Origin of the sequence: Blastococcus sp. VKM Ac-2987 (genome assembly GCF_026967805.1) — a bacterium.
Classification (GTDB): Bacteria; Actinomycetota; Actinomycetes; order Mycobacteriales; family Geodermatophilaceae; genus Blastococcus.
Genome location: NZ_JAPVBG010000003.1, coordinates 1 through 115,343, shown reverse-complemented (window position 1 = coordinate 115,343; position 115,343 = coordinate 1). Strand labels below are relative to the sequence as shown.

Annotated in this window: 90 protein-coding genes and 1 pseudogene (1 of these 91 running past the window's edge); 58 read left to right on the top strand and 33 right to left on the bottom strand. The window is 72.4% G+C overall.

Features of this window, described 5'->3' with window-relative positions; genetic code table 11:
- Positions 1-217: the 3' end of an SMP-30/gluconolactonase/LRE family protein gene (locus O2W17_RS15830; protein ID WP_269193398.1), read on the top strand. Its footprint begins 686 nt before the window's first position; 217 of the gene's 903 nt are visible here — the last part of the coding sequence; the start codon falls outside the window, past its left edge; it ends in the stop codon at positions 215-217.
- A gap of 70 nt (positions 218-287) precedes the next feature.
- Here O2W17_RS15830 and O2W17_RS15825 read toward each other — a convergent pair whose 3' ends face one another.
- Positions 288-1,409 carry a ScyD/ScyE family protein gene (locus O2W17_RS15825; RefSeq protein WP_269193397.1) on the bottom strand — a complete coding sequence of 374 codons (1,122 nt, stop codon included), beginning with the start codon at positions 1,407-1,409 and terminating at the stop codon, positions 288-290.
- Between the two features lie 803 nt (positions 1,410-2,212).
- Here O2W17_RS15825 and O2W17_RS15820 point away from each other — a divergent pair.
- The 4 genes from O2W17_RS15820 (at position 2,213) to O2W17_RS15805 (ending at position 6,659) form a co-directional block, all read left to right on the top strand.
- Positions 2,213-2,800 (top strand): HAD domain-containing protein, encoded by a 588-nt coding sequence (locus O2W17_RS15820; protein ID WP_269193396.1) that lies wholly within the window; start codon positions 2,213-2,215, stop codon positions 2,798-2,800.
- A gap of 13 nt (positions 2,801-2,813) precedes the next feature.
- A complete protein-coding gene (locus O2W17_RS15815) occupies positions 2,814-3,956 on the top strand; it encodes a transglycosylase domain-containing protein (RefSeq protein ID WP_269193395.1) in 1,143 nt (380 codons plus the stop codon).
- Positions 3,957-4,056: 100 nt separating this feature from the next.
- Complete coding sequence (locus tag O2W17_RS15810; RefSeq protein ID WP_269193394.1) at positions 4,057-5,415, top strand: GntP family permease; 1,359 nt, start codon at positions 4,057-4,059, stop codon at positions 5,413-5,415.
- A complete protein-coding gene (locus O2W17_RS15805) occupies positions 5,412-6,659 on the top strand; it encodes a CaiB/BaiF CoA transferase family protein (RefSeq protein WP_269193393.1) in 1,248 nt (415 codons plus the stop codon). Before O2W17_RS15810 ends, O2W17_RS15805 begins: the two co-directional genes overlap by 4 nt.
- A gap of 57 nt (positions 6,660-6,716) precedes the next feature.
- Here the strand turns inward: O2W17_RS15805 and O2W17_RS15800 are convergent, their stop codons facing one another.
- A complete protein-coding gene (locus O2W17_RS15800) occupies positions 6,717-6,884 on the bottom strand; it encodes a hypothetical protein (RefSeq protein ID WP_269193392.1) in 168 nt (55 codons plus the stop codon).
- Positions 6,885-7,091: 207 nt separating this feature from the next.
- Between O2W17_RS15800 and O2W17_RS15795 the strand changes: the two genes are divergently transcribed.
- Both O2W17_RS15795 and O2W17_RS15790 read left to right on the top strand, forming a co-directional pair.
- The gene (locus O2W17_RS15795) at positions 7,092-7,289 is read left to right on the top strand and encodes a ribbon-helix-helix protein, CopG family (RefSeq protein ID WP_269194389.1); all 198 of its coding nucleotides are present in this window, start codon (positions 7,092-7,094) and stop codon (positions 7,287-7,289) included.
- Entirely contained in the window at positions 7,286-7,663 is a 378-nt protein-coding gene (locus tag O2W17_RS15790) for a type II toxin-antitoxin system death-on-curing family toxin (RefSeq protein ID WP_269193391.1), read from the top strand. The genes O2W17_RS15795 and O2W17_RS15790 overlap by 4 nt, the downstream gene beginning before the upstream one ends.
- 6 nt (positions 7,664-7,669) lie before the next feature.
- On the opposite strand, the gene O2W17_RS15785 is transcribed toward O2W17_RS15790, so the two are convergent.
- Positions 7,670-9,355, bottom strand: coding sequence for a CocE/NonD family hydrolase (locus O2W17_RS15785; RefSeq protein WP_269193390.1), 1,686 nt, complete (start codon positions 9,353-9,355; stop codon positions 7,670-7,672).
- A gap of 41 nt (positions 9,356-9,396) precedes the next feature.
- Complete coding sequence (locus O2W17_RS15780; RefSeq protein WP_269193389.1) at positions 9,397-9,858, bottom strand: NUDIX domain-containing protein; 462 nt, start codon at positions 9,856-9,858, stop codon at positions 9,397-9,399.
- A gap of 82 nt (positions 9,859-9,940) precedes the next feature.
- On the opposite strand from O2W17_RS15780, the gene O2W17_RS15775 reads away from it, so the two are divergent.
- Both O2W17_RS15775 and O2W17_RS15770 read left to right on the top strand, forming a co-directional pair.
- A complete protein-coding gene (locus O2W17_RS15775) occupies positions 9,941-10,600 on the top strand; it encodes a helix-turn-helix domain-containing protein (protein ID WP_269193388.1) in 660 nt (219 codons plus the stop codon).
- Positions 10,601-10,652: 52 nt separating this feature from the next.
- A complete protein-coding gene (locus O2W17_RS15770) occupies positions 10,653-11,363 on the top strand; it encodes a hypothetical protein (protein WP_269193387.1) in 711 nt (236 codons plus the stop codon).
- A 24-nt stretch (positions 11,364-11,387) separates the two neighbouring features.
- On the opposite strand, the gene O2W17_RS15765 is transcribed toward O2W17_RS15770, so the two are convergent.
- Positions 11,388-12,263, bottom strand: a complete 876-nt coding sequence (locus O2W17_RS15765; protein ID WP_269193386.1) for an NUDIX hydrolase — start codon at positions 12,261-12,263, stop codon at positions 11,388-11,390.
- Positions 12,264-12,394: 131 nt separating this feature from the next.
- Here O2W17_RS15765 and O2W17_RS15760 point away from each other — a divergent pair, with 131 nt between their 5' ends.
- Positions 12,395-13,435: an NAD(P)-dependent alcohol dehydrogenase gene (locus tag O2W17_RS15760; RefSeq protein ID WP_269193385.1), complete on the top strand. Its 1,041-nt coding sequence runs from the start codon at positions 12,395-12,397 to the stop codon at positions 13,433-13,435.
- Positions 13,436-13,459: 24 nt separating this feature from the next.
- Here the strand turns inward: O2W17_RS15760 and O2W17_RS15755 are convergent, their stop codons facing one another.
- From O2W17_RS15755 to O2W17_RS15745, 3 genes are all read right to left on the bottom strand, one after another.
- The gene (locus tag O2W17_RS15755) at positions 13,460-14,518 is read right to left on the bottom strand and encodes a DUF3048 domain-containing protein (RefSeq protein ID WP_269193384.1); all 1,059 of its coding nucleotides are present in this window, start codon (positions 14,516-14,518) and stop codon (positions 13,460-13,462) included.
- A gap of 198 nt (positions 14,519-14,716) precedes the next feature.
- The gene (locus tag O2W17_RS15750) at positions 14,717-15,361 is read right to left on the bottom strand and encodes a hypothetical protein (protein ID WP_269193383.1); all 645 of its coding nucleotides are present in this window, start codon (positions 15,359-15,361) and stop codon (positions 14,717-14,719) included.
- 222 nt (positions 15,362-15,583) lie between these two features.
- Positions 15,584-15,901 (bottom strand): DUF3303 domain-containing protein, encoded by a 318-nt coding sequence (locus tag O2W17_RS15745; RefSeq protein ID WP_269193382.1) that lies wholly within the window; start codon positions 15,899-15,901, stop codon positions 15,584-15,586.
- Positions 15,902-16,185: 284 nt separating this feature from the next.
- Between O2W17_RS15745 and O2W17_RS15740 the strand changes: the two genes are divergently transcribed.
- From O2W17_RS15740 to O2W17_RS15725, 4 genes are all read left to right on the top strand, one after another.
- A complete protein-coding gene (locus O2W17_RS15740; RefSeq protein WP_269193381.1) occupies positions 16,186-16,968 on the top strand; it encodes a thioesterase family protein in 783 nt (260 codons plus the stop codon).
- A 59-nt stretch (positions 16,969-17,027) separates the two neighbouring features.
- Complete coding sequence (locus O2W17_RS15735; RefSeq protein ID WP_269193380.1) at positions 17,028-18,431, top strand: ADP-ribosylglycohydrolase family protein; 1,404 nt, start codon at positions 17,028-17,030, stop codon at positions 18,429-18,431.
- A 109-nt stretch (positions 18,432-18,540) separates the two neighbouring features.
- On the top strand, positions 18,541-18,951 hold the full coding sequence (locus O2W17_RS15730) for a DUF898 family protein (RefSeq protein WP_269193379.1): 411 nt from the start codon (positions 18,541-18,543) through the stop codon (positions 18,949-18,951).
- Positions 18,952-19,314: 363 nt separating this feature from the next.
- Positions 19,315-19,488, top strand: coding sequence for a hypothetical protein (locus O2W17_RS15725; protein ID WP_269193378.1), 174 nt, complete (start codon positions 19,315-19,317; stop codon positions 19,486-19,488).
- A gap of 348 nt (positions 19,489-19,836) precedes the next feature.
- On the opposite strand, the gene O2W17_RS15720 is transcribed toward O2W17_RS15725, so the two are convergent.
- Positions 19,837-20,517 carry an EcsC family protein gene (locus O2W17_RS15720; protein WP_269193377.1) on the bottom strand — a complete coding sequence of 227 codons (681 nt, stop codon included), beginning with the start codon at positions 20,515-20,517 and terminating at the stop codon, positions 19,837-19,839.
- Between the two features lie 543 nt (positions 20,518-21,060).
- Here O2W17_RS15720 and O2W17_RS15715 point away from each other — a divergent pair.
- From O2W17_RS15715 to drmB, 4 genes are read left to right on the top strand one after another with little or no spacing between them, the layout of a single operon-like run.
- The gene (locus tag O2W17_RS15715) at positions 21,061-25,695 is read left to right on the top strand and encodes a DEAD/DEAH box helicase (RefSeq protein WP_269193376.1); all 4,635 of its coding nucleotides are present in this window, start codon (positions 21,061-21,063) and stop codon (positions 25,693-25,695) included.
- Positions 25,692-27,485: a UvrD-helicase domain-containing protein gene (locus O2W17_RS15710; protein ID WP_269193375.1), complete on the top strand. Its 1,794-nt coding sequence runs from the start codon at positions 25,692-25,694 to the stop codon at positions 27,483-27,485. Before O2W17_RS15715 ends, O2W17_RS15710 begins: the two co-directional genes overlap by 4 nt.
- Before the next feature lie 13 nt (positions 27,486-27,498).
- A complete protein-coding gene (locus O2W17_RS15705) occupies positions 27,499-30,684 on the top strand; it encodes a helicase-related protein (protein WP_269193374.1) in 3,186 nt (1,061 codons plus the stop codon).
- The gene (gene drmB / locus O2W17_RS15700) at positions 30,681-32,414 is read left to right on the top strand and encodes a DUF1998 domain-containing protein (RefSeq protein WP_269193373.1); all 1,734 of its coding nucleotides are present in this window, start codon (positions 30,681-30,683) and stop codon (positions 32,412-32,414) included. The genes O2W17_RS15705 and drmB overlap by 4 nt, the downstream gene beginning before the upstream one ends.
- Positions 32,415-32,473: 59 nt before the next feature.
- On the opposite strand, the gene O2W17_RS15695 is transcribed toward drmB, so the two are convergent.
- Together O2W17_RS15695 and O2W17_RS15690 are read right to left on the bottom strand one after the other, a co-directional pair.
- On the bottom strand, positions 32,474-33,604 hold the full coding sequence (locus tag O2W17_RS15695) for a DNA cytosine methyltransferase (RefSeq protein WP_269193372.1): 1,131 nt from the start codon (positions 33,602-33,604) through the stop codon (positions 32,474-32,476).
- Between the two features lie 35 nt (positions 33,605-33,639).
- Positions 33,640-34,800, bottom strand: a complete 1,161-nt coding sequence (locus O2W17_RS15690; RefSeq protein WP_269193371.1) for a DNA cytosine methyltransferase — start codon at positions 34,798-34,800, stop codon at positions 33,640-33,642.
- Positions 34,801-34,851: 51 nt separating this feature from the next.
- Here O2W17_RS15690 and O2W17_RS15685 point away from each other — a divergent pair, with 51 nt between their 5' ends.
- The 6 genes from O2W17_RS15685 (at position 34,852) to O2W17_RS15660 (ending at position 53,374) form a co-directional block, all read left to right on the top strand.
- Entirely contained in the window at positions 34,852-35,364 is a 513-nt protein-coding gene (locus O2W17_RS15685; protein WP_269193370.1) for a very short patch repair endonuclease, read from the top strand.
- 123 nt (positions 35,365-35,487) lie between these two features.
- Entirely contained in the window at positions 35,488-38,340 is a 2,853-nt protein-coding gene (locus O2W17_RS15680; protein WP_269193369.1) for an SNF2-related protein, read from the top strand.
- On the top strand, positions 38,340-42,923 hold the full coding sequence (locus O2W17_RS15675) for a DNA methyltransferase (protein WP_269193368.1): 4,584 nt from the start codon (positions 38,340-38,342) through the stop codon (positions 42,921-42,923). The genes O2W17_RS15680 and O2W17_RS15675 overlap by 1 nt, the downstream gene beginning before the upstream one ends.
- A 149-nt stretch (positions 42,924-43,072) precedes the next feature.
- Positions 43,073-49,198, top strand: coding sequence for a DEAD/DEAH box helicase (locus tag O2W17_RS15670; RefSeq protein ID WP_269193367.1), 6,126 nt, complete (start codon positions 43,073-43,075; stop codon positions 49,196-49,198).
- Entirely contained in the window at positions 49,198-51,282 is a 2,085-nt protein-coding gene (locus O2W17_RS15665; protein WP_269193366.1) for a 3'-5' exonuclease, read from the top strand. Before O2W17_RS15670 ends, O2W17_RS15665 begins: the two co-directional genes overlap by 1 nt.
- A gap of 313 nt (positions 51,283-51,595) precedes the next feature.
- Entirely contained in the window at positions 51,596-53,374 is a 1,779-nt protein-coding gene (locus O2W17_RS15660) for a DUF262 domain-containing protein (RefSeq protein WP_269193365.1), read from the top strand.
- A 549-nt stretch (positions 53,375-53,923) separates the two neighbouring features.
- Here O2W17_RS15660 and O2W17_RS15655 read toward each other — a convergent pair.
- The 3 genes from O2W17_RS15655 to O2W17_RS15645 all read right to left on the bottom strand — a co-directional run bounded on the left by O2W17_RS15655 (position 53,924) and on the right by O2W17_RS15645 (position 58,554).
- Complete coding sequence (locus O2W17_RS15655; protein ID WP_269193364.1) at positions 53,924-54,340, bottom strand: enoyl-CoA hydratase/isomerase family protein; 417 nt, start codon at positions 54,338-54,340, stop codon at positions 53,924-53,926.
- A gap of 104 nt (positions 54,341-54,444) precedes the next feature.
- Entirely contained in the window at positions 54,445-57,723 is a 3,279-nt protein-coding gene (locus O2W17_RS15650; protein WP_269193363.1) for a TM0106 family RecB-like putative nuclease, read from the bottom strand.
- A gap of 159 nt (positions 57,724-57,882) precedes the next feature.
- On the bottom strand, positions 57,883-58,554 hold the full coding sequence (locus O2W17_RS15645) for an excalibur calcium-binding domain-containing protein (RefSeq protein WP_269193362.1): 672 nt from the start codon (positions 58,552-58,554) through the stop codon (positions 57,883-57,885).
- 414 nt (positions 58,555-58,968) lie between these two features.
- On the opposite strand from O2W17_RS15645, the gene O2W17_RS15640 reads away from it, so the two are divergent.
- The 4 genes from O2W17_RS15640 (at position 58,969) to O2W17_RS15625 (ending at position 63,371) form a co-directional block, all read left to right on the top strand.
- The gene (locus O2W17_RS15640) at positions 58,969-60,795 is read left to right on the top strand and encodes a S9 family peptidase (RefSeq protein ID WP_269193361.1); all 1,827 of its coding nucleotides are present in this window, start codon (positions 58,969-58,971) and stop codon (positions 60,793-60,795) included.
- A 98-nt stretch (positions 60,796-60,893) separates the two neighbouring features.
- Positions 60,894-61,922 (top strand): patatin-like phospholipase family protein, encoded by a 1,029-nt coding sequence (locus tag O2W17_RS15635; protein WP_269193360.1) that lies wholly within the window; start codon positions 60,894-60,896, stop codon positions 61,920-61,922.
- 232 nt (positions 61,923-62,154) lie between these two features.
- Positions 62,155-62,775, top strand: coding sequence for an antibiotic biosynthesis monooxygenase (locus O2W17_RS15630; protein WP_269193359.1), 621 nt, complete (start codon positions 62,155-62,157; stop codon positions 62,773-62,775).
- Between the two features lie 209 nt (positions 62,776-62,984).
- Positions 62,985-63,371: a cupin domain-containing protein gene (locus O2W17_RS15625; protein WP_269193358.1), complete on the top strand. Its 387-nt coding sequence runs from the start codon at positions 62,985-62,987 to the stop codon at positions 63,369-63,371.
- 131 nt (positions 63,372-63,502) lie between these two features.
- Here the strand turns inward: O2W17_RS15625 and O2W17_RS15620 are convergent, their stop codons facing one another.
- Positions 63,503-64,255 (bottom strand): hypothetical protein, encoded by a 753-nt coding sequence (locus tag O2W17_RS15620; RefSeq protein WP_269193357.1) that lies wholly within the window; start codon positions 64,253-64,255, stop codon positions 63,503-63,505.
- Positions 64,256-64,422: 167 nt separating this feature from the next.
- Here O2W17_RS15620 and O2W17_RS15615 point away from each other — a divergent pair, with 167 nt between their 5' ends.
- The 14 genes from O2W17_RS15615 (at position 64,423) to O2W17_RS15550 (ending at position 79,757) form a co-directional block, all read left to right on the top strand.
- The gene (locus O2W17_RS15615; RefSeq protein ID WP_269193356.1) at positions 64,423-66,135 is read left to right on the top strand and encodes a putative bifunctional diguanylate cyclase/phosphodiesterase; all 1,713 of its coding nucleotides are present in this window, start codon (positions 64,423-64,425) and stop codon (positions 66,133-66,135) included.
- 153 nt (positions 66,136-66,288) lie between these two features.
- On the top strand, positions 66,289-66,915 hold the full coding sequence (locus O2W17_RS15610; RefSeq protein WP_269193355.1) for an antibiotic biosynthesis monooxygenase: 627 nt from the start codon (positions 66,289-66,291) through the stop codon (positions 66,913-66,915).
- 282 nt (positions 66,916-67,197) lie between these two features.
- The gene (locus tag O2W17_RS15605) at positions 67,198-67,821 is read left to right on the top strand and encodes an antibiotic biosynthesis monooxygenase (RefSeq protein WP_269193354.1); all 624 of its coding nucleotides are present in this window, start codon (positions 67,198-67,200) and stop codon (positions 67,819-67,821) included.
- A gap of 199 nt (positions 67,822-68,020) precedes the next feature.
- Positions 68,021-68,254 carry a ribbon-helix-helix domain-containing protein gene (locus tag O2W17_RS15600; RefSeq protein WP_269193353.1) on the top strand — a complete coding sequence of 78 codons (234 nt, stop codon included), beginning with the start codon at positions 68,021-68,023 and terminating at the stop codon, positions 68,252-68,254.
- Positions 68,254-68,571 (top strand): type II toxin-antitoxin system PemK/MazF family toxin, encoded by a 318-nt coding sequence (locus O2W17_RS15595; protein WP_269193352.1) that lies wholly within the window; start codon positions 68,254-68,256, stop codon positions 68,569-68,571. Before O2W17_RS15600 ends, O2W17_RS15595 begins: the two co-directional genes overlap by 1 nt.
- Positions 68,572-68,660: 89 nt before the next feature.
- Positions 68,661-69,548: an alpha/beta fold hydrolase gene (locus tag O2W17_RS15590; protein WP_269193351.1), complete on the top strand. Its 888-nt coding sequence runs from the start codon at positions 68,661-68,663 to the stop codon at positions 69,546-69,548.
- Positions 69,549-69,702: 154 nt separating this feature from the next.
- A complete protein-coding gene (locus O2W17_RS15585; protein ID WP_269193350.1) occupies positions 69,703-70,959 on the top strand; it encodes an MFS transporter in 1,257 nt (418 codons plus the stop codon).
- Positions 70,960-71,007: 48 nt separating this feature from the next.
- Positions 71,008-71,844, top strand: a complete 837-nt coding sequence (gene ppk2 / locus O2W17_RS15580) for a polyphosphate kinase 2 (protein WP_269193349.1) — start codon at positions 71,008-71,010, stop codon at positions 71,842-71,844.
- A 155-nt stretch (positions 71,845-71,999) separates the two neighbouring features.
- Complete coding sequence (locus tag O2W17_RS15575) at positions 72,000-72,248, top strand: hypothetical protein (RefSeq protein ID WP_269193348.1); 249 nt, start codon at positions 72,000-72,002, stop codon at positions 72,246-72,248.
- Positions 72,249-72,299: 51 nt separating this feature from the next.
- Complete coding sequence (locus O2W17_RS15570) at positions 72,300-72,533, top strand: hypothetical protein (protein WP_269193347.1); 234 nt, start codon at positions 72,300-72,302, stop codon at positions 72,531-72,533.
- A complete protein-coding gene (locus tag O2W17_RS15565) occupies positions 72,469-72,786 on the top strand; it encodes a tautomerase family protein (RefSeq protein WP_331254315.1) in 318 nt (105 codons plus the stop codon). The genes O2W17_RS15570 and O2W17_RS15565 overlap by 65 nt, the downstream gene beginning before the upstream one ends.
- Positions 72,787-72,859: 73 nt before the next feature.
- Positions 72,860-77,368: a cation-translocating P-type ATPase gene (locus O2W17_RS15560; protein ID WP_269193345.1), complete on the top strand. Its 4,509-nt coding sequence runs from the start codon at positions 72,860-72,862 to the stop codon at positions 77,366-77,368.
- A gap of 75 nt (positions 77,369-77,443) precedes the next feature.
- Positions 77,444-78,727: a polyhydroxyalkanoate depolymerase gene (locus tag O2W17_RS15555; RefSeq protein WP_269193344.1), complete on the top strand. Its 1,284-nt coding sequence runs from the start codon at positions 77,444-77,446 to the stop codon at positions 78,725-78,727.
- Between the two features lie 196 nt (positions 78,728-78,923).
- Positions 78,924-79,757 (top strand): hypothetical protein, encoded by an 834-nt coding sequence (locus tag O2W17_RS15550; RefSeq protein ID WP_269193343.1) that lies wholly within the window; start codon positions 78,924-78,926, stop codon positions 79,755-79,757.
- A 40-nt stretch (positions 79,758-79,797) separates the two neighbouring features.
- Here the strand turns inward: O2W17_RS15550 and O2W17_RS15545 are convergent, their stop codons facing one another.
- The 4 genes from O2W17_RS15545 to O2W17_RS15530 all read right to left on the bottom strand — a co-directional run bounded on the left by O2W17_RS15545 (position 79,798) and on the right by O2W17_RS15530 (position 84,051).
- Positions 79,798-80,331: a DUF4916 domain-containing protein gene (locus tag O2W17_RS15545; RefSeq protein ID WP_269193342.1), complete on the bottom strand. Its 534-nt coding sequence runs from the start codon at positions 80,329-80,331 to the stop codon at positions 79,798-79,800.
- A complete protein-coding gene (locus O2W17_RS15540; RefSeq protein ID WP_269193341.1) occupies positions 80,328-82,133 on the bottom strand; it encodes a putative bifunctional diguanylate cyclase/phosphodiesterase in 1,806 nt (601 codons plus the stop codon). The genes O2W17_RS15545 and O2W17_RS15540 overlap by 4 nt, the downstream gene beginning before the upstream one ends.
- Before the next feature lie 111 nt (positions 82,134-82,244).
- The gene (locus tag O2W17_RS15535; RefSeq protein ID WP_269193340.1) at positions 82,245-83,654 is read right to left on the bottom strand and encodes a DUF4407 domain-containing protein; all 1,410 of its coding nucleotides are present in this window, start codon (positions 83,652-83,654) and stop codon (positions 82,245-82,247) included.
- Positions 83,655-83,829: 175 nt separating this feature from the next.
- Positions 83,830-84,051, bottom strand: coding sequence for a hypothetical protein (locus O2W17_RS15530; protein ID WP_269193339.1), 222 nt, complete (start codon positions 84,049-84,051; stop codon positions 83,830-83,832).
- Between the two features lie 224 nt (positions 84,052-84,275).
- On the opposite strand from O2W17_RS15530, the gene O2W17_RS15525 reads away from it, so the two are divergent.
- From O2W17_RS15525 to O2W17_RS15495, 7 genes are all read left to right on the top strand, one after another.
- Complete coding sequence (locus O2W17_RS15525; RefSeq protein ID WP_269193338.1) at positions 84,276-84,671, top strand: hypothetical protein; 396 nt, start codon at positions 84,276-84,278, stop codon at positions 84,669-84,671.
- Between the two features lie 103 nt (positions 84,672-84,774).
- The gene (locus tag O2W17_RS15520) at positions 84,775-85,971 is read left to right on the top strand and encodes an FtsX-like permease family protein (RefSeq protein ID WP_269193337.1); all 1,197 of its coding nucleotides are present in this window, start codon (positions 84,775-84,777) and stop codon (positions 85,969-85,971) included.
- Complete coding sequence (locus tag O2W17_RS15515; RefSeq protein WP_269193336.1) at positions 85,968-86,540, top strand: FtsX-like permease family protein; 573 nt, start codon at positions 85,968-85,970, stop codon at positions 86,538-86,540. Before O2W17_RS15520 ends, O2W17_RS15515 begins: the two co-directional genes overlap by 4 nt.
- A 2-nt stretch (positions 86,541-86,542) precedes the next feature.
- Positions 86,543-87,277 carry an ABC transporter ATP-binding protein gene (locus O2W17_RS15510; protein WP_269193335.1) on the top strand — a complete coding sequence of 245 codons (735 nt, stop codon included), beginning with the start codon at positions 86,543-86,545 and terminating at the stop codon, positions 87,275-87,277.
- Positions 87,278-87,325: 48 nt separating this feature from the next.
- The gene (locus tag O2W17_RS15505) at positions 87,326-87,898 is read left to right on the top strand and encodes an amino acid permease (RefSeq protein WP_269193334.1); all 573 of its coding nucleotides are present in this window, start codon (positions 87,326-87,328) and stop codon (positions 87,896-87,898) included.
- Positions 87,899-87,903: 5 nt separating this feature from the next.
- On the top strand, positions 87,904-88,881 hold the full coding sequence (locus O2W17_RS15500; RefSeq protein WP_269193333.1) for a hypothetical protein: 978 nt from the start codon (positions 87,904-87,906) through the stop codon (positions 88,879-88,881).
- A 53-nt stretch (positions 88,882-88,934) separates the two neighbouring features.
- The gene (locus tag O2W17_RS15495; RefSeq protein ID WP_269193332.1) at positions 88,935-90,986 is read left to right on the top strand and encodes a primary-amine oxidase; all 2,052 of its coding nucleotides are present in this window, start codon (positions 88,935-88,937) and stop codon (positions 90,984-90,986) included.
- Positions 90,987-91,046: 60 nt separating this feature from the next.
- On the opposite strand, the gene O2W17_RS15490 is transcribed toward O2W17_RS15495, so the two are convergent.
- Entirely contained in the window at positions 91,047-91,658 is a 612-nt protein-coding gene (locus O2W17_RS15490; RefSeq protein WP_269193331.1) for a TIGR03086 family metal-binding protein, read from the bottom strand.
- A gap of 21 nt (positions 91,659-91,679) precedes the next feature.
- On the opposite strand from O2W17_RS15490, the gene O2W17_RS15485 reads away from it, so the two are divergent.
- From O2W17_RS15485 to O2W17_RS15470, 4 genes are all read left to right on the top strand, one after another.
- Positions 91,680-92,099, top strand: a complete 420-nt coding sequence (locus tag O2W17_RS15485) for a DUF1810 domain-containing protein (protein ID WP_269193330.1) — start codon at positions 91,680-91,682, stop codon at positions 92,097-92,099.
- A 60-nt stretch (positions 92,100-92,159) separates the two neighbouring features.
- On the top strand, positions 92,160-93,227 hold the full coding sequence (locus O2W17_RS15480; protein WP_269193329.1) for a glutathione S-transferase family protein: 1,068 nt from the start codon (positions 92,160-92,162) through the stop codon (positions 93,225-93,227).
- Between the two features lie 110 nt (positions 93,228-93,337).
- Positions 93,338-94,894: an amidase gene (locus tag O2W17_RS15475; protein WP_269193328.1), complete on the top strand. Its 1,557-nt coding sequence runs from the start codon at positions 93,338-93,340 to the stop codon at positions 94,892-94,894.
- A 111-nt stretch (positions 94,895-95,005) separates the two neighbouring features.
- The gene (locus tag O2W17_RS15470; RefSeq protein WP_269193327.1) at positions 95,006-95,443 is read left to right on the top strand and encodes a hypothetical protein; all 438 of its coding nucleotides are present in this window, start codon (positions 95,006-95,008) and stop codon (positions 95,441-95,443) included.
- A 55-nt stretch (positions 95,444-95,498) separates the two neighbouring features.
- On the opposite strand, the gene O2W17_RS15465 is transcribed toward O2W17_RS15470, so the two are convergent.
- Positions 95,499-96,548: an LLM class F420-dependent oxidoreductase gene (locus O2W17_RS15465; protein ID WP_269193326.1), complete on the bottom strand. Its 1,050-nt coding sequence runs from the start codon at positions 96,546-96,548 to the stop codon at positions 95,499-95,501.
- A gap of 66 nt (positions 96,549-96,614) precedes the next feature.
- The gene (locus tag O2W17_RS15460) at positions 96,615-98,156 is read right to left on the bottom strand and encodes a class I adenylate-forming enzyme family protein (protein ID WP_269193325.1); all 1,542 of its coding nucleotides are present in this window, start codon (positions 98,154-98,156) and stop codon (positions 96,615-96,617) included.
- Between the two features lie 151 nt (positions 98,157-98,307).
- Here O2W17_RS15460 and O2W17_RS15455 point away from each other — a divergent pair, with 151 nt between their 5' ends.
- The 4 genes from O2W17_RS15455 (at position 98,308) to O2W17_RS15440 (ending at position 102,108) form a co-directional block, all read left to right on the top strand.
- Positions 98,308-98,892 (top strand): hypothetical protein, encoded by a 585-nt coding sequence (locus O2W17_RS15455; RefSeq protein ID WP_269193324.1) that lies wholly within the window; start codon positions 98,308-98,310, stop codon positions 98,890-98,892.
- A 422-nt stretch (positions 98,893-99,314) separates the two neighbouring features.
- A complete protein-coding gene (locus O2W17_RS15450; protein ID WP_269193323.1) occupies positions 99,315-99,803 on the top strand; it encodes a hypothetical protein in 489 nt (162 codons plus the stop codon).
- A 47-nt stretch (positions 99,804-99,850) separates the two neighbouring features.
- Positions 99,851-101,377 (top strand): HNH endonuclease signature motif containing protein, encoded by a 1,527-nt coding sequence (locus O2W17_RS15445; RefSeq protein ID WP_269193322.1) that lies wholly within the window; start codon positions 99,851-99,853, stop codon positions 101,375-101,377.
- A gap of 110 nt (positions 101,378-101,487) precedes the next feature.
- Positions 101,488-102,108 (top strand): hypothetical protein, encoded by a 621-nt coding sequence (locus O2W17_RS15440; RefSeq protein WP_269193321.1) that lies wholly within the window; start codon positions 101,488-101,490, stop codon positions 102,106-102,108.
- Between the two features lie 21 nt (positions 102,109-102,129).
- Here O2W17_RS15440 and O2W17_RS15435 read toward each other — a convergent pair whose 3' ends face one another.
- From O2W17_RS15435 to O2W17_RS15400, 7 genes and pseudogenes are all read right to left on the bottom strand, one after another.
- On the bottom strand, positions 102,130-103,197 hold the full coding sequence (locus tag O2W17_RS15435) for a hypothetical protein (RefSeq protein ID WP_269193320.1): 1,068 nt from the start codon (positions 103,195-103,197) through the stop codon (positions 102,130-102,132).
- Positions 103,194-104,213, bottom strand: a complete 1,020-nt coding sequence (locus O2W17_RS15430) for a hypothetical protein (protein WP_269193319.1) — start codon at positions 104,211-104,213, stop codon at positions 103,194-103,196. Before O2W17_RS15430 ends, O2W17_RS15435 begins: the two co-directional genes overlap by 4 nt.
- A gap of 8 nt (positions 104,214-104,221) precedes the next feature.
- Positions 104,222-105,682 (bottom strand): annotated as a pseudogene (locus tag O2W17_RS15420) (UGSC family (seleno)protein).
- Entirely contained in the window at positions 105,679-106,758 is a 1,080-nt protein-coding gene (locus tag O2W17_RS15415) for an acyl-CoA dehydrogenase family protein (RefSeq protein WP_269193316.1), read from the bottom strand. The pseudogene O2W17_RS15420 and the gene O2W17_RS15415 overlap by 4 nt, the downstream one beginning before the upstream one ends.
- Entirely contained in the window at positions 106,755-107,894 is a 1,140-nt protein-coding gene (locus O2W17_RS15410) for an acyl-CoA dehydrogenase family protein (protein WP_269193315.1), read from the bottom strand. The genes O2W17_RS15415 and O2W17_RS15410 overlap by 4 nt, the downstream gene beginning before the upstream one ends.
- 56 nt (positions 107,895-107,950) lie before the next feature.
- A complete protein-coding gene (locus O2W17_RS15405) occupies positions 107,951-108,688 on the bottom strand; it encodes an enoyl-CoA hydratase-related protein (protein ID WP_269193314.1) in 738 nt (245 codons plus the stop codon).
- Between the two features lie 52 nt (positions 108,689-108,740).
- On the bottom strand, positions 108,741-110,879 hold the full coding sequence (locus O2W17_RS15400) for an acetate--CoA ligase family protein (RefSeq protein WP_269194388.1): 2,139 nt from the start codon (positions 110,877-110,879) through the stop codon (positions 108,741-108,743).
- Between the two features lie 119 nt (positions 110,880-110,998).
- Between O2W17_RS15400 and O2W17_RS15395 the strand changes: the two genes are divergently transcribed.
- Complete coding sequence (locus tag O2W17_RS15395; RefSeq protein WP_269193313.1) at positions 110,999-111,724, top strand: TetR/AcrR family transcriptional regulator; 726 nt, start codon at positions 110,999-111,001, stop codon at positions 111,722-111,724.
- A 9-nt stretch (positions 111,725-111,733) separates the two neighbouring features.
- On the opposite strand, the gene O2W17_RS15390 is transcribed toward O2W17_RS15395, so the two are convergent.
- The 4 genes from O2W17_RS15390 to O2W17_RS15375 all read right to left on the bottom strand — a co-directional run bounded on the left by O2W17_RS15390 (position 111,734) and on the right by O2W17_RS15375 (position 115,086).
- Positions 111,734-112,507 (bottom strand): fumarylacetoacetate hydrolase family protein, encoded by a 774-nt coding sequence (locus O2W17_RS15390; protein ID WP_269193312.1) that lies wholly within the window; start codon positions 112,505-112,507, stop codon positions 111,734-111,736.
- Positions 112,507-113,295: an SDR family oxidoreductase gene (locus O2W17_RS15385; protein ID WP_269193311.1), complete on the bottom strand. Its 789-nt coding sequence runs from the start codon at positions 113,293-113,295 to the stop codon at positions 112,507-112,509. The genes O2W17_RS15390 and O2W17_RS15385 overlap by 1 nt, the downstream gene beginning before the upstream one ends.
- Before the next feature lie 4 nt (positions 113,296-113,299).
- A complete protein-coding gene (locus tag O2W17_RS15380; RefSeq protein ID WP_269193310.1) occupies positions 113,300-114,154 on the bottom strand; it encodes a fumarylacetoacetate hydrolase family protein in 855 nt (284 codons plus the stop codon).
- Positions 114,155-114,216: 62 nt separating this feature from the next.
- A complete protein-coding gene (locus tag O2W17_RS15375) occupies positions 114,217-115,086 on the bottom strand; it encodes a dihydrodipicolinate synthase family protein (RefSeq protein ID WP_269193309.1) in 870 nt (289 codons plus the stop codon).
- Positions 115,087-115,343: the final 257 nt, after the last annotated feature.

The following is a 115,343-nucleotide window of genomic DNA, read 5'->3' as shown; positions in this document are numbered from 1 at the left end:
CTCGCGGGTGCTCCGGATCGCGCCCGGCGGGACGATCGTCGAGGAGATCGCCGCGCCGGACGGGATGGGCGTCTACGCCTGCGCGCTGGGCGGCGAGGACGGCCGCACGCTGCTCATGTGCTGCGCGCCGGACTTCTACGAGCACACGCGGGCGCCGGTGCGCGAGGCGGTGCTGGTGTCGACGCAGGTCGCCGTCCCGCACGCCGGCCTGCCCTGACCGCACCCGGGAACGGCGATGGCGGCCGGGAGGCCCGCAGGCCTCCCGACCGCCGTCTGACCAGCAGGGATCAGGGAGCCGCCGCCGTGAAGGCGCCCGGACCGACCCGCTGGATCTCACCGGCCGACGGGATGCCGAGGAAGCCGGCGATGCTCCACGCCGAGGCGTAGAGGTTGCCGCCCTCGATCTCCAGGCCGGTCGGCATGGTGACCTGCGCGGTGGACCGGTCGCCGTCCCGCTCGATCCGGGTGAGCTCGCCGACCGTCGACGGGTCGAGGTCCGCCGGCGGCGGACCGCCCATCGGCATGCCCGCCAGGACGTTGGACACGAAGACCGTGCCCTTGCGGTCGACGGCCACCCCGGTGACGCTGGTCAGGTCCTCGATGGCGTCGACCTGGTTGCCGTGCTGGTCGAGGACGTAGACCCGCGCCGCCCCGGGCACCTCCGCGCCCAGCGTGCCGACGTAGATCTTCCCGTCCGGCCCCTCGGTGATCTCCGTGGGCACCGGGTCGCACCCGACGGTGCCCGGGTTGTTGAACGCCTCTGCGCACCCCGCGACGTCGGTGACCACCGGCGGGACGAAGAAGGTGCTGATCTCGCCGGTGTTGCGGTCGATGGAGAGGACGGCGTTGGCACCGGCGTCGGAGACGAGGATGCGGTGCGGCTGGGCGAGCACCGAGAACGGGTTGGACAGCGTCTCGAACGGCTCCTCGTCGACGAACTGTTGCTGGCCGTCGGGGTTGTTCGCCAGCTCGTACTCCAGCAGGTCCCACGTCCGCAGGATCTCCCCACCCGGCGTGGCCTCCACCAGCAGCTGGCTGGGGACGTCGGCCGGCGGCTCGGCCGGCGGGGCGTCCTCCTCCGGCGGCGGGCCGGCCTCACCGACGGCGACGTAGATCAGGCCGCGCACGTAGTCCACGCCCTGGGCGTTGCCGAGCCCGGACAGGATGGTCTCGGACCGTCCTCCGCGCGGGTCGATCCAGGTCACCTCCCCCGTGTCGGACTCGGCGACGATCAGCCGGCGACCCTTGTACTCGCTCAGCTGCCGTGGTCCGTCGAGCCCGCCGACGACGGTGGTGACGTCGTCACCCGGGCCGTGCCCCTTGCCGTCGTCCGCACCGGCCGCCGTCGGTGACACGACGACCAGCGCCATGGCCGCGGCTGCACCCGCCGCCGCCTTGAAGTACCGCATCCTTCACTCCCTCGATCGACTTCCCCGTGGACGCGGGGGAACCTGCCAGGAAGCGGTGCGCCGGAGATCGCCGGATGATCTCGCCCGGATCACGTCCTCGCGTGCCGTGACCGACCGCGACACGCCCGCCCTCGTGGGGTGACCGGGCGACGGAACGGCAGGGTCCGGAACCGGCCAGGCGGGAGAACCCGCTGTTGAAGCGAGGGGTGGCTGGACGGCGGAGCGGGCACCGGCTCCGTCGCAGAGCTCCGCGCGGCCGCGACCGAGGAGCTTGCGTCGTAGAGCGCGGTCGGCACCGCGCATCAGCTGCGAGGCGCTCTCCCCGAAGCCGTACTGCGTCACCCCGCAGGAGAGCGAGACGTCGGGGTGCAGGGCGCAGATGCCCAGCACGAGGTCGCGCGCGTCCGGGCCGCGGGTCCCCGGGAGGAGGAGGGGGAACTCGTCCCCCCGTGCCGCGCCAGCACCGAGCCGGCCGGCACGGCCCCGGCGAGGGCGACGAGCGACAGCACGAGCAGGATCCGCCCGGGCCGGCGCCGACCGCGATGAACAGGCCGGCCGCCCCGCACCGAAGAAATAGAGCGTGGCCAGCGTGTGCGCCATGACGCGCACCGTCGCCACCTCGGGCGTCCTGGACGGCTCACCTCGGTAGGTCGGCCGCCCGGCGTCGTGGCTTGACCCACATCCCGGCACGGGGCGGTCCGGCGCCACCGCGCCGGGTGAGGTGGCAGGGCGCAGCCGGCCTGCCGGACGCGTGCAGAGGGGCGATGGTGTCCGCAGCTCCCGGCCCCGGGTAGGGCTGCACCATGACCGCTCCCCCGCCCGTCCTGCTGCTGGACGTCGACGGCGTGCTCAACGCCCTGCGCCGTGACCTCCCGGAGGGCTGGCGGCGCGGGACCTTCTCCGGCTACGTGCTGTCGTGGGACCCGTCCGTCGTCGCCCGGCTGCGCGAGTGGCACGACGCCGGGCGGGTCGAGCTGCAGTGGCTGACGACGTGGACCGAGCAGGCCGACCGGCTGCTCGCCGAGCCGATGGGCCTGCCCCGGGGGTTGCGGACGCACAGCCGGGACGTGCTGCCCACCGGCTTCGGCGGCCGGCTCGGCGGCGTGACCGGGTGGTGGAAGCTGGCCGCCGCGCGCGCGGTCGCCGAGGCCGAGCCCGACCGGCGGATCGTGTGGATCGACGACGACCTCGCCGACCAGGCCGAGGACACCAGCGAGTGGCTGGCGGCCAGCGGTCAGGTGCTGGTCGTGGCGCCGGACCACCTGCTCGGGCTGACCCACGCCGAGCTCGACCGGGTGGAGGCGTGGCTGGGCCCCACCGGCCCCACCGGCCGCGATGACGCCGGTCCGCACGGGTCGCCGCCGTACGATGAGCCTTCGACGCCGACCTGAGGAGCACCGCCTCGTGGCCTCCGTCCCGCCGGACTCGCGCACCACCCGCTGGTTCCGCCGGCAGCCCACCGAGCCGCTCCCGCAGGAGCAGCCCGCCCGCCGCCTGCGGTTCGACCGCCCGCCGCCGGCGGGCAACGACTGGTACGACGCCCCGCCGCCGGCCGGTGGTCAACCGCCGTACGGGCCGCCCACGCGCACGTGGCCGGGCGAGGAGCCGCAGCGCCCCTACCCGACGGCGCGGCCCGGGGGCCCGTTCCCGCCGGCTCCGCCCGGCCGCCCGTACCCGCCGGCCGAGCCGGAGCAGGGTCGCCGCGGCCGGCGCGGCTTCCGGGACCGCGCTCCGCGGCGTCGCCGGGGGCTGCTCCGCCGCGTCGTCCGCGTGCTGGCCGTGCTCGGCGTCGTCCAGGCGCTGCTGGTGCTGTCGCTGCGGTGGGTGGACCCGCCGACGACGGCGTTCATGGTGGCCAACCCCGACGGCGCGATCCAGGAGTCGGTGCCGGTCGAGCACGTCTCCCGGAACTTCCTCGCCGCCGTCATCGCGCACGAGGACGCCGCGCTGCCCTACCGCTCCGGCGCGTTCGAGTGGGACGCGCTGTGGGGCCGCGCGACGGCGCACCTCTCCGGCGAGGACGACCCGTCGGGGTCGACGATCCCGCAGCAGGTGGCCAAGAACGTGTTCCTCAACCAGGAGCTGAGCGCCTGGCGCAAGGCGCTGGAGGCCGGGCTGTCCGTGGAGCTCGCCGCGTTCGTGGACGACCGCCGGATGCTGGAGCTGTACGTCAACTACGCGCAGTTCGGCCCGACGATCTACGGCGTCTGCGCGGCCGGCTGGTACTACTTCGACTCGCCGCCGGCGGAGCTGTCCGCGGCGGAGGCAGTGCAGCTGGTCGGGCTGCTGCCCTCGCCCGGACACGTCCAGCGCGCGCCCGGCGGCGGCATGGACTTCGAGGTGGACGACGGCATGGGCTGGCTGTCCCGCTCGCACGTGGTGAACGCCCAGAACCGGGTGCCCCGGCACCTCGACCGGCTCGGCTTCACCCCCGTCGAGGACGCCGGCGTGACGGGGCTGGCGTCGGAGCAGGAGCCGTCGTCCGACGACTGCACGACGCCCCCGCAGGAGATCACCGAGCTGATCGTCGCGGAGGGCACCGCCTGAGCTGAGGCGGGCCGGTCGTCTGGCGGCCCGGGGCACGGCGTGGTCACATCAGGACGTCGAGCGACCTCCCCGCGCACGGCGCCCGTGAACGGAGATCCCCGTGATCATCCTGCACGCGTCCATCGCCATCCTCGGCGTCCTGCTGCTGATCATCGTGCTCAAGGTCGAGCCGGTCATCGCCCTGGTGCTGGGCTCGCTGTACCTCGGGATCGCGGGCGGCATCGGCCTGGCCGAGACCGTGGAGGTCATCGCCGTCGGCTTCGGCGAGATCATGGCCGAGGTCGGGCTGCTGATCGGGTTCGGCGTGCTGCTCGGGGCGCTGCTGTTCGCGCTGGGCGCCCTGCAGAAGTTCGTGGCGCTGCTGCTGCGGCTGCTCGGCGCGAAGCGGCTCCCCTACGCGATGAGCGCCGCGCTGACCACGCTGTTCCCGTCCATCTACGTCGACGTCCAGCTGGTGCTGGCCTCGCCGCTGGCCCGCTCGGCGGCCCCGCACATCGGCCGCGGCGGCCTCCCGCTGCTCGCCGGGTCGCTGACCGCGGGCATCCTGGTCGGCTACGTCTTCGTCGTCCCCGGGCTGGGCACGCTGTCGATCGCCGGCCTGCTCGACATCCCGCTCGGGACGATGCTGATCTTCGGGCTGGTCGTGGGCCCGGCGACCGCCGTCGTCACCACGTTCCTGTTCAGCCTGGTGCTCAAGGCCGGCTTCTGGAATGCCGCCAGCGACGAGCACGAGACGCAGGCCCTGCGGGACGCCGAGCACGCGGCCGACCAGCGGGACGGGGAGCACGAGGCCGCGATGCCGCCGCTGACCATCTCGCTGCTGCCGGTCCTCGTGCCGCTGCTGCTCATCGCCAGCGGAGCGATCGCCTCGGCGGCCGGGGTGGAGAACCCGGTCATCGCCTTCGTCAGCAACCCGGTGTTCGCGCTGTTCCTCGGCATGGTCGGCGCCTACGCGCTGACCCGGCGGACCCTCGGCCGGGAGCGCACCGACGACGCCGTGACCACTGGCCTGAGCACCACCGGCCAGATCCTGCTGATCACCGGCATCGGCGGCTCGCTGGGCGCGGTCATCGGCGAGACGACGCTGGACCAGGTGCTGGGCGACCTGTTCTCCGCCTCGACCGGCGCCTCGGTGATCCTGACCCTGCTGCTGGCCTGGCTGATCGCCGCGCTGCTGCACTTCGCGATCGGGTCGATCTCGGTGGCGGCGATCGCGGCCGCGGGCATCCTGGCGCCGGTGCTCGGCTCGTTAGACGTAGCGCCCGTCGTCGTCGGCCTGGCCATCGGCGCCGGGGCGCTGTTCGCGCTGCAGGTGAACAGCAACTTCTTCTGGATGTTCCAGAGCCTGCTGGGGATCTCCACCCAGGGAGCGCTGAAGGCGCTGACCTTCGTGACGGCGCTGGCGTCGGTGGTCGCGATGCCGATCATCATCGTGCTCGGCTTCCTGGTGCCGGCGTGAGCGGCGGTTCCCCGCTGCTGGACGGCGTCCGGGTGCTGGACCTCTCCACGATGATCGCCGCGCCGACGACCGCGACGATCCTGGGCGACTACGGCGCCGACGTCGTCAAGGTGGAGATGCCGGGGACCGGCGACTTCGTGCGCCGCTTCGGCCGGCAGGTGGACGGCCAGGGGCTGTACTGGAAGGCGCTGTCGCGGGGGAAGCGGTCGGTGGCGCTGGACCTGCGCCGGCCCGAGGGCCGCGACCTGGTGCTGCGCTGGATGCCGACGTTCGACGTGCTGGTGGAGAACTTCCGCCCGGGCACGCTGGAGCGCTGGGGGCTGGCCCCGGCGGAGCTGCGGGCGGCCAACCCGCGGCTGGTGGTGCTGCGGGTGACGGCGTACGGGCAGGACGGCCCCTACCGCGACCGGCCCGGGTTCGGCACGCTCGCGGAGGCGCTGGCCGGGCTGGCGTCGGTGTCGGGGTACGAGGACCGGCCGCCGCTGCTGCCGGCCTATCCGCTGGCCGACATCATGGCCGGCAACCTCGGGGCGACCGCCGTGCTCGCCGCGCTGATGCGCCGGCACGCCACCGGCACCGGCGACACGATCGACCTGGCCATCTACGAGGCGGCGCTGAAGCTGGTCGAGATCAACGTGCTGGAGTACCAGCAGGCCGGCGTCGAGCACGGCCGCACCGGCAACCGGTACGGGCCGGCCGCGCCGCGGGGCAGCTACCGGTGCCGCGACGGGCTGTGGATCGCGCTGTCGGGCAGCACCCAGCCGATGGCCCAGCACGTGCTGCGGACGGTCGGCGGTGAGTCGCTGGTCTCGGACCCGCGGTTCGCGACGAACGCCGAACGGGTGGAGCACGTGCAGGAGCTCGACGACCTGATCGCCGCGTGGTGCCTGACCCGCGACCGGGACGACGCGCTCGCCGAGCTCACCGCCGGGGGCTGCGCGGTCGGGCCGCTGGAGAGCGTCGCGACGATGACCGACAACCCGCAGGTTCAGCACCGGGGGTCGATCGTGACCGTCGACGACCCGGACCTCGGGCCGCTGGCGATGACCGGCGTCTACCCGTCGTTCCAGGACGGCGGCACGCGGCTCGGCCGGCCGGGCCCCGCCGAGGTGGGTGCGGACACCGATGCCGTGCTGGCCGCCGACCTGGGACTGGGGGCCGAGGAGCTGGCCGCGCTGCGCGCGGCCGGGGTCACGGCCGGGCCGGCCGCCGTCCCGCCGGCCGAGCCGCAGGACGCGCTCTGAGCCCGTCCGACGGATGCAGAGGACCGGGCCGCCCGTGGAACGGGCGGCCCGGTGTGGTCAGCGGGCTGCGTCCCGACCCTGCTGCGGGTTCGGCATCGGACGCCGCTGCTGGAAGCCGGGGTCGAAGCGCTGGGTCGGCTCCAGCTCGCCCGTCTCCGGCGCGGCGTGCCGCCCGGCGCGGGGCATTTTGAACTCAGCTGTCTCGTCGAGCAGGTGCTTGCTCACAGTCCGTCCTTCCGTGGATTGCGGGCAGCGTAAGCAGCCGGAGCACCCTTCCGTCGGACCCTCGGGGAAAGCGCACGTCGCCTGTGGTCAGCGGGAAAACTGTGACGACCGCGTGCCGCCGGGGGCCTGCCTGGCCGGCGCCGACCGAGCGCCCGACGCTGAACCAGGACGTGACGGTATCAAGGGTGATACCGTCACCGCGTGGCCATGACCCTGCGGTTGGACGACCAGGAAAGCGACGCTCTTCGCCGTCGAGCCGAGCTGGAGGGCCGCTCGATGCAGGAAGTCGCCCGGCAGGCAGTGCGGGACTACATCGAGCGGAACAGCAAGAGGGAGCTGCTGGACCGTGTCCTCGACCAGGAGCTGCCTCGCTACGCCGAGGCCCTGGAGCGGCTCGGCCAGTGATCGATCTCGACCTCGATGACCTCCTGCACATAGCCAGACGGACGCTGGGCGAGGTCGAGGTGCGCGACATCGGGCTGCTGGAGTCCGCGGCGGCGCGGCCACGAGCCACGGCATTCGGCGAGGACGCGTACCCGTCCATCCACGACAAGGCAGCGGCACTGCTGCACTCGCTCGCCCGGAACCACCCCCTCGTCGACGGCAACAAGCGGCTGGCGCTGGCCGCGGCCATCGCCTTCTACGGCGTCAACGGGATGCGGCTGACCCTGTCGAACGACGAGGCCTACGAGCTCGTGATGGCGGTCGCGGCCGGACAGGTGGACGACGTGGGCCTCATCTCCGAGCGCCTGGCACCTGGAGTCGAACCCTGGCGGTGACCGCGCTCAGGACGACCCGGCGGGCAGCGTGACCGACGACGGCGACGCGCCGCCGGTGCAGATCCGGTGGTTCACCGGCACGCCGCGGGTGCCCTCGCCGGGCGGCTCGCCGGTGCCGAGGTTCCGCGCGTAACGCGGGTGGGCGCCGCCGGAGACCTGCAGCCGGATCCGGTGCCCCGCCTTGAAGCGGTGCGCGGTGTCGGGCAGCGTCGTCTCCACCGTCCGCTCCCCCGCCGCCGGCTCCTCGCCGGGTGCCGGGTCGAGCCGGACCAGCCGGTCGGTGACGTTGACCGACCGGCCGCTCGGGTCGACGTCGCACAGCCGCACGAAGACGTCGGCGTACGGGTTGTCGGACTCGTGGAACAGCCGGACCCGCGCACCGCCGAGCAGCTCGACCGGCGTGCGCAGCGGCGCGGTGGTGAAGGTGCGGACGTCGTCGCGGGCCTCGAGCTCGCGGTTGTCCCGCTGGCCGGCGCTGGCGGCGAGCACCCGGCCGCCGACCGACGGCGTCGGGTCCATCGGGTCGTAGGTGAAGGTGGTCGGCTCCTGGGGTCCGGCCGGGACGTCGTCGTCCAGCCGCCCGCCGGCCGCGAGGTACCAGGCGCGGTCGGTGGTGGCCGGCGGCCAGTCGGGCATCGTCCGCCAGGTGCGGGCACCGGAGACGTGCACCCGCACCCGGGCGGTGCGCTCCGGCTGCGGCGGCGCACCGTCCACGGGCAGGTGGGTGCTCAGCCAGGCGAGGCTCTCCGGCGTCGTCACGGCGGCGTCGATGGTGAGGTGCGCCCACGGGCCGAGGGTGAGGCCGACCTCGACGCCGCGGTCGCGCAGGACGGCGTACTGGTACAGCGTCTGCTCGACGAACCAGTCCTGCCAGCCGCCGACGAGCAGGGTCGGGACGGTGCTCGAGTGGACGGCCGGGGTGGCGCGGTAGCGGTCCCAGTAGGCGTCGGACAGGTCGGGGTGTGCCAGCCACTCGTCGAACCACGGGGCCGGCATGCCGCCGAAGCGCTCGGCCAGGCCCTGCAGCGGCAGCTCACCCAGGTGCGGGGCCAACCGCCGCTCCGCCGTCATCAGCCGGTACATCCCGCGCAGGAAGCTGACCCGCTCCTGGTGGGCGACGAGCTCGGTCCAGATGGCCAGGTTGGTGAGCTGGAAGGCGCCGTCGATCAGCCCGGCCTGGGCGAGGTCGTGCGGGCCGATGTGCAGCACCATCGCCTTGAGCTCGGGCGGTGGGTCGAGCGCCAGCGCCCACTGCGTGTAGCCGAGGTAGCTGGGGCCGAGCGTGGCGAGCCGTCCGTCGAACCACTCCTGCCCGCGCAGCCAGGCGACGGTGTCCTGCCCGTCGTGCTCCTCGTTCACCACGGGGCTGAACTCGCCGCCGGAGCCGAACGTGCCGCGCACGCTCTGCACCACCACCGCGTAGCCGCGCTCGGCGTACGGCACCGTCATGGACAGGGCGAACCCGAGGCCGCGGCCGTACGGGGACCGCAGCAGCACGGTGGGGTGCGGTCCGGCCGACGCCGGCAGGTAGACGTCGGCCCGCAGGGCGGTGCCGTCGCGCATCGGGACGTCGACGCCGCGCAGCACCCGCACCCCGTGGGTCGCCGGGGGCAGCGGCCACCGGCGGGTCATCGCCGCGGCGGCGACGCGGGCCGGCCGCGGGAGCGGCGTGGGGAGCGTGCGGTCGGGCACGGAACCTCCAGGTAGGTCGGACGGCGACCCTAGCTGCGAGCTCAGCGCGCGAGGTGCGCGGCCAGCCGGTCGAGGAAGGGCAGCTGCGCCTTCACCAGCTTCGTGCGGGCGCTGTCGAGGTCGAACCAGGCGGCGCGGTCGATCTCCGGGAACTCCTGCCTCCGGCCCGACCGCGGGGGCCATTCCAGCTCGAAGGTGTTGCTGATGATGGCGTTGGCGTCCAGGTCGCCTTCCCCCGCCCACACGGCGAGCAGCTTGCGGCCTTTCACCTCGCCGAGCGGGTGGAGCTGGGTCGCCGGCACCGGGCAGCCGAGCTCCTCGGCGAACTCGCGGCGGGCGGCGGCCTCGGCGTCCTCGTCCGGGCCGTGCTCACCCTTGGGGATCGACCAGGCGGCGTCGTCCTTCCTCGCCCAGAACGGCCCGCCCATGTGGCCGAGCAGCACCTCCACCCGGCCGCCGCTGCGGCGGTACAGCAGGACGCCGGAGCTGCGGACGGGAGGCACGCGATCAGCTTCGCAGAGACGCTGCTCGCGGTTTCGACTTGACCGATAGCGTCGCTGTGACGACATTGTCCGTATGCCCCTGATGACCACCGAGCAGGCCGCCGACCGGTTGGGCGTCTCCGTCCGGCACGTGCAGCGCCTGGTCTCCGGGGGCGAGCTGCTCGCGATCGGCACCGACCGCGTGGACGCCGACTCGGTGGCCCAGTGGATGGCGCAGCGGCAGGGCAGCCGGGTGCGCGCCTGGGAGGAGCCGACGGCGTGGGCGGCCGTGGCGCTGCTGGAGGGCGCTCCGGCGGCGTGGGTCGGTCAGGCGCAGCGGTCGCGGCTCCGGTCGGCGCTCGCCGGGGCTGCAGCCGCCGAGCTCGCCGCCCGTACCCGCAACCGCGCGACAGTGCACCGCTACCGCGCCCACCCGCGGGCGCTCGACCGGCTGGCCCGCGAGGTGGTCGCCTCGGGCGCCGCCGGGGGCATCGGCGGGTTGAGCGCGGCGCCGGACCGGTGCGACGGGTACGTCGACGAGCGCGTCGAGGAGCGCCTGGTCCAGCGCTACCGGCTGGATCCCGACCCGTCGGGCGGCGTCACGCTGCGGGCGACGCGGATGCCGATCGACGTCGTCGAGGAGCTGGCCGGCGGACGACGGCAGGTGCTGGCCGGGCTGGACCTGGCCGGCTCGACCGACCCCCGGGAGCGCTCGACCGGCCACCGCCTCCTCGACCGTGCGCTCGGGCAGCTGCGTGGCTGAGGTGCTGCGGCCGCCGACGCCGGCCGGCGGGTGGGCGCCACCGTGGCCCGACGTGGCCGAACTTGCCGAGGCGGTGCCGCCCGACGCCTGGACGCTGATCGGCGGGCTGATGGTGCAGCTGCACGGCGCCGTCGCCGGCCTGCCGGTGGTGCGGCCGACCGACGACGTCGACGTCCTGCTGCACGTGGAGACCGGGTCCGGCCGCCCCGCCCAGGTGGCCCGCTCGCTCGAGGAGCTCGGGTACCGGCTGGCTCCCAGCGTCGACCCCCGCGTGGGCACCGCGCACCGCTTCGTCCGGGACGGCGCCGTCGTCGATCTGGTGACGTCGGGGAGCGGGCGGTCCGTCGTCGACGTGGTCGCCGCCGACCACGCCCCGCCCCGGTCGCTGGAACGGTTCCGCGGCTTCGACCTGGTGCGCGTGGCCGGCGGCACGCAGGCGCTGCGCCGGACGGTCCTCGCCGAGCTGCGGATCACCGGGACGACGGGATCGACGATCAGCGTGCCCGACGCCTTCGGCGCGCTGATCCTCAAGGCCGCGGCGCACCTCACCGACGGCCGCGACCGCGACCGGCACCTGGCCGACGCCGCCGTCCTGCTCGCGTGCGTCGACCCGTTCGCCGAGCGCACCCCCTCGGGCAGCGACCGGAAGCGGCTGCTCCACCTGCAGCGCCACCTGGCGGACCCGACGGCGGCGCCCTGGCTGCTGCTCCCCCAGGACGCTCGCCGCGATGGGCAGGTGGCGCTGGACCTGTTGTGCTCCTGAGCGGGGCCGGGTGCCTCGATCAGGTCAGGTGTCGTCGCCCGCGTCGGCGTCGGCTGCCGCGAACGGCTCGACCAGCTCGGAGAGCGGGGCCGGTCCGTCGTCCTCGTCGTAGACGTAGTCGAGCCGACCGTCGGTGAGCACCGGACGGCCGAGGATCGGCCGGATGCGGCGCGACTCCGCCATCGCGGACGCCACGTCCGGATGGGCGGTGAGGTCGCGCAGGGTCGAGGCGGTGGCGTTCATCATCGTCAGCGACCCGTCGCGGAACCCGCGGAAGGCCTCGGTGACCGGCAGCCAGGTCACCTGATCGGCCTCGCCGCCGACGTCCCGGGTGCGCTGCCCGGCCGGGAGCGCGGCGAGGAAGAACCGGGTGTCGAACCGGCGGGTCTGCCACTCGGGCGTGACCCAGTGCGCCCAGGAGCTGAGCAGGTCGGCGCGCAGCAGGAGGGACCGTGCCTTCAGGAAGTCGCTGAGGGCCAGCGCGCCGTCGATGAGCGCAAGCCGGTCGCGCTCCCAGTCCTCCCCCGTCGTGTCGGTGACCAGCGTGCCGTCCTGGTGCGAGGCGAGCAGGACGCCGGACTCCTCGAACGTCTCGCGGACGGCCGCCGCGACCAGCGCGGTCGCCAGCTCGACGTCGCAGGAGAATGCCTTCGCCCACTCGGCGGGTGGCGGGCCGATCCAGTGCTCCGCGGCCTCGCGGTCGCGGGCGTCGACCGAGCCGCCCGGGTAGACGTGCATGCCGGCGGCGAAGGCCATCGTGGGACGGCGCCGGAGCAGGTAGACGTCCAGGCCGGTCGCACCGTCGCGGAGGAGGACCACGCTGGCGGCGTCGCGAGGCTCAACGACGTCGGTCTCGCCGCGCAGGTACCGCTCGACGAGTTCGGTGCGATCGGCAGGCATGGCCGTCATGCTCGCACCGGTGGCGCATCGTCGCTGTCAACCGCTGACCGCGGGGGCGGTGCGGCTCGACGCCCGCCGCGGCGAGGCCCTAGCGTCCGAGGGGACCTCGTCCCGGCAACGGAGGAGCAGGCATGCGCGCGGTGCAGTACCGGACCATCGGCGGCGAGCCCGAGGTGGTCGACGTCCCGACGCCGGAGCCGGGTCCGGGCCAGGTCCGGCTGCGGGTGACCGCCGCGGGGCTGTGCCACTCCGACGCGTTCGTGATGGGCCTGCCGGCCGAGTCGTTCGGCTACGGCCTGCCGCTCACCCTCGGGCACGAGGGCGCGGGGGTCGTCGACGCGCTGGGTGAGGGTGCCACCGGCGTCGAGGTGGGCGAGCCGGTGGCCGTCTACGGGGCGTGGGGCTGCGGGCTGTGCCACGCGTGCGCACGGGGTGCGGAGAACTACTGCCCGCGGGCGGCGGAGCTGGGCATCCAGCCGCCCGGGCTGGGCTCCCCCGGCGCGCTGGCCAAGTACCTGATCGTCGACGACGTCCGGCACCTGGTGCCGCTGGGCGACCTCGACCCGGTGGCCACCGTGTCTCTCACCGACGCGGGGCTGACGCCGTACCACGGGATCGTCTCCAGCCTCGCCGCGTTGCCGGCCGGGAGCACCGCCGTGGTGATCGGCGCCGGCGGGCTCGGGCACGTGGGCATCCAGATCCTGCGGGCGATCACCGGGGCCACCGTCGTCGCACTGGACATCAGCGAGCAGAAGCTGGAGTTGGCCCGCGAGGTCGGCGCGCACCACGTGCTGCGGTCCGACGAGTCCGCCGTCGGGGAGATCCGCGCGCTGACCCGAGGGGTGGGCGCGCAGGTGGTGTTCGACATGGTCGGGGCCCCGCCGACCCTGGAGATCGCCCGCAAGTCGGTGGCGCTGGACGGCGTCATCCAGATCGTCGGGATCGGCGGCGGGCTGCTGCCCACGGGCTTCTTCTCGACGCCGATGGGCGCGTCGGTGCGGGCGCCGTACTGGGGCACCCGGGGGGAGCTGATGGAGGTGCTGGACTTGGCGAGGGCCGGCGCGATCCACGTAGAGGTGGAGCGGTACACGCTCGATCAGGCGCCGGAGGCGTACCGGAAGCTGCACGAGGGCACGATCCGCGGCCGCGCCGTCGTCGTCCCCGGGGAGTAGTCGCTCGCCTCGCCGACTGCCCGCTCAGCCCGTGGCGACCGCGCCGGAGTTGGGCACCAACTCGACCCATGTGGTCCCGGACGCCAGGGTCACGGGGTCGCCGTCCGCGTAGGTCAACTCCACCCGGTGACCGACGGCCGGCTTGGACCAGATCGCCTCTACCGTGTGCCCGCCGGAGGCGACGAGGGCCGGCCCGCTGCCGGTCAGGATCGTCTCTGGAACCGGGTTGCCGGCTGGGTCCCGGGCTTCGGTCTGGACGACGTCGACGCGCAGGACGACGACGTTGGCGGCACCGATCCGCGCGCCGCCCGCCTCGACCGCCGGGGTGCTCCCCTCGGCACGCAGCCAGCGGCCGTCGACAGCGCTCCAGGTCCACCGGGGAGTGCTGATGCCCGACAGTCGGAGGTCCAGCGTGGCCGTCGCCTGGCCGGTGGCGACGGCGGTGGGCGGCTCCCCCGTCGCCGCGTGCTCGAACTGGGCGCCGGGTGGGGCGCGGTGCGTGGTTTCGGCCTGGTCGAGGAGGGTCTGCGGCACCGCGTGGACGTTGTGCGGCGCGGAGCGGGTCGTCGTCCGGAAGAAGCCGTCGGCGCCGGAGTCCTGACGGAGCACCTGCAGACCGGCGCCCTCGGCCTCGGCGATGTAGGTCGGCACGCCGCCGGAGAAGGCGAGCAGCCCGCCGAGCGGGGCCGCGATCGCGGGGTCCATCGGCCGGATCGACCGGACGGGGCCGATTTCGGGCGGCAGTGTGGAGTGGTAGACGGCGACGAAGCGGGTGATGCCGCCCTCGACGACCTGCTCCCACACCATGTCGGCGGCGTTGAGCCCGGTCTGCGGGCGCGCGGCGGCAGAGTTCTCGATCTTCACGGCGAGCGCGGTGCGGTCGGGGATCGTGTCGGCCGGCACGCCGGTCAGCGGCCAGGTGGGCCCGGACGGCGACGTGCCGGCGAGCACGGAGTCGAGGAACGGCAGGGCTGAGACGTGCGGCTTGACCGCCGGCCACACGACGACGCCGGCGACCACCAGCACCGCGAGCAGGAGGAACCGGGCGCGGCGGGGCCCCGAGCGACGACGCCCTCGCGTCATCTTCTTCGCCGTCGCCGACCGCTGACCGGCGCCCTTCCTGGGCCGGGAACCCTTCGGAGACCCGCGGCCGGTCTTTGGCCGGGGGCGGGGCCGCGGCGCGGTGGTCCTGGGCACGGGGAGCTTCCTGACTCGGGAACGTCTTGCCTCTTGTCTATCGGCACGGCCGGCCGGACCCACGACCCCACGACAGCGCCGGCGCTACTCCGCCCGGTCGGCGGAGGCGGACACGCACCGCTCGCACGAGCCCTCGGCGGCGACGAACGACTCGGGCGCGGTGGCCCGCCGGCAGGTGCGGCACCAGCGGAAGGACCGGCGTCGCCGGGAGGCGATGTCCTCGGCGACATGACTCACGTACCAGGGGTCGTGCAGCAGTTCGTCTCGGATGAACCGCACGCCGTCCGTCGCGAGAGGACCGGGGCGACGGTCAGCCGCCGAGGTCAGCGGGCGGTCGAGCACGAACCACGGGCCCTGCACACCGACCGCCAGCTGCGCCGGCTCGCCGCTCACGAACCACCGCACGCCGTCCTGGCCATCGGCCGCGCTCTCGCGCCGCCACCCGGTACCCAGTGCTCGGACCAGCTCGGCGTGCCCGACGTCCAGCAGGTCGGCCAACTCATCCTCGTCGGCGGTGGGGTCGGACTCGCTCCCCCACTCCAGGTGGCAACTGCGGCAGACGAAGGCCGGCTGTTCGTCCATCACCAGGCAGCCACCGAGGGCGACCCGCCCGTGCTCCGCCTGCTCGAAGAGGTCGCCGCCCGGCAGCCCGTAGATGACCGGGATCGAGTCTTCACGCCCGCATCCTGGGCACACCCGCCCCGCCTGCACTCCCACCGACTCCGGCATCGCGCCTCCGTTCTGCGCCGCCACACGACGGCACAGGGCGGACCGTGGCAGCACCTACTGACAAAGACAGGCGGCTCCGCGGCGGTTGGACCAAGACGCCACCTGAACGGGCGACGGCGAGCGGGCCAGCCGGCTCCCGCAGCCGGCAGCGGGTCGACGAGCGGCCCGTCCCCGCGGATCGCGTAACTCGACCAGGCCCGCACCCCCGACGGTGGGCCCGGCCTACGGCTGGCTGCACGGCAACCCGTTCCGCCAGTCGCTGCCGCACGTGTCGCGGGCGCCGGCGTCCGTCGCGTCCGTCATCGGCACGACGGTGATGGAGCGGGGCGCGAAGACGGTGGTCAGGTACTGCAGGTCCGCAGGTTCGTCGGTCTCCAGGAGGGCGTACCCGGACTCGCCGACGCGAGCGACGAACTGGTGGATGGTCAGGCTCGCCGGCATCTTCCACAGGGTGAAGACGTCGCGGATCCGCTTCTGCGCGGCCTCGTACTCCTCGTCCGAGCCGGTCGGCCGCTCCTGCCAGGCGACGACGTACTTCATCACGACTCTCCCTCGAGCCTGTGCGCGAAGGCTCGCGCGAGCACAGTCGCGACCGCAAGGAGTTATGGCGTGCCCGCGCAGGCGGGCGGGAGGCATCTCGACGGGTCGACACGTTGCGTCGTCGTGCCGGAACACTTCCGGCCGGAAAGGCCTCGCTCAGTCGCGTCGGCACACCGGCCACCCGACCGTGGCGTCGACTCCATGGGTCACCACGCACCGCCGCCCGGTACGCAGTCCGCCGGCTCGCCGGACCGCCGACCGAGCGCTCCGTCAGACTGCCGGTCATGGAGTTCGAGGCCTTCTACCTGCCGCTGGGCGATAACCGGTTCGCGCCCACCCGGGCCACGGAGAGCCCGTGGGACCACAGCGCCCAGCACGGCGGACCGCCGTCCGCGCTGCTGGCCCACCTCGCCGCGGACGCCGCCCGGGTGACCGGAGCAGGTTCCCGCCCGGCGCGGATCAGCGTCGACTTCCTCGGCGCCATCCCCCGCCGCGAGCTGACCGTCGAGGTGTCCCCCGTCCGCCCGGGACGGCGGATCGACCTGACCGAGGCGGTGATGACCGTGGAGGGCCGCACCGTCGCCGTCGCGCGCGTGTGGTCGCTCGCCGTCGGGCCCACTCCGCCGGTGGTCACCGAGCTCAGCCCGCCACCCGCCGTCCCCGAGTCCTCGCCGCAGGTCATGTTCGGTCTGCCCGACTGGGGTTTCGGGCAGGCCATCGACTGGCGCTACACCGCAGGGTCACCGGAAGAGCCTGGGCCGGCCGACGTCTGGACCCGGGTGCGCGTCCCCCTGGTCGCCGGCCGGCCGCTCACGGGTCTCGACCGCGCGCTCATCGCGGCCGACGCCGCCAACGGCATCTCCGTGGAGCTGCCGATCGACAGCTGGTGGTCCATCCCGCCGGGCATGACCACGCACCTGACCCGCGAGCCGGAGGGCGAGTGGGTGCACCTGGCCTGCCGCACGCAGATCGCCACCGACGGCATCGGGCTGTGCCACGGCGAGCTGTCGGACGTGCGCGGCTCGATCGGGGAGGTCGCCCAGCCGCTGCTCGTCCAGGCCCGCTGACGGAGCCGCGAGCCGGTGTCGCACGCAGGCGGGTCGCCGCCGTCGGCCAGGATGCCTGGGTGACCCAGCGCATGCACCGCTCCCACCGTGTGGCCGGCGCGCTCGTCGGCTCCGCCGTCGGCGACGCCCTCGGCGCCCCGTTCGAGTTCGGCCCGCCCGGGCAGCTCTCCGCGCGCTTTCCCTCCCCCGCCCGCGGGTCGAGGACGGAGATGTGCGGCGGTGGGTCGCTGGGCTGGGAGCCGGGTGAGTTCACCGACGACACCCAGATGGCACTGCTGGTGGCCACCTCGCTGGTGGAGCGCGGCGGGCTCGACGAGGCCGACCTGTTCGACCGGTTCCTAACGTGGGCCGAGGCCGGGCCGCCGGACATCGGCAACCAGACGCGCGCCGTCCTCGGCTCCGGCCGGCCGTGGGACGTCGCCGCGGCCGAGCACTTCGCCCGGTCCGGTCACGCAGCCGGCAACGGCTCGCTGATGCGGACGACGCAGGCGGCCATCCGCTTCTCCCGGGACGGCCGTGAGGCGACCATGGACGCCGCCCGCCGCATCTCGGCGCTCACCCACGGCGACCCGTCGGCCGGCGAGGGCTGCGCGATATTCCACGAGCTGATGCGGGTGGCATTGGACGGCGGCGACCCGCTGGCCGCAAACCCCTCCGCGCTCGACGCGGTGGCTCCGGAGCACCGGGAGCGGTGGGCGACCGTGCTCGCGCCCTCGTGGACGCCGGCCGACGCAACGGAGTCGAACGGCGCGGTGTGGCCGACGCTGGGTCAGGCCGTGTGGGCGCTGCGGCACGGGCGGGACTTCGCCGAGGTCTTGCGGCTGGTCATCGACCTGGGTGGCGACACCGACACGGTCGCAGCCGTCGCCGGCGGCCTGGCCGGAGCGGTGTTCGGCATGGGCGGCATCCCCAGCCGGTGGGCGTCGGCGGTGCACGGCCGGGTGCCCGGCTCCGGCGAGAAGGTGTGGCGCCTGTCGGACCTGCAGCAGCTGGCGGCCGCGCTCGACGGCGGGGTGCAGCAGAACTACGACCCGGGCGTGATCCCGCGGATCGGCCCGGCCGAGGTCCTGCCGGGCATCTGGGCGGGCAACCTCGACGGCGCCCGCTACAGCGAGGAGGACTTCGCCGTCATCTCGCTGTGCCGACTGGGCGAGCCGTTCCCGCACCCGGTGCACCGGATGGCCTACATCGCCGACAACGAGCACAACGCCGACCTCGACGTCATGCTCGCCGACGTCCTGGACGACATGGCAGCGCTGCATAAGGAACGGCACCGGCTGCTGGTGCACTGCCACGGCGGCGCCTCCCGCACCGGGCTCGTGCTGCGCGGCTGGCTGGTGCGCGAGGAAGGGATGTCGGTCGAGGAGGCGACGGCGCACGTCGCCGAGCGTTGGCCGCACCTCGGCCTGTGGAACGACAGTTTCACCGCGGCCCTGCACCGCTTGGGGCGTTCGCCGGCGTGACCCCTGCGCAAGGAGCCCTGGCCGCATACAGATCGGGTCGGTTCCGTTCTCCTGCGGCGCTGCCGATGTTGTCTGAGTCCTTCCAACCTCTCAACACGGGGAGAAATTCGTGGCCAAGTCAGGCCGTTTTCAGTTTCATGGCGGCGCAGCTACCTACGTCGGCACCGCGCTCCTGGGCGTTGTGATCACCGCCTGCACCTTCGGCATCTGCTACCCCTTCGCGCTGGTGCTGCGTGAGCGCTGGCGGGCCAAGCACAGCACGATCGACGGCTTCCCCCTCGTCTTCACAGGTTCCGCGACGGCGCTCTTCGGCAACTGGATCAAGTGGCTCCTGCTCAGCTTCATCACGTTCGGCATCTACCTGCTCTGGGTGGGCCCCCGCATCGCGGAGTGGAAGTGGGAGCACACCGACTTCGACCGCGGCCGCACCCCGCTGCCTCTGACTGACGTCCGCGCGGTCATCCCGATGCAGCCGGCAGGCGGGCTGTCCATGCCGGGGCACGCACCGGTGGCGCCCTAGCAGTCCGGACCGTGCCGGCGGGCCGGGACGCCACCGCGTCCCGCCCCGCCGCGCACGCCCGCGATGCGGCGTACCCGTGCCGCATGAACGATCTCGGCACGCGGTTCCGGTGAAAAACGGATCGGTACCACCGCTTCGGGTGCACGAGCTCGATCACCGGCCCCGACAGGCACGCCAGTCCCAGTTCCACCAGAGCGCGAGCGACACCTCTACCGACGACGACCGAGGCTCGGAAGACCGCCAGATACGGTGCGGACACTCGATCCGGAACCGCGAGGCCCGGCAACTGCGTACTTGTCGACGCACTTGGGGCAGCGACGACGGCGCGGGTGCTTCTTCGAGGGCTCGAAGGGCTTGCCGCAGGTGGAGCAGAGCTTCCATCCGTTTCGCAGTGAGCACTTGTGGCACCACCGCGACTTCTTGATCGGAGCGATGCGGCCGCAGTCAGCGCACTTGGCCTTCGGCCGGCACGTCGAGCAGGTGCCATTCTTTAGCTTCGCCGCCTTCTTCAGGCCCGAGCATCCGCTGCAGCGCTGATAGCCCCGCGCGACGGCGCAGACGTCGCACCAGGGCAACGGCCCGTGTCGGGGGCGGACGTCACATGCCTGGCAATCGCGTGCGGCCTTCGCCCGAGGAGCCGGCGAGAAAGCCTGCGGCGTCCTCGCTCCACGCTCCCGCGAGCGGTCGGTCGCCTCGGTCCGTGGAGTCGACGCGGACGCCGGCGGAACGCCCGCCGCGCGTTCGCGGAAGCGGTCCGCCGCCAGCTTGGCTGCGACAATCTTGCTCGCTCGACGCCGCTCGTGGTCTCGCCGCAGCTCGGCGGAGCGGATCTCGCGGATCTGGCCCGCCATGTGAACTCGCCGGTCGTGCTCGAGCCCGCAGACGTCACACCGTGTCCGACCCACGATCATCCCCATCGCCTTGCGGCCCGAATGCCTTGTTCGCGTAGGCACCGACGGTCCGGGTGGTGATCGTGTCGACGGATCCGCCGATGACTCCGCCGACGAGCGGCACCCCCTTGGCGAGGGTCACAACCGCCCGTTTGGTGCCGTACTTGGCCACCAGCATGAAGCCGACCTTCTTGTTGACCTGCCGCAGGACCGTCACGGGAATCCGGTTGATCAGGCTCATGGTCGCCTTGGATCCGACCGTGACGCCGACCCGCTTGAAGGCCTCCGCGCCCATGTTGCCGACGAGGCAGAGCAGAACCGCTGACCGCACCTGCTCGCTGTCCAGGTCGTGACCGTGCACGGCCGCGATGGCGCCCGCCAGGTGGGTCTGCACCAGGTACGAGGCGCCGACGTTCGCCGGAAGAGCCACGGGCAAGGTCACGAAGCCTCCGAGGTTCGTGACGAACCCCTGCGCCCCAGCGATGGCGCAGTGGTTCCGGACGAGCGCCTTGACCGCCTGCTCAGGTGTGCGCCCCCGCAGGGCTTCCTCGGCACTCTCCGCCGCGCTCTTGAATGGCCCGAAGCCGTTGATCCCCGACTTGAGGAGCTGCTCGACGAGCCGCTCGCCGGCCTTCACGAGACTCGACGCCTCGGCCTCTTCTACCTGCGTGGTCATGTGAACTCCTCGGTGGCGATAGGGCTGGGCTCGGCGCAGCGTAGGCAGCTATCGAGATGGCGAACCGCTGCAACGCGAACTTCTGGTCCGATCGAGTCATCGCCCAGGCCACGCAGACCGCAGCTCCCCCTGACTGCTCACCGGTCACGCTGACCCCGGAGCATGCTCGCTGCCGTTGAGGAGACAGTCGCCAAGACACCTCGGCACTGGAGCGCCCTTCACAGACGTCACTGAACCCGGCCGGGGCAGCATCAGGAGGGGCGACTGCCCGCCACCCAACTCGGGACCAATCAGCGACGTTGAGGGGTCGGCGGGGGCGGAAGCGTCGATGATGCGGTGCCGCGCCCCCAGAGCGTCACAGCAGCACCACCCGACTCAGTCTCCCCACAATGGAGAAACCAGCTTCCGGATCGCTGGAGTCTGTAAGCAACCGCGCTTACGGTCCAGCCCGAACCGTAACGGCGTAGCGGCGGCCGGCGAAAGCTGTCGGGCCCGCTGCTCTAGCGTTTGCCGGCGCAGTCAACGGGGACAGGTGAGGCAAGATTGAACAGCAGGCGATGGGCGGGCTCTGACGGCGAGGTCGGTCAAGCGGTCATCACCGAGGCCCGTCAGTGCCTCGACGCCTACCGGGCCAAGCCCAACCTCGTCGAGCAGGACGCCGGCATCGAGATTTCGAACGTCGAGGGCGGGTACGGTCGCAAGCAGCTCCACGAGCTGCTGCAGAACAGCGCCGACGCGATGATCTCCAGTCCCGGCCGGGTGTCGATCATCCTGACCGAAGAGGCGCTCTACTGCGCGAACGAAGGCCAACCGCTCCGAGCTTCGGGCGTGGCAGCTCTCATGGCGTCCCACCTGTCGACCAAGCGCAGTGATCAGATCGGCCGTTTCGGCCTCGGCTTCAAGTCCGTACTCGGACTCAGCGACACCCCGGAGATCATCAGCACCTCGGGATCGCTTCGGTGGGACAGAGTCCAGTCACGACGCCGCATCCTCGAGGTGGTGCCGACGGCGAAGCGCACTCCGGTCCTCCGGCTGGCCGAGCCGATCGACGCGCAGCAGGCCGCAGCCGACGATCCCGTGCTTGCCGAGCTCATGCAGTGGTCCACGACGGTCGTCCGTCTTCCACTTCGGCCCGATGTGGACTGGTTGTCGGACGAGCTCCAGCGCTTCCCTGCGGAGTTCATGCTCTTCAGCCCCCACGTGCGCCGGCTCGACCTCGACGATCGGGTCACGAAGAAGCAACGCAGTTGGACGGCGCAGCGCGAGGGCTCTCGCGTCGAGCTGGTGAGCCCGGGCGGTTCCACCTCGTGGCACGTTTTCCGAGCGGATCACCGCCCATCCCCCGCCGCTCGGGCCGATGCGGGTGAGATCGCCGGGCGCGACCACATCGACGTGGTGTGGGCCGTACCGGACCGCGGGCGTACGGCAGCCGGCCAGTTCTGGGCCTTCTTCCCCACCAACTCGCGCACGACGCTGAGCGGCATCATCAACGCACCGTTCAAGACGACCGAGGACCGCCACGACATCCTCGACGGCCCCTACAACCGGGAGATCCTCGAACAGGTACTTCCCGGCATGGTGGCGGAGCACCTCCACGAGCTCGTCGAGCCCGAGGATCCCTCGAGCATCATCGAGATCCTTCCCGCCCGCGGTCGAGAGATCAGATCCTGGGCGGACGACTCACTGAACGTGCCGGTCATGCGCGAGGTGGCGAAGGCGCCGTGCATTCCGGACATGACCGGAACACCTCGTCGTATCCCGGAAGTGAGACTGAGCCCGCGGTTTCTCGCCGACCACAGTCGCTGGGCGTCGCTCTGGGCGAGTGTGGCCGACGGTCCCACGAACTGGATCCATCCGTCCGTCGACAACGACCGGACGGAACGTCGGGCCAAGGCGACACGGCTCTACGAGATCGCGCGCGTCGCTGAGTCGACCACCGAGGAGTGGTTGCAGACGCTCGCAGCGAGCGGTGTTCGCGGCTCGATGGTGGCCGTCCAGTTGGCGGATCTGATCAACATGGGCGATGCCGAACAGCTTCAGGCAATTCGCCGCGCGACCACCGTCATGTGCGCGGACGGACGCCTGTCCCCGCCGCTACCCGGGCGAGTCTTTCTTCCGGATCCGTCGGAGCCCGCCGGCCCCGGGTTCGTCCATCCCGAACTCGCCGGGGATCCGGATACCGCTGCTGCGCTTCGGCGACTGGGCATCCGCCCGCTGGACGCCGTGGGGCGTCTCTCGGCCCACGTCGCCAGGATGACAGCCGGGGAGACCAAGGGTCCGGACGTGGCTCGCCTGTGGGAACTGGCGCGGCAGGTCGGGACTGACGAAGCCGCGCAAGCGATGGAATCCGGCTTCGGACGGGGTCGGACGCCGGTCCGCAGCCTCGCAGCGAAGCCTGCACCGATCGACTCGTGTCTGCTCCCCGGCACCATCGTTCCGTCCGACGGATCGCGCGACGCCGAATGCGCCGTGGACATGCGGTTCCACGCCTCTGATCACCAGTTGCTCGCTCGGCTGGGTGCGGTTCCGGGCCCCCGCCTGATGACTCGGCCGCCGGACGAGAACTGGTACGAGACGTGGCTGGACGAGGCCCGGTCGACATTCGTGAAGGCGGCCGGTTCGTGGGGCACTCGCGTGTCCCCGACGTCCATCGTCGTGCGGCCGGCACCGACCGCTGCCCATCTGACGCTGCTGCCGAAGCTGTCCACTCCCGCCCGTGTCGCCATGACGCGCGAGGCACTGGCCCTCGCGACACAGAGCTGGACCGTGTACTCCGAGACCCGTGGGTCCATCGAGCCGGTGCTGTTCACCAACCCGGGTGTCTGGTGGATCCGCAAGCACGGCTGGGTGGACACCCCGCTGGGCCCGTGCCCGGTAGCGAGCGCCGTCGGTCCGGTGGAGGGCGTCGCGCCGGACCTGCTTCCGGTGCCGATCGGCCTGGACGACAAGGGACTCACCGCGCTCGGCGTCCGTACCACCGTGGACGCCGATTGGTGGTCGCGCTTTCTCGTCCTGGCCCAAGAGACCTTCGACATCACGAAGGTCCACCGCCTTTACCCGGCCGCCGCACGGGCCGGCGCGCATCGACCACCGACCTTGCGCATCCAGCACGCGGGTGGCATCGGCGATGCACCGTCCGCCGAGGTCGTCGTCACCGACGACCCGGTCGCTTACTCCCTGCTCAAGGACTCGGCCGACGTCGTCCTGGTGGACTCCGAACGCGACGCCGAGACTCTCAGGACCCTGTGGGAGCTGGGCGACGCGCGGTCCATGCTCCGGCGCACGGTGCTGTCCGCGCCGTCGGGGGAGCCGATTGCCGTCGTCGACCGGTTCCCCGGTCTCCGCGTCACCGCTCCCACCGTGTCCCCGTCCTACGTCCTCATGCCATGCAAGGAACTGGCCATCGAGGTCTTCGCGGAAGAGGGATCGACACGGTCGGTGACCGACCGCCGCTCCGTCACCGAGGGCGAGGTCCTGTACTACCGGGACGGCATGTCACCGACCGAACTTCTCGAAGCCGTGAACGTCGGATTTCGTCTGGGCCTGGACCAGCGACAGCTGCAGCAGACGATCGAGATCGGTCTCCGCCGGGAGCAGAGCGACGTCGCCAAAAAGGTCCGAGCCGCCTCGTCGGTCGACGACAAACTCCTTGCACTCGCCGGCGAGGAAGAGCTTCGGAAGCTCGTGCCGGCGGAGGCGATCGAGGTCGCGCAGGCACGCCAGCGGCGCAAGCTGGAACCGGTCGAGATCGCCCGGATGGCGAGAACGGCAGCGGGGACCCAGATCATCCGAAAACTCACCCCGGCCATCGAGGCTCGGGGCATCACGGTGCCCACCGTGCTGAACGGGGGAAGCACCGCTGCTGCGTTCACGGAGAAGCTCGGGCTGCCCGACGAGTACGCGGGCTCACGCGCGCCACAGCGAGCGGCGGTGCAGCTCGTGGACGGCCCGGTTCGGCTGCCCGACCTCCACGACTACCAGGCCGAGACCGTCGAGCGAGTCCGGAAGGTGCTCCGGGCGGAGGGACAGAGCCGGGGGCTCGTCGCCCTACCGACCGGATCGGGCAAGACACGCGTCGCGGTGGAGGCGGTCATCGACCACATCCGCGAGGAGAACCCGGACGCCCTCGTCGTCTGGATCGCCCAGAGCGACGAGCTCTGTGAGCAGGCCGTCGAGACGTGGTCGTACGTGTGGCGGGCCGTCGGCGCGCACCGGACGAGTCTCACCGTCAATCGCCTCTGGGCCTCCAACGACGCCGCACGTGTCAAGAGCGGGGCGCAAGTCGTCGTCGCCACCGACGACAAGCTGAGCTCCGTCTCGACACAGGACCGGTACGACTGGCTGAAGCAGGCGTCAATCGTCGTCGTCGACGAGGCACACACCTCCGTGTCCAAGACGTACACAGCACTGTTCAACTGGCTCGAGCGTGGCACGCGTCAGCGCGAGCGCCCGTTGCTCGGCTTGTCGGCCACCCCCTACCGGAACAACAACGAGGACCAGACGAAGCAGCTCATCAACCGTTACGACGGAAACCTCCTGACCGACGGACTCTTCGGCGACGAGGACGCGCACCTCTTCCTCCAACGCCTCGGGATCCTCGCGCGAGTACGGCACGAGGAGCTCGAGGGCATGCGTCTCACGCCACTGCGCTTTCCGAGCAGCTCGGACGCCGGCGACAGCTCACATCTGCTCGAGAACCGCATCGACCTGGGTCAGGTGGCCCGGGACGACGACCGCAACCACCGCATCATCGACTCGCTGCTCAAGGTCGCGCAGGACTCGACGGCGCTCGTCTTCGCGGCCTCGGTTCAGCACGCGGAGATTCTCGCCTCGGTGCTGGACGCGGAGGGATTGCCTGCGGCCGCCGTCTCCAGCTTCACGACCGCCGCGGAGCGCCGCGAGCGAGTTCGTCAGTTCCAGTCAGGGAACATCCGGGTGCTTACCAACTACAACGTCCTTTCCCAGGGCTTCGACGCACCGAAGGTCGGCGCCGTCTACGTCGTCCGTCCCACCTTCAGCCTCAACCGCTACCAGCAGATGATCGGTCGGGGCCTCCGGGGGCCGCGGAACGGTGGCTCCGAGGAGGTCCTCATCGTCAACGTCAAGGACAACATCGACGCCTTCGGCGAGCAGCTCGCTTTCCACCACTTCGACGCTCTTTGGCGGGATCACGCATGAGTGTCGAGCTCGACAACAGTCAGCGCGCCGTCGTCGAGGCCGATCCCACCGAGCGCCTGTTGGTGATCGCTGGAGCTGGCCGCGGTAAGACGGAGGTCATCGCCGGCCGGGTCGACGAGCTGGTCCAATACAGGGGTCTTAACCCGGCCGACGAGCTCCTCGTCCTGACCTTCTCGCGCGCTGCAGTAGCCGCCGCCAGGCGCCGCCTGGAGCAGCGAGGCACGGGCGCGGTTGCAATCAGCACCTTCGACTCGTTCGCCAGCCGGCTCCTCTTGGAGGCCGGAGAGGACCCGTCCTCGATCGGCGGCTTCGACCGGCGGATCAGGGCCGCGACCGATGTCCTACGCAGTGAGGACCTCACGCGCATCGAGTTTCTTCAGCACGTCCTTCTCGACGAGGTACAGGACCTCGTCGGAGATCGGGCCGAGCTCGCCCTGGCGCTGCTCGAGCAGGTCGGCGCGGACTGTGGATTCACCGCCCTCGGCGACCCCCTCCAGGCGATCTACGACTGGCAGCTCGAGGAGGCCCGGAGCAGGACCACCTCGCAGCAGTTCATGAGCCGCCTCGTCGACGACCTCGGCGCGCGTCGCACCGCGCTGGAGGTGGACTACCGCGCCCGCGGCAAGGAAGCTCGTTGGGTCGTCGAGCTGGGCGAGTCCATCCGCTCCTCGGACGCACCCGCGGCGGCTCCGGCATCCGTCTCCGAATTCGTCGACATCCTCCTGGATCTGGGGCCGTTGGCCGACGCCACCAACCTTGTGGACCGTTCCCCCGCGACGACCGCTGTGCTGTGCCGGACGAACGGCCAGGCACTCACGGCCTCGAAGGTGCTTCGTGAGGCAGGGGTCCGCCACGTCCTCCGTCGTCCCCTGCAGGACATGGGCGTCGCACCGTGGGTGGCCGCCGCGCTCGGCGGTGTGGACACCCCGGTCGTCGACCGCCACGAGGTGATCGATCTGATCGCTTCAGCAGCTCCAGAGCTGAATCCGGAAGAGGCATGGGTGTCTCTCAAGGAGACCGAGGGGCGTCTCTACGAGCGGGACCTCCTGGACCTCGGGGCGCTCCGCACGGCACTCCGCAGCCGCTCCGTCCCCCTGGGGCTCGCGGCCGCCGACGAGGCAAGCGTCGTCGTGTCGACGATCCATCGCGCCAAAGGTCTGGAGTTCGACCGAGTTCTCTACATGCCGGCGGACACGAACCGTCTTCCCGCTGTCGATTCCGACGCCGAGATGAGGGTCACCTACGTGGCTCTCTCCCGTGCACGCGACGAGCTCTACGTCTGCGGCCCTCCCAAGGAGGCGATCCGGACGTCGGAGCTGCGGTCCGGTCGGTGGGCGGTACACGTCTTCCGGGGCCAGAAGCGCTACCCCTGCGGCATGGAGGCAACGTCCGTCGACGTCGACGTGCTGCAGCCGGTCGCCGAGGACGACGGCAACGGCTGGGGCGTGCAGCAGCGCCTGCTACGCGCGGACGTCGTGGGGGCAGCCGTCACGGCCGTCCGGGAGGACGACACACCGGTCGAGGCCCCGCGCTACACGTTGCGACTCACAGACGGTGACGTGCTCATCGGCCGCACGTCGGAACACTTCGGCAGGGCACTGGCATCGACCTTCGGCCGCCGACGGCCCGAGCAGTCGTGGCCTCGTCGGATCAATGGCCTGGCGGTCGCATCCGTCGAGACGGTCGCAGGCGACCCGGACTACACACGACGCGCCGGCCTCGCCGGCAGCGGCCTCTGGCTGGTGCCCCGTCTGACGGGACTGGCGTGGCCCGACTGGAAGAGCGAGTGAGAGAGCTGAACCCATGGGTCTGACCGAGAAGTACGCCTTCCGCGCCGAGATGGTCCGGCGACTGCACGACGACCTCATAGGCCCGCGTGGAGGCGATGAGCACGAGACGATCGACGAGTCCCCTCTCGACCGGTACATCGCCGGAGTGTTGTGGCCGGCCGACAGCGGCACCCAGGACGCGGTCGCGGAGGAGCCGGTCGACGGAGCCGGTGAGGAGACGGGGCCGACCGACCTCCCCGTCTCACAGTCCCGGATGCGCTACCCCACGTCCGTCGGCATCACCTTCACGGTCGACGCGGGCATCGTCGACGAGGTCTCCGTCCGCGTCTCGGCGGCCCGTTACCTGCCCGGGGACGAGGTGCAGGCAGAAGCGGATCAACGATCGCGTGCGCGTGATCGACACCGGGTCACCTGGAAGCGTTCGCCTGTCCAGCTCGCGCCCGTTCTGATTCGGCTCGACGGCTCGACGGACCGGCGCCAGGAGGTCGTCCCGGGGCTCGACCTGTACGCACTCGTACGCAAGCCCTCCGGCGGGCTGGTGACGGTGACTGTCGCCCTCATCAACAAGCAGCCGTCGACCGCCGGCCACCGGGACGAGAACAGCTGGTTCCAGGTCGAGATCGAAGCGACCACGGCCGAGCCCGCGATCGTCGACCGCGCCACGTCGCCGACCATCGGCAAGGACGACGACCTGGACACCGGGGCGCTGCTCTACAGGAACGCCCACACGTTCGCGTCCGGTCACGGTTGCGCCGCCACATGGGATCGGACCGGCGTTTCGCGTGTCTCATCGGTCCGCACGACGTTCATCCCTCAGCACTCGTTGCAGCGGGCGAAGCCCAGTCCTGTGCCGGGCGCCGACCTCCGCATGTCCTTCCTGGCCCGGGCCGAGGACGAGGCAGTGCTGTCGAACCTCACCGAGGTCGTGCACGCGTACCGGCGTTGGATCGGTGAGGAAAAGACGCGTGCGGAGCGGGACGACTGCGTCGAGGACGCACTTCGACCGGTCGCATGGCGACACATGCAGCAGGCCGAGGAAGCCGCTGACCGCATCGAGGCAGGGATCGATGTCCTGAAGACGGATCCGGACGCGATGCGGGCTTTCCGGATCATGAACGAGGCGATGCAGCTTCAGCGGGCCCGGCAGGACTGGATCCGCAACGGCGCCGAGGGCACCGTGGACGACGGTGACGAGCAGCGGTGGTACCCGTTCCAGCTCGCGTTCATCCTGCTCAACCTCGCCGGCCTCAACGATGCTGAGCACCCGGATCGGGACACCCTGGACCTGCTGTGGTTCCCCACGGGTGGTGGAAAGACCGAGGCATACCTCGGCTTGATCGCTTTCACCATCGCGCGACGACGGCTGCTTGACTCGTCGGCCACCGGCGTGGCGGTGATCATGCGTTACACGCTCCGACTGCTGACCATCCAGCAGTTCGAGCGTGCCACGGCGCTCATCTGCGCACTCGAGTGCCTGCGCCGTGAGCGACCGGAACTCGGGGCCGACCGCTTCTCGATCGGCCTGTGGGTCGGCGGGGCCGCAACTCCCAACACGTTGGACGACGCGCGGAAGGCCCTCAACAAGCTCGGCAAGGGGCACGACGTCGAAGAAGGCAACCCGATCCAGCTGCTCAAGTGCCCGTGGTGCGGCGGCACTCTCGGCCCGGACCAGTACGCCATCGTGAACCACCCGGATCGACACTTAAGAGTCGCCTGCGGTCGCTCGGGATGCGATTTCTCCTCCGGGCTTCCGGTGCACCTGGTGGATGAGGACGTCTATCGCGAACGGCCTGAGCTCGTGATCGGCACCGTGGACAAGTTCGCGCGGATGGCCTGGACCGAGAGGGCGGGATCCCTGTTCGCGCGAGACGGTCAGGGACACCGACCCGAGCTGGTCATCCAGGACGAGTTGCACCTCATCTCCGGGCCTCTCGGTTCGATGGTCGGGCTCTACGAGACGGCCGTGGACGCGGCTTGCGCCGTCGACAGTGCGGATCCGTTCGCACCACCCCGGGGTCGCGCCAAGGTCATCGCGTCGACAGCGACGATCCGGCGGGCCACCGAGCAGGTGCACTCGGTCTTCAATCGAGAGGCTGCCCAGTTCCCGCCACCGGGGATCGATCCCGATCTCTCGTTCTTCGCCGAGCCGGCGCCGTCAACGGAGCTGGGAGACCGTGCCTATGTCGGCGTCATGGCGCCCGGCACCAGTCACCAGTCCCTCATGATCCGCGTGTACGCGTCGCTGCTGCAGAGCGCCCAGGACATACCCGGCGATGTGGACACACGTGATCCGTACTGGACGCTGCTCGGCTACTTCAGCAGTCTGCGCGTCCTGGGTTCCGCCGAGCTACAGGTCCGGGACGACGTCAAGATCCGCCTCGGTCTGCTCGCCCGTCTGGCCGCAACGCAGGAGCGACCCATCCGGCAACTGTCGGAACTCACCAGTCGCGTCGGGGCTCGCGAGATCCCGGAAAGGCTGAAGCACCTCGAGGTGAGGGTCGACGACCGAGGGGCCGACGACGTCGTGCTCGCGACCAACATGATCTCCGTGGGCCTCGATGTGGACCGGCTCGGAGTGATGGCCGTGATGGGCCAGCCTCAGTCGAGCGCGGAGTACATCCAGGCGACGAGCCGCGTCGGACGCAAGCATCCTGGCTTGGTCGTCACGATGTTCAACTCCGCTCGCTCCAGGGACCGTTCGCACTTCGAGAACTTCATCCCCTTCCACCAGTCCGTGTATAGATCCGTGGAGGCGACGAGCGCGACGCCGTTCGCCGCCCGCGCTCGTGACCGGGGTCTGCACGGCGTGCTGACGTCGATCGTCCGCCTGCTCTTCAACGACCTGAGCGCCAACACCGGAGCCGGCATGGTGGCCGGTCAGCGCGACAAACTCGAGCTGGCGGCCGCGATCATCGCCCGACGGGCTCAGGACTGCTCCGACGACGGCGACGAGACGGCTGCGCAACTCGACGACCTGGTGGAGGAGTGGCTCGGAGCCGCGGAGTCGAAGCCGGGGCTCGCCTATTGGCTGCGCAACAACTGGGACGCGTCGTTGCTCGTCGATCCCGCGACCATGCTCGTCAACGACGACATCCCTGACTTCGATCAGGGTCAGGTGCCCTGGCCGACGTTGCAGAGCCTCCGGGACGTCGACGCCGAGAGCGGCCTGTACCAGGTGGCACTGAGGAAGGAACGATGAACCAAACCCCGAAGGCGCGCCGCAGTCAGCTCATCTCGACGTTCGGCGTCGGCGGCCTCTTCCCGTCCGAGAACACGAGCTTCATGATCGCCGGCCTCGAGCACTGGGACGAGAAGCGAGCCGACGTGGCGAGTGAGCCCCGCCTGGCCCGGTCGCTCGGCGTCACGTCCCTCCTCATGCCGCCCGCGGGCGGCCGTCGGGACGTGCCCGTCGTCAGGTTCCCGCAGATGCAGATCTGCCCGAGCTGCAGACGGATCGGTCTCCCGTCCGATTTCCGATCACCGTGGAATCAGGCGGTGTGCAACCTCTGCCGCCCGTCCGCTCCGCTGACTCCGTCCCGTCTCATCGTCGCCTGCCGCATGGGCCATGTCGGGGAGTTCCCATACTTCAGCTGGGCGCACGCCGGCCGAGGGGAAAGGTCCGAGGGCAAGCACGAACTGCGTCTGGTCAGCCGCGGCCGGACCTCGTCCCTGGCGGACCTGATCGTCGAATGCTCCTGCGGGATCCCGCCCGTGGGGCTGGACGGCTCCTTCGATGCTGCGGCACTGAAGGGCATCACCCGCTGCCGAGGAGAACGTCCCTGGTTGGGCCCGAATGCGTCCCAGGAGTGCGACGAGACGCCCCGCACGCTGCAGCGTGGCGCGTCGAATGTGTGGTTCCCCGCCGTCCGGTCGGCGATCTCCATCCCTCCGTTCTCGGAGGCACTCGTTCGGTTCGTGGATCGGGAGTGGGACTCACTCAGATCCCCCGAGTCGGTCAATGCGCCGTGGCTCATCGACGGCCTGGTGAAGAAGAGCCGCGGGCGGTTCACCGCGGAGCAGATCATCGGCGAAACCCGTCGCCGTCACGAAGCGGAGGCGGCAGAGGACGACCTGACCGAGGCGTCCTTGCGGCGCGACGAGTACCGGGCCCTCCTGGAGGGACGTCCGGAGGAGCGGGACGGCTCCGACTTCGTTTGCCTGGAAAGGCCCGTACCGGCCGAGCTCGCTGATCACGTCTCGGCCGTCCGGAAAGTGACCCGACTCCGTGAGGTCCGTGCCCTCTTCGGCTTCTCGCGGTTGTCCGCGGTGTCCGACCCCTCGGATCCCCGACTGTGCCAACTCAGCCAGCACCGACAGACCTGGTTGCCCGCGATCGAGGTACTCGGGGAAGGCGTCTTCCTCCAGATCGACACCGCGGCCGTTCAGCGCTGGGCGCACGACCCATTCGCAGAGCGAAGGAGGAGGCTCCTCCAGGATGCGTCGGACGAGGCCGATCAGGCAGCCCGTCGACCACCCTCACGGGAGGTCGACATCGCTCACGTCCTCTTGCACACGTTCGCCCACGTACTCATCGACCAGCTGGCACTCGAGGCGGGCTACCCCGCAGCCTCCATCCGCGAGCGGCTGTACGTCGACGAGTCCATGTCGGGGGTTCTCCTGTACACCGCCACGTCGGACTCCGCCGGAAGCCTGGGCGGTCTGGCGGCTCAGGCGGAGGAGGACCGCGTCGGTCGACTGGTCGTCGACGGTCTCGAGCGGCTGTCGTGGTGCTCCTCCGACCCCGTGTGCATCGAGTCGGTGGGCACCGGGACCGACGGGCTGAATCTTGCGGCCTGTCACGCCTGCGTCCTCGCCCCGGAGACGTCGTGCGAAGAGCAGAACGTCCTGCTCGACAGGGCGCTTCTCTTCGGAACGCCTGACGAGCCGGGCGAGGGCTTCTTCAGCTCCTTCGCGTCGAACGGCCTGTAGGAAGCACATCGCGAGGCGGGTCCGGTGTCGCCGACGGCGCCGGATCTGCCTCGCGCAGCTCAGACGACGAGAAGTCGCTGTGCGACGACCTGCGCCACTGCACGGGCTAAGGACGGCGGCACGGCGTTGCCGATCTGACGAGCGATCTCTGCCTTGCTACCGCACCACACGTGACGCTCGTCGAAGCCCTGGACGACCGCGGCCTCGGCGTGTGTCAGTGCTCGGTTGACCTGGACGCCGCCGTTCTGCCACTGGGGGTGCAGAAAGCGCCCCTTCTCAGGCCTGAAGAACTCCGTGCGGATCGTGACAGCCGGCTCGTCCCAACGCAGCCGGCCCAGGACGTCACCGGCGCCCTTCGTGTGCCGGCGCCAGCACGGGTACTGCAGCTCCTCGGGCAGATTGAACCGGCCCTGACCCGGCGCGATGTGCGCGTACCGGATCTGCGACGTGAGGTCGTAGTGCCGCGTGATGTGCAGGTCCCGCAGCTTGAACGCGCCAGGCACCTCCTGGCCGCCGAAGACGATGCTGCTTTCCGGCAGCCACTCCTCGCGTACGTCCGGCTCGAGAACGACCGGGCCCTGCATGAAGGCCTGCCGCAGGCTCGTCCAGGTGCCCCGTCCGTCGGCCGGGGCCTTCCCGTGCGTAGGTGCGGGCTGGGCCACTGGACCGATTCTCGAGCCGACGATGATGGTCCGGACGCGCTTCTGGGGCACCCCGAAATCCGCAGCATTGAGCCGGAAGACCTGGGTGCGGAAATCGGCCAGCTCGCCGTCCTCGCTCGCCGCACGTCGGAGAAGCTCGAACTCGGGGGTCTTCGCAAAACGGTCGACGTTCTCGAACACGAACATGGCCGCGTCCGACTCGCGCACGACGCGGACGAAGTGACGCCACAGCTGGTTCCGAGCGTCCGCCGGATCTCGCTTGCCCAACGCGGAGAAGCCCTGGCACGGCGGTCCGCCGATGACCACGTCGACGTCCGGGACGCTCCGGAAGTCGGCGATGTCGCCGGCGAAGGTGTGTTCGCCTCTCGGATCGAAATTGGCAGCGAACGTTGCAGCTGCGGCCGTGTCGACCTCCACCGCGCCGACGGTCGAGAAGCTGCCCTCGTCGAGGAAGCCCCGGGTCAGACCCCCACAACCGGCGAAGAGGTCGAGCGTCGTGAGGCGGGCGGTCGGTGCGGAGGTGCGCACGCCCGACCTCTTGTCGTCCGCTGGTTCCACGGGCGTCAGACGGCGACAGGGACGGCGAGGTCGATCAAGTCGTCCGCCGTGGTCCTCGTCATCGCCTGAGAGAGATGAGCGGCGATGGCCCGTCCGAGTGGGATGGGAACCGCGTTGCCGATCTGGCGCGCGATCGAGGTCTTCGAGCCGACCCACCTGTGACTGTCCGGGAATCCTTGGATCAGCGCGGCCTCCAGATGTGTCAGAGCACGGTGCTCATCCGGGTGGAGGTAGCGCCCCTTCTCGGGCTTGAAGAACTCCGTGCGGATCGTGACCGAGGGCTTGTCCCAGGACAAGCGCCCCATCACATCCGCAGAACCGGCCTTGTGCTTCACCCAGCATGGGGACAGAAGCTGTTCCGGGATGTCGAACCGGTTCCCGCCGGCAGGGATCGAACGAAAACGCCTTTCGGAGAGCTCGGTGTAGGTGCGTCCGACGTGCAGCTCGGAAGTCCTGAAGGGCCCGGGGACCCGACGTCCTTGGACGACTGTCCAGCGGTCCGGTGGCAAGTCGGTCGTCTCCACCTGACGAGGCACGCGGTCGAGGACGGACCGCAATGTCACGTGCCGTCCGAGATGGGTGGGCGCAGGGAGTCCCGGGGCGGGGAGCTCGCGGTGGTGACCGATGAGGATGGTCCGGCGGCGCGCCTGAGCCGCTCCGAAATCCGCTGCGTTGAGGACGCCTGCCTCGAAGTCGTAGTCGGCGAGCAGCCCGCCCGGTTCGGTGGCCGCCCGAAGGTCCGCGAACTGCCGCGACTTGAGGAACGCGCCGACGTTCTCGAGCACGAAGTACCGGGGCTCCGCCCGCACGATGGTGAGCGCGTAGTCGTGCCAGAGCGCATTGCGCTCGTCCTCCGCATCCTGCTTCCCCAGGGTGGAGAAGCCCTGACAGGGGGGGCCTCCGACGACCACGTCGACGGACGGCACATCGCAGTTCGCCAACCAGTCGCTGATGGCTCGTACGTGGACGACGGCGTCGCCGAACGTCGCCTTATAGCTTGCCGCCGCCTGGGGATCCATCTCCACGGCCTGCACGGTGCGGAACGCTTCGGACGCATGAAAGCCCTGCGTCATCCCGCCGGCACCGCTGAAGAGGTCCAGTACCGTCGCGAGGTGCCGCCCCTTGTCGTCCCCGGCCGGATCTGAGGACGAGCGGAACGGCTGCACAAGCGGAGGTTAGCCGGCCCTACCGACGAACGTTGAGGCGACAGTCCGACGATGAGCCAAGATCCCGGTCCCGGCGCCCCACCGGCACCGCTGGATGCGTCGGTCGCCCGACGCATGTCCCGCCAGCCGCGCCGGGACACGGCTCCGGAGGTGGCGCTGCGTCGGGAACTGCACAGAAGAGGTCTGCGCTTCCGTGTGGACTGGCCGCTGCCGGGGCTACCCCGTCGACGGGCCGACGTCGCCTTCACCCGGCGGCACGTCGCGGTGTTCGTCGACGGCTGCTTCTGGCACGCGTGTCCGGAGCACGGCACCGCGCCTGCCTCGAACGCCGACTGGTGGGCGGCCAAGCTCGACAAGAACGTGCGGCGGGATCGGGACACCGACCGACATCTGCAGCTGTTGGGTTGGACGGTCCTCCGCTTCTGGGAGCACCAGGATGCCGACAGCGCCGCCGACGCCGTGGAGGCGGTCGTGCGTCGTGCCGGGGGCGGCGGACCGACCTGTCCCGCGACGACGCCGGATAAAGGGCCCTTCCGTACCGGCCCGGCAGTGCGACTCCCCTGAGGCTCACGGGTCCGCTGCGCCGCACCCGGTGACTTCCGAGACGGAACGGACGCCCAATGTCCTCGCCCTCGCCGCAGCTCACATACAGTCGCCGGGCTCGAACCCGCGCCGTGAAGGAGGGCCATGTCCGTCGCCCAGGCACATCCAGCCGGCAGCGTCGTCGTCGTTCGCGACGAGGAGTGGGTCGTCTCCTCCAGCGAGCGCGCCGGTGACGGCTGGAAGGTCCGCTGCGTGGGGCGGACCGAGCTCGTCCGCGGCACGACCGCAACCTTCTTCAGCAGCCTGGACGACATCGAGCAGCTTGACCCGGCCAAGGCGGAGCTCGTCCAGGACACCTCCCCCGGCTTCCGCCGCAGCCGGCTGTGGGTGGAAGCGGTCCGTCGAAAGACGCCGGTCCCGCTGCACGAGCCCGGACTTACCGTGGCGCAGCACATGCTCCTCGATCGGAACGAGTACCAGCGTCAGGCCGTACAGCAGGCCCTGGACCCCACCCGGCTCCGCCCCCGCCTGCTCATCGCCGACGCGGTCGGGCTCGGCAAGACGCTCGAGATCGGCATGACCCTGGCCGAACTGCAGCGCCGTGGTCGAGCGGACCGGGTCCTGGTCGTGACCCCGCGCCACGTGCTGGAGCAGATGCAGTTCGAGCTGTGGACCCGCTTCGCCATTCCCTTGGTGCGGCTCGACTCGGAGGGTATCGCCAAGGTCCGCCAGCAGCTGCCGGCCAGTCGCAATCCGTTTACCTTCTTCCCCAAGGTGATCGTCTCGATCGACACGCTGAAGTCGGCCAGGTACCGGACCCACCTCGAGCACCACCGATGGGACGTCGTGGTGATCGACGAGGCACACAACCTGGCTCGATCTTCGACGCTGAACAGTCAGCTCGCCCGAACGATCGCCCCGAACACGGAGGCGCTGATTCTGGCGTCGGCGACTCCGCACAATGGCGACGCCGAGTCCTTCGCGAACCTGGTGAACCTGCTCGACCAGACGGCGATAGTCGACCGGTCGGACTACGACCTACGCGACATCAGGCACCTCTTCATCCGGCGCCACCGCAATTCCCCCGAGGTGGCGCGAGAGGTCAACACGACCTGGGCGGCGCGGCCGGTGCCCCAGGTCCTCGCCGTGCAGGCGTCCCCCGCCGAGGACGCGCTCGCCAGCGAACTCTCACAGGTCTGGCTCCACCCGCTGGAGGGCGCAGCACCCGTGTCCGGTCAGGGCCGGCACCTGTTCCCCTGGACCCTCGCCAAGTCCTTCCTCTCCTCCCCCGCCGCGCTGCTGGAGACGGCGCAGAACCGGCAGAAGACGCTGGCCGACAAGGGCGAGAGCCACACGGCGGAGGGCTCGGCGCTGGCCCGTCTGGTCGACCTCGCCGAGGCGGCGGAGGACGAGGGCTCCGCCAAGCTGACCGCACTGGTCGACCACCTGACGACCATCGGCGTCCGGCGCGACAGCGACGTCCGCGTCGTGCTCTTCACCGAGCGGCTGGCCACGCTCCACTGGCTGCGTCGGACTCTGCCGACCGCCCTGAAGCTGCCCGAGGATGCGTTCGCCGTCCTGCATGGAGGACTGCAGGACAAGGAACAGCTCGAGGTCGTCGACGCCTTCGGTCGCTCGGGCAGCCCCATCCGCGTCCTGCTCACCGGCGACGTGGCGAGTGAAGGGGTGAACCTGCACAAACAGTGCCACCACCTCGTGCACGTGGACATCCCGTGGAGCCTGATCCGCATCGAACAGCGCAACGGTCGGATCGACCGCTACGGCCAGGTGCACCCGCCCCAAATCACGGCACTGGCGCTCACCACGACCGACGAACGCTTCAGCGGCGACGTCCGCGTCATCACCAAGCTCCTGGACAAGGAACACGCCGCACACACCGCACTCGGTGACGCGGCGAGCCTGCTCGACCTGCACGACGTCGACCGCGAAGAGGCCGCCATCCGCAAGGCCCTCGCGGAGGGCCGGGACCTGGACGACGTCGTGCCTAGGCCCGCCCAACTGACTCCCGCCGTCTCCGGGCTTGCGGTGCTGGCGTTCCTCGACGCCAGCGTCGCAGCCACTCCTCCCGCCGTGCCGGAGTGGGACGAGCGGGGGCTGTTCACCACCGAGGTCGACTTCCTGCGGGAGGCGCTGCACGAGGCTTTCCCGGCGCCCGCGGCGCCGCTGGAGGGAGGTGGGGTCGGGTGGCGCGAACACCCGGACGACGGGGTGGTGGAGCTCGTCCCACCGGCCGACCTGATGAGCCGGCTCAACGCCCTGCCCCAGAGCTACCTCGCCGAGCGCAAGGTCCGCGAGCGACTTCTGCTCGCGACCACGCGGACGGCGGCCGACGAGTCCCTGCGCCTCGCCCGCGCAGGCGAGAAGACCCAGTGGCCGACCGCGCACTACCTTTCGCCGCTGCACCCGGTGCTGGACTGGGCCGTCGACCGCGCCCTCTCCCAGCTCGGCCGCAACCACGTACCCGTGGCTCTCGCCGACGTCCCCGTGCCCACAGCGATCACCCTCGGTACCCTCAGCAACCACCGGGGACAGGTCGTCCTGCGCAGCATCGTGGCGCAGCAGTTCCACGACCCCGCAAGGGAACCGATCGTCGTCGAGGACGTCGCCGCGCTGCTCGACGACTCGGGGTTCACGAGGGCGAGCGCCAACACCGGCGTGACGATCGAGCTCACCCGTCATCAGCCGCTGATCCCGGCGGCCGTATCTCAGATGCAGCGCTCAATGCAAACGCTGCACTCCTTCCGCGTCGACGCCCTGACCGAGCCGATCGAGCAGGCGAAGCAGCGGATCGCCGGCTGGAGCGAACAGGCCGAAGCGCTCGCCGACACACGCGCCCCGGCGCAGGCGGCAAGGTTGCGACGCGACGTCGAACGCACGCGCCGGGACGCCACCGCTCTGGCCGAGAGTCTCACCGCCCGCCCGGACCCGATGGTCCGGGTGCTGCTCCTCCTGCTCCCCCGCACGGAAGGCCAGTGATGTCCGGCTTCGACACCATCGTGGTCGGCAACGACCTCGTCTCCGAACACTGGCTGGCCGAGCAGTTCCCCGCCACCGTCAAGGCGCTCCGCGCCGCGTGGAAGGAGCGCGAGGAGCACGGCAAGGCCACCCCGCGGTCCGGCCTGCTCGCACTGGCGGGCACGTTCGGCGTCGATCTGGCCCGACTGCGCGAGCGGGCCGCGATGGACCGTGAGGACCTCGACGGGCTGCGCCTTCTGCACGCGTCGGTGCGCGCGGCACTCCAGTTCCCCGGTGAGGAGGGCATCTGGCTGGGCGAGCGAGGCGGGACCGAGCTGGCCGTCTCCGCCGTCGCACCCGGCGCTCCCGACGGGCCACCCCTCCTGATCTTGCAGGCCCAGGACGCCGGCACCGTCGAGGACCTGCTCGACACCGAGGGCAAGGGGCAGCTGCTCACCCCGGCGCAGCTCGGGACGACGACGATCACCGCCACCGCCACAGCCATCAGCGAGGTGTTCCAGTCCGAGGAGCCCCCTGCCCTCGTGGTGGTGACCGCCGGCGCGTGGCTGCTGCTGGCCGAGCGCGGCAGCTGGCCGGAAGGGCGATGGCTGGCCGTCGACCTCTCCACGGTGTGCGACCGCCGGGACACCCGCGCCGCCGGTGAACTGGAGACGGCGGCGGCGCTGATGTCGGCCGACAGCCTGATGCCGGCCGACGACGGATCGACGCTGCTGCTGAGCCTGCTCGAGGAGTCGGTGAAGCACGCCGTCGGCGTCTCGCAGGACCTCCGCGACGGCATCCGCGAGTCCATCGAACTGCTCGCCACCGACGTCCTACGACGCCGGCGCGAGAAGGGCCTGCCCGACGACGCGCCCGACCTGGCCCGTGACCTCACGCGTCAGTGCCTGCGCTACCTGTACCGGATCCTGTTCCTGCTCTACGCGGAGGCCCGCCCTGAGCTGGGCGTGCTGCCGGCCGGCGCACCCGAGTACTCCGAGGGCTACGGGCTCGACCGCCTGCGCGAACTCGTCCTCACCGAACTCACCACCGAGAGCGCCGAGAACGGCCGCCACTTCTACGAGTCGTTGGCGACCCTGTTCCGCCTGGTCAACGAGGGCTATCCGCCCGAGACGCTGGACGGCGCGGGCACTCGGTCGGTCGGAGAGGTCCCGACGGACGACGGTGGCGAGCTGCGGTTCGAGGCGCTCCGTGCGGATCTCTTCTCGGACGATGCCGTCGCCCTCGTCGACGAGGTCGGGCTTGGTAACCGGTGCCTGCAGCAGGTGCTCAGCCGACTGCTGCTCAGCAAGAAGCAGAAGGGGCGCGACCGCGGCTTCGTGTCCTACGCCCAACTGGGCATCAACCAGCTCGGCGCCGTCTACGAGGGGCTGATGTCCTACACCGGGTCGATCGCCACGGTGCCGTCCATCGAGGTCGCGAAGGACGGCGATCGCACCAAGGGCTCCTGGGTAGTGCCGCAGTCGGCGACCGAGGGCTTCGACGAGTCGTGGTTCGTCAAGGTGACCGACCCGGAGACCGGGTTGCTCCGCCGCATCACCTACGCGCCGGGCGACTTCGTCTTCCGGCTCTCGGGCTACGACCGGCAGCGGAGCGCCAGCTACTACACCCCCGAGTCCCTCACCCGACTGGTGGTAGACCACTCGTTGGCGGAGCTGCTCGACCAGGGCGGCAGGACGACGCCGGCGGCGGACATCCTGTCGCTGACGGTCTGTGAGCCGGCGCTGGGCTCCGGCGCCTTCCTCGTCGAAGCCGTCCGCCAGTTGGCCGACCAGTACCTCCGCCGTCGCCAGGCCGAGCTCGGCACACGTATCCCGGCGGAGGAGTATCCCGCCGAGCTGCAGAGGGCGAAGGCGCACATCGCGCTCCATCAGGTCTACGGCGTCGACCTCAACGCCACCGCCGTCGAACTGGCCGAGATCACCCTGTGGCTCGATGCCATGCACCCGGGCCTGCGGGCGCCGTGGTTCGGCCTGCACCTCCGGCGCGGCAACTCCCTCATCGGCGCGCGCCGGGAGATGTACGCGCCCAAGGAGCTCGACAAGAGGGCCTGGCTCACCACCGTGCCCACCGCCCGACCGCTGGGCACGCCGGTCGAGGCCGGCGAGGTGCACCACTTCCTGCTGCCCGCAGCCGGATGGGGAGCAGTCGCCGACACCAAGGAGGCGAAGGAGCTCGCCCCCGATGCGCGAGCCAGGCTGGCGGACTGGCGCAAGAAGGTCACCGCGGCGCTGTCGAAGGACGAGCAGAGGCGGCTGTCCGCACTGGCCCAGAGGGTCGAGGTGCTGTGGGGCCTGGCGCTGCGCCGCCTGGAGATCGCCGAGGCCGAGGCCCGCCGGCACATCAGCGTGTGGGGTGCCGAGGATCTCCCGGCCGGAACCGGCGCGGTGCAGCGCGAGCAGATCGAGGAAGTACTGACCGATCCGGACGGCGCCTACCAGCGCCTGCACCGGGTGATGGACGCCTGGGCGGCACTGTGGAGCTGGCCGGTGACCACCGACATGGCTCCCCCGACCCGTGAGCAGTGGCTCGGGGCGCTGGAGATGCTGCTCGGCACCGTGAGCAAGGCCGAAGCCAGGGCCGGCCGTGGCATGTTCGCCGACGTCGCGACCTGGGACGACCTCGACGTTGCGGAGCACGACGACCGCGCCTGGAGCCAGGCCCGCCCGGTCGCCCGGGTCCTGGACGAGCATCCGTGGTTGGGCGTCTGCGAGCACATCGGCCGACGCGAAGGCTACTTCCATTGGGAGCTGGCGTTCGGCCCGGTGTTCGCCCGCGGCGGCGGCTTCGACCTGCAACTCGGCAACCCGCCGTGGGTGCGGCCCTTCTGGGACGACTCCCTCACGCTCGCCGAGGCCGATCCGTGGTTCGGCCTGGCCGACAAACCTTCCGTCGCTGCAGTGCGCCAGCGTCGTGACGCAGTCCTTGAAAAAGGTGCAGGCGATTACCTGGATGCCCGGGCCGCCACCGCCGGGCTGAGTGAACATCTCGGCAGCAATGTGGATCGACCGATCCTGGCAGGGCTCAACCCGGACCTCTACCGCTGTTTCATGGACCGCTCCTGGCGGTCGATGTCTCCTGCGGGGGTTGTCGGACTCATCCACCCGGAGTCGCACTTCACCGAAGCCCGCGCCGGCGGACTGCGTCGACAGACCTACCGCCACCTGCGCCGCCACTGGCAATTTGCCAACAACATGTACGTTTTCCGCGAGATCAGCGACAAGACTAGCTTCGGCGTTCACGTCTACGGCGCCGATCGTGCCCCTGCGTTCTTGAACGCTTCATCGATCTTCCAGCCCGGCACTGTCGAGCGTTCCCTTATGCACGACGGGTCCGGAGCTGAACCGGGCGTGAGAGACGACGAGGACAACTGGGATACCCGACCTCACCGCAGCCGCATCGTCCGCGTCGACGAGGTTGTCTTGGCGAACTGGGCCGGCCTCATCGATGAGCCCGGAACGGCGCCCGCCGAAGCGCGCATGCTTCGCCCGGTGAACACGGCCAGTCAGATCGTGCTCGACAAGCTGGCACGCGCTCCCCGCTTCGGTGAGATTCGATTCCATTGGACACGCGGTTGGGAAGAGGATGCCGACCGCAAGGCTGGCTACTTCCACGGCCAGTCCGCTGTTCCGTCATCGTGGGATGACGTGATCCTTCAGGGACCGCATCTGACCGTTGCCAACCCCTTCGCCCGCCAGCCCAACGAAAACGCCCGTAATCGACAGGACACCACCGCCTGGGACTTGGAAGCACTTGCGGACCGAGCGATCCCGCGAACCAACTACCAGCGCGCTAAGACTCCAGAGCAGTACTTCGCTGGCTATTCACGTTGGGACGGCAAGCCCAGCAACGAGTTCTTCCGCCTCGCCTGGCGCGACATGGCCGACTCGTTCACAGTTCGGACCCTGCACGCGGCTGTCCTGCCACCCGGCCCAACCCACGTCGGCGGCATCTTCAGCGCTGGCAACATGTCCGTGCACGACCTGGCCGTTGCGGCAGGCATGTGGGCATCGATTCCCGTTGACTTTCTTGCCAAGGTCAGCGGCAAGGGCCACATGAAGGTGGACTTCACTTCTCGCTTTCCCCACCCGCGTGAGCACTTGCTTGTGCCGGAGCTGCTTCTGCGGGCATTGCGACTCAACTGTCTGACCGCGGACTACACGCCGCTGTGGGAACAGCTCTTCGACGCCGCCTGGCAGCAGGACGCGTGGTCCCGCCAGTTGCCCGCAGCACCTTTGGGTGACGTCGAGAAGCAATGGACAATGGCCACGCCCCTCCGACGAGATGCCGAGCGCCGTCAGGCCCTGGTCGAGATCGACGCACTCGCCGCCGTGATGCTCGGCATCACCGCCGAGGAGCTGTGCGCCATCTACCGGACCCAGTTCGGCGTGCTGCGGAAGTACGAGCGCGTCATGCAGATGGACGCGAACGGCCGCCAGGTGCCTGCGGAAGTGCTCAAGGAGTACGCCAAGAAGGGCGACCGCGCCGACCTCGGCCGGTACGAACTCCCCTTCACCGGCGTCGACCGGGAGGCGGAGATGACCACCGCCCATGCCGAGTTCTCGCGGCGGCTCGCAGATCGCTGAGGCGAAGCGCATTCGCAACCGGGGTCGCAATCGCTGGGTCGAGTCGTCGGGACCGGCGACTCGACCGGGCGAGGGCTACCGGGACGGTGCAGTTCTCACGCATAGTGTGGGCGCTGTGACATGGAACGGGGATGGTCATGCTGCCGTCATTGGTCGCTGAGGAACTGCGCGCGTCGCTCACCAGCTTCCTGGGCACCACGTTCGCGCTCGCCGACGAGGACGTCCGAGCGGAGCTGGAGCGCTTCATCGCGGACGAACAGCACGGCGTGTTCCGCGGCCCCTACGTCCGCCTCCGGCTGCCGTTCCGGCCGGCGCAGGACGGCTGGCAGGACCAGCTCGGCTTCGTCCCGCACGGGTTCACCCCCCACCGTCACCAGGCCGAGGCCTGGCAGCGGCTCTCGTCCTTGCACCACCCGCCCCGGCCGACGCTGGTCACCACGGGCACGGGATCCGGCAAGACCGAGAGCTTCCTCGTGCCGCTGCTCGACCACTGCCGGCGGAGCGGCCACGTCCGCGGCATCAAGGCGATCGTCCTCTATCCGATGAACGCGTTGGCCAACGACCAGGCACGACGGATCGCCGGCTTGGTGCACGATCATCCCGACGAGCTCGGCGGCGTCCGGGTGGGGCTCTACACCGGCGACTCCCCCGACTCGTCGACCATGTCCGAGGGGGCGGTCATCGGGAACCGCTACGAGCTGCGGAGCAACCCGCCGGACATCCTGCTCACCAACTACAAGATGCTGGACATGCTCCTGCTCAGGAGCGAGGACAAGGCCCTGTTCGAGGGCGCCGGCCAGTCACTGCGCTACCTCGTCCTGGACGAATTCCACACCTACGACGGCGCCCAGGGCACCGACGTCGCCATGCTGCTGCGCCGTCTCGGCATGGCCATCGGCACCACGGGCATCGACGGCCCCCTGACCGGCGTCGCCCCCGTGGCGACCTCGGCCACCTTGGGCAGCAGCGCAGACAACACCCAGGCACTCCGCGACTTCGCGGAGACGGTGTTCGGCATCCCCTTCTCCGCCGACGCAGTAGTGGGCGAGGACCGGCTCACCGCAGAGGAGTGGGCGACCGGGCCCCGAGGCGCCGTTCCTCTGCTGGACCAAGTCGCCGGCGCCCTCGCGCTCTGCACGTCCCACGAGGAGGTGGTGGAGGCCGCGCAACGGACCTTCCTCGGCGAGGTCGCCGAGGATGCCCAGGCCCTCGGCAGAGCGCTGCGTGCCCATCCCCTGACCGGACGGCTGGTGGCCGCGGCCGCCGACGCCCGCCATCTGGCGGACGTCGCGGCGGAGGTGGAGCCCGGCTGGGCCGCACGCCCCCGCGACGCCCGCGCGGCCGTCTCGGCCTACCTGGCGATGCTGAGCGAGGCCCGCGACGAGAACGGCCGCCCGCTCATGGCGGTGGACGTCCAGCTGTGGCTGCGAGAGGTGCGCCGTGTCGCCCGGCGACTCGACGTCGCGCCTCGCTTCGAGTGGTTCGAGGGGGTGGCACCCACCCACGGCCAGGCCATGGCCGCGCTGTTCTGCCGGCACTGCGGTCGCTCCGGCTGGGGGGCCGCCGCCAAGGCCGCGGGCGGCTACGGCATCAACCCCGACACCGTGTGGCGCAGCTCGATGACCGAGAGGCGGCTGCAGCGGGCGTGGATCTTCGCGCCCGGTGAAGGCGCCGCCGGTGACCCCCGCGTCCACTGGGTCGACGGCGACTCCGGTGAGCTGTCCCGCACCACGACGGGTCGGCACACGACCGAGGTGCCGGTCGTCGTCACCCCGGACGACGAGGCGGCCCGCAAGGACCGCTGTCCCCTGTGCGGCCTCGACGACGGCATCCGCTTCCTCGGGTCCAGCGTGGCCACGCTGGCCTCCGCGGCGCTCGGGCAGGTCTTCGCCAGCCCCGACATCGAGCCCGCGCAGAAGAAGACGCTCGTCTTCACCGACAGCGTCCAGGACGCGTCCCACCGGGCATCGTTCATCGAGTCCCGGGCCTACGTGCTGAACCGACGATCGCTGCTGCTGCGCGCCGTCGGGCCGGACGGATGCACGCTCGACCGCGTGGGCGATGCCCTCACGGCAGCGGCCCACACCGCCGAGGAGCGCTACGCGGTGCTACCACCGGACCTGAAGGAGCACGCCACCTTCCGCCGCTACTGGCAGGAGGAGCCCGTCGGGGAGGTCATCGCTTCTGTCGCGAAGCTCATGGACTTCGCCGCGGCTCTGGAGTTCGGGCTGTCGGCCCGCGTCGGCCGCACGCTGGAGCTGACGGGCGCGGCGACCGCGCACGTCCACGTCGAGTCGCTGTCCGACCTGGTGGACACGGTCATGGAGGCCGTGGACGGGCTCCCCGTGCAGACGGTCCTGGAGGACGACGCGCTCACCGTACAGATGGAACTGCGCGGACGGGGCGGCGCGAAGACCGTCCGATGGGCTCGCGGGGTCCTCGAGCGCATCCGCCTGCAGGGCGGGATCGCCCACCCGTGGCTCGACAAGTACGCCGCCTCCGGTGGCGACCGCTACAGCATCTGGGGTGGACGGCCGCGCCGAGAAGGCATGCCCGCCTTCCCGCGAGGCCGCCCGGCGCCCAGCTTCCCGACGACGGCCGCCGCCTCGGACGCCTTCGACACCGTGACCGGCTCCAAGGGCTGGTACGCCCGGTGGACGGCCCGAGCCCTCGACGTGCCCACCGTGGACGCCCCCCGTTACGTCCGTGCACTCCTGGATGCAGCCACGTCCGCCGGTGTGCTGACCGTCGTCCGGACGGACGGCAACAGCCGCGTGTGGCAGCTCCCTCCGTCGCGGGTGCACGTGCGACGCACCGAAGGCCGTCGACCGGGCGTGCTGCGATGCGGAATCTGCTCGAGCGACCTCCCGGCTCCGGACGAGGTCCTCGCCGAGCTCGCCGGCGCGCCGTGCATGCGGATCGGGTGTCCCGGCACCTACTCGGTGACGACGCTCGAGCCCGACTACTACCGGGACCTGTACCGCGCGGGCCGGGTCCGTCGGATCGTGGCCCACGAACACACGTCGCTCCTGAAGGCGGACGAGCGCGTCGGCCTTGAGAAGCGGTTCAAGCAGACGCAGCAGGCAGCGAGCGACCCCAACGTGCTGACCTGCACGCCGACGCTCGAACTCGGCATCGACATCGGCGACCTGACCATGGTGGCCCTGACGTCGATGCCCCGCTCGACCGCCTCGTACCTGCAGCGGGTCGGTCGCGCCGGTCGGCTCACGGGCAGCTCACTCGTGCTGTCGCTGCTGCCCGCCCGCCCGCTCGAACTGCAGCGCCTGGTGGACCCGCTCACCATGATCGCCGGCGACGTCGTCCCACCGGCCTGCTACCTCGACGCCGTGGAGATCCTCCGCCGCCAGTACCTCGCCTCCCTCGTCGACCGTCAGGCGCGGGCGGAACAGGCCCGCCCTCTGCGGCGGGCCATGGACGTGTTCGTGGGCGGACTCGCTCCGACCTCGTACCTCGGCCGGCTGATGGCCGACGCGCGGGCGCACGCCGAGGAGTACGTCACCGAGTTCCTGCAGGGCTTCGGCGACGCCGTCTCCAAGGAGACTGCCGAGGACCTCCGTCGCTGGGCCGGCGTCGACGCGGGCGCCGAGGTCCCCGAGATGGAGCGGGCGGTCGAGCTGGCCGTCAACACCTGGCTCGCCGACGTCGCCGAACTGGAGACCCGGAAGAAGGCGCTGCAGGCAGAAGCCGACCGGATGGACCAGCTCCCCTCCCTGGACGACGCGCAGAAGCGCGACCACAAGCGCACGCTCGGCGAGCTGGCGGCCATCCGCCGCACGCTTTCCGAGCAACGGACGACGTACTGGATCAGCGTCCTGGAAGCGGTCGGACTGCTGCCGAACTACGCCCTGCTCGACGACTCCACCCACCTCGACGTGGCCCTGTGGTGGACGGACGAGGAGTCCGGCGCCGCGGAGCGCAGCGACGACACGTACGTCCGCGGCAGTCGCACCGCACTGAGCGAGCTCGCTCCGGGCGCCACCTTCTACGTCCGCGGAACCTCCGTCGAGATCGACGGACTGGAGCTGGGCAGCAGCCGCAACCCGGCGACCGAGGACCGCCGCTTCTGCCCGTCCTGCGGGTGGTCCGGGCCCGCCAGTACCGCCATCTCGGCCTGCCCCCGCTGCGACGACCCCGCTGCTGCGGACACGGGCCAGATCGTCCGCACCCTGCCCTTCCGCAAGGCGTCCGCCTACGCATCCCGTGAGCTGGCCCAGCGGGACGAGGACAGCGACGACCGCCGTCGCACGTCCTTCACGGTCCTCACGACCGTGGACGCCGACCCGGCGGACATCGCCGTCGCCTGGGGGCTCGAGGACTACCAGTTCGGCGCGGAGGTACTGCGCCGCGCCGACATCCGGTGGATCAACGTGGGGCCGGCGGCCCGCAACGGAGCCTCGCTGCGGATCGCGGGGAACGAGGAGGCTGCCTCCCGCTTCGAGGCCTGCACGTCGTGCGGGGTGGTGTGGGCGGCGCAGCGAGGGGTGAACAGCGCCACCGAGGCCCGTCACCGCGGCTGGTGCTCCCAGCGTCGAGCCCCTCGCGCCGACGGCTGGACGAACGTCGTCCTCACCCACCACCTCCGGACGCAGGCCGTGCGCCTGCTCGTGCCTCCGGTGGTGCTGGTGGACCGGACGCTGCTCACGTCGTTCCGCGCAGCGCTTCTCCTGGGGCTCCGCAAGGTGCTCGGTGGGGACCCCGACCACCTCGACGTCATCACGGCCGTGGACCCCGCACCCGGCTCGGTGGAGCGCTGGGCGATGGTCCTGCACGACACCGTCCCGGGCGGCACCGGCTACCTGGCGCGGTTCGGCGAGCCCGAGGAGGTGCAGCGCCTGTTCCAGGCGGCCCTTGCGGCACTCGAGGCCTGCCCGTGTCAGGACGAAGACGTGGCCGCGTGCCACCGGTGCCTCCTGCCGCACGTTCCGCCACAGATGGCCGAGCTCGCCCGGCGCGACCGCGCGATCGAGCTGCTCACCGACGTGCTCCGCGACTGGGTCCCGCGTGAGATCCCGGCGCTGCGCAGCATCGAGGTCGGCCCGCATGACACGCCGATCGAGCGGCGCTTCCGGCAGCTGCTGATCCGCTGGGCGAAGACCCAGGGTGCCTCGGTGACGACCCAGGCCACCAGCTTCGGGGACCGGGCCGAGTTGGTCTTCCCCGCGGCGCTGGGGGGCCTCCGCTGGAAGCTCACCCCCCAGGTGAACCACGGGTTCGTCGTCCCCGACTTCGACCTCACGACCGACGACCCCGAGGTGCCGACGGTCACGGTGTTCTGTGACGGCGTCCGCTATCACGCGCACCCGCAGTGCAACCGGGTGGCGGACGACGCCACCAAGCGGCACGAGCTCCGTGAGCAGGGCGCACTGGTGTGGGCGCTGACGCACAAGGACCTCGATGCCTTCGAGGCGGCCCTCGACAGCTCCGGCGCTCCACGACCGGGCTGGGTGACGTCGGAGGTCGCCACGAAGACGTCCGAGTACGGCGTCCAGCTCTGCCAGGCGGGTGACGTGCACGCCACGGCGGTGCTCACGGATCCCGTCTCCGCCCTCACCGCGTTCCTGTTGCGGCCCGAAACGGGGAGGTGGGCACCTGCGGCACGGGCCGCCGTATTCGCCTTGACCGCGGCCTTCTGGGCCGAGGCGGTGACGACTGAGGGAGCGGCGCTGCCGGCGCTGCTCCGGGCCGACATGCTCGGGGAAACCGTCCCCGTTCCGCCCGGTCCGCATCAGGTCGTCATGGGCCGAACTGCGGGAGGGGCGGCACTGGGCATCGACCTGCGCGGTCTGTCCGACGTCCGTGCCGTGCTCGCGGTCGACGACCGGGACGGGATCGTCGGAACGGACGACCACCTCGCCGCGTGGCGGGACTGGCTCTCGCTCGGGAACGTCCTGCAGTTCCTGGAGCCGTCGGCGTTCCAGTCGAGGAGCCTCGAAGGGCTTCCGGTCGATGCCGCCGTCCCCGCCCCCGTGGCCATGAGTCCGGCCTGGCGGGAGGTGGCTTCGACCTTCGAAGGCGCTCTCGCCGACCTCGTCCGGGAACTGGCGACCACTGGCGTCGACGTTCCGGAGGCGGGCCTCGAGCTGGCGGACGGCGAGTACCTCGTCGACCTTGCCTGGCCCGCGGCGCGGGTCGCCGTTTCCGCTGAGGAGGACCCCGAACGCGACGACTGGCTCTCCGAGCAGGGGTGGACCGTCCTTCCGGTCGACGTGCGACGAATCCTGATAGCCCTCACCTACGAGGCAGAGGAGTCCTGATGACCGTCGTCATCGCCAAGCAGTACGAGAAGGACCTGCGCGTCGACGGCTCGATGAAGGCTCGCGCTTGGGACTTCATGATGAAGCTGAACAACGATCCCGACGCCGTCGGGCTCGACCTGAAGATGCCGCAGGGCGTCGTCGATCGTCGGGTCCGCACGGCGCGCGTGGACCAGAACTTCCGGGCGGTCCTCTTCGCCCTGCCCAACGACATGCTGGTCATGGCGGCCATCAAGCCGCACGACGACGCCTACGCCTATGCCAGTTCGGTCCGGCTCGAGATTAACGCCGCCAACGGTGCGATGGAGCTCATCGCCGAGGAGGCCATTCAGCGCACCGTCAAGGAGTTCCGTGAGAAGCCGCGGACCCTCGATGAGCCTCAGGTCCTCCCGTTTAGCACCGACGAGCTGGTCGGGGTCGGCATCCGTGACGACATCGCCGAGCAGGCCGTCCGGGTGGTGAACGAGGACGAGCTGCTGAGCCTGGTCGAGGAGATTCCCGAATGGCAGCAGCAGGCGTTGCTCGACCTGGCGACGGGCAAGAGCCTCGAGGACGTCCGGTCCGACTACGGCATCGGTGACGAGCCCACGGACGACCCCGAGCAGTCGCTGCAGCGGCCGGTAACCCGGATGGAGTTCGTGACCATCCAGGACGACGACGAGTTGCGGAGAATGATCGAAGGCGACTTCGAGGAGTGGCGCACTTTCCTGCATCCCCAGCAGCGGGTCCTCGCCGAGCGGCCGGTCTACAACGGGCCGTTCCGTCTGGCCGGTGGCGCGGGCACGGGGAAGACGGTCGTCGCGCTGCACCGGGCAAACTTCCTCGCACAGCGATCGGGCAGTCGGGTCCTCCTCTGCACCTACAACCGGACCCTGGCCGGCGCGCTCGAGTCGCAGCTGCGCCGGCTCACCTCACCCGAGGCCCTGGCGCGGATCGACATCCTGGGCGTCGACCAGGCCGTGAACCGGACGGTGCGAGAACACGACCGCGACGTACCACGGCTCGCCGACTCGAAGTTGCAGGAGCGCCTCTGGGTCGATGCGGTCGCATCGGCCGACGTCCCGCCGGAACTCGTGCCGGCATTGACGCCGGACTTCATGGCTGCGGAGTTCCGTGCCGTCATGCTGGGGATGCCGGCGCTCATGAAGGAGCACTACCTGTCCGCCAAGCGGCCGGGCCGTGCCGTCCGCCTCAATCGCGTCCAACGCAGGGCCGTGTGGCGGGTCGTGGAGGAGTTCCAGCGCGGTCTGCGGGCAGAGCGCTCGACGACCTTCGAGCTGCTCACCGCCCGCGCCGCCGAGGTGGCGCAGGCGCGCTACGACCACGTCGTCGTCGACGAAGGCCAGGACCTCCACGCGGGGCACTGGCGATTCCTGCGCGCCCTCGTCACCCCGGGGCCGAACGACCTGTTCATCTGCGAGGACGCACACCAGCGGATCTACGGGGAGCGCCTGGTCCTCAGTCGATTCGGGATCGAGACCCGCGGCCGCTCACGCCGTCTCACGCTGAACTATCGGTCGTCGCGCCAGAACCTGCGCTTTGCTCTCGGCGTGATCTCGGGGGCGGACATCGTCGACTCGGAAGGCGACCAGGAGACCGTGGCCGGCTACCGGGCCGCATTCGACGGTCCTGCGCCTACGAGCAGGGGATTCGCTACGCAGGCCGAGGAGTCCGACCACCTGGTGGAGACGGTGAGTGGTTGGGTGGCGGCCGCCGTCGCTCCGGCCTCCATCGGGGTCCTGGTGCGACGCCAGGCGGACCAGGAGCGCGCTCGTCAGGCCCTGCAGTCAGCCGGCGTACCGGTCGAGGTCCTCGGCCCGACCCAGCAGTCGACCCGGTCCGCCGTGGTCCTCACGACCATGCACCGGGCGAAGGGCATGGAGTTTTCTCGGGTCGTCGTGTTCGGTGCCGAGTCGACCGTCGTCCCGTTGAGGTTCCTGCTGGACCAGGCGCCGGAACCGGAGAAGGACACCGCACTGGCCAAGGAGCGGTCCCTCCTTTACGTGGCCTGTAGTCGGGCCCGGGACGAGCTGGTGGTGACCTGGAGTGGCGCCCCCTCCCCATTTTTGCCGACCGCCGCCTGATCACCCCCCAACGGCGTCGGGCTCCTGCCAAGCGCCTGCTGCGGAAGTCTCGAACGCCTCACCCGCTCAACCTTTGTCGCGGCGCACCTGAGGGGCTTGTACTGACACGGGACAGGCGTCAGGTCGGCGGCACCGCCAGCAAGCTCGAACAGGTAGGCCGCGTAGAAGCCTCCGCAGCGGACGGCGATCGGTTGAGAGAGTGGTGCGGTCCCACGCACAGGCCACCGCTTCGAAAGTCGCCTCTCAGCGGGGTCGACGCGGCTTGCCGAATCGCATCTACACGCTCTGCCTCGAGCGCCCGTAGGCTCTAGCAGTGATCAAGTCGGCCAACCAGTACCCGGTCCACGTTCTGTTCAGCCATGAGAGCAACCTCGTGTACCGAATTCCGCCGTACCAGCGCGAATACTCCTGGCAGAAGGGGCAGTGGGAGGCCTTGTTCCAGGACCTGATCGAAGCGGAGGGTGCCCATTTCCTCGGCACCATAATCACCTTGAATCAAACAACAGATGCGGTTCATAGCGGCGTGCTGGAGGTCATCGATGGTCAGCAGCGGGCGACGACGTTGACTCTGCTGTTGGCGGCCATTTACTCGGTGCTGAAGGAAAACCAGGACGACCTGGATGACGACACGCGGACCGACATGGTGAATCTCGGTCGACAGCTCATCCGAAAGGCGGACGGGGAGCCACGGGTCACGCCACAGACTCAGGGGAGCAACCGCGACGACTACCGCACGGTACTTGCCGAGGCGGGACTGCAAATTGACCCGCACAAGAAGCCGTACTATCCGATGCGACGCATCTATAAGTGCTTTCAATTCTTCCGTGCTTCGATTGCGGAGTTGTCGGGGACCGATGACACCAGTGCGGTAAAGGTCGCAATGCGGGTGTTGAACGCCGTCAAGCATGCCATCGTGGTCAAGATAGAGGTGGCAAGCCACGCCGACGCATTCGTCCTTTTCGAGTCCTTGAACAACCGAGGCATGCCTCTAACCCCGGTCGACCTCATCAAGAACCACCTACTGGCCGAGTCGGAACGCAAGGGCGTCATGAACGTGGACGATGCGTTCAAGCTCTGGAACGAGATGCTGACGAACCTCGGCGACAACTATCCCGTTCAAGAGCGCTTCCTACGCCACTATTACAACGCGTTCAAGTCGGAGTTGCCCGAAGTGCCTAACGCGCCGGTCGCCACTCGGACGAAGCTGATCCGCATCTACGAAACGCTGCTCGGAGAGAACATCAAGTCAGGCGTCGAGGCGCTGGTGGAGGCCAGCAAGATCTACGGCCGGGTCACGTGCGTCGCCGAGGGCGACTCGTCGAATCAGCTCGACGTCTCCCTGCGCCAGCTCATGCGCGCCCAAGGCGCACCCTCCTATGTTCTCGTGATGTGGTTGCTCAGCAAGCGTCCGGACTTGGCGATGACCGAAACCCACGTCGCTGAGGTCGTCGATCGGCTCACGAGCTTCTTCGTTCGTCGCAATCTGACCGGTTACCCGCAGACGTACGCTCTGCCCAAACTGTTTATGACGATCATCAAGGAGGTCGTTGGCCATACCGCCGACGGGGTCACCAGCGCCGTTACACACCTACTCGCGGACGCCTCATCGAGCGACGACGAGTTCCGCAAGCTCCTCGAGGGACCGATCTACGACGAGAACACAGACGTAGCCCGGTTCATACTCACCGCCATATCAGAAGACGCAATGACGAAGGAGACTTGGAAGGATTTGTGGGCCCAGGAGAAGGGCCACTTCGTGTGGACCATCGAACACATACTGCCACAGGGGCACAATCTACCAACCGAATGGAAGGAGATGCTCGGCGGAGCCGAGGCGGCGGCTGCAGCCCAGCGGGCAGATGTTCATCGGCTTGGAAACCTGACGATCACCGCCTACAACAGTACTCTCAGCAATAAGTCTTTCACGGAGAAGCGCGACCGAACCGATGCCAAGGGCCGCTTCATCGGCTATCGGAACGGACTCTCGCTTAACCAGCAACTCGCCACGAAGGAATCCTGGACCGTGGAGGATATAGAAGATCGCACGAAAGCCCTGGCGGAAAGAGTGATCGCTCGGTTTCCACTGACCTGACCTTCCGCGAGGCGGAATGCATACTGGCTAATCCTGCACCACCGCGAGCAGCTCGGCAGCTCACCGTTCGGCGACGGCATTTCCCGGGTCCGCCGCCCGCCGACGAGCGAGTGCCCGACGAGCATGTAGCCAGACTTCGACCGCCGCTGACGTGCCGGTGAGCAGCTAGGCGGACCGACCCGGACCGGATGAGCCGCCGTTCTACGCCGTGGTTCCTCGCTGATCAGCTCGCCGAGCGGCGCATGGACCATATCTGTGCCGGGCGCTCTGACTGCATCGCGACGTCCAACGGGATCGCGCCGGTGACGGCTCCCGTGCGAGGTTGCTCACCGCGATCCGCGCCAGCTCCGGGTCTGCGGCGACCCGCGCCGCCAGCTCCCGCGCCCGGTCCTCGACCCGACGTCGTCCGGCGCTGCTCAGGGCAGCCCGAGATCGACGGCCTTCGCACCGTTGATCTCCTCGCCGAACGGCGCCATCGCCGCGGCCGCCTCGCGGCCGATCAGGCGCGACAGGATCACAAACTGCCCTCCGCCCGGATGCATCCCCGCTTTAGAAAGCCGACCAGCAGCCGCGCCTCCCGGCGTTGATCCGCAGGTCGGTCGCCAGCAGCATGTTCATGCTGGCGCCCACGGCCGAGCCGCGCACCGCCGCCACCGTCAGCACCTTCACCTGCCCCAGCCGGTAGAAGGAGTAGTAGATCTTCCCCATGCCCTCGTAGGCGTCAGGTGCCGCTGGGTCCTTGCCCGCCGAGGTCAGCGTCGCGACGTCGCCACCAGCGCAGAACGACATGCCGACACCCCGGATGACCAGCGCGCCGACCTCCGGCTTGGCGTCCACCTCGTCGAACGTGGCGATCAGCTCGTCGGCCATCCCGGGCGTCAGCGCGTTGCGCCGGTCAGGGGCGTTGAGCGTCACGATCGCGACGCCGCCGTCCACCTCGAGCTGAACCTCACCGGTACCGGCCATGAGCCCACCAACCTGCCGAGCGAACCGGCCCCGGCGCCGACGCGGACATCACCTGACTGGCATCACTCCACGGGACCCCACGACCTCTCCCACCGCGGTCGGGATCAGACGACGGTCGCCGACAACACCAGCCGGCACAGCGCGTTGACCCGCCGCAGCTGCTCCGGCGTCCGCACCGGCGCGTCGAGCAGCAGCAGGCTGAGCACCACGACCGCCAGCGCCTGCGCCCGCGACACCGCCACGTTGAGCCGGTTGAGGTCGTAGAGGAACGACACGCCCCGCGGTGCGTCATCGGCGCTGGTGCTGGTCATCGAGTAGATCACCACTGGCGCCTCCTGACCCTGGAACTTGTCCACCGTGCCGACCCGCGCCCCGTCCGGCAGCGCCGCTTTGATCAGCGAGACTTGCGCGTTGTACGGCGCCACCACCAGCACGTCCGCCGGCCCGATCGGCGCCTCCTCCCCCAGGTGGTTCCGCCACATCGAACCCTGCACCGAGTGCCACAACAGCGCGACGGCGTCCGCCTCCTGCTGGCTCTTGTCCGCCGCAGTCAGCACGTGCTCGACCGGGTGCACCCGCAGCCCGCTGCCGGCCAGCAGCCCCTCCCCCAGCACCGCCACCCGTTCCCGTCCCTCCGCCGCCTCCAGCCGGCCCTCGTAGGCCAGATCGGAGACGAACGCCGTCAGCGAAGGGTGCATCCGGTACGAGCGGTCGAGGAACACACCGCGGTCGGCCGGGATGGTCGCGTGGCCGTCGAGCAGGTGCTCCAGCGCCGACGCCCCGGAGCCGCCCGGGTGCACCGCCTGGGTGGGCTGCGCCAGCTGCTGCGGGTCGCCCAGCAGCACTATCGACCGCGCGCCCCGCGCCACGGCGACGGCGTTGGCCAGCGAGAACTGCCCGGCCTCGTCGACCACCAGGACGTCCACGGCCTCCGCCACGTCGGCCCGGGTCCAGAACCATGCCGTCCCGCCGACCAGCCGCGCGTCGCCGTCCGCCAGCGCCCGCGCCACGAAGACGTTGTCCTTCGACCACGCCACCCCGTCCGCGCCGCAGTGCTGGTGCTCCTCGCACTTCTGCAGCGCCGGCCGCCCCACCGCCTTCAGCAGGTTGCCGATGACCGCGTGGGACGTCGCGGTCACGCCGACCTTCTTCCCGGCGTCCAGCAGCTCCCGGATCAACTCCGCCGCGGCGGTCGTCTTGCCGCTCCCCGGCGGGCCTTGGATGGCCAGCACCTCACCGTCGAGCGCCAGCCCGAGCCGCACGACGGCGGCGGTCGTCGTCTCCCCCTCGCGCAGCTGCGTTCCCGCGGGAACGCGCCGCTCGACCAGCGCCTGACCAAGGCAGTCGCGGCCGGCCAGCACGTCCTCGCCCGTCGCCTGGATTGCCTCGCGCAGGCCCTTGGTGTTCAGCGGCCCGCCCGGCCCGAGCCCACGCGGACGCGGCGGTTCCGTCGCTGTCGTCTTCAGCACCAGCCGCCCGCCTGCAGCGTCGAACTGGAAGACCTCGCCCACCTTCTTCGCAGTGTCCACGTCGAGAGCCTCGCCGGTGGTGACCTTCGTGTCCTGAGCCGGGAACGAGTACTCGTACAGGTGGCTCCGCTTCTCCGGCCCGAGGTACCGGACGAAGGCCGGCCCGCCCAGCGCCGTCCCGTCCCGCTCCAGCTCCTCGGCGTCGAGGTCCTGCAGCCGGTAGACCTCCCACCACGCCGGCCGGTCCTCGCGGCGGTGCCAGCCGACGAGGTCACCCAGCAGCCCGTGCCCGGCCGCGTGCAGCCGGTCGGTCAGCTCCTGCTCGGCGGCCTGCGCCTCCGTCATCCTCGCGTCCGGCGCCACCACCGAGACCACCGGCCGCGGCAACGGCCCGTGCAGCGCCTCCAGCACGGCGCGCTGCTGCTCCAGCCACTCGTGCAGCTCGCGGGTCGAGTCGACGTCGTCCTTGTTGTAGGCCTCGATGCCGTCCAGCCGCGCCTGGTCGCCGTCCTCCAGCCAGGCCTCGTACTCCAGGACGCTGCCCAGCGCGCTGGCCACCGCCCCCTCGTGCGACCGCCCGTAGAACGCCTCGACCTGCTTGATCGAGTACGACTCCTTGCTGATCCGCATCGACTGCCGGACGACGGGATAGAGGTCGACGAACCGCTCCTCGCGCAGCAGCTGGTCCAGCTCCGCCTCGCGGACGCCGTAGCCGCCGGTCAGCTTCTTGAGCGCGGTCACCTCGTAGGGCGCGTAGTGGTAGACGTGCATCGCCGGGTCGGCCTGCGCCGCCCTGACGATCCGGTCGATGAGGTCGGCGACCAGCTGCTTCTCCGCGGGGCGGTCGTGCGCCCACAGCGGAGTGAACCCGCCGGAGCGGTCGCCGATCCCGGCGAGGTACTCGATGCCGGCGCCGTCCTCGAACCAGGGGTCGCCCTCGAAGTCGAGGTACAGGTCGCCGGCGCTCGGCGGCGGCAGCCGGAGCAGCCCCAGGCCGTCCACCGGGTCGAGCAGCGTCCGCGACGACTCCCCCGTGGTGCGCTCGCGAAGCTGCTCGGCCGCCTGCTGCTGCAGCCGGGTGCGCGCATCGGCACCGATCCCCGAGGACTTCAGCCGCTCCGGCGACGCCGACGCCAGCGCCGCCATCGTCGAGATGCCGACCGCCCGCAGCGCGTCCCGGTGGTCACCGCGCATGCCGGCCACCAGGCCGAGGTCGTCCGCTTCCCGTAGCTCCGCGTTGCACCGCTCGGCCCAGCGGCACTGCTCGCAGTGGCCGATCGGCGAGGGGCCGGTCTCCGGCGGCGCGTCGACGAAGCTCTCCAGCCGGGCCCGCGCGCGCCGGGCGTACGCGGCGACGTCGACCAGCCGCCACGGCCGCGACCCGCCGTCGCCGGTGACGACGTGGATCCGCGCCGGCTCGACCCCCTGCAGCACGGTGAGCCGCTCGGCGTAGGTCGCCATCTGAAGCAGCGCGGCGACCTTCAGCTTCCGCGCCAGCTTCGTGTCGGCGATCTCGTACGACCAGGCGCCGAGGAGGGACGGCGTCTCGACGCGGAGCAGGAAGTCGGCCTGCCCGCCCCAGGCGCCGTCGAAGAACGTCCCCTGGTAGACGACGTCGACGCCGCGGCGCATCGCCTCGACCGTCTGCGCCTCGGCCGCACGCCGCCCAGAGGCGTCGAACGCGGTGTCGATCTCGGCGATCGTCTTCCCTGCAGCCCGCAGCGACGCCAGGTACTTCTCCTCGTGCGCCATGCCGCGGTCGAAGACGAACTGCGTCTCCGGCGTCGCCCCGTCCGAGGGCGCCACCCACTCCCCCGCGGCCACGCCCAGGTCGAGCCGGGTGAGATGCCGGCACTCCTGGTGGGAGGTCAGATCGGTCGGGCTGAGCACCAGCCGTCCGTCGAGTCGCTGCATCCCGCGCCCTTCCGCATCGTCGTCGTCGGCCGCTGCGGGGCGACTCCTGTACCGCCGAGAGGTCTAGCCGATACCAGTGACACAACCGGGAGACCAACCCTCACACGCCCGAGCGTGAGCACCGCGGGGCGACGGGGGTCCATCGCCAATCGAACGGCGCTACTCGCAGCCGATGCCGTCGCCCTCGCGGTCCAGGTGTGACCCGTAGCCGGCGTCACCACGCATCACCGGAGCGGCTCCTGCGGCCCGTGCGGCGTCGCAGTTCTCGAAGAATGTGTCCGTGCTGGCCGGGGGCTCGTACGCCGGATGCGCCGCAGCAGGGGCCGGAGCAGGGGGCGGAGCCGGAGCAAGGGTCTGCGGCTCCGGGACGACGGGCGCCGGGGCCGAGGTCTCCGGCGCCTGTGGTGCCGGGGACGCGACCTCCGGCTCCGCCGGCGTGGTCGCCTCCGGGGCTCGGACGGCGACCTCGGACGGCTGCTCAGTCGGCGTGGCCTCGGCTGCAGCCACTGCCGCTGACGCGGGCGACACGGAAGTGCCGTCCCCAGCCTGCACCCCGATGACGACACCGCCGGAGATCACGAGCAGGACCAGCACACCCGCCGCGGCCACCAGACCGCGCTGTGCCTTCGGCTCCAACCGGCCGAAGGCCGCCCACGCTCGGGCGCCCAACGTCACCGGCTTCACGCGGCGGAAGGTCAACTCCGTGCGCAGCAGTCCCTGGTCCCGGCTGTCGAGTTCCCAGCCGTCCGTCCTCCACTTCGCGATCGTCTTGGCTTCGGTGCCGCGGATCGCCTGCACGGACGTGAACTCGTACTGCGCGTCGTCGACCACGAGTTGGACCGTAGGCACGGAGAACGGCGTACCGGGGATGCCGCTCGGCCGACTCCGAACCCCTTTCCTCTCTCCCGTCCCGCCAGGAGCAGCGACCACCTGGCTCACCACAGGCGTCGGGGCCGCCATACCTCCTGCCCCGCCGGGATCGCCATCGCTCTCGCCCCGTACGACCTGGGCGTGGCCGGTACCGCCCGAGCCCCGTGGCGGCTGTGCAGCACGCGCCCGACGCCACCCGGACCACCTCGGCTCGAAGGCACTGTGGGACCTTGCCTTCCTGCAGATCTGGCTGCGGAGGTTGGAGGGCTCGGGGCGGTGACTGCGGACATCGGGACAGCTGTGCCCTCCGCTGGAGAGCAAGCCGACGGCCCGGGAGCGGGCGTCCGGGTCCCGACCAGCACGGTGAAGGACGCCGTGGCGCTCGCCGAAGGGCTGGTCGACGCCTGGGGCAGCTGGGGCCCCAACATGACGCCGGATGCCCGACAGGTGGCCTTCATCAGCGACCGCTCGGGCAGCCCGCAGCTGTGGATCCAGGACGTCGTCCTCGACGGCGCGCAGCCGCCGGCCCGGCACGTGCCCCTGTCCGAGGACCCGGTGATCTCGGTGCGGTGGGCGGCCGACAGCCGCTGGCTGGCCTGCGAGGTCGCGACCGACGGCGGCGTCCGGACGGCGGTCTGGGTGGTCCGGCCCGACGGCTCCGACGCCCGCCGGGTCGCCGGCGGCACCGACGAGCACGCCGAGCTGGGCCCGTGGACCCGCAGCGGTCACCGCTTCGTGGTCACCGTCCCCGGCACGGTGCCCGGCGCACCCACCCGCGCCTACCTCGCCGACCCCTCCACCGGCCGCCTCGACCCGCTCGCCGAGGGCGACCTCGTCCACGTGCTCGACATCTCGCTGGAGGAACGGTTCATCGTCCTCCGCGATGGGGAGCGCGGACAGGAGTACGTCAGCGTCGTCGACCGGCTCATGGACGAGGACTTCAGCGCGCTGCCGCACGGCGCCACCGGGTCCACCGAGGTGGCCCTGATCCGCCCGGCCCCCGACGACCACGCCGGGCCGGTGTACGTCTACCTCGCCTCCGACGTGGGCCTGCCCCGCCGCCAGCTCATCGGGCTGCCGTTCGGCCCCAACGGCTGGCGCGGCGAGCCGCGCACACTCGCGGCCCGGGAGGACGCCGAGCTGGAGTGCATCGACGCCGACGACGCCGGCCGGCTGCTGCTGCTGGTGTGGAACGTCGCCGGTCGCAGCGAGCTGGAGCTCCTGGACACGGCCACGGGCGGGCGCACCGCCATCTCCGGTCTCCCGGGCCTGGTGGCCGCCGACCCGGTGCTCAGCCGCGACGGCTCCGGCGTCGTGCTCGGCGTGCAGGGGCCCACGCGCCCGCGGGAGCTGTGGCACCTGGACACCACCACCCACGCCTGGACGCGGGTCACCTCCGCCCCGCCACTGCCCAGGCGCCGGCTGGTCGTCCCGACCCTGGAGACGTTCCAGGGGCGCGACGGCCTGCCGCTGAGCGGCTGGCTCTACCGCGCCCCCGGCCGGCTCAACGGCGCCGGCCCGGTCGTGGTCTACCTCCACGGGGGGCCCGAGGACCAGGAGCGTCCCGCCTTCGCACCGCAGCACCAGGCGCTGGCCGCCGCGGGCCTGAGCGTGTTCGCGCTCAACATCCGCGGCTCGTCGGGCTTCGGCCGCGAGTTCGTGCACGCCGACGACCTGCACGGCCGGTACGACGCCTTCGCCGACGTCCTGGCCGCCGCCGAGCACCTCGTGGAAGCCGGCATCGCCGAACCCGGACGGCTCGCGGTCACCGGCCGCTCCTACGGCGGCTACCTGACCCTCGCCTGCCTGGCCTTCTCGCCGGGGGTCTTCGCCGCGGGGGTGGACATCTGCGGCATGTCCGACCTGGTCACCTTCTACCGCGACAGCGAGCCGTGGATCGCCGCGGCCGCGGTGACCAAGTACGGGCACCCCGAGCGCGACCGAGCACTCCTCGAGGACATCTCACCTCTGGCCTCGGCGGGCAGCATCGACGTCCCCCTGCTCGTCGTGCACGGCGAGCACGACACCAACGTGCCGATCGGGGAGGCGCACCAGATCGTCGCGGCGCTGCGGGCGCTCGACCGGCCGGTGGAGTACCTGGAGCTGCCCGGCGAGGGGCACGTCTTCCGCCGGGCGTCCTCCCGCAAGGAGCTGGCCGCCGCGACCACCCGCTTCCTGTACGACCGGTTGCGGCCGGGCTGATTCGGTCCGGCAGCGGGTCGCCACGGGCCTCACCGGCAAGCCGTGCCCGCCCGCCCGGATGCACAGCGCGGGACCCAGGGACGGTCCTACGGTGGGGCATGACCTCGCCGGGCCCCTTGCCGGCCGACCTGGTGCTCGAGGGCGGCGGAGTCAAGGGCATCGCGCTCACGGGCGCCGCCGTCGAACTGCTCGGCCGGTACCGGTTCGAGCGGGTCGCCGGCTCCTCGGCGGGCGCTGTCCTCGCCGCCTTCCTCGCCGCAGGCCTCTCCGCCGACGGGATCCGGGCAGCAGCGGCCCGGTTGGAGTACGACCGCATCCCGGACTCCTGGGCGCCGGTGCCCCTGCTGGCGCCGGCGGCGGGGCTGCTGCTCCGATCCGGACTGCACCCCGGCCGCTACATCACCGAGTGGGTGCGCCGGGAGCTGGCCGACCTCGGCATCGTGACCTTCAGGGACCTGCGCCGCGAGGACCCCGGCGACGACCCCGCGCTGGAGCCGTGGCAGCGCTACCGGCTGGTGGTGACGGCGACCGACGTGACCCGGGGCCGGCTGCTGCGACTGCCGTGGGACTACCGCGAGTTCGGCCTGGATCCTGACCGCCAGCCGGTGGCCGACGCCGTCCGTGCGTCCCTGGCGATCCCCTACTTCCTCGCACCCCGGAGCCTGCGGGACCCGCGCACCGGGCGGCGGTCGACGCTGGTGGACGGCGGGGTGCTGTCCAACTTCCCGATCGAGATCTTCGACCGCACCGACGCGGCCACCCCGCGCTGGCCGACCTTCGGCGTGGGGGTGGGCGACACGCTCGCCGACGAGGACGTCTCGGTGTTCGGCGGCCGGCACCTGCTGCCGCCGCTGCGGCTGCTGGACTCCCTGGTCGCCACCACGGTCACCGGGCGGGACCGCACCTACCTGGCCGACCCCTGCGTGCGCCGCCGGGCATTCTCGGTCGGCACCACCGGCACCGGGCTCACCGAGTTCGACATCGACGCGGCCGAGCGGGCCCGGCTGGTCGCGGCCGGCGCGCGGGCCGCGCGCGAGTTCCTGGCCGGCTGGGACTGGGACGCCTACCTGCGCGACTGCCGCGGCGTGGACCCTTCCTCGGCGCCATCCCGTCCGGGGCCGGCGTAGCGAGGAGGCGAGCCAGGAACGCGACCACGGCGTCGAGGGCGAAGACGCGCCCGCGTCACCGTCGATCAGGTCGAACCGACCGGCGGTAGCGGCGCACGGTCCGCCGTCTGGCTTCTGCGAAGCGGCGTCCCGGCCCGCGCGCGGAGCCGTTGACAGCCTCCCGACCGCGAGCAGCATGGCCGCTGCGGCGACGCCGCAGGGGCGCCGCCCGCCATCCCGAGAGGAGGGCGGCATGTACGCCCGATCGAACACCGTCCACGCCGACCCGGAGCGCATGGACGACGGCATCGCCTTCGCCCGCGACGAGGTCATGCCCGCGGTGCTGAGCATGCCCGGCTGCATGGGCCTGTCCATGCTGTGCGACCGCCAGGCCGGACGGTCCATCGTCACGACGAGCTGGGACTCCCAGGAGTCGATGAGCGCCAGCAGGGACGCGGTCCGCGCGATGCGGGAGCGGGCCGCCGACGTCATGGGCGGCCAGTTCGACGTCCGGGAGTGGGAGATCGCCGTCCTGCACCGCGCGCACCGGGCACCCGAGGGCGCCTGGTGCCGCGTCACGTGGACGCGCGGCGATCCCGCCCGGATGGACGACATGACCGAGACGTTCCGCACCGGCCTGATCCCGCGGCTCGACGAGGTCCCCGGATTCTGCAGCGTCAGCATGATGGGCGACCGGCAGACCGGCATGGGCGTCACCACCGCCGCCTATGACGACCGGGGCGCTCTGGAGCGGTCCGCCGAGGCGGTGCGCGGGATGCGGGAGCAGTTCACCCAGCAGATGGGCCTGGAGATCACCGACATGGCCGAGTTCGAGCTGGTGATCCACCACCTGCGCGTTCCCGAGATGGCCTGAGGGACACCGGCCGGTGCCGGCCCACTTCCGGGTGCCCGGGACCGCCTGATCCCACGGCGATCCCGGGACCGGAGGCCTTGATTCCCCGCCGGGGTGCGAGGACTCTTCGGATCGGCCGGGCAGCGTCGCCCGACGCCGCAGGGCAGCGTCGCCCGACGCCGCAGGGCAGCGCCGTCCGGGGGTGCGGCCCGGTCACCTCGGGTTCTGCTGTGCCCAGCGAAGAGGACCAGGTGATGGTCAGCATCGAGAGCAAGAACATGGACCGTCCCGACGAGTCCCGGACCCCGGAGAAGACCCGGATGGACGTCGTCCACCTGGGCGATGCCACCGTCGCCCGCTACACCCTGCAGCCCGGCTGGAGGTGGTCGGACTGCCTGAAGCCGCTCGTCGGCACGGACAGCTGCCAGGCCGCCCACCTGGGCTTCGTCATCTCGGGCCGGATCCACATCAAGGCAGATGACGGCGCCGAGACCGACCTCGGCGCCGGCGACACCTACCGGCTCGAACCGGGACACGATGCGTGGGTCGTGGGCGACGAGCCGCTCCTGGGCCTGGAGTTCGAGAGCGAGACGGCCGAGACCTTCGCCAAGGCCTGACGCCGTCCCGCCACGGAGACCGACGGCGACGTCGTGACCCCACGCCCGAGCGACGTCGCCCCGGTGCCGGCCGAGCGGAACGACGACTTCACCCGGGTCGCCGCGCAGCGCGCAGCCGCGCGCCGGCGGGATCAGTCCGCGCCGAGCCGGTAGAGCGCGGTGTGGTGCACCTGCAGCACCGGCTCGTCGCCGGCCAGCACCAGCGCGTCGTAGCGCACCTCGTCGTGACGGCCGCGGCGGCCCACGCCGGTGACCCGCCCGTGCGCGGTCAGCCGCACCGGCAGCCGGGCGAGGTCGAGCAACCGGCAGTCGCTGGACGTGTGGATCCAGGGCCCCAGGGCGACGTTCTGCATGAGCAGCTCGTTGAGCAGCCGGAGCAGCAGCCCGGGGTGCACCAGCGCCTCCTGCCGGTACAGCTCCAGCGGCTCGCCGATCGCATCCAGGTACCAGTCGTTGCGTTCCACGGTGCCGGCCTCCGAGACGCTGCCCAGCGGGCCGACGACCGGGTCGGACACCGGGTCGGACGGCGCTGCGACCTGCCGGTAGCCGGTGAGGTCGGGGCGGTCCGCGCCGAGCCCTGCCAAGCCGACGCACCGCAGCTCCCCGACCGGGTCGCTGACCGTGAGCCGGCCGTCCGCCGCCTCGACCAGCAGCTCGTCGCCGTCGTAGGTGGGCCGCCGGAAGCGCAGGTCGATCCGGCCCCGGGAGAGCCACTCGGCTCCCCAGGCCGCCACCAGCGGCGTCGTCGTGCGGGCGAACAGCTCGACGCCGGGAACCAGCGCCCCGGAGAAGCCGTACCGCCGCGCGACGTCGTCCTCGTGGATCTTGTTGGTCGACTCCTCGACGACGTGGGCCACGAAGCGGTGCGGTGCGGGAGCGGTCACGTCCCCGGATGCTGCCGTGTCGCTCCGCGCTGTCGACACGCAGGCAGCGGCCTCCCGCCGCCCCTCGCTCCCCCGGACGAGGGAGCCCGGTCAACGGCGCGGACTTTCCGGTCGATGTCGTTCCCATGAGGTGGTCAGGCGTCCCCGAGGTGGCGACCCCGCGTGTCATGACCCGGACCCTCGCCGTCCTCTACCTCATCGGCGGCACCACCGGCATGCTCGCCACCTTCGGCGCCGACCCGGGCAGCCCGTCGCGCCCCGTGCTGGTCACCCTCGCCGGCGGTGTGCTCGTCGGCGCCGCCATCGCCTTCCGGTGGGGGCAGCGCTGGCCCCGGCAGGCCTTCCACGTCGCGATCCCCCTGGCGACCGCGGTCGTCGTCGCCGCCGTCACCCTGAGCCCCGATCCGGTGACGGCCGTCGTGATCGGTTCCCTGGTCAGCTTCATCGCGATCGACGCCTGCTTCTTCAGCCTCCGGCTCGCCGTCGTCCACGTGCTCGCGGCTCTCGGCAGCGTCACGACCGCCCTGCTGCTCCGCGGCGACGTCGCTCTGCCCACCGCCCTGGCGCTGGTCGCGGTGGTCATCGGGCTGAGCACGGTGACCCGCGCCCTGGTGATGTGCGCCTCCAGCGCCAGCCGCGACCCGCTCACCGGCCTGGCCAACCGGCGCGGCTTCGACCAGGCGATGGACCAGTCGATGGCGGCGGCCGCCCGCACCGGCGAGCCGATGTCGGCGGCGCTCCTCGACCTCGACCACTTCAAGGCCCTCAACGACTCCCAGGGGCACGACGTCGGGGACCGGGTGCTGCAGCGGGTGGCCGACGTCTGGCGCACGGCCCTGCCGGCGCCGGCCCTTCTCGCCCGGCACGGGGGTGACGAGTTCGCCCTGCTGCTGCCCGGCCTGACCGGCCCGGCCGCCCTGGACGTCGTCCGCCGCGTCCGCGCCCTGCACCCGGACATCGGCATGTCCTGCGGCGTGGCCGAGCACCGCCCCGGCGACAGCGCCGCACAGCTCATGCGCCGCGCCGACCTGGCGCTCTACGGCGTCAAGGCGGCCGGCCGGGGCGGGTGCCGGCTCGAGTGCGGACCCACCTCCGACCTGGCCACCGACCTCGCCGCGGCGCTCGACACCGGCGCGGTGACGGTGCACTTCCAGCCGATCCTCGACCTGCGCGCCGACGAGGTCGTCGGCGTGGAGGCGCTGGCCCGCTGGACGCACCCCGAGCGTGGCCCGGTGCCGCCGGACGAGTTCGTCGCCGTCGCCGAGCAGCACGGCCTCATGCCCCGCCTGGGCGAGCACGTGTTCCGCACCGCCTGCACCGAGCTGGCCGCGCTGCACGCCGCTACGGGACGGCGGCTGCGGGTGGGCATCAACGTGTCCGGCCGCGAGCTGTCCGACCCCGGCTACGCACAGCGGGTCCGCGCCGTGCTCGCCGAGACCGGCTGGCGGGCCGGCGAGACCGTGCTCGAGGTGACCGAGAGCCTCCTGGAGGCGGAGTCCTCCGTCGCCGTCGCCACGCTGCACGAGCTGCGCGCCCTGGGATTCATCGTCGCCATCGACGACTTCGGCACCGGCTACTCGTCCCTCAGCCGCCTGGACACCCTGCCCCTGGACATCCTCAAGCTCGACGCGTCGTTCACCGCGACGATCACCAGCTCTCCGCGGCGGGCCACGATGCTGCGCAGCATCGTGGGCATGGCCCACGGACTGGGTCTGGACGTCGTCGCCGAGGGCGTCGAGACGGCCGAGCAGGACGCCCAGCTCCGCGCGGTCGGCTGCAGCTTCGGCCAGGGCTGGCACTTCGGCCGGCCCGCACCGCTGGCGGACGTCGTGGAACTGCTGGACATCCGTTCTGCCCGGGCGCCCGCCCTGCCCGTCTGACCGCCCCAGGACGACGACGACCGGCCGCGCCTCGCCCACGCGGGTTCCCGATGCGGGACCTCCGCACCTGTCGTCAGCGCCGGGCGGCGGAGAACGATGACGTCTGCGGCGACGCCGCAGGGGCGCCGCGCTCCTCCTGGAAGGGAGGGCGTCATGTACGCCCGTTCCACCACCCTCACCGCCGACCCGGCCCGCATGGACGACGGCATCGCCGACATCCGCGACGACGTGATGCCCGCCGTCCTGGAGATGGACGGCTGCGTCGGGCTCTCGATGCTGTGCGATCGCGACTCCGGCCGCTGCATCGTCACGACCGCCTGGGAGTCCGAGGAGGCGATGGCCGCGACCCGGGAGCGGGTCCGCTCGATGCGCGACCGCGCCGTGCGGCAGTTCGGCGGCCACGAACCCGAGGTGCGGGAGTGGGAGATCGCCACCGTGCACCGGGCCCACGCGGCCGGCGACGGCGCCTGCGCGCGGGTGATCTGGAGCCGCCTGCACGACACCGCCCAGATCGACCGCGTCATCGAGGCCTGGAAGGCAGCGATCCTTCCCCGCCTGGACGAGACGGACGGGTTCTGCAGCGTGAGCCTGATGGTCGACCGCGCGCAGGGGCGGGGAGTCAGCACGGTGACGTTCGACAGCCGCGAGGCGATGGACTCCTCGCGGGAGATGGGCGATCGCATGCGGGACGAGTTCAGCAGCCGGATGCCCGTCGACATCACCGAGGTCGCCGAGATGGATCTCGTGATCCACCACCTGCGCGTCCCCGAGCTGGTCTGAGGAGGACGGCGGCGCGGCACCGGGACCGCCGCTCGGTTCCGCGCCGCTACCGTCCCTTGGCCGGGCGCTCGAATGGCATGACGACGTCCCACGGGATCGCGCCCGTGACGGCCTCCTCGCAGAGGTTGCTCACCGCGATCCGCGCCGGCTCCGGGGTCGGCGGCGGCAACGGCACGGGCACTACCGCGCGCGCTCCAGTTGACAGCGGTCGGCACCTGAGCACGATGACCTGCGGCGACGCCGTCGGGGCGCCGCGCGTCCGTCCCCGGAAGGGAGGGCGTCATGCACGCCCGCACCACCACGATCACCGCCGACCCGGACCGCATCGACGCCGGCATCGCCGACGTCCGCGACAACGTCATGCCCGCCGTGAGCGGCATGGACGGCTGCGTCGGGCTGTCGATGTTGTGCGACCGCGACTCCGGCCGCTGCATCGTCACCACCGCCTGGGAGAGCGAGGAGGCGATGGCCGCGACCCGCGAGGCGGTCCGCCGGATGCGTGAGCAGGCCACCGAGCAGTTCGGTGCTCCCGAGCCCGAGGTGCGGGAGTGGGAGATCGCGGCGATGCACCGGCTGCACCCCGCCGGCGACGACTCCTGCGCCCGGGTCACCTGGTCCCGCGTCGACCCGGCCTCCGTCGACAAGGTCCTCGACGTCTTCCGCAGGGACCTCATCCCCCGGATGGACGAGATGCCCGGCTTCTGCAGCCTCAGCCTGATGCTCGACCGGCAGACCGGCGACAACTCCCTCACCGCCGTCTACGCCGACCGGCGCGCCATGGAGGCTTCCCGCCAGCGGGCCATGTACATCCGCGACGAGTTCCGCCGCGCGCTGCGCATGGCAGCCACCGACGTGGCCGAGTTCGACGTCGTCCTGCCCCACCTGCGCGTCCCCGAACTGGTCTGAGCGAGCGCGGACCTCAGCCCTCCAGGGACCGGATCCACAGCGCCACCGCCCGGCTTACCTCGCCGCCAGCTTCTTGTCGCTGAGGACCCGGCCATCCCCCCGGACCTGGGCGCGCCGTTCCACCAGCACCGATGCCACGGTGACCGGGGTGTACGCCCGACACATCCCACTATGCATCCCAGAGCGGTACCGTGGGTCGATGAGCACCCAGATCGCCGTCCGGCTCCCCGAGGAGCTCGTGCAGTTCATCGATCAACTCGTCGCCGAAGGCAAGGCCGAATCCCGAGCGGCGGTGGTCAGCCGGGCGCTGCACCGCGAGCGCCGGCGACAGGTCGCCGCGCGCGACGCAGCGATCCTGGCCGGTGGCGGGGACGACGACTTCGACGCCCTGGCCCGGCACGCCGCCCGGACGCCACTCGACGACCTGACCTGATGCGACCGATCCATCTCGCGCAGCTGGACAAGACCCGACCGGTACTGGTGCTGACCCGGGAGCTGGTCCGGCCGCACATGACGCGGGTGACCGTCGCACCGATCACGAGCACCGTCCGCGGGCTGTCCACCGAGGTCCCCGTCGGTCCGGAGAACGGAGTCGACCACTCCAGCGTCGTCAGTTGCGACACCATCGTCACCGTGCTCGCGACGGCCCTCGGCCGGCAGATCGGTCGGCTGCTCCCGGAGCAGGAGGTCGAACTGACCGCAGCCCTCCATGCCGCCTTCGACCTCGACGACCTGCCGCGACCCCGGTGAGACGGCGACCCGCGACGATTGACCCCTGCTGAGCCGGACGCCACGATGGCCGGACCGGCGACCGACCTGCGAGAACCGTGAGGGACACCATGAGCGCCACGGAGACGATCCAGATCCCGCACCTCGGTGGCTCCACCATCGGCTACCGGTTCGGCAGCGCCTACGACGCGTCGCTCCCGACTCTCGTGATGGTCAACTCCTTCACCACCTCCGTCGAGCTGTACCGGCCCCAGTTCGCGGACGAGCAGCTCTCCGCCACCGCCAACCTGCTCGCCATCGAGCCCTACGGGCACGGGAAGACCCGCACCTCGTACGGGCAGTTCACCTACTGGGACACGGCCATCGCCGGGCTGCAGGTGCTCGAGGCGCTCGGCATCCCCGCGGCCTTCGTGCTGGGCACCTCGCAGGGCGGCTGGATCGCGGCCCGCATGGCGATGCTCGCCCCCGACCGGATCAAGGGCATCGTCCCGCTCGGCACCTCGATGGACTTCGAGAGCCAGCGCAGCCGCGACCTGGGCTGCTGGGACGGGGTCGCGTTCTGCACCCCCGCCATCGACGCACTCGCCGAGCCCGTCGGCGACGACTGGGCCGTCCCGGTCGAGCTCGTCGACGCCACCCTCGCGGAGGGCATGGGCGACGACGTCCCGGCCGACGAGCGGGAGTTCTGGCACCAGACGCACCAGGAGAACTACGCCGGCGACGCCGGGCGGCAGCGGCTCCGGATCAGCAGCATCAACCTGCGTGACCGGGACGGCCTGCACGGCCGGCTGGACAGCGTGCGGTGCCCCGTCCTGTGGATGCACGGCACGGCGGACCGGGTCTACTCGGTGGCGAACGCCGAGGCCGAGATCGGTCTCTTCGTCAACAGCGCCGCCGCCGAGCTCCGCGTCGTCGAGGGCGGCCAGCACTTCCTCAGCGCCACCCACCCCGAGGTCGTGAACGCCGCGGCGGTCGAGTTCATCAACCGCTGGTCGTAGCGCTCGGCGGCCACCCGGTCGAGCGATGCGTCCAGGGTCGCGATCACCACCGGCACGTTAAGGTCGTGACCGTTCCGAACGTCCGTGTGTAACTACCTGCTGCCGGCCCACCGGCGGATCAAGGCGGCACGCCCGATCCGCAGCAGCAGAGGTCATGTTCCACACGCGCCCGACCAGTTCAGTGCTCATCCGCTCGGCCGGTCTCTCCTACTTCCCAATCGCCTTCATCGCTCGGCTGCCCTTCGCGATGATGACCGTCGGCGTCCTCACCCTCGTCGTCGCCGAGCGGGGGTCGGTGACCCTCGGCGGCCTCAACTCGGCCGTCGCCGGCATCGGCACCGCGATCGCCGGCCCGCTGCTCGGCGCCGCCGCCGACCGCTTCGGCCAGCGCCGGGTGCTCGTCCCGGTGGGGCTGGTCAACGCCGCCCTGCTCGGCGCCTTCCCGTTCGTCGTCGCGAGCACCGCCGCGAACGCGACGCTCCTCGCGCTGTCCGTGCTGATCGGCGCCTCCGCGCCGCAGATCGCCCCCATGTCGCGCACCCGGCTGATGGCCATCATCCGCCGCTCGGTGCGGCAGGACCGCCGCGAGAAGGTGCTCAACGGCACGATGGCCTACGAGTCCGCCGCCGACGAGATGGTCTTCATCGTCGGCCCGTTCCTCGTCGGGCTGCTCGCCGTCGCGATCGCCCCGTGGGTGGCCATCGCCGGCGCCTCGGCGCTCACTTTCGTCTTCGTCACCGCGTTCGCCCTGCACCCCACCGGCCGGCTCCACCCCGGCACGGAGCACTCGGCCACCTCCCAAGCGCCGGCCCGGGAGCTCTTCCGGTTCCGGCTGCTCACCGTCGTGGTCGGCACGCTGGGCGTTGGCATCTTCTTCGGCGCGACGCTCACCTCGCTCACCGGCTTCCTCGCCGTCGACGGCGACGGCGACAGCGCCGGCCTGCTCTACGGCGTCATGGGCATCGGCTCGGCCGTGCTCGCGCTCGGCACCGCCGCCCTGCCGGAGCGGTTCACCCTGACGGCGCGGTGGCTCGCCTTCGGGTCGCTGCTGCTCGCCGCCGCGATCGGCTACGCGTTCGCCCGGTCCGGCACCGGCCTCGTCGTCGCCCTGGCGGTGCTCGGCTGCGGCATCGGGCCGACGCTGGTCACCCTGTACAGCCTCGGCGCGACGCTGAGCCCGGCCGGCCGCTCGGCGACCACCATGACGATGCTCAACTCCGCGGTCGTCGTCGGCCAGGCGGTTGCCTCCGCGGTCACCGGCGTCGTCGTCGACCGGCTGGGTGTGACCACCGCGCTCGCCGCACCCGCGCTGGCCGCCGCCCTCGTGGTCGCGTCCGCGGCGGCGTACGCGCTGTCGCAGCCGCGGGCCGCCACGCAGCCCGAGCGGGACCCCGAGCCCGTCCCGGCCTGAGCAGGCGCCGGGGTTGCCACCGCCGCGCGCCCGGCGCGATGCTGACCCATGGCCGCACCCGGTACGACCGCCCGTTCCGTCGAGGACACCCCGACCTCGACCCGCAAGGTCGACAAGGCCTACTACGAGGAGGAACTGGCCCGGCTCCAGGTCGAGCTGGTCAAGCAGCAGGAGTTCATCCGCGCCAAGGGCCTCAAGGTGGTCGTCATCTTCGAGGGGCGCGACGCCGCCGGGAAGGGCGGGGCGATCCAGCGGATCACCGAGAGCCTCAACCCCCGCGCCGCCCACGTCGTCGCGCTGCCCGCGCCGACCGAGCGCGAGAAGACCCAGTGGTACTTCCAGCGCTACGTCGCCCACCTGCCCGCGGCCGGCGAGATGGTCCTGCTCGACCGCTCCTGGTACAACCGCGCCGGCGTCGAGCGGGTCATGGGCTTCGCCACCGACGCGGAGGTCGAGGAGTTCCTCCGCTCCTGCCCGGAGTTCGAGCGGATGCTCATCCGCAGCGGCATCCAGGTGATCAAGTACTGGTTCTCGGTCAGCGACACCGAGCAGGAGAAGCGCTTCCAGGGCCGGGTCGAGGACCCGACCAAGCGCTGGAAGCTCAGCCCGATGGACCTCGAGGCCCGCAACCGCTGGGTCGACTTCTCCCGCGCGAAGGACGCGATGTTCGCCGCCACCGACATCCCCGAGGCGCCGTGGTGGGTGGTCGACGCCGAGGTCAAGAAACGGGCCCGGCTCAACGTCATCACCCACCTGCTGGCGCAGGTGCCGTACGAGGACCTCACGCCCGAGGCTCCGGAGCTACCGCCCCGGCCGCCGATCGAGAGCGACTACGTGCGCCCGCCCCGGGAGAGCCAGAACATCGTGCCGGACGTCGTCCCCTGACGACGGCCGGTGACGGTGCACCGCCCGAGGACGACGGAGCGTGTCGCCTCGCCCCGTCGTGAAGCCCGCGCTCCCCGGACCCCTGGGCACGGAGCCGGCTCGCGGCCAGCATCGTCGTCCATCAGCCGGCTCCGCGATGGCACGGGAGGTCCACCATGTCCGTTCGACGCCCACTGATCACCACGGCAGCCGCCACCGTGCTGCTGGTCGCGCCGGCGACCGCCGCGTCGGCGGACCCCGGCTCCGGCGGCTGCAAGGCCTTCGGCCAGGGCGTCAGCTTCCTGGCCACCACCATGTACCCGAAGGGCCAGTTCGGGGCGAACGCGAGGATGGTCGCGACCTCGGGGCCGGGCGCCTTCCCCGCCGTCGTCGTCCGCCCGGAACAGGACGACGCCTGCCGGTAGGGAACCGGCGCCCCGGTCACGGAGCACCGGCCGCCCGCCGATGAGACCACCATGACCAGTGGATCTGCCGGCACCGTGGACGAGGCGCACGCAGCGGCGGCGGCCGCTCTCCAGGAGCTGCACGACGAGGCGCTCCGCCACCTCGACGCGGTGGCCCGCTCTCTCGGCGTCCCGGCCGCCGGAGCGCCGGTGAGGGGCATGTCGCGGAGGACCGACGCGGGTGCCGGACCGGCCACCCTGGAGCTCCCCCGCCGGGTGGACCCGCCGGTCGCGACCGCGGCCTGATCCGGAGTCGTCGCGGCGCCGGCCGGTGGCTGCTAGGCATACCGGCATGCCCTTCATCCAGATCACCATGATCGCCGGCCGCACCGAGCAGCAGAAGCGCGACCTGCTCGCCGCGGTCAGCCAGGCCACCACCGAGAGCATCGGCGCACCGCCGGAGACCGTCCGGGCCTGGATCGTCGAGGTGCCGCCGACCGACATCGCGGTCGCCGGCGAGACGCACGCGGACCGTCAGGCGAAGAAGGACCGCACCTGACGCGCCGCGGGGTGCTGCTCCCGTCCCCCTGACGACGTACCGTCTGCAGTGACCGTCGTCACACGGGGGCGCCATGGCACTGCTTCGCCGGCTCGCCCGGGCCGGCAGCACCGCGCAGGCCGCCGTGCGCGAGGCCACCTCCCTCGCGACCGGCGTCGCCGCAGTGGCCGCCGTCCCCGTGCTGGTCGGCGCCGGGCTGCTCGGCGGGACGGCCGGGCTCACGCGGAGCATCGCCCGCGCCGGGGTCAGCGGCTCGCTGCACCTGGCGCGGAGCACCGCCGTCTCCACCACCCGCGCCGTCGGCACCCTCGTCACCGGCGCCGACCCGCTCCCCGGCGGTCACCTGCACGACCTGGTCGACGTCGCCAGGGGCATGCTCGAACCGCCGCTCGCCCGCCACACGCGACGGGTCTGGGGCGACCGCGACCGCCTGCAGATCGAGGTCGAGGACCCCGCCGACGACGGCGCACCCGGCGCCCGCTCCGCGCTGCGCAGCTCTCTGGAGCGGCTCGAGGGCGTCGAGTGGGCCACGGTCAACGACGTCGTCGGCCGGGTGATGGTCGCCGTCGACGCCCGCCGGGTCGGCGTCGAGGACGTCGTCGGCGTGGTCACCGAGATCGAGCAGGCCCGCGGCGGCACCGGCGTCTTCCCGCAGCGCCCCGACCACCCGGCCGACCTCGAACCCCTGCTGGCCGCCGTCCTGGCCGCCGCCGTCGACACCGCGGCGTTCGGTGTCGCCACCGCCGCGAAGTACCTGCCGATCCCCGCCGTGCACCGGCACGCCACCCTGCTCATGTCGCTGCTCGACACCCAGCAGTGGCTCAAGCAGGCGCTGTCCGACCGGATCGGCCCCGTCGGCACCGACCTGGTCTTCGAGGGCACCGGCGCGCTGCTGCACGCCCTCACCCAGAGCCCGACCGTGCCGGCCCTCAACGCCACCGCCGCCGTCCAGCGGGCCGGAGAGATGCGCGCGCGCCGCCAGGTGTGGCGCCGCCGCGAGCGGGAGCTCTGCCGCCCCGAGCCCGAGGACGACCGGGCCGCCGAGCACCCGCCCGGCCCGCGCCCGGCGCCGCTGCGGAACGGCCCGGTCGAGACCTACCGCGACCGCCTCGCCCCGAGCGAGCTCGCCGCGGCGCTCACCGTCCTCGCGCTCACCCGCAGCCCCGGCCGCGGCGCCGACCTGCTCAAGGCGCTCACGCCCAAGGCCGCCGTCCAGGGCCGGGAGTCCTTCGCCGCCACGCTGGACCTGCTGCTGTGCCGCCGCGGCGTCCTCCCGCTCGACGGCTCGGCCTACCGCCGGCTCGACCGCGTCGACACCGTCGTCGTCGACGCCGCCGCCCTCTGCACCGGCCCGCCGGTGGTCGTCGAGGCCACCGGTGAGGCCTGGAGCGACGCCGACGTCTGGACGGCCGCCGGCCGCCTGCTCACCGGGGACGACGGCGGGGTCCGCCTCGGCCCCCCGCGCGCGACCGGCGACGCCCCCGGCGGCGAGGTGCGGAGCCTCCTCCAGGGCCGCCGGCGGGTCGGCACCGTCACCGTCGCCCCCGAGCTCGACCCGCACGCGGAGGCGCTGCTCAGCACCGCGACCGACGCCGGGCTGCGGCTGGTCCTCACCCGGCACGTCGGCGCCCGGGAGATCGCCGGCCTGGCCGACGACGTCGTCCCCGCCGACGCACCCCTCGTCGACACGGTCCGCCAGCTGCAGGAGGACGGGCGCGGCGTGCTGCTGGTGTCCGCAGTGGCCGGCCCCGCGCTGCTGGCCGCCGACATCGCGGTCACCCCCGTCCTCGACGGGCGGGCGCCCGCGTGGGGCGCCGACCTGGTCACCTCCCCCGGGCTGGCCGACGCCTGCCGCATCGTCGCCGCGGTCCCGGTCGCGAAGGCGGTCAGCCGGCGGTCGGCCGGCACCGCGCTGACCGGCAACGTGCTCGGCGGGCTGCTCGCCGCCGTCGGCAGCGCCCGCTCCGGGCAGCGCCGGGCGACGACCCCGGGCAAGTGGGCGACCGTCACCACGATGACCACCGCCACCCTGGCCGCCGTCCGCGTGGCGGGCCGGCCCGTCCCGGCGCCCACCGCGCACACCCCCTGGCACGCGCTGGAGCCCGACGACGTCCTGCGCCGGCTGGCCGACCGGCCCGGCGAGGCGGAGCAGCGGCCGACCCGGGTGGCGGCCCTGACCCGGCGGGCGGCGGCGCTCCCGCCCGCCCGGTTCGCCCGCACCGTCGCCGCCGAGCTGGCCGACCCGCTCACCCCGATCCTGGTCACCGGGGCCGGCGCCACCGCCGTCCTCGGCGAGATCACCGACGCGGTGCTGGTCGGCAGCGTCACCGCGATCAACGCCGTCGTCAGCGGGCTGCAGCGGCTGCGCGCGGAGTCCGCGCTGGAGTCGCTGCTGCTCGAGCAGGACACCTGCGCCCGCCGCGAGACCGACAGCGGGACCGAGGAGGTGCCCGGCACCGCCCTGCGGCCCGGCGACGTCGTGGTCGTCGAGTCCGGCGACGTGATCGCCGCGGACGCCCGGCTGCTGGCGGCCGAGGACCTGGAGGTCGACGAGTCCGGCCTCACCGGCGAGTCGCTGTCGGTCGGCAAGTCGGTGGCCGCGACGCCCGGGGCCGAGGTCGCCGACCGCACCTGCATGCTCTTCGACGGCACCACGGTGGTCGCCGGGCGCGGCCGGGCCGTCGTCGTCGCCGTCGGCGCGGCCACCCAGGCCGGGCGGGCCGCGCGCGCGGCCGGGGGTGCGGCTCCCCCGGCCGGCGTCCAGGCGCGGCTGGCCGAGCTCACCCGCGCCGTCCTGCCGCTCACCCTGGCCGGCGGCGCGGCGGTCACCGTGCTGTCCGTGCTGTGGCGCCGGCCGCTGCGCGAATCGGTCGCGGCCGGGGTCGCCATCGCGGTCGCCGCCGTGCCCGAGGGGCTGCCGCTGGTCGCCACGGTCGCCCAGCAGGCCGCGGCCCGGCGGCTGTCCCGGCGCGGTGCGGTGGTGCGCAGCGCCCGGGTGCTGGAGGCGCTGGGCCGTGTCGACACCGTCTGCTTCGACAAGACCGGCACGCTGACCGAGAACCGGCTGCGGGTCGCCCGGCTGGTCCCGCTGGACGGCGGCAGCGACGACGAGCTGCTCCGGCTGGCCGCCGCCGGCATGGGCAACGGCGACGACGCCGCGCACGAGACCGACCGCGCCGTCCTCGACGCGGCCGGGGACGCCTGGGACGACGCCCCCGACGCGAGCCTGGCCTTCGCCGCCGGCCGCGGCTTCTCCGCCGCCGTTCGGGACGGCCGGCTGGTGGTGAAGGGCGCACCCGAGACCGTGCTCCGCCGCTGCGCCGGGGCCGGCGAGGCGGCCGACCGGATCAGGCAGCTCGCCGGCGAGGGCCTGCGGGTGCTGGCCGTCGCCGACCGCGCGGTCGACGACGTCCCCGGCGACCTCGACGAGGCGGCCACCGGGCTCACCCTGCGCGGGCTGGTCGGGCTCGCCGACACGCTGCGGGAGTCCTCGGTGCGGGCGGTCGAGCAGCTGCGCGCCGCCGGCGTCCGCGTCGTCGTCGCCACCGGCGACCACCCCGAGACCGCGAGCGCCATCGCCGCCGAGGCCGGCATCCCCGACGCCGACAAGGTGGTCACCGGCGCCCGGCTGGCCCGCGCCTCGGACAGCGAGCGGGCCCGGATGGTGGCGGAGACGGCGGTGTTCGCCCGCCTCTCGCCCGAGCAGAAGGTCACCCTCGTCTCGGCTCTGCGCAAGGCCGGGGCGACCCTGGCGATGACCGGCGACGGCGTGAACGACGCCGCGGCGATCCGGCTGGCCGACGTCGGCGTCGGCGTGGAGGGCGCCGAGTCGCCGGCCGCCCGCACCGCCGCCGACCTGGTGCTCACCGACCTCGACCTCACCCGGCTGGTCGACGCGATCGCGGAGGGCCGCGCCATGTGGTCGCGCGTCCGCGACGCGGTGTCCATCCTGGTCGGCGGCAACGCCGGCGAGGTGGCGTTCACCGTGCTCGGCACCGCCGTCGGCGGCCGGGCGCCGCTGGGCACCCGCCAGCTGCTCCTGGTCAACCTGCTCACCGACATGTTCCCGGCGCTGGCGGTCGCGGTCGCCGCCCCGCGCGATGCCCAGGCTCCCGACGACGACGGCCCGCTGGCCGGGCACCCCCTCGCCGCCGTGCTCCGCGCCGGCCCGCACCGGGGGTTCACCCGCGAGGTGCGGCGCATGGTGCTGATCCGCGGGGCGGCGACCGCCACCGGCGCCACCGGCGCCTGGGTCGCGGGCCGGCTCACCCCGGTCCTCCCCGGCCGGGCGAGCACCATGGGCCTGGCCGCGCTGATCGCCACCCAGCTCGCGCAGACCGCGTGGTCCGGCCGGCGCAGCCCGCTGGTGCTGGCCACCGTGGCCGGGTCGCTCGCCGCGCTGGTGGCCATCGTGCAGACGCCGGGGGTGAGCCGGTTCTTCGGCTGCACGCCGCTGGACCCGGTGTCGTGGTCGGTGGTGCTCGGCTCGGCCGCCGTCGGCGCCGCGGGCGCGGAGCTGGTCCCACCCCTGGTGGCCCGGGTGCGCTCCCGGACGTCGGAGGGCGCACCGGCCCGGCCGTGACCGGCCGGCGCCCCCGCCACGCCGCCCGGGCCCCTGCGTGCCGCCGTCGGTGGTTCCGGTTACCGTCCTGAGAGGGTGACGTCCGTCACCGACTCCCTCGCGAACGGCAGGCCGATGCTCTACACCGCGTACGAGATGAACCGTCGAGCGGGAGCGCCCGTCGTCGCGGCGTCCGAGCTGACTGCGCGGGCACTGCACGCCCTCCCCGCCCCGCTGGCCAAGGCTGCCGGCGTCCGGCACGTGCGGGCGGCCTGCGACATCCTCGCCAAGGCCCGGCCCACGCACGACCGCCCGGAGTTCGGCATCGACGCCGTCCGGGTCGGCGACCGCGACGTGCAGGTCGTCGAGCAGCCGACGCTGACCACGCCGTTCGCCACCCTGCTGCACTTCGCCAAGCCGTCGGCCCCTCCCCAGCCCCGCGTGCTCGTCGTCGGCCCCATGTCCGGCCACTTCACCACGCTCATCCGGCCGACGATCCGCACGCTGCTGTCCGACCACGACGTGCACGTCATCGACTGGCACAACGCCCGCGACGTCCCGGCCGAGCACGGGCCGTTCGGGCTGGACGAGTACATCGAGCACGTGATGGAGGCGCTGCGCTCCCTGGGCCCCGACACCCACGTCGTGGCCGTCTGCCAGCCCGCCGTCCCCGTCCTGTCCGCCGTGGCCCTGCTCGCGGAGGCCGACGACCCCGCCCAGCCCCGCAGCGTCACGCTCATGGCCGGCCCGGTCGACACCCGCGTCAACCCGAACCGGGTCAACACCGCGGCCGCCACCCGGCCGATCACCTGGTACGAGCGCCGGGTCGTCGACACGGTGCCCCGCCGGTACGCCGGCGCCGGGCGGCGGGTGTACCCCGGCGTCGTCCAGCTCACCGCCTTCATGTCGATGAACACCACGCGGCACCTCACCGCGCACGCCCGCATGTACCGCGATCTGGTGGCCGGCAACGAGGCCGCGGCCGCGACCACCCGCGCCTTCTACGACGAGTACGGCGCGGTGATGGACGTCCCCGCCGAGTTCTACCTGGAGACGGTCGCCCGCATCTTCCAGCAGCACGACTTCGCCACCGGGCGCTTCACCTGGCGGGGCCGGCCGGTCGACCCCGGCGCCATCCGGGACACCGCGCTGCTCACCGTGGAGGGCGCGAACGACGACATCTGCTCCCCCGGCCAGACAGAGGCGGCCCACCAGCTGTGCACCGGGATCCCGGCGGAGCGCAAGCGCCACCACCTGCAGGACGGCGTGGGCCACTACGGCGTGTTCAGCGGCTCCCGCTGGGAGGCCGAGGTCTACCCCGTGCTGCGGGAGTTCGTCGAGTCCGCCCGCGCCCCGGAGCGGACGGCGCGCATCGGCTGATCCCGGAGCGACCGCCCCACCTCGACCGGGTCGCCGCCTCCGGGCGGCGCCCTGCGGCTCGCGCCGTGGGAACCTTGACCCGACCGGCGGACGGCGGACGCCCCGTGGCTCGCCGTGCCGGTCGACGTCCTCGATGACGAGGCGCACCAAGCCGCCGGTGCTCGTTGCACAAGACCGATTGAGAACGAGGACCTCCATGGCGCTCATCGCCTGCCCGAACTGCTCGAGCGAAGACATCAACGGCACGCCCCAGGCCGACAGCCGACTGCTCATCCACTGCAACGACTGCGGCACCGAGTGGCTGCGCGGCGAGGTCCGCCGCGACCCCGGCCGGCCCGCCGTGCAGACGATCGACTCGCTGCGCGCCGACTTCCCCACGGCCACCGCCGTCCGCCACGAGATCCGCGACCGGGTCGCCCTGCTGCAGGCCGAGTTCCTGCTCGACCGGCCCGAGCCCGACCCGGAGGTCGCCGGGTACCGCGACCGCTACCAGGAGCTGTTCAGTCGGGACGGTCTCCCCACCGCACCCGCCGAGGACCTGCTGCACTTCGCCAACTCCAGCACGATCGCCTCGCCCGGCAACATGTCCGGCCTCAACCGGACCTGGAAGACCCAGGGCCCGGACACGGCGGCGCAGAAGGTGCGCGAGTCGATCGGCTACCTGCTGCACGGCCCCGAGACGGTGCCCCTGGAGGACCGGCTCACCCGGTTGATCGACGGCAAGGCCGTCGGCTTCCCGTCGTTCAACAAGGAGCCGCTGCTGACCAAGGTGCTCTGCGTCGTCGAGCCCGACCGGTGGCTGCCGGTGCTGCGGTACTCGGCCCCGACGGACGGCAAGAAGGAGATCGCCAAGCTGGTCTTCGACCTCGACCTGCCGCCGGCCGCGAAGACCACCTGGACGATCGGCCGCCTGGCCACCTGGAGCAACGACCTGCTCCGGTCGCTGGTCGGCAACGACATCCCCGATCTGCAGCAGGCGACGCGCTTCCTGCTGTGGGCCAGCAACCAGCCGGTCGCCTCCCGGACCTGACCACCGGCCGGCCGCGCCGTGGAACGGGCGGGTCGACGCGTCAGACGCCGAGGTGCGCCAGCGCCTGCAGCAGCAGCGTCGCCTGCCCGTTCATCAGCTCGGCCAGCACCGCCGGGTCCCGCGCCTCCAGCGGCGAGAACCAGGTCAGCTCCAGCGCGTCCTGCTGCGGCGCGCAGTCGCCCTCGACCGGCACCACGTAGGCCAGCGACACCGCGTGCTGCCGCGGGTCGTGGAACGGCGTCACGCCCGGCGTCGGGAAGTACTCGGCGACGGTGAACGGCTGCGGCGCAGGGGGCAGCCGCGGCAGCGCGAGCGGACCGAGGTCCTTCTCGATGTGCCGCAGCAGCGCCGCCCGGATGCGCTCGTGGTACAGCACCCGCCCGGAGACCAGAGCCCGCTTGATCTGCCCGTCCTCGCCGGCCCGCAGCAGCAGGCCGACGGCGATCACCGTGCCGTGGTCGTCGACCCGTACGGGCACCACGTCGACGTACACGATGGGCAGCCGCTCGCGCGCGGCGTCCATCTCCTCGCGGGAGAGCATGCCGCCACCGGTCGCCGTCGTCACCTCGGTCATGAGGACTGTCTAGCCGATGCCGCCGGTGCGGACAGGGCAACCGGGACGTGACCCGGGCCACCCTGCGCGAACTCGGCGACCAGCTCGGCCACCGGGCGGGGCCGGCTGTACAGGTAGCCCTGCGCGAACGGGCAGCCCAGCGCGGTGAGCGTCTGCGCCTGCTCCGCCGTCTCCACGCCCTCGGCGATCAGCACCAGGTCCAGCGCGTCGGCGAGCGCCATGACGCTGCGCAGCAGCCGCGCCCGCCGGTTCGACGTGGTGATCGAGGAGACGAAGGAGTTGTCCAGCTTCAGGTAGTCGGTGGGCAGCGTGTCCAGCCGCGCCAGCGCGGAGTAGCCGGTGCCGAAGTCGTCGATCGCCACCCGCAGCCCGTGCTCGCGCAGCACGTGCAGCGCCGCCACCGACCGCGTCGTCTCCGCCTCCACCAGGCTCTCGGTCACCTCGACGACGGTGCGCGACGCCGGCCAGCCGGTCGCCGCCAGCGTGGCCAGCACCCGGTCGGGGAAGCCGGGGTCGTCGAGCTCCAGCCCCGACACGTTGACGGTGAGGAACAGCGCGCGCCCGGTGGCGTCGGAGAGCGTGCGGGCGTCCCGGCAGGCCGCCGTCCACACGAAGGCGCCGAGCGCGCCGACCAGGCCCTCCTGCTCGGCCACCGGCACGAACTCGACGGGCGGCACCGGCCCGCGCTCGGGGTGGGTCCACCGCACCAGCGCCTCGACGCCGGCGATCGCGCCGTCGACCGGGGTGACGATCGGCTGGAGGTGCACCGACAGCCCACCGGCCGGCCCGTCGGCGAGCGCGGCGGCCAGGTCGCGTGCCATCGGGCTGCGGCCGCCGGCGTCGAGCTCGCTGCGCCCGCGGCCGAAGGTCTTCACCCGGTACAGCGCGGCGTCGGCCCGCCGCATCACGTCGGCCGGCGAGTCGCCCAGCTCGAACTCGGCCACCCCCACCGACGTGCCGATCTCCGGCAGCGCCGCCCGCAGCCGCTCCGCGCAGGCCAGCGCCCGGTCGCCGTCGTGCCCGGGCAGCAGCAGGGAGAACTCGTCGCCGCCGTGCCGCGCGAGGACGGCGCCGCGCGGCAGCGACGACCGCCAGGCGCCCGCGACCGTGCGCAGCATCTCGTCGCCGGCCGCGTGGCCGTGGGTGTCGTTGACGGTCTTGAAGTGGTCGAGGTCGAACAGCGCCGCCGCCAGGGGCTCGCCGGTGCGCAGCGCCGTCCGCACCGCGGAGTCCAGCGCCTCGTCGAAGCCGCGCCGGTTCATCAGGCCGGTGAGCGCGTCCTCGGCCGCGCTGGCCGCCCGCCGCGCCAGGACGCCGACGGCTCCGGCCGAGCCGACGACGAGCAGCCCCAGGACCAGCGCCGGCCCGGTGGCGACGTCGCCCCGGAGCACGACGACGACGGCGCCGATGACCAGCAGCTCGGCGAGGAACCCCAGCGCCCAGAGCAGCGGGAAGAACAGGAAGGCGTCCATCGAGGCGAACGTCATCAGCGCCAGCACCGCCACCGCGCCGTGCGCGGTGGGCGAGGCGACGGCGACGACCCCGATGCCCACCGCGCCGACGGCGACCAGCACCTGGAAGAAGATCCGCGGCACCAGGTGCCCCCAGCGGATAACGGCCAGCCCCAGCAGGGTGGTGACCGGCCCCATGCCGACGACGGCCGGGTGCATCTCGCGCAGCCCGCCGGGCGTGCCGAGCACCAGCGCGACGGCTGCCAGGCCGCCCGTGGTGGTGAGCAGCCCGGCGGTCCGGGCGACCACCCGCGGGGTGGCCACCTCGGGGGCCATCCGGCTGATCTGCATGGGGAGGATCTCGACCTCTCGAAACCGGAACTTCAGCGGTCGGATCGCCGTCGCGCCCGGTTCACCCCGTCCGGGTGATCAGGACGCAGGCGGAAGGCACCCCGCCAGGGCTCAGACGGTAGTCGGCGTCCGGTCGGTGGGACGCCGGCGGACCGAGCGCACCGTCCGGACGGCGGCGCTGCGGGCCAGCTCGCGGATCGGGCCGGTGTCCCACAGCTGCCGCGGCTCCTCGCCGACGGCCGGCTCGACGGGGGCCGGCTCGACCTGCCGCTCGCGCTCCACCCGGGCCGCCACCTCGGCCAGCGCCGCCCGGCGCCGCGCGAGGATCGCCTCCTTCTGCCGGTCGACCCGCTCCTTCTCGGCGAGCACCAGCAGCTCCTCCTTCGCCTGCGCCACCGTCCGCCGCGACTCCTGGGCCATCTCCTCCAGGTCGACGTCGCCGGAGTCGCGCATGGCGGCCAGCCGGTCGTAGGCGGTCGGCGGGCTGAAGTTCAGCAGCAGCTTCATCAGCACCGGCAGCACCTCGACGCACATGAACAGCAGCGAGAGCATGAACTGCGCGGCGGCCAGCGTGCCGTTCTCGTCCCCCAGCCGGTCCAGCGCCTCCAGCCGCAGCAGGATCCCGCCCGAGCCCTCGTTCTGGGCGTCGAAGGCGGCCTGCAGCCGGTCCAGCTCGGCGGTCAGCCGGGTGAACTCGGCCCGGTCGCCGTCCAGCGACGACGTGGCCAGCTGCGCGCTGCGGCCCTCGGCCGCACCCACCGCGGCGACGGCGGCGTCGAGCTCGCTGCGCGCCGCGGCGACGACGGCGGCCTGCGCGTCGGCGGCAGCGCGGGCCTGCGCGTAGGCCTCCCCCGTGCCGGCGTCGCCGGTGCCGCAGGTGCCGTCCAGCTCGCACTGGGCCTTCGCGTCGAGCTCGCGGGACAGCACCAGCGCCGAGTCCAGCACCGCCTGCTCGGCGGTCACCGCGTCGCGGACCGCGGCCAGCCCGGGATCGCTGGCACCGCCGGTGGCGACGACCGCCTCCTGCGCGGCGATCCGCTCCTCCAGCTCCGGCAGCCCGGCGAACCGGGTGTCGGCCTCGAGGGTCTGCCGGTGCGCGTCGGCGGCCTCGGCCTGCATCACGACGATCTCGGCGTCGATCTCCTTGTGGAACACCTGCAGCGTCAGCGGCGTGGCGACGACGACGCCGAGCACCAGCGCCAGCCCGACGCGGGGCACGGCCATCGCCAGGTTCCGCTTCAGCGAGGAGTCGTGCGCCATCCCGACCAGCAGCATCCGGTCGAGGTTGACCACGACCGCGCCCCAGCCCAGGCCCACGAGCAGGGCCAGCGGCCACCACACGCCCAGCGCCATCGCGACGGCGAAGGCGGCCGACACCGCGGCCAGCGCACCGGTGCTCAGCAGCACGCCACCCAGCGCCACGAACCGGGGCCGCGCCCCGGGCGCGGCCGCCAGCACGTCCGGACGCGCGCCCGCCAGGACGGCCAGCCCGTCGCCGAGACGACGTCGTCGCTCGCTCATGCCGTGCACCCCCGGGCGACGGGGATCGCGAAGGACCGTCACCCACGAAGGCTCATCGGCAGGCGCGCCGGCTCATGGCACCGTGACCGATCTCGCTGTCGTCACCCGGGGTGTCGGCGGGTCAGCCGGTGTCGGCGGGTCAGCCGGTGTCGGCGGGTCGGCCGGTGTCGGCGGGTCAGTCGGTGTCGTCGTCCTCGTCGATGCCGCCGGTGCCGCGGTCGACGCCGTCGGCATCCTCCTCGCCGCCGTCGACGGGGTCGGGGCTGCCGACCTCCTCGCTCTGGAACACCTCCGGGACGCCGGGGCCCTCGTCGACCTCGTCGTCCTGGCCGCAGCCGCTCAGCCCCAGGCCCGCGGCCAGCAGCGCGCCGGCGACCATCCGTGTGCTCCTGTGCATGTCTCCTCCTCGTGCGGTGCCGTCCTCCCCCGGGTTCCCCTCCGGAGGTCGCAGCAGCTGGGCCGGCGGCAGATGACACGGCTTCGACATGTGCCGCACCACCGGTGGCGGGGCGCGCGGGTGTCGCCGGAACGTGCCGGAGCCGAGATGCTGCGGAAACGACCGGCGGACAGGGTCGGTGACCGGCGGCGCCGACCGGGCGCCGGCGACCACCGGGAGACCCGATGACCACGTTCCCGCGCGAGGGCACCGCCGTCCTCGCCGTGCCCGCCGGCGTCCGTGCCCTCGGCCGGGCCGCCGCCCTCCTGGCGTTCGGCTCCGCCGTCGTCCACCTGCTGCTGGTCGACGCGTCCTCCCTCGGCTCGCTGGCCATGCTCGGCATGGCGCTGGCCTGCCTGCCCTGCGGCTGGCACCTGTGGCGGAATCCGTCGGGGCGGGTCTGGGCGATGACGGCTGCCGTGGACGCCGCGATGCTCGCCATCCACCTGCAGATGCTCGCCCCGCCATCTGGGCACGTGCACGCGGCAGGCCCCGCGCCGCTCATGTGGCTGGGGCTCGGGCTGGTCGGCGCGCAGCTGGTCGCCGCCACCCTCGCCGCAGGGGCGACCGCCCGCCGCTGAGTGCGAACTCCGGAACGCGGCGTTCACGCGGTGGTCTGCCCGTTCACCAGCACGGAAGATCGCGGTTCGAACAGGGGAAACAACCCGCCCGCACAGTTCCGGCATGGCAGTGACGACGGTCCAGGAGACCCGCGGCGGCGCGCTCGGGCACCCGGTGCAGATCGAGGCAGCCGCCCGGAGCCTGCGGAACAGCACATCGGTCCGGCTGCTCCGGTTCGCCCTCGCGAACGTGCGCCGGCGCCCGGAGCGGTTCGCCCTCGCCGTCTTCGGCATCGCCCTGGCCATCCTCTCGGTGACCGTGGTGCGCACCATCTCCTCGAGCTTCGCCATCACCGGCAGCGACTCGGTGACCCGCGTCCTCGACGGCGCCTCGCTGTGGGCGGTGCCCGCGGCCGGCGTCCACTACGACAGCGACGCGGGCGCGATCGTCGCCGACGGCCCGGCGCCCGACCTCACCGTCCCCGACGGCTGGACGGCGGCCCGCACCGTCACCGGCGTCTGGTCGTCGGACGCCGGTGACCTGCCGGTCTACGGCAGCGACGCCATCGCCGACGGCACCGCCGTCCTCGGCGCGCAGGCCGCCGCGACGCTCGGGCTGGCCGGCGGCGACACCCTCGCCTTCGGCGGCGCCGACCTGGCGGTCACCGTCGGCGGCGACGACGCGGTGGTCGCCGTCCCGGAGGCGCTCGCCGTCGACGTCGTCGGGGACGACGGTTGGTGGACGGTGACCGAACCGGCCGACCAGGCCGGCCGCAACGACCTGGGCGCGCTGCTGTCGGCGGAGACCGGGTTGCCCTCGACCACCAACCCGGCCGTCCAGCCCGAGGCCGGCGGCGGCGGGCTGATCTACGACGCGGTCGGCGGCGGCGGGTCGACGACCTTCGAGCAGGAGTTCTCCGCCCTCTTCTCCGGCCAGGTGACCAGCTCGGCGTTCGGGCTGATCTCGGTGATCGGGCTGGTGCTCGGGTTCGTCATCGCCATCTCCTCCTTCCTCGCCGCGGTGCAGGAACGCCGCCGGGAGTTCGGGATCATGGCCAGCATCGGCCTGGCCGACGAGGTCCTCTACTTCTTCCTCGTCGAGTCCGCACTGGTCTTCGTCTCGGCCTACCTGCTCGGCATCACCTTCGCCGGGATCGCCGTCTGGCTGGTGGTGCCGCAGATCGCCACCCCCGTCGCCTGGCTCGCCGCCGCCGGCACCGTCGCCGCCTACCTGCCGGCGATGGCGATCGTCGGCGCACTCGTACCGGTCCACCGGCTGCTGCAGCAGCGGCCGGTCCAGCTCCTCGGGGACTCCGCATGAACCAGTTGAGGCTCGGCCTGGCCTACGGCCTGCTCTCCACCCGCCGCCGCGCCGGGGCGCTGGCGCTGCCCATCCTCACGACCGCGACCGGCGCCTTCCTCCTCGTCCTGGTGCTCGGCATGGCCTCGGGCATCAGCGCCCAGGCCGCCGCGCTCGGCCACGCCGACGCGATCGAGCGGGCCGTGGTGCTCATCGCCGTCACGGTGCTGCTGGTCGGCGTCGTGGAGGTGGCGGTGTCCACCACCCGCACCGTCGTGCACCGCACCCGCGAGCTCGGCGTGCTCAGCGCCACCGGCGTACCCCGCCCGCCGGTGGTCGCCGCGCTGCTGGTCGAGCCGGTGATCGCCTCGGTCCTCGGCGCCGTCCTCGGCGCGGTCGCCGCCGTCGGCACCGCGGCGGTCCTCGCCGCGACCGGGGCCGCCGCCTCGGGGGTGTCGGCCGCCGGCACCGCCGTCGGGGTGCTGGTCGCCGTCCTCGTCAGCGCCGTCGCCGCGGTGGCCACCAGCATCCTGCCGACCTGGCGGGCCGCCTCCCGTCCGCCGATCCGATCCCTCTCGTCTGGAGCCTGACCATGACCCTCGCCCCCGACACCGGCACCGCGAGCCCCGACGGGACGCCGGCGACCGCCCGCCCCGTCGTCCAGGTGACCGGCGCCTGGAAGCTGCACAAGCTCGGCGACGAGGTGGTCCGGGCGCTCGTCGCCGCCGACCTCACCGTGCTGCCCGGTGAGTTCGTCTGCCTGATGGGCCCCAGCGGCAGCGGCAAGTCCACGCTGCTCAACATCATCGGCGGGCTGGACCGGCCGACCAAGGGCACCGTGGTCATCAACGGCACGGACACCGCGACGCTCACCGAGAGCCAGTTCGCCGCCCTGCGCCACGACACCGTCGGCTTCATCTTCCAGAGCTACAACCTGATCCCGTTCCTGTCGGCCGTCGAGAACGTCGAGCTGCCGCTGATGTTCGAGCCCTACGACCGGGCGGCGCTCCGGAAGCGCGCCCTGGAGCTGCTCGACCTGGTCGGCCTGGGCCACCGGGTGGACCACTCCCCCACCAAGATGTCCGGCGGCGAGCAGCAGCGCACCGCCATCGCCCGCTCGCTGATCAGCAACCCGCAGCTGATCCTCGCCGACGAGCCCACGGCCAACCTCGACCACCGCACCGGCGCGACGGTCGTCCGCCTGCTCCGCGAGCTGTGCTCGGACCTCGGCGTCACAGTCGTCGCCAGCACGCACGACCCGACGGTCGCCGAGCAGGCCAGCCGCGTCGTCCGCATGACCGACGGCGCCATCGAGGGCGCGCACTAGCCGCCCGACCCACCCGCCCGCCCCCCTGCCCGACGCCCTGGAGTGCCCATGTCCGCCGATGCCCTGCCGACGTCCGCCGCCCCGCCGACGACTTCTCCGCCGACCACGCCCCCGCCGCGCGAGCAGCTCATGACCACCGAGCTGGTGCCCGAGCAGGTGCTGCCCAAGGTGATGAGCACGTTCGGCCTCACCGCCACCTACGTGTTCATCATCTGCTGGATCACCGGCTCCTCGGTGATGGCCACCGGCGGGTGGAACGCGATCCCGATGTGGGTGCTCGGCATCGTGCTCTTCCTCGCCCCGGCCGGCCTCGCCGTCGCCGAGCTCGGAAACCTGTGGCCCGGGCAGGGCGGGGTCTACATCTGGGCCTACCGCACGATGAACGAGCCGATGGCCTTCTTCGGCGGCTACCTGTCCTGGATGCCGGTGATCCTCAACGGCGCCGCGTCGCCGGCCATCGTGGTGCAGCTGCTGCTCCTGGCGTTCCACGCCGAGATCGGCATCACGCTGAGCATCATCCTGCAGCTGCTCATCCTCTGGGTGGTCATCGGGCTGGCGCTGGCCAAGCTGGCCGCCAACCAGCGGATCATGACCTCGCCTTCCTCACGTACGGCGCGCTGACCGCGGTGATCTTCGTGGCCGGCGCCCTGTACGCGGTGAACAACGGCGGGCCGGCCACCGAATTCGTCGCCCGCGACGCGCTCATCCCGAACTTCGCCGTCGGCGGTTTCCTCTTCGGCACCGTGCTGCTGTACCTGGTCGGCGTGGAGACGCCGTTCAACATGGGCGCGGAGTTCCTGTCGGTGAAGCGCAGCGCCACCCGCATGATCGGCTGGGGCTCGCTGGCGCTGATCGCCATCTACCTGCTCACCACGCTGGGCACGATGATGGCGCTGCCGTCCGAGCAGATCGACCCGGTCACCGGTGTCATCGGGATGCTCGACGTCGCCGGCTTCCCCGGGCTCATGGAGGTCGCCGCCGTCGTCCTCGCCGCGATCGTCTTCGTGGCCCTGGTGACCTACCAGATCGCCTACTCCCGGCTGATCTTCGTCTCCGGCCTCGAGCGGCACCTGCCCCGGATCTTCACCCACCTCAACCCGCGCACCCGCAATCCGGTCACCGCGCTGCTGGTCCAGGGAGCCCTGTCCTCGACGGTCATGGTGGCGCTGTTCTCCCAGTCCAGCCTGGCCAACGTCACCGTCTACCTGACCGGTGCGCTCAGCGTCATCTGGCTGGTGTCCGGCTTCTTCTTCTTCGTGCCGCTGGTGCGGGCCCGCAAGAAGTACGCGGACCGCTACGCCACCGAGGACTTCTGGCGGATCCCCGGCGGCATGCCCGCCGTCTGGGCCGTCGCCGTCATCGGCTCGCTGAGCACCACGGCCGGCATCTACTACTCCTTCGCCACGCCCTGGATCGACGTCCCGGCGTCGACCTGGATGACCTGGCTCGGCTCGATCGTGGCCGTGGCCCTGCTCGTGGGCGTGCTGGTCTACGTCTTCGGACGGCGCTCGGCGGCGAAGCTCAGCGCACCCGACGCCCTCGCCCACCTGGCCGTGCTCGAGCTGCCGCAGCAGCGCTCCACGTCAGCCGGCGATCCGGTCTGAACCCGGCCGCCGTCCCCCTTCCGATTCTCCACTCGTCCGAGGAGCCTTCCCGCATGGCCGTCGACACCGCACTGACCGATCTGCCCGGCGCCCCCACCGCCGCCGCGCCCCACCCGCTGGACCCGCTCAGCGGCGAAGAGATCGAGCGCACCGCCTCGATCGTGGGGGCGAGCGAGCACGCCACCCCCACCCTGCGGTTCGTGATGATCTCGCTGGCCGAGCCGGTCAAGCCGGCCGGCCTGGCCTTCGACCCCGCCGACGTCCCGCCCCGGCAGGCCTTCGTCGTCGCCTACGACGGCGCCCGGAAGCTCATCTTCGAAGGGGTCGTCGACCTCGACGCCGGGATGCTCGCCTCCTGGACGCCGGTGCCCGGCCGGTTCCCCTCCTACCTCGCCGAGCACATGGACGGCGTGGAGAAGGTGGTGGTGCAGGACCCGCGCTGGCAGGAGGCGATGCGCAAGCGCGGGGTCACCGACTTCGACCTGGCGATGGTGGACCCGTGGCCCACTGGCTACTACGGCGCGCAGGACCACTACGACAACTCCCCCCTGCTCTGCCGGCCGCTGACGTTCATCCGCTCCGAGCCCGGCGAGCACGGCTACGCGCGGCCGGTCGAGGGGGTCATCGTCACCTTCGACCTGGACGCCATGGCCGTGGTCGACGTCGAGGACCACGGCGTGGTGCCGCTCCCCCGGTACGCCGGGAACTACGAGGAACGGTTCCTGTTCCGCGAGGGCAACCGCCCGGCGTTCAGCCAGTTCCGCGACGACCTCAAGCCGATCGAGATCACCCAGCCCGAGGGCCCCAGCTTCACCGTCGACGGCCACTCCGTGACGTGGCAGAAGTGGGCGCTGCGGGTCGGGTTCAACCCGCGCGAGGGCCTGGTGCTGCACCAGCTCAGCTACACCGACCGCGGCGTCGAGCGGCCGATCATGTACCGGGCGGCACTGTCGGAGATGGTCGTCCCCTACGGCGACACCGCGCCCACCCACTGGAACAAGAACGTGTTCGACATGGGCGAGGTCGGGATGGGGCTGATGGCCAACCCCCTCACCCTGGGCTGCGACTGCCTCGGCGAGATCTTCTACTTCGACGGCGTCGTCAACGACTCCCTGGGCAACGCCGTCACCATCCCCAATGCCATCTGCATGCACGAGGAGGACTACGGCATCGCCTGGAAGCACACCGACTTCCGCACCGGCGTCGTCGAGGTCCGCCGCTCCCGACGGCTGGTCATCTCCTTCATCGCCACCGTCGGCAACTACGAGTACGGCTTCTTCTGGTACCTCTACACCGACGGGAACATCGAGTACGAGGTGAAGCTCACCGGCGTCCTGACCACCGGCGCGATCGCCGAGGGCGAGAAGCCGCGGTACGGCAACCTCGTCGCCCCCGGCCTCTACGGGCCGCACCACCAGCACCACTTCAACGTCCGCATGGACATGTGCGTGGACGGTCCGGGCAACAGCGTCTACGAGGTCGACTCGGTCCCCGAGCCCGACCCGGCCCTCAACCCGCACTCCAACGCCTGGATCACCCGGGAGACGCTGGTGGCGTCGGAGGCCGAGGGCGCCCGCGACTGGGAGTTCTCCACCGCGCGGTACTGGAAGGTGGTCAACCCCTCGAAGGTCAACGAGCTCGGCAGCCCGGTCGGCTACAAGCTGATGCCCCGCGACGTCGTCCCCTCGATGCTGCAGGAAGGTTCGGCCATCTACGACCGGGCGCGCTTCGTGCAGCACAACCTGTGGGTGACGAGGTACGAGCCCCGGGAGCTGTACGCCGCCGGCGACTACCCGTACCAGAGCCCCGACGCCCAGGGCCTGCCCGAGTACCTCGCCGACGACGCGCCGCTGGAGGACACCGACGTCGTGCTCTGGTACACCGTCGGCGCCCACCACGTGGTGCGACCGGAAGACTGGCCGGTCATGCCGTGCGCCTACATCGGCTTCATGCTCAAGCCGGTCGGCTTCTTCGACGGCAACCCGGCGCTCGACCTGCCGCCGAGCGCGTCGTGCTCGCACTGCCCCGCGGGCGCCTGCACCTGCGGGCACTCCGAGACCCACCGCGGGCTCCCGCTCGCCGAGAACGGGCACGGGCACGGCTGACCCGCGAGCCGCACACCGGTCCGGCGTCGCCCGCCCTGGGGTGGCGCCGGACCCGTGCGTTCAGCGCCGCCAACGCGGATCGCGGCCGGTGCGCCCCAGCAGCCGGTCGAACGCCGGCGCGTCGTCGGGCACGGGCACCGGCGGCCCGAACAGCCCCGCCGGCTCCCCCGAGGGGTCGCTGCGGTCGCCGACGAACTCCAGGCACGCCTGGACGGCGGCGTCGTCGGGCCGGTAGCCCTGGCCGGTGGCGACGGCGAGGTCCCAGCCGTGCACCAGCACCTCGTCCAGGGCGACGGTGGCCATCGCCGGCGCGGGCATCCGCACGCCGGCCACCTCCACCTCGCCCTCCCACGCGGCCGGTTCGCGCCAGGCGGCGGCCAGCGCCTCGAGCTGCGCGGGCAGCCGGGTGCGCCAGTCCGCGGGCAGGGCGGCCGCGTCCGCCGAGGGGCCGCCCTCGAACGCGGTCTTCTCCGCAGCGAACCGGAACGCCAGCGTCAGGCCCACCAGGTGGTCGAGCAGGCCGGCGACCGGCATGCCCTCGCACGGCGTCGGGTCGCCCAGCTGCTCGTCCCGCACCCCGGCCACCACGCGGGCCACCTCGGCGGTCTGCGGGCCCAGGTCGAGCGTCGTCGTCTCCATGCCGGTCAGACCGGCTCGCGGTGTGGAACTCATCGGCGTGGGCAAGGGGCCGGGGTGAGCGATTCCTCCGACCTCCGCCGGTTCGTCGACGCCCAGGCCCAGACCTACGACCAGGCCCTGGCCGAGCTGCGCGCCGGGGAGAAGCGCACCCACTGGATGTGGTTCGTCTTCCCGCAGATCGCCGGGCTCGGCCGCAGCGGCATGGCGCAGCGGTTCGCTCTCTCGGGACTGGACGAGGCCCGCGCCTACCTCGCGCACCCGGTGCTGGGCCGCCGGCTGGTCGAGTGCTCCCGGGCGCTCACCGCGCTGGACACCGACGACCCGGTGCGGGTCATGGGCTCGATCGACGCGCAGAAGCTGCGCTCGTCGATGACGCTGTTCGCCCGCGCCGCGCCGGAGCAGCCGGTCTTCCGCGAGGTGCTCGACCACTTCTTCGCCGGTGCCGAGGACGAGGCGACCACGAGTCGGCTCTGACGCACCGGCCGGTCAGCGGGACCCGGACGAGGGTCACCGGAACGCAATCGACCTCGGGGTGTGAGCCGCTCCCGTGCCGGGCACGCCTTCCCGGTGAGCCAATCGAGCAGTGGGTCCGGTTACGTCGAGGCGGAGTACTCGCGCGACTCCAAGTACATCTCCGACCGCATCACCAGCGACGGCTCCGGCCGCTGGCCGGTCGAGGCGGGGCGGTACCGGCTCGTCGTCGCCCGGGCCTGCCCGTGGGCGAACCGCTCGGTGGTCGTGCGCCGGCTGCTGGGCCTGGAGGGCGCCATCTCGATGGGGATGTGCGGCCCGACCCACGACGAGCGCAGCTGGACCTTCGACCTGGACCCCGGCGGCCGTGACCCCGTGCTGGGCTACGAGCGGCTGCAGGAGGCCTTCCTCGCCCGCGACCCCGAGTACCCGCGCGGCATCACCGTGCCGGCGATGGTCGACGTGCCGAGCGGCGCCGTCGTCACCAACGACTTCCCGCAGATGACCCTGGACTTCTCCACCCAGTGGACCGCCCACCACCGGGCGGGCGCCCCCGACCTCTACCCCGAGCCCCTGCGGGACGAGATGGACGAGGTCATGGAGCGGGTCTACACCGAGGTCAACAACGGGGTGTACCGCTGCGGGTTCTCCGGCTCCCAGCGCGCCTACGACAAGGCGTACGACCGGCTGTTCACGACGCTGGACTGGCTGAGCGAGCGGCTCGAGCACCGCCGCTTCCTCATGGGCGGTCAGATCAGCGAGGCCGACGTCCGGCTGTTCACCACCCTGGCGCGGTTCGACACCGTCTACCACGGCCACTTCAAGTGCAACCGGCAGAAGCTGAGCGAGATGCCGGTGCTGTGGGCGTACGCGCGCGACCTGTTCCAGACCCCGGGGTTCGGTGACACGATCGACTTCCCGCAGATCAAGGAGCACTACTACGTGGTGCACGCCGACATCAACCCGACGCAGATCATCCCGAAGGGCCCCGACACCTCCGGCTGGCTGATGGCGCACAACCGCGAGCAGCTCGGCGACCGGCCCTTCGGCGACGGCACCCCGCCCGGGCCCCCGCCGGCCGACGAGCAGGTGCCCGCCGACCACGGCCCCGGCGGGATCGGCCACCGCTGACCGCCGCCAGGCCGGCCGGCCGGCGGATCAGCGGCGTTCACCTGGCACGGAACGCGGGAGGAACGGGATGCTCCACCCGTCGACTCCCCTCCCTCCCTGAGAGGTGCGCCATGCCGGTCGCCCGTCCGTCCGCCGCCGACCTGTCCCGGATCGCCGAGCAGTTCCACTTCACGCTCGATCCCGACCAGCTGAAGGCCTTCGGCGATCTCCTGGAGGCCGGCCCGTGGGTCGGCTACGACGCGCTCGACGAGATGGAGGACCCCGCCCCGGAGGTGCGCTACACGCGCGGCCCGGCCGAGCGGCCCGATGACGCGGACAACCTCTACGGCGCCTGGTACGTCCGTTGCCGAATCGAGGGCGCGCCCGAGGGTCCCCTGGCCGGCAGGACCCTCGTGATCAAGGACAACGTCTGCGTCGCCGGTGTCCCGATGATGAACGGCACCGTGACGCTCGAGGGATACGTGCCCGAGCTCGACGCCACCGTGGTCGAGCGGGTGCTGGCCGCCGGCGGCACGATCCTGGGCAAGTCGGTCTGCGAGGCGCTCTGCTTCTCCGGCGGCAGCCACACCTCCGACACCGGCCCGGTGCGCAACCCCTACGACCTCACCCGCTCCGCCGGGGGATCCTCCAGCGGGTCGGCCGCGCTCGTGGCCGCCGGCGAGGTCGACATGGCCATCGGCGGGGACCAGGGCGGTTCGGTGCGCATGCCCGCCGGGTGGACCGGCATCTACGGGCTGAAGCCCACCTGGGGCCTGGTGCCCTACACCGGCGCGATGCCGATCGAGCCGACCGTCGACCACCTGGGCCCGATGGCGCGCACCACCGCCGACGTCGCCCTGCTCCTGGAGGTCATCGCCGGCGCCGACGGGATGGACCCGCGCCAGGGAGGTCCGCAGTCGGCACCGCCCCGGCAGACGTCGTACACCGACGCGCTGACCGGGGACGTCTCCGGCCTGCGACTGGCGGTCGTCCGTGAGGGCTTCGCCATCGAGGGGCTCTCGGAGCCGGAGGTCGATGCGGCCGTCCGGGAGGCGATCGCCCGGTACACGGAGCTGGGCGCCGTCGCGGAGGAGGTGTCCATCCCCTGGCACAGCGCCGCCATGCCGGTCTGGAGCGCGGTCGCCAGCGAGGGCATGGCCAACACCATGATCCGCGGCAACGGCATGGGCACCGGCTGGCGGGGCCGCTACACGACCGACCTGCTGGAGCACTTCGCGCAGGGACGGCGCGACAAGGCGGACCAGTTGTCCGACACCGTCAAGCTCACCCTGCTGGCCGGCCAGTGGATGCTCGACACCTACGGCGGCGCCTACTACGCCAAGGCGATGAACCTGGTGCCCGTGGCGATCGCCGCGTACGACGCGGTCCTGGCCGATTTCGACCTGCTCGTGATGCCGACCCTGCCGATGGTGGCCACCGTGCTGCCCCCGGCGGACGCGTCCCCGGCCGACGTGGTCGCGCGCGGGCTGGAGATGATCGTGAACACCGCACCGTTCGACATCACCGGGCACCCGGCCATGAACGTGCCCTGCGCGATGTCCGAGGCGGGGCTGCCGGTGGGGATGATGCTCGTCGGCCGGCACGGTGACGAGCGGACGGTCCTGCGCGCATCCCACGCCTTCGAGCAGCACGTCTTCGCGCCGCCGTCGCCGCCCGCTCTCGGCTGATCCACCGGACGGGGCCGGCGCCGCTGCGGGGTTCTGCCCGGGTGTCGTCCGCGGCTGCCTGCCTGTGGACAACGCCGCGGCGGGTCCCCGCGGCCTGCCACGGTGTCGGGCATGAAGACACCCCCGCTCGCCGATGCCCCCGTCCGATCCGCCGACGACCTCACCGGCCGCTGGCACGCCGTCCTCGGCTCCGCCGAGTTCGACCGGCGCAGCCTGTGGCTGACCTGGTTCGGCGCCGACGGCCGCCAGCTGCCGGTGGTGGTCCCGGTCGAGGACCTGCCGCTCGTGCCCGACCCCGTGCTGCTGGTCGGGCTGCGGGAGGTGCACGGGTCGGTCGTCGGCGACCAGCTCGGCGGGGCGGGCCACCTCGCCCTGGCGCTGTGCCGGCCCGGCGAGCCGGCGATCACCGCGGCCGACGACGACTGGGCCGAGGCGCTGCGCTCGGTCCTCGACGACGACCGGGTGGCCGGCACCTGGACCCTGCACCTGGCCGCCGGCGGCAGCGTGCTGCCGCTCGTCGCCGCGCCGTCCGGCGTCTGGACCGGCTGACGCGGCCGCGGGCGGCGGGCCCGGGCGGCTCCGTCCCCCCGCCCGGGCGGTGCGGTCAGGCCATGGCCTTCAGCTGCTCGATCGCGCGGAGCCGCTGCGCGTGGTCGGCGGCGAGCGGCACGGCGTTCAGCGTGGTGACGCCGGCGTCGGCGAAGGCGGCGACCCGCTCGGCGACGTAGCTCTGCGGGCCGACCAGCGAGACGCCCCGGACGAACTCCTCCGGCAGCGCGGCGGCCGCCTCGTCCTTGCGCCCGGCGAGGTAGAGATCCTGCACGGTGGCGGCCGCGTCGGCGTAGCCGTAGCGCACGGCCAGGTCGTTGTAGAAGTTCTTCCCGCGCGCCCCCATGCCGCCGACGTAGAGCGCGATCTTCGCGCGCACCTGGTCCAGCGCCGCGGCCTGCTCGGCGGCGTCCTCGCTGATCAGCAGCTGGGTGTCGGCGGAGATCTCCAGCGGCCCGAGCGCGGGGTCCCGCTTCGCCGTCCCCTCGGCCAGCGCCTCCCCGAACGCCGTCTCGCTGCCCTCGGGCAGCATGAACGCCGGCTGCCACGCCTCGAAGAGCTCCGCGGCGAGCGCGACATTCTTGGGGCCGATGGCGGCCAGCAGCATCGGGATCCGCGGCCGCACCGGCTCGTTGATCAGCTTCAGCGGCTTGCCCAGCCCGCTGCCGCCGCGCTCGGGCGTGAGCGGCACGTCGACGTGCTCGCCGTGGTGGTCGACCTTCTCCCGGCGCCACACCGTGCGGCAGACCTCCACCACCTCGCGGGTCGTGGCCAGCGGGGCGGTGTAGGGCACGCCGTGGAAGCCCTCGACCACCTGCGGCCCGGAGGCGCCGATGCCGAGGGTGAAGCGGCCGCCGGAGAGGAAGTCCAGGCCGGCGGCGGTCATGGCCAGCAGCGTCGGCGTCCGCGAGTAGATGTTGAGGATCCCCGACGCGATCTCCACCGTCGTGGTCTTCGCGGCGAGGTAGCCGAGGTGGCTCACGGCGTCGAACGAGTAGGCCTCGGCGACGTAGACGGTGTCGAGACCGGCGCTCTCGTACTCGGCGATGACGGCGGTGGTCCGGTCGAACCCCCCGCTGTAGGAGATGGGCATGCCGATGCGCACGGGGAGCTCCTGCCGACGAGGGAACGGGTACCCGCAACGTAGCGAAACCCGCCGTCCCCTGTCCGGTTACCGCAGGCGCGGGACGGCGATCCAGCCCTCGGCCTCGCGCAGCGAGCTCTTCAGCACCTTGCCGCCGGCGTTGCGCGGCAGCGGCCCCTCGATCACCCGCACGAACTGCGGGCACTTGAAGTCGGCCAGCCGCTCGCCGGCGAACCCGCACAGGGCCGGTACGAGCTCGTCGGCGGTGATCCCCGGCCGGGGCAGGACGACGGCGCCGACCTTCTCCCCCATCACCGGGTCGGGGACGCCGACGACGGCGACCTCGAGGACGTCGGGGTGCTCGGCGAGGGCGTTCTCCACCTCGACGCTGTACACGTTCTCGCCGCCGCGGTTGATCATGTCCTTGGCGCGGTCGACGATCCGCACGATGCCGTCGGTGATCGTGGCCAGGTCACCGGTGTGCAGCCAGCCGTCGACGAACGTCTCCGCCGTCCGCGCGGGGTCGCCCCAGTAGCCGGCGACGACGTTCGGGCCGCGCACCAGCAGCTCGCCCACCCCCGTTCCCGGGTCGGGGCGGTCGAGGCGAACCTCGTTGACCGGCGTCGGGTAGCCGACGGCGTCGGCGTGGGTCTCGGCGTGGTCGTGCGGGAGGAAGGTGGCCAGCGCCGAGGTCTCGCTGAGGCCGAACCCGTTGCCGAGGCGCGCGTTCGGGAACGCCGTCCGCAGCCGGTGCACCAGCTCGGGGGCGATCGGCGCGCCGCCGTAGCTGAGCGTGCGGACGGTGGAGACGTCGGTGGTCGCGAGCGCGGGGTGGCGCAGCACCAGCTCGTAGATCGTCGGGACGCTGGTGAGCAGCGTGACGCCGTGCTCGGGGATGGCGGCCAGGAAGGCCGTGGCGTCGAAGCGTGGCATCAGCACCGAGGTGCCGCCCAGGGCGATCTGGGTGAGGAACTGCGAGTTGCAGCCGGTGACGTGGAAGAGCGGTACCGAGATGAGCGTGGCGTGACGTACCTGCGGGTCGCGGCTGAGGTCGCGGCAGCGGATGACCGACTCGATGTTGCTGAGGAAGTTCTCGTGGGTGGTCATCGCGCCCTTGGGGCGGCCGGTCGTGCCGCTCGTGTAGAAGAGCGCGGCGACGTCGGCGTGCGCCGGGTCGGGCAGCTCCCGCGGCTCGCCGTCGGGCAGCGGCTCACCCGGGCGGACGACGTGGGCGGCACCGCAGTCGGCGAGGATGAAGTCCGCCTCGGCCGGGGCCAGGCGGGTGTTCATCGGGACGACGACGGCACCGGCGAGCTGGGCTCCCCAGAACGCGAGCACCCAGTCGACTCCGTTGGGCAGCTGGACGGCGACCCGGTCGCCGGTGCCCACGCCGGCGTCGCGGAGGCCACCGGCGACGCGCCTGGCCCGCTGCCAGAGCTGCACATAGGTGAGCCGGCCGCCGCCGAGCTCGACCATGGCGGTCCGCTCGCCGCGGGCCTCGACAACGTCGGCGAGCATGCGCACGATGTTGACCGGCAGGGCGGTGTACCGGCGGATGCCGTCGGCACCGGTCTCGATGCCGCGGGTGTCGAACGGGTAGGTGCCCGTCGCGACGTCGTCCGTGCCCATGCGTCCCCCAGTTCCGATGGCCTGATCCGGTCGGATTGTGCGCCGGTGAGCCACGTCTCGTCGGAGGGGGCGGTCACCCGATCCGGCGGCAGTGCCCGGTTGTCCACAGTTACGGAACCGGATACGCCCGCACCCTGCGTAGTCTCCCGCTGTGCGTGATCTTCGGGGAGCCACTGTCCGGACGGCGCTCGGCGGCCTCATGGCCGGGGCGTTGCTGCTCACCGGGTGCGCGGAGAAGCAGGAGGCGAGCACCGCCCTGCCCGCTCCTTCGGCCAGCGAGACGACGCCGGAGCTGCCGGTCCTGGGGCCGGCCGACTTCCCTGTTCCCGACGAGGCCCGCACCAAGGACGCCGCCGGCGCCGAAGCCTTCCTGCGCTACTGGATCGACCTGCTCAACCGGCAGCGAGCCATTCCCGCCGGAGGACCCATCCGAGAGCTGGGACCGGAGTGCCAGGAATGTGTGCGGATTGCTGGCAACTACGACGATGCCGCCGCCGCCGGAGATCGCTATGACGGCGGAGAGCTCAGCCTCAACGACGCCACCGCTCCGGAGTTTGACGCGGACGAGGCGATGATCGCCTTCGGCGCGCGACGCGAACCTGTCGCTCTGATCGGCCGAAGCGGGGCCGTCCTGGAATCGCGTCGTGAAGCGGCTCCGAATCTCAGCTCAGGCATCACGCTCGTCTGGTCCGAGCCAGACCGCTCCTGGCTCGTGAAGAGCTTCACGCTCGGATGACTCGGCACACGGCTCGAGTGCTCACCGTCCTTGTGTGGACTCTGGGGACGATGCTCGTCGGCATCTCCCCCGTGCTGGCATGCTCGTTTGATGATTGCGGGAGCACCGACGTCGGCGACGGGACTGTCGACGTCGGATTTTCCGGACCGCGCGTCGGGGAGCTCGTCGCCGGCAGCCCGGAGGGGACGGTCAATTACATCTGGCGGTTGCAGCATCTGTGCGTCCTCTCAGACGAACGCCAGGGCGGCTGCTCGGCCATGGATTTCCGTGAGTGCCCCCAAGAGCCGGGACGGGTCGTCCAATACCTCGTGGTGCAACAGCGTCGAGTCGTCCGCCCCGACGGCACCGTTGTCCCGCGCGCGGACGGAACACCGGTATCCGTGCCCGACGGCTTAGGTCCGGGGGATCCGGTAGGAGACTGGATGGACGACCGGCAGGGCTGCATCGACATCACGCCGCTGAACCCGCCGCCGTCGCCGGCCGAGGTGTTCAGCTACTTCCAGCGCCTCCCGCTCCCGGAGCTCACCACCCAGCACCAGCCACCCGGGGACGGCCTCACCGGCCTGCCGGTCATCTTCTACACCGACTCACCCACCCAGACCTTCACCGTCGACATCCGCGGCTTCTCCGTCACCATCGCAGCCACCGCCGAACAGTTCACCTGGCACACCGGCGACTCGGCCGGCTCGATCACCACCACCGGCCCGGGCGCGCCCTACCCCGACCAGACGATCGAGCACTCCTACCGATCGGGCACCTACACCGCCTCCCTCACCGTCACGTGGGGCGCAACCTTCAGCGTCGACGGCAGCGCCGCCGCCGACGTCCCCGGCACCACCACCACCGACGGCCCACCGGTCACCTTCGACGTCCTCCAGGCCCGCACCGTTCTCACCAATCCCTACGACTGACCGGCTGACCAGCGAAAAGTGTCGTAGGCGGCTCGTACGGTGCGGGTGTGTTCGACGACGAGCCTCCCCGCGCACCGGAGGAGGGCGTCCGGATCCCGGAGCCGCCCGACAGCGTCGCCCCCGGTCTGAGCGATCTGGAGCTGGTCGCCGACATCTGGGCCGCTGACGCCCGGGAGGCCCGTCACGCAGCCGAACGGGCGACTGCGATCGCCGCCCTGGCCCGCCGGCGCGCCATCGAGCGCGACCGCGAGTTCGGCCACCTCGGGGGCCCGGGGCTGGACAGCCGGCTGCGCCGGTCGCCGGTGCTCGCACAGGTCAGCGAGACCTTCGTGTCCGAGCTGGCTCTCATCCGAGGGTGTTCGGAGGCCCAAGCAGAAGCTCTGGCGGTCGAGTCGATCCTCCTGACCACGCTGCTCGTCGGCACGTGGGATGCCCTCTACGTCGGCGAGATCGATGTGCGCAAGATGCGCGCGCTCGTCGACCTGCTCGGCCCGGCGAAGCCCGCGGTCGTCGCAGAGATCGAGCGGCGCGTCCTGCCCGAGGCGGGCCGCCTCACCGTGCCGCAGCTCCGGCACCGGGTGCGGCGGGCCCTGGCCCGGCTCGACGCCGAGGCGCTGGAAGAGCGCCGGAAGGAGGCCGCCCGGCGCGCCGACGTCGTCATGCGGCCCACCGCCGACGGCATGGGTCAGGTGGTGATCGACATGCCGCTGCCCCAGGCGGCGGCGTGTGTCGACGCCGTCGACCAGTACGCCCAGCTGCTCCGCGCCGACGGCGATCTCCGGCCCATCGGCGTGATCCGGTCGGGCGTGGCAGCCGACCTGGTGCTGCGGCCGTGGGACACCTCCCGGCCGCCGGTCACGGCTCGCCTGGAGGTGCACGCACCGCTGCGCTCCCTCCACGACACCGACTCCGACACCGCTGGATCGGCGACGGCACCGGCCGCGGAGGTCGCCGGGCACGTCGTCACCGCAGCCCAGTGCCGGGACCTGCTCCGCGAGCTGGACATGCTCGGGGTGCGGTCCGCGCCGGCCGGCGGGTGCGTGCAGGTGGCCGTGGGCGATCCGGTGAGCGGTCGGCTCGTCGCCGTCGCCACCCGCAGCGAGCTGCAGCGGGCGGCCGGCCGGACCCGCCGATCCCGACGCGGGGACGGCGCCGGACCTTCCGGTAGCGCCGTGGACATCCCCGCTGACGGCCCGGGCCTCGGACCGCCGCCGGCCACCTCGGCGTACCGGCCCACTGCCGCGCAACGCCGCTTCACCCGCACCCGCGACCGGTGCTGCCGCATGCCCGGGTGCCGTCGGCGCGCTGCCCGCTGCGACATCGACCACGGGGTGGCCCACGGCGACGGCGGCCCGACGACGTGCTGGAACCTCTGCTGCCTGTGCCGACGCCATCACCGGATCAAGACGTTCGCCCGCGGCTGGCGGTTCGAGCTGCTGGACGACGGCCGGCTCGTCGTCCGCACGCCGAGCGGCGTGTCCCGGGTGACCATGCCCCCGGGCTGGTGCCACGACCCGGAGCCCGATCCACCGTGGTGGGAGGAAGAGCTCCCCCGGGACCGGCTGCGCTGCTGACCGGCGGAACCGGCGCGTCCGGAACCGTTCCCAACCGGCATGCGCCGGAGGACAGTAGGGAGGACGGCGACACCGTCCGGGGCTCGCCTGCTCGCGAGAGGAACCGCCGCATGGACGCGCGCTCGACCACGATCTCCGGCCTCCCGGCGAACATCGACAAGGGGATCGTCTACATCCGCGACCGCGTGCTCCCCGCCGTCATGGGCATGGACGGTTTCATCGGCCTCTCCATGCTGGCCGACCGGCACTCCGGGCGCTGCATCGTCACCACGGCCTGGGAGGACGGCACGGCCATGCGCCGCAGCGCCGACCAGGTGAAGGCCATGCGGGCCCGCGCCGCCGAGGTCCTCGGCGGGCCGGCGGTCGTGGAGGACTGGTCGATCGCCGTGCTGCACCGCGCGCACCCGGCACCGGACGGCGCCTGCGCCCGCGTCACCTGGACCCGCGGCCGGCCGGAGCGGCTGGAGCAGATGACCGACGCCTTCCGGATGAGCATCGTCCCGCGGCTGGAGGACATCCCCGGCTTCTGCGCGGTGAGCGTGCTCGTCGACCCCGTCCAGGGACGGGCCACCACCGCTGTCACCTACGACAGCCGCCAGGCGATGCACGACGCGCTGGACCGCGCGACCCAGCTGCGCCAGGACTTCACCCGGCACACGTCCGCCCAGGTGCTCGAGGTCGAGACCTTCGAGCTCGTCGTGGCCCAGCTGCGGGTCCCCGAGACGGTGTGACGCGACGGCAGCGGGCGGCGATCAGGCCGTTCCGCCGCCGGCCGTCGGCCCCAGCGGCAGCACCGGCGCCGTCACCGATCGGGAGCCGCCCATCCACGTCGGCAGCAGCAGCATCTTGACCCCGGCTCCACCCGTCACGACGACCTGCACGTCGGCCGGTGACCCGGCCACGGTCAGCCCGCCCGCGGCGTACGCGGGTATCCCGGCGCGGAAGGCCAGCGACGACGACGCTGCCTGCAGCAGCGCGCTGCCCTGCTCGAACAGGAACTCCGCGATCCGCTCGTGGCCCCAGCCGTGCATCGCCAGGAGCTCCGCCGGCTCCGGCGGCAGCAGCAGGAACTGCTCACCGAGCGCGCCCCGCTCCGGCTGCCCCGACGCGAGGACGACGCCCGCCATCGCCGCCGCGGCCGGCCCCAGCACCGACGGCGGCTCGCGGTAGCCCTCCCCCGGCAGCACCTCAACCGTGCCACCGACCCCGATCACCGTCACCGCGTCGACGTCCACCCCCCACCCGCGGCGCTGCGCGAGCGACGGCAGCGGCCTCGTGCCCTCCGCCGTGCAGCAGGTGTACTTCGCCGGGGAGCCGATCGTCGCCATGTCGGTCAGCCCGGCGGTCGCACCGCCGATCCCGGCCAGCGCCATGGATACCGCCCGCCCGATGCAGGCGTTGGCCCGGTTCCCCGTCCCCAGCCCGCCGGCTGCCGACGTCATCCCCAGCCGGGCGGCGACCGAGCCGTGCACGAGCACCGCCACCGCCGGCGCACCGGTCGTCGTCGAGATGCCCAGCAGGTTGAACGAGTCGTCCAGCGCCGCCCGGCAGGCGGACACCACCACCGGCAGCTCCGCCGGCCGGCAGCCGGCGAGCACCGCGTACCAGGCGACCGCGCGCACCGTCAGCGCCCCGAACAGCGGCGGCACGGGCCCCAGCTCCGCATCGGGCTCCCCGGCACCGGCCAGCATCTGCTGCACCCGGGCCGCGGTCGGCGGGACGACCGGGAGACCGTCCCCGTGCCCGGCCGCCAGCAGCTCGACCAGCACTTCCGCCGGATCGGCGTCGGCGTCGACCAGCGGCCGGTCCGGCCCGGTCACCGGGGAGCCGGCACCGCGCGCGACACGGCGGCCGTCGCCCCGAACGACGGGATCCACGCCGAGTGCTTGCCCGCACCGCCGGCGACGAGGACGTGCAGCATCTCCGGCCCGGTGCTGACCGTGAAGAAGTCGCCGTCGGGCTTCACCCCCCAGTCCTCGAACTGGCGGTGGTTCTCCTCCGACACCTTCCCGACCGGGATCCGCGCCTGCTCCCACAGCCGGTCGCGCAGCGCTTCGGCGGTCCACCCGTCGCGGTGCAGGGTCGCCGCGTGCTCCGGCCCGAGCACCAGGAAGTGCGGGCCCTTCACGTAGAGGTTGTTCGACCCGGTCTGCGCCATCGTCCCGGCGATGGTCATCAGCAGCCCCTCGGCGGTCGTGCTGCCGTGGTCGTTGATGTTGTGCGGGCCCTCGCACGCCGCCACCGTCACCACCGACTCCCCCGGCTCGAACCCGCGGCGCACCGAGAACGGCGGGAACGGGCTCTCCTCCTCGTTCTCGCCGAAGCACCACGTGTACTTGGCGGGGTTGCCCTGCGTCGACCGGTCCATCGACCCCGGCCGGGCCCCGCCGATGTGGGTGGTCACCAGCTGCACGGCCCGGCCGATCACCGCGTTGGCCCGGGTGCCCTGGCCGAAGCAGTTCGTGCCGCAGTTGATCCCCAGCGACGTCCGCGCCGGGCCGCTCACCACGACCAGCGGTGCGCACGGGTGCGTCGTCGCAAGCACGCCGTGCAGGTTGTACTCCGGCGCCAGCAGCGCGCGCACCGCCGCCAGCACCACCGGCAGGTCGGCCGGCCGGCAGCCGGCCATCACCGCGTTCGCCGCGAAACTCTCCCGGGTCGGCACCAGCCCGGACGGCGGCACCGGCCCCAGCTCCAGGTCGACGCCGTCGATCGCGGCGAGCGCCGCCGCCACCCGCTGCGGGGTCGGTGGCACGGTCGGCAACCCGTCGCCCCAGCCGCGCTCCCAGGCGACCTCGTGCCAGTTCTCCTCGGTCACCCCGGGGAGCTCAATCACCTCCGCGCTCATCCGTCCCCCCGCGCCTCGTCGGCCAGCGGCAGCAACGCTCCGGCGGCGGCGTCGATCCGCTCCGCCAGCTCGCCCTCGTTCAGCCCGCCCACCGGGTGCGGCACCACGATGACGCGCGGGGTGACCCGCCGCGCCTTCGCCTGCGCCTCGACCAGCGGCAGGAACGTCGAGGTCACCAGCAGCGGTGCCACGACGCCACGCTTCTCCAGTTCCACCGAGTCGTGGAGACTCCACGACGAGCACGAGCCCTAATCACCGACCGCCACCAGCACCATCTTGTAGCGCTGGGACAGCCAGTCGATGACGTCCTTGTCGGCCGCCGCCGACGCGTTGGGCTTGCTGGCGAAGCCCAGCTCCGGCAGCTCCCAGTGCGCCTGCAGCCGCTCCCCCACCCCGCGCAGCAGCTCGGTGGCGTTCGGCTTGGAGTTGGAGAAGAGCGCGACCTCGGTCCACTCCGCCGTCCCGCTCGCGTGCTCCTCGGCGTCGGTGCCCGCCGGCTCGACACCGGCCGTGGGATCGACGATCCGCAGCCCCGGACCCGCTGCCGGGCGCACCGCCGCCGCCGCGGCCTCCCCCGCCGCGATCCCGCCGGCGACGGCCGCCGCCACGGTCTGCGTGGCGCCGGCCCCGCAGTCACCGGCGACGAACACGCGCGCCGCGACGGTCCGCACGCCGTCCGACGTGCGCAGCGCACCGACCTCGTCGGCCGGCACGCCCTCGACCAGCCCGGCCGGCCCCCGCCGCCCCACGTAGGGGAAGACGCCCTGCACCGGCAGGGTGCGCTCGGCGTCGGCGGTCCGGACGACGACGCCGGACAGCACCCCGTCCGCACGCAGCCCGGTCACGGTCGCCCCGGTCAGCACCTCGACGTGGTCGGTCGCGGCCAGCCGGCCGGCCCGGTGCGCCGTCCAGCGCGGTTCGCCCGGCACCAGCACGGTCACCGCGGCCGCCACCTCGGCGAGCTCGAGGGCCTCCTCCGCCGTCCAGTCGTCGTCCCCGACGACGGCGACGGCCTTGCCGCGGTAGAGCGGGCCGTCGCAGCCGGCGCAGGTGGACACCCCACGCCCGACCAGCTCCTCCTCGCCGGGGAGCCCCAGCCGGCCGGCGGACAACCCGGTCGCGACCACGACCGCCCCGGCGGTGATCTCGCCACCGGCGGTCGACACCACGACCGGCTCTCCGGCCCGCACCCCGGTGACCTCGTCGAAGCCCATTTCCACGCCGGCGGCCTCGGCCTTCGCCACCAGTTCGGAGACCACCGGCCAGGCCTCCGTGGACATCCCGGGCTGCGGGTGGTCGTGCAGCCGCGTCAGGTTGACCAGTTGACCCCCGGGGGAGAGCCGGTCGTAGGCGATCACCCGCAGGCCGGCCTCCGCGGCCGCCCGGGCCGCCGAGAGCCCCGCGACACCGGCCCCGACGACGGCGACGTCGTAGGAGCTGTCCCCTCCGGCGCTCATGCGCTCACCAGTCCCGTCGAGATCCGCGGCCACAGCTCGTCGGCGCCGGACCCGGCCAGCGCCCGGCCGAGCTCCCGGCTCCAGTACCGCTCGCTGCCGAACTCGTCGCGCCAGGACCACAGCCGGCGGCTGAGCTGGCCGAGCTCGTACTCCTTGGTCATGCCGATCGCCCCGTGCGCCTGGTGCGACGCGCGGGCGGCGACGGTCGCCGCCTCGCTCGCCACCGCCTTGGCCGCCGCGACGTCGAAGAAGACCGGATCGGGCCGGGCGTTGCCCGCGGCCACCTCGGTCGCCAGCCCGGCCAGGTGCGCCTCCTCCGCGATCGTCACCAGGTGGGCCTGCACCGCTTGGAACCGCGCGACCGGCCGGCCGAACTGGTGCCGCTCACCGGTGTAGCGCACCGTCAGCTCGGCCACCCGCTCCAGCGCCCCGGAGATCAGCGCCGCGCGCCCGAGGGCGCCGCGCAGCCGGAGCGCGTCGCCGTCGACACCGCCCGGCGCGGCCGCGACCGCGTCGTCGGGCAGCTCGACGTCGTCCCAGGAGAGCGTGTCGCGCGGCTCCGCGGCGAGGGTGTGGCCGGGCTCCACGACGGCCGCGCCGCGCGGCGCCGACACGACGTACCGCTCGCCGCCGGACCCGGTCAGCAGCACCACCCGCTCGGCACGCCCGCCCCACGGCACCCGCTGCACCCGCGCGGTCAGCCGCCAGCCGCCGGGTCCGCCGGTGAGGTCGACCCGGTCGCCGGGCCGGCCGACCGCCACCGACAGCGGGCCTTCCGGCAACGGGAGACCCGCCGCGGCCAGCGCCCAGCCGCCCAGCAGCCCGGCCTCGGCCAGCGGTACCGGTGCGGCGAACCGCCCGGCCACGCGGAGCAGGGCCACCGCGTCGGCGACGTCCCCACCCGAGCCGCCCGCCTCCTCGGGCACCGACACGTACGGGAAGCCCGCCTCGGCCAGCGCCGACCACAGCGGCTCGCTCCAGCCGCTCGCCTCGGCGGCGACGACGTCCTCGGGCGTGCAGAGGTCGCGCAGGACCGAGGTCGCCACCTCGGTCAGCATCCGCCGGTCCTCGCTCATCGCCCCAGCCCCTTCGCCGCCACCGACCGCAGGATCTCCGTCGTCCCGCCCTGCAACGTGTACTTCGGCGAGGTGATCACCGCCTCGGCGAGCAGCTCGCCGAACAGCGACCCCGAGCCCTGGTCCAGCTCGGTCTCGGCCGCGACGCGCAGCGCCTCGACCAGGTCCTGCTCGAACCGGGTGCCGACCTCCTTCACCACGGCCGCCTCGATCACCGGGGCCTGCCCGGCGTCGAGGGCGCGGGCGATCGACAGCGACAGCTGCCGGATCGCCCAGAACCGCGCGGCGAACCGGCCGATCATCGTCGCCTCCTCGTCGGAGGCCGCCTTCCCGGGCCCCTCGCGCAGGAACTCCCGCAGCACCGGGAACGTCGACAGCCACCGGTCGGGGCCGCTGCGCTCGTAGGCCAGCTCGCTGGTGACCTGCTGCCAGCCCGACCCGATCTCGCCGAGGACCATGTCGTCGGGGACGAAGACGTCCTCGAGCGCGACCTCGTTGAAGTGGTGCGAGCCGTCGAGGTACGGGATGGGTGAGATGTTCACGCCGTCCGCCTGCAGGTCGACGATCAGCTGCGACAGCCCGGCGTGCTTGTTGCCCTCCTCCATCGGCGACGTCCGGCACAGGACGGCGAAGAAGTGGTTGTGGTGGGCCTCGCTGGTCCAGACCTTGGTGCCGGTGACGGCCCACCCGCCGTCGACCCGGGTCGCGCGGGTGCGCACCGACGCGAGGTCCGAGCCCGAGTCCGGCTCGCTCATGCCGAGGGAGAAGTAGATCTCCCCCGCCGCGATCCCGGGCAGGAATCGGCGGCGCTGCTCCTCGGTGCCGTAGTGCAACAGCGCGGGGCCCGTCTGCCGGTCGGCCACGAAGTGGGCACCGACCGGGGCACCGGCGGCCAGGAGCTCCTCGGCGACGATGAACCGTTCCACCGCGCTGCGCCCGTGCCCGCCGTACTTCGGCGGGAGGGCCATGCCCACCCACCCGCGCGCCGCGAGCCGGCGGGAGAAGGCGGGGTCGTGCCGCCCGGCGAAGCCGAGCGCGGGCCGGTGGTCCGGAGGCAGCTCGGCGGCCAGGAACTCGCGCACCTCGGCGCGCAGCGACTCCTCGGCCGAGCTGAGGGTGGTGGCGGCGAACTGCATGGCCGGCCTCTCGGTAGGGGTCCGCCGGACCGCCCGGAGGCGGCCCGGCGGCGAGGTCAGGCGGTCTCGCGCCGCCGCTGGGACCACATCTGGGTGGCCCGCTCGAAGTGCAGGGCGGCCTCCCAGCCGATCCCGGGCGGACCGGCCTCGGTCCGGAAGGAGCGCACCGCCTCGCGGGCGAGCTCGGGGTCCTTGGCGGCACGGCCGGCGAGCTCCAGCGCCAGGTCCTCCACCTCCTCGTCGGGCACGGCCTTCCACGCCAGCCCGATCTCGGCGGCACGGACGCCGTCGATCTCCTCGCTGAACAGCCCCATCGCGGCGGTGGCCTCGCGGCCGGCCGTCCGGGAGCTGATGGTGAAGTAGCCCCCGCCGGGGTGCAGCCCGATGCGGAGGAAGCCGGCCATCAGCCGCGCCCGCTCCGACACGACGCGCAGGTCGGTGGCCAGCGCCAGGTTGATGCCGGCGCCCACCGCGGCGCCCCGGACGGCGGCGATCGTCGGCACCTGCAGCACGCCCACCCGGCGGAACGCCTCGTAGACGGCACCGAGCTCCTTGTAGGTCTTGTCCTCGGCCTGGTCCGAGCCCGCCGTCCAGCGGCGGCGGTCGGCACCGGAGCAGAACATGCCGTCCTTGCCCCGGACGACGGCGGCACCGATGGTCGCGTCCCGGTCGATGTCCTCGCACAGCTCCGACAGCTGCATGCCCATCTCGGGCGTCAGGCCGTTCTTGACCTCGACGTTGTCGACGGTCAGGACGGCGACGCCGCCCTGCTTCTCCAGGTGTACCTGTCCCACGGGGCAGTCCTGCCTCTCTGTTGTGCGGCTATGTGCCGAGTCTGTCGTGCGGCTATTCGCCGAGCGGAGCGCGGTGTCCGGCGGTGCGGACGAGGACGTCGACGGCGGTCGCCCCGCCCCCGCGCGCCCCGACGATGAGCGGGTTGACCTCGAGCTCGACCAGCCGGTCCCCGGCGACGGCCGCGGCCTGCGACAGCCGCACCACCGCGTCCACGGCGGCGGCGACGTCGGCGGGCGGGGCGCCGCGGAAGCCGGCCAGCAGCGGCCAGGCGCGCAGGCTGCGCAGCATCGACCAGGCCCGTTCCGGGGTCACCGGGGCCAGCCCGGAGGCGATGTCGCGGTAGAGCTCGGTGGTGACCCCACCGAGCCCGACGGTGACCACCGGGGGGAAGCCGTCGCGCCCGGCGGTCGCCGCCAGGATGAGCTCGGTGCCCGGCGGGATCAGCTCCTGCACCAGCACCCCCTCGACGCCGGGCACGTGGTGGTGGCGGGCCGCCTCGACCAGCTCGGTGAAGACCGCGGCGGCCTCCTCGGCCGGGACGCCGACCCGCACCCCGCCGACCTCGCTTTTGTGCGCCAGGTCCGCAGCGGCCAGCTTGAGCACGCCCGGGCCCGGCAGCGCGGCGACCGCCTCGCGGGCCGCCTCGGGGGTGGTGACGAGCGTGGACGAGGGCTGGCCGATGCCGATCGCGTCCAGCAGCCCGGCGCCGTCCACCACCTCGGTCCCGAGCAGCTCCCGGACCCGCCCCGCGGGTACCTCGGCGGCCGGGGGCAGCGCCGGTGCGGTGCCGCGGTGCGCCGGCGGGGCCATCCGGGCGGCGGCCCGGGCGACGTCGCCGACCGAGCCGAAGACCGGGATGCCCGCGTCGCGGAACACCCGGCGCCCCTCGGTGGTGAGCTCCTGGCCGGCGATCCAGCCGACCAGGAGGGGCACCGGCAGCTTCCCCGCGGTGACCACCAGGTCCTCGGCCAGCCGCGCGCCGGCGTCGCCGACCACCATCGTGACGAAGACGGCGACGGCGTCCACCGAGGGGTCGTCGGCGACGATCCGGCAGACGTCGCCGAAGGCGTGCGCGCCGCGGTTGAACAGCTGGGCGGTGACGTCGACCGGGTTGGCCAGGGCGCCGAAGGCGGGGATGAGGGGGCGCAGGCGGTCCTGGGTGCCCGCGGCGAGCTCCGGCATCTCCAGCCCGAGGTCGTCGCACTGGTCGGCGGCCAGGCTGCCGGCACCGCCGGAGGTCGTGACGACGGCGACCCGCCTGCCCTCCGACCGCTTGCCGGTGGCCAGCAGCGCGGCCACGGAGAGCAGCTCGTCGATGTCGTGCACCAGCACGACGCCGTGCTCCTCGGAGGTGAGCACGAACGCGACGTCGTCCCCGAGCATCGAGCCGGTGTGGCTGGCGACCGCACGACGCCCCGCGCTGGAGCGGCCGGACCGCAGCACGACCAGGTGCTTGCCCGCCTCGCGCGCCCGGCGGGCGAGGGCGGCGTAGCCCTGCCCGTCGTCGGTTGCCTCCACGTAGAGCATCAGCACCCGGACGGCCGGGTCGACCAGCAGCTCCTCCGACACCTGGACCAGGTCGAGGTCGGCCTGGTTGCCGGTGCTGACCCAGGCGGCCAGCCCGAGCCCCATGTCGGTGGCCAGGTCGAGGACCGAGCCGCCGACGGCGCCGCTCTGCCCGACGTACGCGACGCCGCTGTCGTGCGCCAGCGGCCGGTCGGCGGCAGCGGTGAACGTGGCGACGACACCGGTCGGTGCGTAGAGGAAGCCCTGGCAGTTGGGGCCCAGCACGCGCACGCCGGTCTCCCGGGCCACGGCGGCCAGCCGCTGCTGCAGCGCCACCCCTTCCGGCCCCACTTCGGCGAACCCGGACGCGTAGACCACCGCGGCCGAGGCGCCGACGGCCGCGGCCTGCCGGATGGCGTCCTCCACCCGGTCGGCGGCGACGAGCACCAGCACCAGGTCGACCGGGCCCGGGACGTCCGCGAGGGTCGGGTAGCACTTCTGCCCGACCAGCTCGTCGTAGTTCGGGTTGACCGGGTAGATCCCGCCCTCGTACCCGTGCTCCACCAGGTAGCGCAGCGGGCGGGAGATGAGGTTCTCGGCCCGCCCGGAGATGCCGAGCAGGGCGATGCCGCGGGGGCGCAGGAGGGCGCGCAGCCCGTCGGGCCGGGCGTCGGTCGACGGCACTGCCAACGGATGCCCCTTCCGGGGAGGCGACGGGGCGGGTACCAAGAGCTAAGTTGACATCGACGTCAGTGTCAACTGCCGCCGGTGGGCTGGCTCCGGTGGCGGGAAGGGGGGCCGCGGTGCCCGATCCACGCCCCCCCGACGGGCCGGCCCGGGCGCTGCGGGAGCCCGCCGGCCAGAGCCCGCCGCGGACCTCCGCGGACGGCGGCGTCACCGTCCCCCTCCCGGCCACCGAGCGCGGCCGGCAGATGCGCGCGCGGCTGCTCGTCGCCGCCCGCGAGGTGTTCGAGCGGGACGGCTTCCTCGACGCCCGCGTCACCGACATCTCCGCGGCGGCCGGCGTCGCGCACGGCAGCTTCTACACCTACTTCCGGTCGAAGACCGAGGTGTTCCGGGCCCTGGTCGCCGGCACCATGGACGAGCTCTACGCCTCGCTGGGCGGCGCGGCCCCGGAGCACGGGCGGCGCGCTCCCGACCGGCTGCACGACGCCGTGCAGGGCATCGAGCGGGCCAACCGGCGGTTCGTCGCCATGTACCGGGAGAACACCGCGCTGATGGCGCTGTTCGAGCAGGTGACCACCTTCGATCCCGAGGTCCGCGCCCTCCGGCAGGCCGCGCGCGAGCGGATGGTCGGCCGCGTCCGGCACAGCATCGAGCAGCTCCAGGCCGAGGGACTGGTCGACGCCGGCCTGGACGCCGAGTACAGCGCGCACGCACTCGTCGCCATGGTGAACGGCCTGGTGCACTACTGGCTGGTCCTGGGCGCCGACTTCGACCAGGACCGCCTGGTGGGGACGATGACCCGGCTGTGGGCCCAGGCCCTCGGCCTGCCCGTCCGGCCGTGAGGCCCCGCCTCAGCCGGTGATGCGGGTGGCCAGCGTGCCGATGCCCTCGATGGTCACCTCGATGTCGTCGCCGCGCTGCAGCGACCCCACCCCGGCCGGGGTGCCGGTGAGCACCACGTCACCGGGGAGCAGGGTCATCGCCTGGCTCACCCACGACACGCACTCCGCGACGTCGCGCAGCATGTCCGCGGTCGTCCCGTCCTGGCGCAGCTCCCCGTTGACGGTGGACCGCAGCGACAGCGCCGACGGGTCGATCTCGGTCTCCACCCAGGGTCCCAGCGGGCAGGCCCCGTCGAAGCCCTTGCCGCGGGTCCACTGCCCCTCGGACTTCTGGATGTCGCGCATCGTCAGGTCGTTGGCCACCGTGTAGCCGAAGACGACGCCGGGGACGTCCGCGGCGTCGACGGCCTTGCACCGGCGGCCGATGACGACGGCCAGCTCACCCTCGTAGTGCAGGTCGGAGGTGAGCGCCGGGTACGCCACCTCGGCTCCCGGCCCGATCACGGAGGTGGAGGGCTTGAGGAAGACGATCGGGATCTCGGGCACCTCGTTGCCGAGCTCCTTGGCGTGCTCGGCGTAGTTGCGACCGAAGGCGACGACCTTGGACGGGTCGACCGGCGCCAGCAGGGTGACCTCGGCCAGCGGCGTGCGGTCCCCGGTCCGCCGGAGGCCGTCGTAGGGAGCGCCCTCGAGCCGGTCGACGGCGGCGGCGTCGCCGTCCCCGTCGACCACGCCGTAGGCGGGCTCGCCGTTCCCGGCGGTGGTGTACCGGACGATGCGCATCAGATGGCCCGGACCATTCCGCCGTCGACGAGCAGGTTCTGCCCGGTCTGGTAGGTGTTCGCGCCGGAGACGAGGAACGCCGCCACCCGGCCGAACTCCTCGGCGGTGCCGTACCGCCCCAGAGGGATGCCCCTCTCCGACTGGGCCCGCACCTCCTCCACCGACTGGCCGGTCTGCTTGGCCTTGTTGGCGTCCAGCGAGGCCACCCGGTCGGTGGCGATCCGGCCCGGGCCCACGGTGTTGACCAGCACGCCCTCGGAGGCGAACTCGATGGCCAGCGACTTGGCCAGGCCGACCACGGCGACCCGGTAGGTGTTGGACAGCAGCAGGTTGTCGATCGGCTGCTTGATCGACGACGACGTGACGACGGCGATGCGGCCCCACTTCTGCTCGCGCATGTGCGGCAGCACCCCGCGGATCAGCCGCACCGTGCTCATCAGGTTCAGGTCGTGCGCCTGGTACCACTTCGCGTCGTCGACCGCGTCGAACCCACCCGGTGGCGGGCCACCGGCGTTGGCGACCAGCACGTCCACCCCGCCCAGGCGCCGCTGGGTCTCCTCGAGCAGGCGGGCGACGTCGTCGGCGTCGGCGACGTCGGCGGCGCAGTGCTCGACCTGCGCGCCGGTGGCCTCGGCGATCTCGGCGGCGGTCTTCGCCAGCTGCTCCTCGCCGCGGCTGGAGATCATCACCCGGGCTCCCTCGGCGGCGAGCTGGGTGGCGGTGGCCCGCCCCAGGCCCTTGCTGGCGGCGGTGACGAGCGCGACCTTGCCGGTCAGTTGCAGGTCCATCGGTTCACTCCACGGGGTTGGTGAGGTCACGGAAGCCGGCGATCGAGACACCGGCGGTGTCGCCCGGCCGGATGTGCACCGCGCCGGGGGTGCCGGTGGAGATGATGTCGCCGGGCAGCAGCGTCATCACCCGGGAGTGGAAGGCCACCAGCCACCACGGGCGGAAGGTCATGTTCGACACCACGTTGCGCCGGTGGACCTCGCCGTTGTGCAGCGTCGAGACCTCCAGCGCGTCCACGTCGGGCACCTCGTCGACGGTCACGAACTCCGGGCCGAAGCTGAAGAACGTGTCGAAGCTCTTGGACCGGGTGAGGTAGCGCGGATTCTTCTCGAGGATGTCCTCGGCGGTCATGTCCACGATCGTGGTGAAGCCGGCGACCACGCCGGGCGCGTCGGCCTCGTCGACGTCCCGGCACTCCCGCCCGATGATCAGGCCGAGCTCGCCCTCCGCCGTCGTCCGCTCCGACTGGGGCGGGATCCTGATCGCCTCACCCGGGCCGATGATGGCGGTGTCGGGCTTGAGGAAGGAGGCCGGCTCGGTCGAGGGCGCCTTCTCCTTCAGGTCCGCCGCGTGCTCCACGTAGTTCAGCCCGATCCCCCAGATCTTGCGGGGACGCCGGTAGAGCGGTGCGTAGGACAGCTGGTCCTGGGGGATCGCCAGGTCGTCCAGCGTCCCGGCGGGGGCGCTCCCGACCCACTGGCGCAGCGCGTCGATCTCGCCCCTCTCCAGCAGCTCCTGCACGGTGCCCGACCAGGTCGTGCCGAGGGCCTCGTTGACGGCGCTGAGCAGCACGGCGCCGGACGGCCGGACCAGCGCGGCTGGTTCGGCGCCGTCGATCCGCAGGGACGTGAGTCGCACAGGGTCCTACCTCTCTCGGGGGGCGAGCGGCGAGCGGGCGTGCTGTTCCGGCGACGGTGCCGTCAGAGCCCGACGGCGGAGATCAGGTCGTCGAGCTCGGCGAGGGTGATGTCGTCCACGGGCGGCGCCGGGAACCGGGCGTGCGGCGAGCTGATCGCACCACGCCGGGCGAACACCTGCTTGCGGATGGTGACCCCGCCGACGCCCAGCTGGGCCTCGTAGCGGATCAGCGGCAGGTGCCGGAAGAAGTACTCCTGCGCCTCCTTGCGCCGGCCCTCGACGAACCGCTCGTAGGTGCCGACCAGCACCTGCGGGAAGCCGAACCCGGTCATGATCCCGTCGGCGCCGCGGAGCAGCTCCTCGTACAGGTAGACCCCCCCGAGGCCGCCGAAGATGCCCACCGGCGAGGTGACCTTGTCCCGCACCGCCGTGATCTTCGGCAGCGTGGGCGTCTCCTCGAGCTTGAGGTAGCGGCAGTTCTCGATCTCGTCGAGCAGCCGCACCAGGAAGGCGGCGGGCATGGTGACGCCGGTGTTCACCGGCTCGTCCTGCACGACCACCGGCACCGACACCGCGTCGGCGACCATCCGGAAGTGCGAGAAGACCAGCTCCAGGTTCTTGGTGTTGTCCGGGGGCGCGAGCATCACCGCCGCGACGCCGGCGTCCTCGGCGCGGCGGGCGTAGTCCAGCGCCATCCGCGTCGCCCGTGCCGACACCCCGGCGACGACGGGCACCCGGCCGGCGGCCGCCTGCACGTAGCGCCGGAGCACGCGTTCCCGCTCCTCGTCGAGGAGCTTGGCGGCCTCGCCCATGATCCCGAGGATGGTGAGGCCGTGCGAGCCGGCGCCGAGGTAGTCCTCGACCAGCGTGTCGATGCTGCCCTCGTCGACGGCGCCGTCCTCGGTGAACGGGGTGAGTGTGATGGGGAGCACACCGCGCAGCTCGCCGCTCACCGGCGGATACCCTGCGAGCGCGGTCTACTGGTCCCGCCGGAACGTTCGGTGATTGCGATCACAGGAGCACCGTAGCGGCTACCGCGCCGGGCCTCAGGCCCGGAGGCTCCTGGGTGGCCCGAGATCGGAGGACGGATGACCCGCTCGCGCTTCGCCGTCGTCGGTGGCGGCATCATCGGGACGGCGGTCGCCCGCCGACTCCTCGAGCTGCGCCCCGACGCCCAGGTGACCCTGCT

Excerpts from the sequence above, each read along its gene's own strand:
- O2W17_RS15825 (WP_269193397.1), bottom strand. The coding sequence starts at position 1,409 with ATGCGGTACTTCAAGGCGGCGGCGGGTGCAGCCGCGGCCATGGCGCTG.
- O2W17_RS15820 (WP_269193396.1), top strand. The coding sequence starts at position 2,213 with ATGACCGCTCCCCCGCCCGTCCTGCTGCTGGACGTCGACGGCGTGCTC.
- O2W17_RS15795 (WP_269194389.1), top strand. The coding sequence starts at position 7,092 with ATGACCCTGCGGTTGGACGACCAGGAAAGCGACGCTCTTCGCCGTCGA.
- O2W17_RS15775 (WP_269193388.1), top strand. The coding sequence starts at position 9,941 with ATGACCACCGAGCAGGCCGCCGACCGGTTGGGCGTCTCCGTCCGGCAC.
- O2W17_RS15765 (WP_269193386.1), bottom strand. The coding sequence starts at position 12,263 with ATGCCTGCCGATCGCACCGAACTCGTCGAGCGGTACCTGCGCGGCGAG.
- O2W17_RS15760 (WP_269193385.1), top strand. The coding sequence starts at position 12,395 with ATGCGCGCGGTGCAGTACCGGACCATCGGCGGCGAGCCCGAGGTGGTC.
- O2W17_RS15755 (WP_269193384.1), bottom strand. The coding sequence starts at position 14,518 with ATGACGCGAGGGCGTCGTCGCTCGGGGCCCCGCCGCGCCCGGTTCCTC.
- O2W17_RS15750 (WP_269193383.1), bottom strand. The coding sequence starts at position 15,361 with ATGCCGGAGTCGGTGGGAGTGCAGGCGGGGCGGGTGTGCCCAGGATGC.
- O2W17_RS15745 (WP_269193382.1), bottom strand. The coding sequence starts at position 15,901 with ATGAAGTACGTCGTCGCCTGGCAGGAGCGGCCGACCGGCTCGGACGAG.
- O2W17_RS15740 (WP_269193381.1), top strand. The coding sequence starts at position 16,186 with ATGGAGTTCGAGGCCTTCTACCTGCCGCTGGGCGATAACCGGTTCGCG.
- O2W17_RS15720 (WP_269193377.1), bottom strand. The coding sequence starts at position 20,517 with ATGACCACGCAGGTAGAAGAGGCCGAGGCGTCGAGTCTCGTGAAGGCC.
- O2W17_RS15710 (WP_269193375.1), top strand. The coding sequence starts at position 25,692 with ATGAGTGTCGAGCTCGACAACAGTCAGCGCGCCGTCGTCGAGGCCGAT.
- O2W17_RS15705 (WP_269193374.1), top strand. The coding sequence starts at position 27,499 with ATGGGTCTGACCGAGAAGTACGCCTTCCGCGCCGAGATGGTCCGGCGA.
- drmB (WP_269193373.1), top strand. The coding sequence starts at position 30,681 with ATGAACCAAACCCCGAAGGCGCGCCGCAGTCAGCTCATCTCGACGTTC.
- O2W17_RS15685 (WP_269193370.1), top strand. The coding sequence starts at position 34,852 with ATGAGCCAAGATCCCGGTCCCGGCGCCCCACCGGCACCGCTGGATGCG.
- O2W17_RS15680 (WP_269193369.1), top strand. The coding sequence starts at position 35,488 with ATGTCCGTCGCCCAGGCACATCCAGCCGGCAGCGTCGTCGTCGTTCGC.
- O2W17_RS15675 (WP_269193368.1), top strand. The coding sequence starts at position 38,340 with ATGTCCGGCTTCGACACCATCGTGGTCGGCAACGACCTCGTCTCCGAA.
- O2W17_RS15665 (WP_269193366.1), top strand. The coding sequence starts at position 49,198 with ATGACCGTCGTCATCGCCAAGCAGTACGAGAAGGACCTGCGCGTCGAC.
- O2W17_RS15655 (WP_269193364.1), bottom strand. The coding sequence starts at position 54,340 with ATGGCCGGTACCGGTGAGGTTCAGCTCGAGGTGGACGGCGGCGTCGCG.
- O2W17_RS15650 (WP_269193363.1), bottom strand. The coding sequence starts at position 57,723 with ATGCAGCGACTCGACGGACGGCTGGTGCTCAGCCCGACCGATCTGACC.
- O2W17_RS15635 (WP_269193360.1), top strand. The coding sequence starts at position 60,894 with ATGACCTCGCCGGGCCCCTTGCCGGCCGACCTGGTGCTCGAGGGCGGC.
- O2W17_RS15630 (WP_269193359.1), top strand. The coding sequence starts at position 62,155 with ATGTACGCCCGATCGAACACCGTCCACGCCGACCCGGAGCGCATGGAC.
- O2W17_RS15615 (WP_269193356.1), top strand. The coding sequence starts at position 64,423 with ATGACCCGGACCCTCGCCGTCCTCTACCTCATCGGCGGCACCACCGGC.
- O2W17_RS15610 (WP_269193355.1), top strand. The coding sequence starts at position 66,289 with ATGTACGCCCGTTCCACCACCCTCACCGCCGACCCGGCCCGCATGGAC.
- O2W17_RS15605 (WP_269193354.1), top strand. The coding sequence starts at position 67,198 with ATGCACGCCCGCACCACCACGATCACCGCCGACCCGGACCGCATCGAC.
- O2W17_RS15600 (WP_269193353.1), top strand. The coding sequence starts at position 68,021 with ATGAGCACCCAGATCGCCGTCCGGCTCCCCGAGGAGCTCGTGCAGTTC.
- O2W17_RS15595 (WP_269193352.1), top strand. The coding sequence starts at position 68,254 with ATGCGACCGATCCATCTCGCGCAGCTGGACAAGACCCGACCGGTACTG.
- O2W17_RS15590 (WP_269193351.1), top strand. The coding sequence starts at position 68,661 with ATGAGCGCCACGGAGACGATCCAGATCCCGCACCTCGGTGGCTCCACC.
- O2W17_RS15585 (WP_269193350.1), top strand. The coding sequence starts at position 69,703 with ATGTTCCACACGCGCCCGACCAGTTCAGTGCTCATCCGCTCGGCCGGT.
- ppk2 (WP_269193349.1), top strand. The coding sequence starts at position 71,008 with ATGGCCGCACCCGGTACGACCGCCCGTTCCGTCGAGGACACCCCGACC.
- O2W17_RS15575 (WP_269193348.1), top strand. The coding sequence starts at position 72,000 with ATGTCCGTTCGACGCCCACTGATCACCACGGCAGCCGCCACCGTGCTG.
- O2W17_RS15570 (WP_269193347.1), top strand. The coding sequence starts at position 72,300 with ATGACCAGTGGATCTGCCGGCACCGTGGACGAGGCGCACGCAGCGGCG.
- O2W17_RS15560 (WP_269193345.1), top strand. The coding sequence starts at position 72,860 with ATGGCACTGCTTCGCCGGCTCGCCCGGGCCGGCAGCACCGCGCAGGCC.
- O2W17_RS15550 (WP_269193343.1), top strand. The coding sequence starts at position 78,924 with ATGGCGCTCATCGCCTGCCCGAACTGCTCGAGCGAAGACATCAACGGC.
- O2W17_RS15545 (WP_269193342.1), bottom strand. The coding sequence starts at position 80,331 with ATGACCGAGGTGACGACGGCGACCGGTGGCGGCATGCTCTCCCGCGAG.
- O2W17_RS15540 (WP_269193341.1), bottom strand. The coding sequence starts at position 82,133 with ATGCAGATCAGCCGGATGGCCCCCGAGGTGGCCACCCCGCGGGTGGTC.
- O2W17_RS15535 (WP_269193340.1), bottom strand. The coding sequence starts at position 83,654 with ATGAGCGAGCGACGACGTCGTCTCGGCGACGGGCTGGCCGTCCTGGCG.
- O2W17_RS15530 (WP_269193339.1), bottom strand. The coding sequence starts at position 84,051 with ATGCACAGGAGCACACGGATGGTCGCCGGCGCGCTGCTGGCCGCGGGC.
- O2W17_RS15525 (WP_269193338.1), top strand. The coding sequence starts at position 84,276 with ATGACCACGTTCCCGCGCGAGGGCACCGCCGTCCTCGCCGTGCCCGCC.
- O2W17_RS15520 (WP_269193337.1), top strand. The coding sequence starts at position 84,775 with ATGGCAGTGACGACGGTCCAGGAGACCCGCGGCGGCGCGCTCGGGCAC.
- O2W17_RS15515 (WP_269193336.1), top strand. The coding sequence starts at position 85,968 with ATGAACCAGTTGAGGCTCGGCCTGGCCTACGGCCTGCTCTCCACCCGC.
- O2W17_RS15510 (WP_269193335.1), top strand. The coding sequence starts at position 86,543 with ATGACCCTCGCCCCCGACACCGGCACCGCGAGCCCCGACGGGACGCCG.
- O2W17_RS15505 (WP_269193334.1), top strand. The coding sequence starts at position 87,326 with ATGTCCGCCGATGCCCTGCCGACGTCCGCCGCCCCGCCGACGACTTCT.
- O2W17_RS15495 (WP_269193332.1), top strand. The coding sequence starts at position 88,935 with ATGGCCGTCGACACCGCACTGACCGATCTGCCCGGCGCCCCCACCGCC.
- O2W17_RS15490 (WP_269193331.1), bottom strand. The coding sequence starts at position 91,658 with ATGAGTTCCACACCGCGAGCCGGTCTGACCGGCATGGAGACGACGACG.
- O2W17_RS15475 (WP_269193328.1), top strand. The coding sequence starts at position 93,338 with ATGCCGGTCGCCCGTCCGTCCGCCGCCGACCTGTCCCGGATCGCCGAG.
- O2W17_RS15470 (WP_269193327.1), top strand. The coding sequence starts at position 95,006 with ATGAAGACACCCCCGCTCGCCGATGCCCCCGTCCGATCCGCCGACGAC.
- O2W17_RS15460 (WP_269193325.1), bottom strand. The coding sequence starts at position 98,156 with ATGGGCACGGACGACGTCGCGACGGGCACCTACCCGTTCGACACCCGC.
- O2W17_RS15450 (WP_269193323.1), top strand. The coding sequence starts at position 99,315 with ATGGACGACCGGCAGGGCTGCATCGACATCACGCCGCTGAACCCGCCG.
- O2W17_RS15440 (WP_269193321.1), top strand. The coding sequence starts at position 101,488 with ATGGACGCGCGCTCGACCACGATCTCCGGCCTCCCGGCGAACATCGAC.
- O2W17_RS15415 (WP_269193316.1), bottom strand. The coding sequence starts at position 106,758 with ATGAGCGAGGACCGGCGGATGCTGACCGAGGTGGCGACCTCGGTCCTG.
- O2W17_RS15410 (WP_269193315.1), bottom strand. The coding sequence starts at position 107,894 with ATGCAGTTCGCCGCCACCACCCTCAGCTCGGCCGAGGAGTCGCTGCGC.
- O2W17_RS15390 (WP_269193312.1), bottom strand. The coding sequence starts at position 112,507 with ATGCGCATCGTCCGGTACACCACCGCCGGGAACGGCGAGCCCGCCTAC.
- O2W17_RS15385 (WP_269193311.1), bottom strand. The coding sequence starts at position 113,295 with ATGGACCTGCAACTGACCGGCAAGGTCGCGCTCGTCACCGCCGCCAGC.